At 71.5% G+C, this 104,184-nt stretch carries 107 protein-coding genes, 2 tRNA genes and 1 pseudogene (1 of these 110 only partly in view); 39 read left to right on the top strand and 71 right to left on the bottom strand.

Features of this window, described 5'->3' with window-relative positions:
- Positions 1-417, bottom strand: a pseudogene (locus tag ACFQS1_RS09105) (hypothetical protein); the annotation flags it as partial.
- A 19-nt stretch (positions 418-436) separates the two neighbouring features.
- Between ACFQS1_RS09105 and ACFQS1_RS09100 the strand changes: the two are divergent.
- Positions 437-1,234 (top strand): hypothetical protein, encoded by a 798-nt coding sequence (locus ACFQS1_RS09100; RefSeq protein WP_378965760.1) that lies wholly within the window; start codon positions 437-439, stop codon positions 1,232-1,234.
- A 156-nt stretch (positions 1,235-1,390) separates the two neighbouring features.
- Here ACFQS1_RS09100 and ACFQS1_RS09095 read toward each other — a convergent pair whose 3' ends face one another.
- Positions 1,391-2,047: a 4a-hydroxytetrahydrobiopterin dehydratase gene (locus tag ACFQS1_RS09095; RefSeq protein WP_378965759.1), complete on the bottom strand. Its 657-nt coding sequence runs from the start codon at positions 2,045-2,047 to the stop codon at positions 1,391-1,393.
- On the opposite strand from ACFQS1_RS09095, the gene ACFQS1_RS09090 reads away from it, so the two are divergent.
- Entirely contained in the window at positions 2,046-2,606 is a 561-nt protein-coding gene (locus tag ACFQS1_RS09090) for an HAD family hydrolase (RefSeq protein ID WP_378965758.1), read from the top strand. The genes ACFQS1_RS09095 and ACFQS1_RS09090 overlap by 2 nt on opposite strands.
- A 190-nt stretch (positions 2,607-2,796) precedes the next feature.
- On the opposite strand, the gene ACFQS1_RS09085 is transcribed toward ACFQS1_RS09090, so the two are convergent.
- The 5 genes from ACFQS1_RS09085 to ACFQS1_RS09065 all read right to left on the bottom strand — a co-directional run bounded on the left by ACFQS1_RS09085 (position 2,797) and on the right by ACFQS1_RS09065 (position 9,387).
- Positions 2,797-3,387, bottom strand: a complete 591-nt coding sequence (locus ACFQS1_RS09085; RefSeq protein ID WP_378965756.1) for a GTP-binding protein — start codon at positions 3,385-3,387, stop codon at positions 2,797-2,799.
- Between the two features lies 1 nt (position 3,388).
- On the bottom strand, positions 3,389-3,769 hold the full coding sequence (locus ACFQS1_RS09080) for a DUF742 domain-containing protein (RefSeq protein ID WP_122982576.1): 381 nt from the start codon (positions 3,767-3,769) through the stop codon (positions 3,389-3,391).
- Between the two features lie 90 nt (positions 3,770-3,859).
- Entirely contained in the window at positions 3,860-4,264 is a 405-nt protein-coding gene (locus ACFQS1_RS09075) for a roadblock/LC7 domain-containing protein (protein WP_014447580.1), read from the bottom strand.
- Entirely contained in the window at positions 4,261-7,869 is a 3,609-nt protein-coding gene (locus ACFQS1_RS09070) for a sensor histidine kinase (protein WP_378965755.1), read from the bottom strand. Before ACFQS1_RS09070 ends, ACFQS1_RS09075 begins: the two co-directional genes overlap by 4 nt.
- 432 nt (positions 7,870-8,301) lie before the next feature.
- Positions 8,302-9,387, bottom strand: coding sequence for an adenosine deaminase (locus ACFQS1_RS09065; protein WP_378965753.1), 1,086 nt, complete (start codon positions 9,385-9,387; stop codon positions 8,302-8,304).
- 26 nt (positions 9,388-9,413) lie between these two features.
- On the opposite strand from ACFQS1_RS09065, the gene ACFQS1_RS09060 reads away from it, so the two are divergent.
- Positions 9,414-10,205, top strand: coding sequence for a putative RNA methyltransferase (locus ACFQS1_RS09060; protein ID WP_378965752.1), 792 nt, complete (start codon positions 9,414-9,416; stop codon positions 10,203-10,205).
- Between the two features lie 4 nt (positions 10,206-10,209).
- Here the strand turns inward: ACFQS1_RS09060 and ACFQS1_RS09055 are convergent, their stop codons facing one another.
- From ACFQS1_RS09055 to ACFQS1_RS09020, 8 genes are all read right to left on the bottom strand, one after another.
- On the bottom strand, positions 10,210-10,890 hold the full coding sequence (locus ACFQS1_RS09055) for a DUF4272 domain-containing protein (RefSeq protein ID WP_378965750.1): 681 nt from the start codon (positions 10,888-10,890) through the stop codon (positions 10,210-10,212).
- 6 nt (positions 10,891-10,896) lie between these two features.
- Positions 10,897-12,174, bottom strand: coding sequence for a thymidine phosphorylase (locus ACFQS1_RS09050; protein WP_378965749.1), 1,278 nt, complete (start codon positions 12,172-12,174; stop codon positions 10,897-10,899).
- Positions 12,171-12,884 carry a cytidine deaminase gene (locus tag ACFQS1_RS09045; RefSeq protein ID WP_378965748.1) on the bottom strand — a complete coding sequence of 238 codons (714 nt, stop codon included), beginning with the start codon at positions 12,882-12,884 and terminating at the stop codon, positions 12,171-12,173. The genes ACFQS1_RS09050 and ACFQS1_RS09045 overlap by 4 nt, the downstream gene beginning before the upstream one ends.
- Before the next feature lie 27 nt (positions 12,885-12,911).
- Positions 12,912-14,180 carry an ABC transporter permease gene (locus ACFQS1_RS09040; RefSeq protein ID WP_378965782.1) on the bottom strand — a complete coding sequence of 423 codons (1,269 nt, stop codon included), beginning with the start codon at positions 14,178-14,180 and terminating at the stop codon, positions 12,912-12,914.
- A 5-nt stretch (positions 14,181-14,185) separates the two neighbouring features.
- Positions 14,186-15,454 (bottom strand): ABC transporter permease, encoded by a 1,269-nt coding sequence (locus ACFQS1_RS09035; protein WP_378965746.1) that lies wholly within the window; start codon positions 15,452-15,454, stop codon positions 14,186-14,188.
- The gene (locus ACFQS1_RS09030; protein WP_378965745.1) at positions 15,451-17,010 is read right to left on the bottom strand and encodes an ABC transporter ATP-binding protein; all 1,560 of its coding nucleotides are present in this window, start codon (positions 17,008-17,010) and stop codon (positions 15,451-15,453) included. The genes ACFQS1_RS09035 and ACFQS1_RS09030 overlap by 4 nt, the downstream gene beginning before the upstream one ends.
- 77 nt (positions 17,011-17,087) lie before the next feature.
- On the bottom strand, positions 17,088-18,185 hold the full coding sequence (locus tag ACFQS1_RS09025) for a BMP family lipoprotein (protein ID WP_378965744.1): 1,098 nt from the start codon (positions 18,183-18,185) through the stop codon (positions 17,088-17,090).
- Positions 18,186-18,446: 261 nt separating this feature from the next.
- A complete protein-coding gene (locus tag ACFQS1_RS09020; RefSeq protein ID WP_378965743.1) occupies positions 18,447-19,499 on the bottom strand; it encodes a hypothetical protein in 1,053 nt (350 codons plus the stop codon).
- 99 nt (positions 19,500-19,598) lie between these two features.
- On the opposite strand from ACFQS1_RS09020, the gene ACFQS1_RS09015 reads away from it, so the two are divergent.
- The gene (locus tag ACFQS1_RS09015; protein ID WP_378965742.1) at positions 19,599-20,186 is read left to right on the top strand and encodes a TetR/AcrR family transcriptional regulator; all 588 of its coding nucleotides are present in this window, start codon (positions 19,599-19,601) and stop codon (positions 20,184-20,186) included.
- A gap of 22 nt (positions 20,187-20,208) precedes the next feature.
- Here the strand turns inward: ACFQS1_RS09015 and ACFQS1_RS09010 are convergent, their stop codons facing one another.
- From ACFQS1_RS09010 to trpS, 4 genes are all read right to left on the bottom strand, one after another.
- Positions 20,209-20,592, bottom strand: a complete 384-nt coding sequence (locus tag ACFQS1_RS09010) for a hypothetical protein (protein WP_378965740.1) — start codon at positions 20,590-20,592, stop codon at positions 20,209-20,211.
- Between the two features lie 7 nt (positions 20,593-20,599).
- The gene (locus ACFQS1_RS09005; protein WP_378965739.1) at positions 20,600-21,511 is read right to left on the bottom strand and encodes a YihY/virulence factor BrkB family protein; all 912 of its coding nucleotides are present in this window, start codon (positions 21,509-21,511) and stop codon (positions 20,600-20,602) included.
- A 90-nt stretch (positions 21,512-21,601) separates the two neighbouring features.
- On the bottom strand, positions 21,602-22,129 hold the full coding sequence (locus tag ACFQS1_RS09000; RefSeq protein ID WP_378965738.1) for a 2'-5' RNA ligase family protein: 528 nt from the start codon (positions 22,127-22,129) through the stop codon (positions 21,602-21,604).
- 5 nt (positions 22,130-22,134) lie between these two features.
- Positions 22,135-23,157, bottom strand: a complete 1,023-nt coding sequence (trpS, locus tag ACFQS1_RS08995) for a tryptophan--tRNA ligase (RefSeq protein ID WP_378965737.1) — start codon at positions 23,155-23,157, stop codon at positions 22,135-22,137.
- A gap of 166 nt (positions 23,158-23,323) precedes the next feature.
- On the opposite strand from trpS, the gene galE reads away from it, so the two are divergent.
- From galE to ACFQS1_RS08980, 3 genes are read left to right on the top strand one after another with little or no spacing between them, the layout of a single operon-like run.
- Positions 23,324-24,298, top strand: a complete 975-nt coding sequence (gene galE, locus ACFQS1_RS08990) for a UDP-glucose 4-epimerase GalE (protein ID WP_378965736.1) — start codon at positions 23,324-23,326, stop codon at positions 24,296-24,298.
- Positions 24,295-25,437: a galactokinase gene (gene galK, locus ACFQS1_RS08985; RefSeq protein WP_378965735.1), complete on the top strand. Its 1,143-nt coding sequence runs from the start codon at positions 24,295-24,297 to the stop codon at positions 25,435-25,437. The genes galE and galK overlap by 4 nt, the downstream gene beginning before the upstream one ends.
- A gap of 30 nt (positions 25,438-25,467) precedes the next feature.
- On the top strand, positions 25,468-25,674 hold the full coding sequence (locus tag ACFQS1_RS08980; protein WP_378965734.1) for a hypothetical protein: 207 nt from the start codon (positions 25,468-25,470) through the stop codon (positions 25,672-25,674).
- A 23-nt stretch (positions 25,675-25,697) separates the two neighbouring features.
- Here the strand turns inward: ACFQS1_RS08980 and ACFQS1_RS08975 are convergent, their stop codons facing one another.
- On the bottom strand, positions 25,698-26,828 hold the full coding sequence (locus ACFQS1_RS08975; protein WP_378965733.1) for a LacI family DNA-binding transcriptional regulator: 1,131 nt from the start codon (positions 26,826-26,828) through the stop codon (positions 25,698-25,700).
- Positions 26,829-26,923: 95 nt separating this feature from the next.
- Here ACFQS1_RS08975 and ACFQS1_RS08970 point away from each other — a divergent pair, with 95 nt between their 5' ends.
- Entirely contained in the window at positions 26,924-27,724 is an 801-nt protein-coding gene (locus tag ACFQS1_RS08970) for an ATP-binding protein (RefSeq protein WP_378965732.1), read from the top strand.
- On the opposite strand, the gene cysN is transcribed toward ACFQS1_RS08970, so the two are convergent.
- The 10 genes from cysN to ACFQS1_RS08920 form a co-directional block, all read right to left on the bottom strand.
- On the bottom strand, positions 27,708-28,994 hold the full coding sequence (gene cysN / locus ACFQS1_RS08965) for a sulfate adenylyltransferase subunit CysN (protein WP_378965731.1): 1,287 nt from the start codon (positions 28,992-28,994) through the stop codon (positions 27,708-27,710). The genes ACFQS1_RS08970 and cysN overlap by 17 nt on opposite strands.
- Positions 28,995-29,906 (bottom strand): sulfate adenylyltransferase subunit CysD, encoded by a 912-nt coding sequence (gene cysD / locus ACFQS1_RS08960; RefSeq protein ID WP_378965730.1) that lies wholly within the window; start codon positions 29,904-29,906, stop codon positions 28,995-28,997.
- A 53-nt stretch (positions 29,907-29,959) separates the two neighbouring features.
- The gene (locus ACFQS1_RS08955) at positions 29,960-30,838 is read right to left on the bottom strand and encodes a 3'(2'),5'-bisphosphate nucleotidase CysQ (protein ID WP_378965729.1); all 879 of its coding nucleotides are present in this window, start codon (positions 30,836-30,838) and stop codon (positions 29,960-29,962) included.
- A 39-nt stretch (positions 30,839-30,877) separates the two neighbouring features.
- The gene (locus ACFQS1_RS08950; RefSeq protein ID WP_378965780.1) at positions 30,878-32,284 is read right to left on the bottom strand and encodes a sugar transferase; all 1,407 of its coding nucleotides are present in this window, start codon (positions 32,282-32,284) and stop codon (positions 30,878-30,880) included.
- 640 nt (positions 32,285-32,924) lie between these two features.
- Positions 32,925-33,512 carry an aminoacyl-tRNA hydrolase gene (gene pth, locus ACFQS1_RS08945; protein ID WP_378965727.1) on the bottom strand — a complete coding sequence of 196 codons (588 nt, stop codon included), beginning with the start codon at positions 33,510-33,512 and terminating at the stop codon, positions 32,925-32,927.
- Positions 33,513-33,606: 94 nt separating this feature from the next.
- Entirely contained in the window at positions 33,607-34,233 is a 627-nt protein-coding gene (locus tag ACFQS1_RS08940; RefSeq protein WP_378965726.1) for a 50S ribosomal protein L25/general stress protein Ctc, read from the bottom strand.
- 266 nt (positions 34,234-34,499) lie between these two features.
- Positions 34,500-35,480 carry a ribose-phosphate diphosphokinase gene (locus ACFQS1_RS08935; RefSeq protein WP_378965725.1) on the bottom strand — a complete coding sequence of 327 codons (981 nt, stop codon included), beginning with the start codon at positions 35,478-35,480 and terminating at the stop codon, positions 34,500-34,502.
- Between the two features lie 172 nt (positions 35,481-35,652).
- A complete protein-coding gene (glmU, locus tag ACFQS1_RS08930; RefSeq protein WP_378965724.1) occupies positions 35,653-37,038 on the bottom strand; it encodes a bifunctional UDP-N-acetylglucosamine diphosphorylase/glucosamine-1-phosphate N-acetyltransferase GlmU in 1,386 nt (461 codons plus the stop codon).
- 137 nt (positions 37,039-37,175) lie between these two features.
- Positions 37,176-37,247 (bottom strand) — tRNA-Gln (locus tag ACFQS1_RS08925).
- Positions 37,248-37,295: 48 nt separating this feature from the next.
- Complete coding sequence (locus tag ACFQS1_RS08920) at positions 37,296-38,159, bottom strand: helix-turn-helix domain-containing protein (RefSeq protein WP_378965722.1); 864 nt, start codon at positions 38,157-38,159, stop codon at positions 37,296-37,298.
- A gap of 187 nt (positions 38,160-38,346) precedes the next feature.
- Here ACFQS1_RS08920 and ACFQS1_RS08915 point away from each other — a divergent pair, with 187 nt between their 5' ends.
- Together ACFQS1_RS08915 and ACFQS1_RS08910 are read left to right on the top strand one after the other, a co-directional pair.
- Positions 38,347-39,294 (top strand): acyl-CoA desaturase, encoded by a 948-nt coding sequence (locus ACFQS1_RS08915; RefSeq protein ID WP_378965721.1) that lies wholly within the window; start codon positions 38,347-38,349, stop codon positions 39,292-39,294.
- Between the two features lie 128 nt (positions 39,295-39,422).
- Positions 39,423-40,025, top strand: a complete 603-nt coding sequence (locus ACFQS1_RS08910) for a TetR/AcrR family transcriptional regulator (RefSeq protein WP_378965779.1) — start codon at positions 39,423-39,425, stop codon at positions 40,023-40,025.
- An 11-nt stretch (positions 40,026-40,036) separates the two neighbouring features.
- On the opposite strand, the gene ACFQS1_RS08905 is transcribed toward ACFQS1_RS08910, so the two are convergent.
- From ACFQS1_RS08905 to rsmA, 5 genes are all read right to left on the bottom strand, one after another.
- Entirely contained in the window at positions 40,037-40,498 is a 462-nt protein-coding gene (locus ACFQS1_RS08905) for a DUF4383 domain-containing protein (protein ID WP_378965720.1), read from the bottom strand.
- A gap of 79 nt (positions 40,499-40,577) precedes the next feature.
- Positions 40,578-42,374: an ABC-F family ATP-binding cassette domain-containing protein gene (locus ACFQS1_RS08900; RefSeq protein WP_378965719.1), complete on the bottom strand. Its 1,797-nt coding sequence runs from the start codon at positions 42,372-42,374 to the stop codon at positions 40,578-40,580.
- Positions 42,375-42,516: 142 nt separating this feature from the next.
- Positions 42,517-43,464 carry a 4-(cytidine 5'-diphospho)-2-C-methyl-D-erythritol kinase gene (locus ACFQS1_RS08895; protein ID WP_378965718.1) on the bottom strand — a complete coding sequence of 316 codons (948 nt, stop codon included), beginning with the start codon at positions 43,462-43,464 and terminating at the stop codon, positions 42,517-42,519.
- Entirely contained in the window at positions 43,461-44,036 is a 576-nt protein-coding gene (locus tag ACFQS1_RS08890; protein ID WP_378965717.1) for a Uma2 family endonuclease, read from the bottom strand. The genes ACFQS1_RS08895 and ACFQS1_RS08890 overlap by 4 nt, the downstream gene beginning before the upstream one ends.
- On the bottom strand, positions 44,033-44,923 hold the full coding sequence (gene rsmA / locus ACFQS1_RS08885) for a 16S rRNA (adenine(1518)-N(6)/adenine(1519)-N(6))-dimethyltransferase RsmA (RefSeq protein ID WP_378965716.1): 891 nt from the start codon (positions 44,921-44,923) through the stop codon (positions 44,033-44,035). Before rsmA ends, ACFQS1_RS08890 begins: the two co-directional genes overlap by 4 nt.
- A 58-nt stretch (positions 44,924-44,981) precedes the next feature.
- On the opposite strand from rsmA, the gene ACFQS1_RS08880 reads away from it, so the two are divergent.
- Positions 44,982-45,440: a hypothetical protein gene (locus tag ACFQS1_RS08880; RefSeq protein ID WP_378965715.1), complete on the top strand. Its 459-nt coding sequence runs from the start codon at positions 44,982-44,984 to the stop codon at positions 45,438-45,440.
- On the opposite strand, the gene ACFQS1_RS08875 is transcribed toward ACFQS1_RS08880, so the two are convergent.
- Together ACFQS1_RS08875 and metG are read right to left on the bottom strand one after the other, a co-directional pair.
- The gene (locus tag ACFQS1_RS08875) at positions 45,437-46,333 is read right to left on the bottom strand and encodes a TatD family hydrolase (protein WP_378965714.1); all 897 of its coding nucleotides are present in this window, start codon (positions 46,331-46,333) and stop codon (positions 45,437-45,439) included. The genes ACFQS1_RS08880 and ACFQS1_RS08875 overlap by 4 nt on opposite strands.
- A gap of 67 nt (positions 46,334-46,400) precedes the next feature.
- On the bottom strand, positions 46,401-48,197 hold the full coding sequence (metG, locus tag ACFQS1_RS08870) for a methionine--tRNA ligase (RefSeq protein ID WP_378965713.1): 1,797 nt from the start codon (positions 48,195-48,197) through the stop codon (positions 46,401-46,403).
- 131 nt (positions 48,198-48,328) lie between these two features.
- Between metG and ACFQS1_RS08865 the strand changes: the two genes are divergently transcribed.
- On the top strand, positions 48,329-49,762 hold the full coding sequence (locus ACFQS1_RS08865; protein ID WP_378965712.1) for a hypothetical protein: 1,434 nt from the start codon (positions 48,329-48,331) through the stop codon (positions 49,760-49,762).
- Between the two features lie 9 nt (positions 49,763-49,771).
- On the opposite strand, the gene rsmI is transcribed toward ACFQS1_RS08865, so the two are convergent.
- Entirely contained in the window at positions 49,772-50,629 is an 858-nt protein-coding gene (rsmI, locus tag ACFQS1_RS08860) for a 16S rRNA (cytidine(1402)-2'-O)-methyltransferase (protein ID WP_378965711.1), read from the bottom strand.
- 54 nt (positions 50,630-50,683) lie between these two features.
- Here rsmI and ACFQS1_RS08855 point away from each other — a divergent pair, with 54 nt between their 5' ends.
- The 3 genes from ACFQS1_RS08855 to ACFQS1_RS08845 all read left to right on the top strand — a co-directional run bounded on the left by ACFQS1_RS08855 (position 50,684) and on the right by ACFQS1_RS08845 (position 56,034).
- Positions 50,684-52,258, top strand: coding sequence for a dolichyl-phosphate-mannose--protein mannosyltransferase (locus tag ACFQS1_RS08855; protein ID WP_378965710.1), 1,575 nt, complete (start codon positions 50,684-50,686; stop codon positions 52,256-52,258).
- Positions 52,259-52,717: 459 nt separating this feature from the next.
- The gene (locus ACFQS1_RS08850) at positions 52,718-53,650 is read left to right on the top strand and encodes a hypothetical protein (protein WP_378965709.1); all 933 of its coding nucleotides are present in this window, start codon (positions 52,718-52,720) and stop codon (positions 53,648-53,650) included.
- Positions 53,650-56,034, top strand: a complete 2,385-nt coding sequence (locus ACFQS1_RS08845) for a bifunctional polysaccharide deacetylase/glycosyltransferase family 2 protein (protein ID WP_378965778.1) — start codon at positions 53,650-53,652, stop codon at positions 56,032-56,034. Before ACFQS1_RS08850 ends, ACFQS1_RS08845 begins: the two co-directional genes overlap by 1 nt.
- 48 nt (positions 56,035-56,082) lie before the next feature.
- On the opposite strand, the gene ACFQS1_RS08840 is transcribed toward ACFQS1_RS08845, so the two are convergent.
- Entirely contained in the window at positions 56,083-57,327 is a 1,245-nt protein-coding gene (locus ACFQS1_RS08840) for a GAF domain-containing sensor histidine kinase (protein WP_378965708.1), read from the bottom strand.
- A 436-nt stretch (positions 57,328-57,763) separates the two neighbouring features.
- On the opposite strand from ACFQS1_RS08840, the gene ACFQS1_RS08835 reads away from it, so the two are divergent.
- The gene (locus ACFQS1_RS08835; protein ID WP_378965707.1) at positions 57,764-58,213 is read left to right on the top strand and encodes a hypothetical protein; all 450 of its coding nucleotides are present in this window, start codon (positions 57,764-57,766) and stop codon (positions 58,211-58,213) included.
- A 13-nt stretch (positions 58,214-58,226) separates the two neighbouring features.
- On the opposite strand, the gene ACFQS1_RS08830 is transcribed toward ACFQS1_RS08835, so the two are convergent.
- Positions 58,227-59,015 carry an SDR family NAD(P)-dependent oxidoreductase gene (locus ACFQS1_RS08830; RefSeq protein ID WP_378965706.1) on the bottom strand — a complete coding sequence of 263 codons (789 nt, stop codon included), beginning with the start codon at positions 59,013-59,015 and terminating at the stop codon, positions 58,227-58,229.
- Positions 59,003-59,875 (bottom strand): aldo/keto reductase, encoded by an 873-nt coding sequence (locus ACFQS1_RS08825; protein ID WP_378965705.1) that lies wholly within the window; start codon positions 59,873-59,875, stop codon positions 59,003-59,005. Before ACFQS1_RS08825 ends, ACFQS1_RS08830 begins: the two co-directional genes overlap by 13 nt.
- 136 nt (positions 59,876-60,011) lie before the next feature.
- Between ACFQS1_RS08825 and ACFQS1_RS08820 the strand changes: the two genes are divergently transcribed.
- A complete protein-coding gene (locus tag ACFQS1_RS08820; RefSeq protein WP_378965704.1) occupies positions 60,012-60,860 on the top strand; it encodes a hypothetical protein in 849 nt (282 codons plus the stop codon).
- 112 nt (positions 60,861-60,972) lie between these two features.
- Here ACFQS1_RS08820 and ACFQS1_RS08815 read toward each other — a convergent pair whose 3' ends face one another.
- Positions 60,973-61,302 (bottom strand): winged helix-turn-helix transcriptional regulator, encoded by a 330-nt coding sequence (locus ACFQS1_RS08815; RefSeq protein WP_378965703.1) that lies wholly within the window; start codon positions 61,300-61,302, stop codon positions 60,973-60,975.
- Positions 61,303-61,371: 69 nt separating this feature from the next.
- On the opposite strand from ACFQS1_RS08815, the gene ACFQS1_RS08810 reads away from it, so the two are divergent.
- On the top strand, positions 61,372-61,926 hold the full coding sequence (locus ACFQS1_RS08810; RefSeq protein WP_378965702.1) for a carboxymuconolactone decarboxylase family protein: 555 nt from the start codon (positions 61,372-61,374) through the stop codon (positions 61,924-61,926).
- Between the two features lie 18 nt (positions 61,927-61,944).
- Here the strand turns inward: ACFQS1_RS08810 and ACFQS1_RS08805 are convergent, their stop codons facing one another.
- The 7 genes from ACFQS1_RS08805 to ACFQS1_RS08775 all read right to left on the bottom strand — a co-directional run bounded on the left by ACFQS1_RS08805 (position 61,945) and on the right by ACFQS1_RS08775 (position 69,314).
- The gene (locus ACFQS1_RS08805; RefSeq protein ID WP_378965701.1) at positions 61,945-63,120 is read right to left on the bottom strand and encodes a VOC family protein; all 1,176 of its coding nucleotides are present in this window, start codon (positions 63,118-63,120) and stop codon (positions 61,945-61,947) included.
- Positions 63,121-63,433: 313 nt separating this feature from the next.
- A tRNA-Ala gene (locus ACFQS1_RS08800) sits at positions 63,434-63,507 on the bottom strand.
- A 49-nt stretch (positions 63,508-63,556) separates the two neighbouring features.
- Complete coding sequence (gene sepX, locus ACFQS1_RS08795; protein WP_378965700.1) at positions 63,557-64,300, bottom strand: divisome protein SepX/GlpR; 744 nt, start codon at positions 64,298-64,300, stop codon at positions 63,557-63,559.
- A 144-nt stretch (positions 64,301-64,444) separates the two neighbouring features.
- Positions 64,445-65,065 carry a GNAT family N-acetyltransferase gene (locus ACFQS1_RS08790; RefSeq protein WP_378965699.1) on the bottom strand — a complete coding sequence of 207 codons (621 nt, stop codon included), beginning with the start codon at positions 65,063-65,065 and terminating at the stop codon, positions 64,445-64,447.
- The gene (locus tag ACFQS1_RS08785; protein ID WP_378965698.1) at positions 65,062-66,372 is read right to left on the bottom strand and encodes a molybdopterin molybdotransferase MoeA; all 1,311 of its coding nucleotides are present in this window, start codon (positions 66,370-66,372) and stop codon (positions 65,062-65,064) included. The genes ACFQS1_RS08790 and ACFQS1_RS08785 overlap by 4 nt, the downstream gene beginning before the upstream one ends.
- Positions 66,369-67,283, bottom strand: coding sequence for a UTP--glucose-1-phosphate uridylyltransferase (locus ACFQS1_RS08780; RefSeq protein ID WP_378965697.1), 915 nt, complete (start codon positions 67,281-67,283; stop codon positions 66,369-66,371). Before ACFQS1_RS08780 ends, ACFQS1_RS08785 begins: the two co-directional genes overlap by 4 nt.
- Positions 67,284-67,331: 48 nt before the next feature.
- On the bottom strand, positions 67,332-69,314 hold the full coding sequence (locus tag ACFQS1_RS08775) for a diguanylate cyclase (RefSeq protein WP_378965696.1): 1,983 nt from the start codon (positions 69,312-69,314) through the stop codon (positions 67,332-67,334).
- An 81-nt stretch (positions 69,315-69,395) separates the two neighbouring features.
- Here ACFQS1_RS08775 and ACFQS1_RS08770 point away from each other — a divergent pair, with 81 nt between their 5' ends.
- Positions 69,396-70,004 (top strand): 5-formyltetrahydrofolate cyclo-ligase, encoded by a 609-nt coding sequence (locus ACFQS1_RS08770; protein WP_378965695.1) that lies wholly within the window; start codon positions 69,396-69,398, stop codon positions 70,002-70,004.
- A 120-nt stretch (positions 70,005-70,124) separates the two neighbouring features.
- Entirely contained in the window at positions 70,125-70,484 is a 360-nt protein-coding gene (locus ACFQS1_RS08765; protein ID WP_378965694.1) for an FmdB family zinc ribbon protein, read from the top strand.
- Between the two features lie 399 nt (positions 70,485-70,883).
- On the opposite strand, the gene ACFQS1_RS08760 is transcribed toward ACFQS1_RS08765, so the two are convergent.
- A complete protein-coding gene (locus ACFQS1_RS08760) occupies positions 70,884-71,063 on the bottom strand; it encodes a hypothetical protein (protein ID WP_378965693.1) in 180 nt (59 codons plus the stop codon).
- A 63-nt stretch (positions 71,064-71,126) separates the two neighbouring features.
- On the opposite strand from ACFQS1_RS08760, the gene ACFQS1_RS08755 reads away from it, so the two are divergent.
- Positions 71,127-71,456, top strand: coding sequence for a translation initiation factor 2 (locus tag ACFQS1_RS08755; protein ID WP_378965692.1), 330 nt, complete (start codon positions 71,127-71,129; stop codon positions 71,454-71,456).
- Positions 71,457-71,485: 29 nt separating this feature from the next.
- Here ACFQS1_RS08755 and ACFQS1_RS08750 read toward each other — a convergent pair whose 3' ends face one another.
- On the bottom strand, positions 71,486-71,956 hold the full coding sequence (locus tag ACFQS1_RS08750) for a DUF2231 domain-containing protein (RefSeq protein ID WP_378965691.1): 471 nt from the start codon (positions 71,954-71,956) through the stop codon (positions 71,486-71,488).
- A 190-nt stretch (positions 71,957-72,146) separates the two neighbouring features.
- On the opposite strand from ACFQS1_RS08750, the gene ACFQS1_RS08745 reads away from it, so the two are divergent.
- On the top strand, positions 72,147-72,581 hold the full coding sequence (locus tag ACFQS1_RS08745) for a Fur family transcriptional regulator (RefSeq protein WP_378965690.1): 435 nt from the start codon (positions 72,147-72,149) through the stop codon (positions 72,579-72,581).
- A gap of 84 nt (positions 72,582-72,665) precedes the next feature.
- The gene (locus ACFQS1_RS08740) at positions 72,666-73,535 is read left to right on the top strand and encodes an oxygenase MpaB family protein (RefSeq protein ID WP_378965689.1); all 870 of its coding nucleotides are present in this window, start codon (positions 72,666-72,668) and stop codon (positions 73,533-73,535) included.
- A 524-nt stretch (positions 73,536-74,059) separates the two neighbouring features.
- On the opposite strand, the gene ACFQS1_RS08735 is transcribed toward ACFQS1_RS08740, so the two are convergent.
- From ACFQS1_RS08735 to ACFQS1_RS08705, 7 genes are all read right to left on the bottom strand, one after another.
- Entirely contained in the window at positions 74,060-74,872 is an 813-nt protein-coding gene (locus ACFQS1_RS08735) for a RecB family exonuclease (RefSeq protein ID WP_378965777.1), read from the bottom strand.
- 141 nt (positions 74,873-75,013) lie between these two features.
- Complete coding sequence (locus ACFQS1_RS08730; protein WP_378965688.1) at positions 75,014-75,643, bottom strand: MarC family protein; 630 nt, start codon at positions 75,641-75,643, stop codon at positions 75,014-75,016.
- Positions 75,644-75,695: 52 nt separating this feature from the next.
- Positions 75,696-76,550, bottom strand: coding sequence for a PHP domain-containing protein (locus ACFQS1_RS08725; protein ID WP_378965687.1), 855 nt, complete (start codon positions 76,548-76,550; stop codon positions 75,696-75,698).
- Between the two features lie 98 nt (positions 76,551-76,648).
- Positions 76,649-77,494 (bottom strand): PH domain-containing protein, encoded by an 846-nt coding sequence (locus tag ACFQS1_RS08720; RefSeq protein ID WP_378965686.1) that lies wholly within the window; start codon positions 77,492-77,494, stop codon positions 76,649-76,651.
- A gap of 9 nt (positions 77,495-77,503) precedes the next feature.
- On the bottom strand, positions 77,504-77,662 hold the full coding sequence (locus ACFQS1_RS08715; protein ID WP_378965685.1) for a hypothetical protein: 159 nt from the start codon (positions 77,660-77,662) through the stop codon (positions 77,504-77,506).
- Positions 77,663-77,790: 128 nt separating this feature from the next.
- A complete protein-coding gene (locus tag ACFQS1_RS08710; RefSeq protein ID WP_378965684.1) occupies positions 77,791-78,453 on the bottom strand; it encodes a DUF6758 family protein in 663 nt (220 codons plus the stop codon).
- An 81-nt stretch (positions 78,454-78,534) separates the two neighbouring features.
- Entirely contained in the window at positions 78,535-79,209 is a 675-nt protein-coding gene (locus tag ACFQS1_RS08705) for a TrmH family RNA methyltransferase (RefSeq protein WP_378965683.1), read from the bottom strand.
- A 435-nt stretch (positions 79,210-79,644) separates the two neighbouring features.
- On the opposite strand from ACFQS1_RS08705, the gene trxA reads away from it, so the two are divergent.
- The 4 genes from trxA to ACFQS1_RS08685 all read left to right on the top strand — a co-directional run bounded on the left by trxA (position 79,645) and on the right by ACFQS1_RS08685 (position 83,229).
- Positions 79,645-80,007, top strand: coding sequence for a thioredoxin (trxA, locus tag ACFQS1_RS08700; protein ID WP_378965682.1), 363 nt, complete (start codon positions 79,645-79,647; stop codon positions 80,005-80,007).
- 137 nt (positions 80,008-80,144) lie between these two features.
- Complete coding sequence (locus ACFQS1_RS08695; protein WP_378965681.1) at positions 80,145-82,094, top strand: intein-containing Rv2578c family radical SAM protein; 1,950 nt, start codon at positions 80,145-80,147, stop codon at positions 82,092-82,094.
- A gap of 85 nt (positions 82,095-82,179) precedes the next feature.
- Complete coding sequence (locus ACFQS1_RS08690) at positions 82,180-82,605, top strand: CoA-binding protein (RefSeq protein ID WP_378965680.1); 426 nt, start codon at positions 82,180-82,182, stop codon at positions 82,603-82,605.
- Between the two features lie 93 nt (positions 82,606-82,698).
- Entirely contained in the window at positions 82,699-83,229 is a 531-nt protein-coding gene (locus ACFQS1_RS08685; protein WP_378965679.1) for a DUF4190 domain-containing protein, read from the top strand.
- Positions 83,230-83,454: 225 nt separating this feature from the next.
- Here the strand turns inward: ACFQS1_RS08685 and ACFQS1_RS08680 are convergent, their stop codons facing one another.
- Positions 83,455-84,363 carry an SDR family NAD(P)-dependent oxidoreductase gene (locus tag ACFQS1_RS08680; protein ID WP_378965678.1) on the bottom strand — a complete coding sequence of 303 codons (909 nt, stop codon included), beginning with the start codon at positions 84,361-84,363 and terminating at the stop codon, positions 83,455-83,457.
- A gap of 117 nt (positions 84,364-84,480) precedes the next feature.
- Between ACFQS1_RS08680 and ACFQS1_RS08675 the strand changes: the two genes are divergently transcribed.
- Positions 84,481-84,855, top strand: a complete 375-nt coding sequence (locus tag ACFQS1_RS08675) for a DUF4190 domain-containing protein (RefSeq protein ID WP_378965677.1) — start codon at positions 84,481-84,483, stop codon at positions 84,853-84,855.
- Between the two features lie 91 nt (positions 84,856-84,946).
- Here ACFQS1_RS08675 and ACFQS1_RS08670 read toward each other — a convergent pair whose 3' ends face one another.
- Positions 84,947-85,663, bottom strand: a complete 717-nt coding sequence (locus ACFQS1_RS08670; protein ID WP_378965676.1) for a hypothetical protein — start codon at positions 85,661-85,663, stop codon at positions 84,947-84,949.
- A 225-nt stretch (positions 85,664-85,888) separates the two neighbouring features.
- Positions 85,889-86,812, bottom strand: coding sequence for a DMT family transporter (locus tag ACFQS1_RS08665; RefSeq protein WP_378965675.1), 924 nt, complete (start codon positions 86,810-86,812; stop codon positions 85,889-85,891).
- 136 nt (positions 86,813-86,948) lie between these two features.
- Between ACFQS1_RS08665 and ACFQS1_RS08660 the strand changes: the two genes are divergently transcribed.
- Both ACFQS1_RS08660 and ACFQS1_RS08655 read left to right on the top strand, forming a co-directional pair.
- Positions 86,949-87,671, top strand: coding sequence for an HAD family hydrolase (locus tag ACFQS1_RS08660; protein WP_378965674.1), 723 nt, complete (start codon positions 86,949-86,951; stop codon positions 87,669-87,671).
- Positions 87,668-88,159 carry a hypothetical protein gene (locus ACFQS1_RS08655; protein WP_378965673.1) on the top strand — a complete coding sequence of 164 codons (492 nt, stop codon included), beginning with the start codon at positions 87,668-87,670 and terminating at the stop codon, positions 88,157-88,159. Before ACFQS1_RS08660 ends, ACFQS1_RS08655 begins: the two co-directional genes overlap by 4 nt.
- Positions 88,160-88,163: 4 nt before the next feature.
- Here ACFQS1_RS08655 and ACFQS1_RS08650 read toward each other — a convergent pair whose 3' ends face one another.
- Entirely contained in the window at positions 88,164-89,033 is an 870-nt protein-coding gene (locus ACFQS1_RS08650; protein WP_378965672.1) for a PhzF family phenazine biosynthesis protein, read from the bottom strand.
- 27 nt (positions 89,034-89,060) lie between these two features.
- On the opposite strand from ACFQS1_RS08650, the gene ACFQS1_RS08645 reads away from it, so the two are divergent.
- Genes ACFQS1_RS08645 through ACFQS1_RS08635 form a run of 3 tightly spaced genes read left to right on the top strand, consistent with a single transcriptional unit; the run spans position 89,061 to position 92,037 of the window.
- Positions 89,061-90,344 carry a magnesium transporter MgtE N-terminal domain-containing protein gene (locus tag ACFQS1_RS08645; RefSeq protein ID WP_378965671.1) on the top strand — a complete coding sequence of 428 codons (1,284 nt, stop codon included), beginning with the start codon at positions 89,061-89,063 and terminating at the stop codon, positions 90,342-90,344.
- The gene (locus ACFQS1_RS08640) at positions 90,341-90,868 is read left to right on the top strand and encodes a DUF1003 domain-containing protein (protein ID WP_378965670.1); all 528 of its coding nucleotides are present in this window, start codon (positions 90,341-90,343) and stop codon (positions 90,866-90,868) included. The genes ACFQS1_RS08645 and ACFQS1_RS08640 overlap by 4 nt, the downstream gene beginning before the upstream one ends.
- A gap of 20 nt (positions 90,869-90,888) precedes the next feature.
- On the top strand, positions 90,889-92,037 hold the full coding sequence (locus ACFQS1_RS08635; RefSeq protein WP_378965669.1) for an Mrp/NBP35 family ATP-binding protein: 1,149 nt from the start codon (positions 90,889-90,891) through the stop codon (positions 92,035-92,037).
- On the opposite strand, the gene ACFQS1_RS08630 is transcribed toward ACFQS1_RS08635, so the two are convergent.
- Together ACFQS1_RS08630 and ACFQS1_RS08625 are read right to left on the bottom strand one after the other, a co-directional pair.
- Positions 92,038-92,445 (bottom strand): twin-arginine translocase TatA/TatE family subunit, encoded by a 408-nt coding sequence (locus tag ACFQS1_RS08630; RefSeq protein ID WP_378965668.1) that lies wholly within the window; start codon positions 92,443-92,445, stop codon positions 92,038-92,040.
- Positions 92,446-92,463: 18 nt separating this feature from the next.
- Positions 92,464-93,717 (bottom strand): S1C family serine protease, encoded by a 1,254-nt coding sequence (locus ACFQS1_RS08625; RefSeq protein ID WP_378965667.1) that lies wholly within the window; start codon positions 93,715-93,717, stop codon positions 92,464-92,466.
- 229 nt (positions 93,718-93,946) lie between these two features.
- On the opposite strand from ACFQS1_RS08625, the gene ACFQS1_RS08620 reads away from it, so the two are divergent.
- Positions 93,947-94,555: an O-methyltransferase gene (locus tag ACFQS1_RS08620; protein WP_378965775.1), complete on the top strand. Its 609-nt coding sequence runs from the start codon at positions 93,947-93,949 to the stop codon at positions 94,553-94,555.
- Here the strand turns inward: ACFQS1_RS08620 and ACFQS1_RS08615 are convergent.
- Positions 94,545-95,963, bottom strand: a complete 1,419-nt coding sequence (locus tag ACFQS1_RS08615) for a leucyl aminopeptidase family protein (protein WP_378965666.1) — start codon at positions 95,961-95,963, stop codon at positions 94,545-94,547. The two genes, ACFQS1_RS08620 and ACFQS1_RS08615, sit on opposite strands and share 11 nt — an antisense overlap.
- Positions 95,964-96,040: 77 nt before the next feature.
- On the bottom strand, positions 96,041-96,208 hold the full coding sequence (locus ACFQS1_RS08610; protein WP_014447667.1) for a DUF3117 domain-containing protein: 168 nt from the start codon (positions 96,206-96,208) through the stop codon (positions 96,041-96,043).
- Positions 96,209-96,464: 256 nt separating this feature from the next.
- On the opposite strand from ACFQS1_RS08610, the gene ACFQS1_RS08605 reads away from it, so the two are divergent.
- The 3 genes from ACFQS1_RS08605 to ACFQS1_RS08595 all read left to right on the top strand — a co-directional run bounded on the left by ACFQS1_RS08605 (position 96,465) and on the right by ACFQS1_RS08595 (position 98,985).
- Positions 96,465-97,304: a PaaX family transcriptional regulator gene (locus ACFQS1_RS08605; protein ID WP_378965665.1), complete on the top strand. Its 840-nt coding sequence runs from the start codon at positions 96,465-96,467 to the stop codon at positions 97,302-97,304.
- Complete coding sequence (locus tag ACFQS1_RS08600) at positions 97,301-98,089, top strand: enoyl-CoA hydratase-related protein (RefSeq protein WP_378965664.1); 789 nt, start codon at positions 97,301-97,303, stop codon at positions 98,087-98,089. Before ACFQS1_RS08605 ends, ACFQS1_RS08600 begins: the two co-directional genes overlap by 4 nt.
- Before the next feature lie 83 nt (positions 98,090-98,172).
- Positions 98,173-98,985 (top strand): serine protease, encoded by an 813-nt coding sequence (locus ACFQS1_RS08595; protein WP_378965663.1) that lies wholly within the window; start codon positions 98,173-98,175, stop codon positions 98,983-98,985.
- Positions 98,986-99,212: 227 nt separating this feature from the next.
- Here ACFQS1_RS08595 and ACFQS1_RS08590 read toward each other — a convergent pair whose 3' ends face one another.
- The 5 genes from ACFQS1_RS08590 to ndhC form a co-directional block, all read right to left on the bottom strand.
- On the bottom strand, positions 99,213-99,830 hold the full coding sequence (locus ACFQS1_RS08590) for a hypothetical protein (RefSeq protein WP_378965662.1): 618 nt from the start codon (positions 99,828-99,830) through the stop codon (positions 99,213-99,215).
- Positions 99,831-99,843: 13 nt separating this feature from the next.
- Positions 99,844-100,422, bottom strand: coding sequence for a DNA-3-methyladenine glycosylase I (locus ACFQS1_RS08585; protein ID WP_378965774.1), 579 nt, complete (start codon positions 100,420-100,422; stop codon positions 99,844-99,846).
- Between the two features lie 112 nt (positions 100,423-100,534).
- The gene (locus ACFQS1_RS08580; protein ID WP_378965661.1) at positions 100,535-101,029 is read right to left on the bottom strand and encodes an SRPBCC family protein; all 495 of its coding nucleotides are present in this window, start codon (positions 101,027-101,029) and stop codon (positions 100,535-100,537) included.
- Positions 101,026-101,589: a DivIVA domain-containing protein gene (locus ACFQS1_RS08575; protein ID WP_378965660.1), complete on the bottom strand. Its 564-nt coding sequence runs from the start codon at positions 101,587-101,589 to the stop codon at positions 101,026-101,028. Before ACFQS1_RS08575 ends, ACFQS1_RS08580 begins: the two co-directional genes overlap by 4 nt.
- Before the next feature lie 58 nt (positions 101,590-101,647).
- Entirely contained in the window at positions 101,648-102,025 is a 378-nt protein-coding gene (gene ndhC, locus ACFQS1_RS08570; protein ID WP_378965659.1) for an NADH-quinone oxidoreductase subunit A, read from the bottom strand.
- A gap of 206 nt (positions 102,026-102,231) precedes the next feature.
- On the opposite strand from ndhC, the gene ACFQS1_RS08565 reads away from it, so the two are divergent.
- Both ACFQS1_RS08565 and ACFQS1_RS08560 read left to right on the top strand, forming a co-directional pair.
- Positions 102,232-104,085 (top strand): 2-oxoacid:acceptor oxidoreductase subunit alpha, encoded by a 1,854-nt coding sequence (locus tag ACFQS1_RS08565; RefSeq protein ID WP_378965658.1) that lies wholly within the window; start codon positions 102,232-102,234, stop codon positions 104,083-104,085.
- Positions 104,078-104,184, top strand: partial view of a 2-oxoacid:ferredoxin oxidoreductase subunit beta gene (locus ACFQS1_RS08560; RefSeq protein WP_378965657.1) — the start only. The gene runs 916 nt beyond the window's last position; 107 of the gene's 1,023 nt are visible here — the first part of the coding sequence; the start codon lies at positions 104,078-104,080; its stop codon lies off the right edge, out of view. The genes ACFQS1_RS08565 and ACFQS1_RS08560 overlap by 8 nt, the downstream gene beginning before the upstream one ends.

Raw genomic sequence — 104,184 nt, 5'->3', positions numbered from 1 at the left:
GCCGGCCGCCGCGGCCGCGTTCCCCAACCGCGCGCCCGTGCCCGGCAACCGGCCGGTCTCGGTGCCGCCGCCCCCGCCCGGCATGACGCCGATCACGCCGGGCTCGCGAGCCGCCGCGCGCACCCCGATCGCCCCGGCGTCCCGGCCGGCCGGCCGCCCGGCCGCGGAGTCGCCGGCCGCGTCGATGCCGTCCTCGTCGCTGCCCTCGATGTCGTCCCCGTCGCTGCCCTCGTTGTCGTCCCCGTCGCTGTCGTCGTCGATGCCGTCCGCGTCGGTCTCTCCGGCCGACAGCGGGCAGCCGTTCCGGGCGACGCTCACCAACGCGGCGATCAACAGCGCCCGCGCCGAGCGGCAGCGCACGGTCATCCCGCCGCGGCCCAGCCGCGCGCCGTCGAGCCCCGCGCCCGGCAGCGCCACCGATTACTCGTCGCTGCCGATGCCGGCCCAGCGGTCCGAGCCGGCCGAGCCCGGCTCCCGCGCCAACTGGCCGCTGATCAACCCGAGCGGCGACGAGGTGTCGACGCCCGCCGTGTCGGCGAGCGGGCCCCCGTCCGACCCGGGCCGGGTCAAGCCGCCGTGGCAGGACATGCCCAAGGAGCCGCCGGCCCTGCGCCTGGTCGAGCCGCGGATCGGCAACAGCCTCGACACGACGGTCGCCGACCTGCCCGCCATCAACGAGCCGCCGTCGCTGCGCCTGGTCGAGGGCGAGGCCGCCCGCAACGGCCGCCGCGCCAGCAGCGTGGTCAGCACGACGAGCACCAAGCTCACGGCGCTCGACCGCAGCAGCACGCCGCCGGTCCCGGCCGACAGCAACGACACCGACCTGCTGATCTTCGCGGCGGCCCGGTCGGCCTGGTTCACCGGCCACACCGACACCCCGGCCGACCTGAACTGGGCCAACCCCAACGACAGCGGCTGGCGTGCCGCCGAGCGGGCGGCGACCCCCGAGATCGCGGCCGAGACCGCGGCGGGCCTGCCCAAGCGGGTCCCGCAGGCCAACCTGGTGCCGGGCTCCCCGTTGCGCGACGAGCGCCCGCTGCGCATCGTCCGCGACGCGGCGAGCATCGCGGCGCACACGACCGGCTACTTCCGCGGCTGGCGCCGGGGCCAGGAGATCGGCGGTTTCGCCATGGGCGGCCGCCCCGGCCGCGAGTCGGCCGGCGGATGGGATTTCACCCGCGACCGCGAGGGCGCCGACGAGTTCCGCGACAACAGCGCCAACTACTCCCGCTGACCACAGAAGCGGCCGCGACGTCCCGTCGCGGCCGCTTTCGCGTGAGCGGCCACCGCGCGACGCGGGCCCGCACGCCCGACGCAGGCCGCACCCGCACGACGCAAGCTGACAACTGCGCGACGCGGATCACCCACGGCGGCCGCGGGCGCGAGCCGGTCAGGCGCCTCGCTGCTGCCAGGTGCACAGGCAGACCTTGTTGCCCTCCGGGTCGGCGAGCACCCAGTAGCTCGGGGCCTCGGCGTCGCTGACCAGCGTGCCGCCGGCGGCCACCGCCGCGTCGATGCGGGGCTGCACCTCGGCCGGATCGACCCAGATGTCGGGGTGCCAGCGCTGCCTCGGCTCCTCGCTGCCCGACTCCTGGAACCAGATCAGCGGCAGCGTGCCCGCCCCGTCGCGCAGGTCGTCGCCGAGCTCGAGGCTGTGCGCGGGCCCGATCGCCAGCACGGCGGCCCAGAACGGGAGCAGCGCCTTGAGGTTCGGCGTGTCCAGGGCCAGCTCCATCTCGCTGACCCCATGCGTCGTCTGGGACAGGCCCGAGTCGGCGACCAGCGCCGAGATGATGCGGGCCAGCTCGACGTCGCGCGCGGTGATCCCGCCCTCGTCGTGGCTGAACAGCCGGATGTTCACGTGCGGGTAGCGCAGGTCGATGTCCGGGTGGTGATTCGCCTCCTCGGCCGCCGCGCCGATGGCGTTGACCAGGGCCAGCCCGGTCGCGAAGTCGCCGCTGCGGACGCGGGTGTGCAGGGCGTTGGCGAGCGGCACCCAGCCGGTCAGCCCCGCGTCGGCGATCTGTCGTCCCGTGAGCTTCGTCATGCGCCCATCATCGCGCGCGCGACCGGCATCATGGTCGGGTGCGAGCGATCGTCTTCGGCTTCTTCGGGACCCTGACCGACCCGTACGCCGAGACCCGCCGCCGGACGCCGCGGTCGCCGCCCAGCTGGCCGGCGCCGAGCAGGTCCGCCCGCCCCGCCCCGGCGGGCTGGCGCTGCTCGACCGGCTGCGCGCCGACGGCTTCCGGCTGGGCCTGGTGAGCGACTGCTCGAGCGAGCTGTACGAGTCCTGGCCGTCGACGCCCTACGCGCCCCGGATAGACGCTGCCGTGTTCTCCTGGCACGAGGGGTACCGCAAGCCCGATTTACGCCTCTACGCGGCCGTGAGCGCCCGTCTCGGGGTGTCCGCCGGGGACTGCTGGTACGTGGGCGACGGCGGCAGCCGCGAACACGACGGCGCCCGCCGCGCCGGCATGCGCCCGATCCTGGTCACCAACGCCGGCTGTCCTGAGGCCGCGGCCTACCGCAGCGACCCGGATCCCTATCGTCCGGAGCTCGTTGTGGACGATCTCGACGGGCTGCGCGCGTTGCTCCATTCGTGACCTGCACACGACCGATGACCGTCCGTAGAGGAGCCCGGACAGGCAGAAACCCCGCTCCGACCGTCGGAGCGGGGTTTCACCAAGTCCGCGACCAGTCACCGTGAGTAGCCGAGACGCTCACCGCGACCACCGCGCCGGCATGGCCGGAATGATCCCCGGTCCGCACTTTCGCGGACCCGGAATCACCCCATCACGCAGGCGCGACCGCGCGCGAGCGACGCATCGTCAGCACATACTCGACAAGCGAGATGAGGACGTTCTTCGTCGACTCACGGTTACGGGCGTCGCAGCTCACCACGGGCACGTCGCTCGAGATCGCCAGCGCGTCCCGGACGTCCTGCGCGTTGTGGTACTGCATCCCGTCGAAGCAGTTGATCGCCACCAGGTACGGCAGGCGACGATGTTCGAAGAAGTCGATGGCGGCGAAGCAGTCGGCGAGACGGCGGGTGTCCACCATGACCACGGCACCGATCGCGCCCCGCACCAGCTCGTCCCACATGAACCAGAACCGCGTCTGGCCGGGGGTGCCGAACAGGTAGAGGATCAGGTCACGGTCGATGCTGATACGGCCGAAGTCCATGGCGACGGTGGTCGTCATCTTGCCCGGCACCTGCCGGTTGTCGTCGACACCCACACCGGCCGAGGCCATGATGGCCTCGGTGGTCAGCGGGGTGATCTCCGAGACCGACCCGACCAGCGTCGTCTTACCGACGCCGAATCCACCGGCGATGACAATCTTCGCCGATGTAACGCGCCCCCCAGCAGCGGGACGGTGCGACATGTCAGAGCCTGCGAAGTCCACTCAGCACCCTTTCCAGCAGTTCCGTGCCTACCGCGTCGGTCTCGTCTTCCAGCGAGGTGGGCTCGTACACCGCGACAAGGCCGTCAGAGGCCATGTCGGCGACGATCACTCGAGCCACACCGAGCGGCAGTTGCATGCGTGCGGCGATTTCGGCGAGCGACTGCACACGGCCGCCGTCGCACATAGCCGCGATGTACTGATGCTCGCTTCCACCCTGCCCGCCGCGGATCATGCCTGATCGGCCGCGCACGGTTGTCTCGACCAGCGCTTCCAGCGCTATCTCAAGCTTCGGCCGGGTCCGACCGCGGGTCACGGCGTACGGCCTGACCAGCGCGCCGGTCGGCTCATCGCGCTCGGGCATCGTCACCGCTCACCCCTTCCTCGAACCCTAGAAGTGTCTCTTGTTGTCAAGTTTTTGAACAGCAGCCGAGAGAACCGGCTCACTGCCCGTTCAGCCAAGAACGCCGGCCGCGGACCGCGGCGCGGGAGTCAAGGCCTCGCCGACGCGGTCGACGAGAAGGGCCATCTCGTAGCCCACCTGTCCGACGTCGCAGCTGCGCGCCGCGAGCACCGCGAACGACGAGCCGTCGGAGATGGACATCAGGAAGAGGAACCCGTTGTCCATTTCGACGACCGTCTGCAGCACCGCGCCACCCTCGAAGCACCGAGCGGCGCCCTGGGTCAGGCTGACCAGGCCGGAGGCGATAGCCGCCAGCTGGTCGGCACGGTCACGCGGAAGGTCCCGCGAGGCCGCCAGGAGCAGACCGTCGGCGGAGACCGCGATCGCATGCGCGACTCCGGGAACGCGGTCGGCGAAGTTGGCCAGAAGCCAACCGAGATCCTGCGTAGATGTCATGCCTCATGCTCCTTGCCAGCCTGCGAGGACTGCTGCCCTCCCGGAGTCTCCTCCGGGTTGGTCGATTGTTCCTTGGTGCGACCGCGCTGCACACCCCGGTGGTACGCGGACAGCAGGCCGCGGACACCCTCGGGAGTACGTTTCTGGACGGAACTTCCGCCACGGTCGACACCGCCGGGGACGAGCTGCGCCATCGGTGTGCGCTTGGGCAGCCCGGCCGTGGTGGTGGCATCGATCGAGTGCTCTGCCGCCGCACGGGCGGCCTGCCAGCCCTCGTCGGCGGCGGTGTGCCACGGGTTGGACACCGCGCCGTTGGTTCCGTTGCCACTCGGAGAACCGTAGCCGCTCGCGGCGCCAACGCCCACCGGAGCGGGATCGTGGTCGCGCGACTCGGGCGATCCGCCCTGCTGTGGCACGCCGACCGTACGGGTCGGCTCGCCGGTCGGGATCCGCTGGGTCGACACCGCTTCGTCGCCGGCCGGCTGCTTGTCGGCCGGGCGGGCGGTGGTGAACCAGGCGGACTCGAGCTCCCGGAAGATCGGCAGCTCCATGGTCTCGTCGGCGAACTGACCCTGGTTGCTGTCCCGCTGACGGGCCGCGGCCTGGGCCGCGGCGATCTGCGCCGCCGCGGTGGCCTGTGCCTCGGCCGCCTGGGCCGTCGCCGCCTCGTGAGCCGCCTTGGCCGCCGCGGCCGCCCGCTGGGCGTCCGCCTGCGTGCCGCCGCCCGAGGCCGGCGTCGCGGAGACCGGACGGGCCGGCGGCGCGGACGACGGGATCGGCGCGGTCTGCGGGTTGGTCGGCCGCTCGACCTGCGGCTGCCGCTGCCCCTCGGGGCGGTAGCGCGGGATCTCGGCGGTCATGTCGAGCGCGGCCGCGAGGCTCTCGGGCACGTGCGGCGCCGCGTTCTGGTCGCGTTCCGGAGCGACCGGCGGCCAGGCCGGCGGCGCGGCCGGGGTCGCGGTCGGCGGCCCGGAGACCGGCGGCTGCTCGTTGGCCGGCGGCACCGAGGTGGGCCGGGCGTACGGCGGGCCGGACGGAACCGGCGGCGCGGAGACCGGCGGCACCGGCGGGGCCGAGACCGGCGGGACGAACCCGCCACGGGTCTGGCTCTCGGGGTTGGACGGCAGCTGGCGCGGGATGGTCGCGCCGTAGCCGCTGTCGGTGTCGGTGCCGGGCCGGAACTGCTCGCCGTTGCGGCGCTGCGGCAGCCCGTCCGGACCGGCGAAGCCCTGCGGGCCGGACGATGCGGGCCCGGACGGCGCGGGGCCGGACGGCAGCGGCGGGATCATCTCGTTGCTGCGCGGCCCGTAGAAGCCGTTCGCCGAGCCGCTGCCGTTGCTGCCGTTGGCACCGTTCGAGAAGGCGCCGCCGATGCCGGATCCGCCACCGAAGCCGTTGCCGTTGCCGTTGCTGGGCGCGCCGGTCAGGTCGGACCAGGCCGGAACGGACCGGCCGCCGGTGCCCAGCATGCCGCCGTTGGTCATCGGCGGGTTGGGATCGAAGGGCCGGCCACCGGGGTAGCCGCCGCGTCCGCTCTCCAGGGCCAGCGGCTCGGGCAGGCCGGGACGGCCGCCCGGCGGGAGTCCTTCGTAGCCGCCGCCGACGCTGCGGCCGGCCATCGCGCCGGCGATCAGCACCTGCACCGGCAGGCTCACGTCGGCCACCGTGCCGCGCTCGGCGTCGGCCGGGCGCAGCTCGACCTTGACGCCGTGCCGGTTCGCCAGCCGGGCGACCACGACCAGGCCCATCATGCGGGAGACGGCCACGTCCACCATGGGCGGGTTGGCGAGCCGGTCGTTGAGGTCGCGCAGCTGCTCGCGGCTGATGCCGATGCCGCGGTCCTCGACCGAGAGCAGCGCGCCGTCGCCCAGCCGCCGGGCCTCGACGGTGACCGTCGAGTTGGGCGGGGAGAACGCGGTCGCGTTGTCGAAGAGCTCGGCGACCAGGTGCACCATGTCGTTGACGGCGTGCGCCGCCACCTCGATGTCCCGGTCGATCATGCCGAACTCGATGCGGGTGTAGTGCTCGACCTCGGACTGGGCGGCGCGGAGCACGTCGATCAGGGCGGCCGGCTCGCGCTGCACGCGGGTCGAGTCGGCGCCCGCGAGAACCAGGAGGTTCTCGTCGTTACGGCGCATCCGGGTGGCCAGGTGGTCGAGCTGGAAGAGCTCGGCCAGGCGGTCCGGGTCTTCCTCGCCGCGCTCCAGCCGGTCCAGGTGACCGATGAGCCGGTCGACCAGGATCTGCGAACGGCGGGCGAGGTTGACGAACATCGTCGCGACGGAGGCCCGCAGGGCGGCCTGCTCGGCCGCGGTGCGCACCGCCTCGAGGTGAACCGCGTTGAACGCCTCGGTCACCTGGCCGAACTCGTCCCGGCTGCGCACCGGAAGCGGCTCGGCGATCTGGTCGGCGACCTGGGCCGGGGTGAGCGAGGTGGCGAGCGCGGGGTCACGCAGCCGGGACACCGCGTGCGGCAGGCCGAACTGGGCGACCGAGAGGGCGCCCTGTCGCAGCTCGCGCAGCGAGCGGGCCATCGACCGGGCGACGAGCCAGGCGAACAGGATCGCCAGCAGCAGCATCGCGAGCAGCACGCTGGTCTCGATGAAGACCCGCCGGTTGACGTCGTTGCGCAGGGTGGTGGCCTGGGCGACCACGTCGGCGTCCATCTTCTGCTCGACCTGGCGGTACAGGTTGTTGTACCCGATCATCGCCTTTTCCCACGACTGGGCGTCGTAGGGGATGTTGCGGGTGTTGTTGCCCTGCAGGTTTTTCAGCTGGACGGTGAAGTTCGTCGCGGCGCGGCCGTCCGGCACGCTCTGGATCCGGTCGAAGAGCTGGACCTCGGCGTCGGTGCCGATCGAGTGCACCGTGTCGTTGGCCAGGTTGAGGCCGGTGTCGGTGAGCAGGAAGTCGCGGCGCAGGGCCGCCGAGAAGTCACCCTCGCCGAGGACGAGGTGGCCGATGTCGCGCTGCTCGGCGATGTACTCCTTGGCCCGGGCCACGGCGGCCACGGTGCGCAGGTGGTCGGAGAGCTCGGTGTCGGTGGAGAGCTGCGCCGAGACGTCACGCACGGTGAGCAGGTCGTTGATGAGGATGGTGTACGTGTCCTTGACGTCCTCGACCGGCAGCGCCTTGTTGGCGATCTGGCTCCGCTTGGAGGGCAGCTCCTCCAGGTTGCGGTCGAGGCGCAGCAGGAGCGTGCCCACCTTGGCCGGCACGTCGTCCAGCGCGGCCTTCTGCTGCGAGTACGGCACCTTGGCCTGGTCGACCGCGGCGTGCTCGTTGTTGAACGCCTTCACCGCCGCGTCGCCGACCGGCGAGTTGCCATACGTCTTGATCATGACGCCGTAGGCGCGTTCGTTCTGCAGGCGGTCGACGAGGCCACCGGCGGCCTCGGACAGAACCGCCAGGTTACGTGCGCGCTCCGCGTTGCTGGCCGTATCGATGTGGTCCACCAGGCCGCTGACGCCGACGATGATCGTCGCCAGGGTGGGAACCAGCATGATCAAGCCGAGCTTCGACCAGATCGGCAGATCTCGCAGCCGATCGGCCGGCCGACGGAGACGCGACATGACGCCGGTCGCCGTCTTGGGGCGCTTGCTCACGTCACCGTCCTCCTGATTCGGGCCCGGCATCTGTCGCCGGGCACCGCACACGGCCGACTCCCGCGTCGGGCCCCCGAGATTCCATCACGACGAGTGTCAAAGAGAAAGACCAGGCGGGCACGGACCGGTTGTGTGATGCGATGTTGTCCTGTCCAACGGGGACATCGCCGGTTCGATATGACTGCCTGTATCTGGATGCGTCTCTCACTGTCACTCAGACAACCGACTCAGCGTGGGGGTTTCGCCGGCCGATCGGGCCCGATCGTAATGGATCGGGGCAGGAGAGACGATGGCGCGGTCCGAGCCGCAGAGCAAGGTGAGATGCCGGATTTTGCAGTGTTTGTAGGGACCATTCTGACCGAACGGATGAGAGGTCGCACCGAACCGGTAGCACCGCGGCCCATAGGTGGGGTGCTATTTGCCGGACGGCATTCAACCCAGCAGCTTGGCGTACGCCGGCTTGATGATCTCGGTGATGATCGCGAGCCGCTCGTCGTACGGGATGAACGCGGACTTCATGGCGTTGATCGTCAGCCACTGCAGCTCGCTCCAGCCCCACCCGAAAGCCTCGCTGAGCAGGGTCATCTCGCGCGACATCGAGGTGCCGCTCATCAACCGGTTGTCGGTGTTGACGGTGACCCGGAAGCGGAGGTCGTGCAGCAGCCCGATCGGATGCTCGGCGATCGAGGCGGCGGCCCCGGTCTGCACATTCGACGAAGGGCACAATTCCAGCGGAATCCGCTTGTCGCGAACATATGCCGCCAGCCGGCCGAGCACCGCGTCGCCGGCAGCCGGCGATCCGGTGATGTCGTCCACCAGGCGGACGCCGTGGCCGAGCCGGTCGGCGCCGCACCACTGGATGGCCTGCCAGATCGAGGGCAGGCCGAACGCCTCGCCGGCGTGGATGGTGAAGTGGAAGTTCTCCCGCTGCAGGTACTCGAACGCGTCCAGGTGGCGGGTGGGCGGGAAGCCCGCCTCGGCGCCGGCGATGTCGAAGCCGACCACCCCGGCGTCCCGGTAGCGCACCGCCAGCTCGGCGATCTCCTGCGAGCGGGCGGCGTGCCGCATGGCGGTCAGCAGGACCCCGACCCGGATCGGCCGGCCCAGCGCGGCCGCCTCGGCGCAGCCGTCCACGAAGCCGGAGTTGACCGCGTCGACCACCGCGTCGAGCGAGAGGCCCGATTCCAGGTGCTGCTCGGGCGCGTAGCGGACCTCGGCGTAGACGACGCCGTCGGCGGCCAGGTCGAGCGCGCATTCCCGGGCCACCCGGTGCAGGCCCGCCTCGGTCTGCATGACCGCCACGGTGTGGGCGAAGGTCTCCAGGTAGCGTTCCAGCGAGCCGGAGTCGGCCGCCGCGACGAACCATGCGCCCAACGCCTCGGCGTCGCCGGCCGGCAGCGGGTGCCCCACCGCGTCGGCGAGCTCGAGGACGGTCTGCGGGCGCAGGCCGCCGTCGAGGTGGTCGTGCAGCAGCGCCTTGGGCGCCTTCAGGATGTCGGAGTGCGTGATGGCCGCCATCAGCCGAGCCTAGAGGTCGGGAACTAATGATCGACGGAGCATTGCCGTACCTGCGCTGCCCGACTTGCGGGCAGGGGCTGAGCCGGCGGGAGCGGGCGCTGCGCTGCCCGCGCGGGCACAGCTTCGACATGGCCAGACAGGGGTACGCGGACCTCAGCGCCGGCCGCCTCCCGCACGTCGGCGACACCGCCGGGATGGTCGCCGACCGGGAGTCGTTTCTCGCCGCCGGCCACTACGACTTCATCGCCGACGCGCTCGCCGCGCGAACCCCGGCCGGCTTCGTGGTCGACGCCGGCGTGGGCACCGGCTTCTACTTGGCGCGTGCTCTGGACAAGTTGGCAGAGACCGGCCTTGGGCTGGACGTTTCCAAGCCGGCTCTGCGGCGGGCGGCCCGCGCGCACCCCCGGGCGGCGGCGATCCTGGCCGACGTCTGGCGGCCGCTGCCGATCGCGGACGCGGCGGCCGACACGATCCTGAACGTCTTCGCCCCGCGCAACGGCGCCGAGTTCCACCGCATCCTCCGACCCGGCGGCACCCTGCTCGTGGTCACGCCGGCGCCCGGCCATCTGGCCGAGCTCGTCACGAGACACGGGATGATCCACGTCGATCCCGACAAGGATCATCGGGTCCGGGAGAGCCTGGCCGGTCATTTCCGGCGGGACGGATCGGAGACGCTGAGCCGTACGCTGCGCCTCACGGCCGCCGAGGCGGCCACCCTGATCGGCATGACACCGAGCGCCCGGCACGGCGCCACCGCGCCCACCGAGGACGTCACCGTGACCGCGGCGGTGCACCTGACCGCCTACGAAAGGCGGTAGGCCTTTAGACCGAGAGGTCGACCTCTTCCCATTCGGGGGGCTTGTCGTGGTACGGGCCGTGGAAGATGATCGCCCACTCCAGGGCCCACCGCCGCTGCCCGATCGCGTTCGCGTCGATCTCCCCCGGCAGCCGGCCACCGACCCGCTCGACCTCCTGGAAGGCCCAGTCCAGGCAGTAGTAGAGATCCAGCAGGACGGCCGCCTCGACCGGGTCGCGGGGTGACATCAGCGACCGGGACCGCCAGCTGCCGAACGTCTCGCCCGCCGGGAGATCGGGCATCTGCGACATCATCCGGTCCTCGGGCGGCGCCGTCGGGTCGAGGTGCCGGCTCAGCCCGAGCAGCCAGGACAGCGCGAACACCGCGTCGTGGTGCAGGACGAACGACCGGTGGTCGCCCTTGGCGCCGATCACGAACTGCCACTCGGGCGGGGTGACCAGGTCGACCAGGTGCGACCCGAGCAGCCAGCTCATGGCGATCTCGGTGGGCATGCCGAAGCACCGCGCCACGACCACGTGCAGCACCGCGCACCGCGCCTCGATGTCGAGCGTCGGCCGCAGCTCGACCGTGTCGCCGGGCTCCCAGATCAGCGGGAAGCCCGGCGGCGGCGTCGGGAGGCCGAGCCGCTCCAGCTCGTCCAGACTCGCCTCGCGAACCGCGCGCGGGTCGGGTGCGGCCTTCGTCATGGTGCGTCAGGCTATGCGGTCGAGCACCAGCGGGGTAAGGGCGGGAGCCGCATCTCCGACAATCACCGCATCGGTGGCCACGTCGCGCGCGGCGGGGATGCGGGCCGGCTCGTCCGTGCGCAGCTCGAACAGCACGTCGCCGGCCGTCACCCGGTCGCCCGGCTTGACCTTGAGCAGGACCCCGGCGCCGAAGCTGACCGGATCCTCCTTGCGGGCCCGTCCGGCGCCGAGGCGCCAGGCGGCAACCCCTATCCCGTACGCGTCGACGGCCGTCACCACGCCGTCGCGGGTGGCCCGGACCACCTCGTTCTCCCGGGCCACCGGCAGGGCCGCGGACGGGTCGCCGCCCTGTGCCCGGATCATCCGCCGCCACGTGTCCATGGCCGCCCCCGACTCGAGCACCTTGGCCGGATCGGCGTCCACACCGGCCGCGGCCAGCATCTCGCGGGCCAGCGCCAGGGTCAGCTCGACCACGTCGGCCGGTCCCCCGCCGGCCAGCACCTCCACCGACTCGGCCACCTCGACCGCGTTGCCGACCGCCCGGCCGAGCGGGGTGCTCATGTCGGTGAGCAGCGCGATCGTGTTCACACCGCTGTCCTGGCCGAGCCGCACCATGGTGCTCGCCAGCTCGCGGGCGGTGGCCAGGTCCTTCATGAAGGCGCCCGAGCCGACCTTGACGTCGAGGACCAGCGCGCCGGTGCCCTCGGCGATCTTCTTGCTCATGATCGAGCTGGCGATCAACGGGATGGCCTCGACGGTGCCGGTGACGTCGCGCAGGGCGTACAGCTTGCGGTCGGCGGGCGCGAGCCCCTCGCCGGCCGCGCAGATCACCGCGCCGACCTCGTCGAGCTGCCGCTTGAACGCCTCGTTGGAGATGGTCGCCTGCCAGCCCGCGATGGACTCGAGCTTGTCCAGGGTGCCGCCGGTGTGGCCGAGGCCGCGGCCGGACAGCTGCGGCACGGCCGCGCCGCAGGCGGCCACGAGCGGGGTGAGCGGCAACGTGATCTTGTCGCCGACGCCGCCGGTGGAGTGCTTGTCGGCGGTCGGGCGGGTCACCGAGGAGAGGTCGAGCCGCTCGCCGCTAGCGATCATGGCGGCGGTCCAGCGGGCGATCTCGGCGGGCGTCATGCCGCGCAGCAGGATCGCCATCGCGAGGGCCGACATCTGCTCATCGGCCACCACGCCTCGGGTGTACGCGTCGACCACCCAGTCGATCTGCGCGTCGGACAACACCTGCCCGTCCCGCTTGGCCCGGATGATGTCCACCGCGGCGAAGTCGGTCATGCCTGATCCTCCCACTTGGCCGGGATCCCGTCCGGCGGTTCGCCGTCGCCGGCCCAGGCCAGCGCGCCGTCGGCATTCACCACCACGATCCGCGGCGTGCGGGCCTGGCCCCAGGCGACCGCCTCCGCGGGCGTGAGGAAGTTCGGGCCCTCCTCGAGCACGCCCTTCTCGGCGTCGCCCTCCGAGGGGCTGCCCGCGGACCGTTCCCAATACCCGGTCCAGACCGTCTCGCCGCCGGACAGGTCGGGGTGCACGAAGACCGTGCCCCGGCCGCGCCACTTGGCCAGCGACTCGGGGACGTCCGGGAACTCCGTGCCGTTGACCTTCTCCAGGTCGGCCGGGCCGAACGCGTACGGCAGCAGGTCGTGCACCCGCAGCGGCGCCGGCACGGCCTCGACCAGGCACTCCGGGCCGCCGTGCTCGTACAGCAGCTGACGGCAGCGCCCGCACGGCATCAGCGGCTCGCCGTTGGCATCCACGCAGGAGATCGCCACCAGCCGGCCGCCGCCGGTCGCGTGCAGCGAGCTGACCAGCCCGCACTCGGCGCAGAGCCCGACGCCGTAGGACGCGTTCTCCACGTTGCAGCCGACGACCACCCGGCCGTCGTCCACCAGTCCCGCCACCCCGACCGGGAAGTCGGAGTAGGGGGCGTACGCGTGCCGCATCGCCTCGATGGCGGCGGCACGCAGCCCAGCCCAGTCGATCTCCATCTGCGAATTGTCGCGCATCGACCGGGATCAGCTCTTCACGTACGGCACCCCGTCAGCCGCGGGCGCGCGCACCCGGCCGACGAGACCGGCCACGGCGACGATCGTCGCGATGTACGGCAGCATGTTGAGGAACTGGTTGGGCACCGGGCTGCCGGCCACGCTCAGGTAGTACGCCAGCTTCTGCGCGAAGCCGAAGAACAGCGCCGCCCCGAGCGCCCCGAACGGCGTCCACCGCCCGAAGATCAGCGCGGCGAGGGCGATGAAGCCGGCACCCGCGGTCATGTTCTTGTTGAACGCGCCGGTCGACACCAGCGTGAAGTACGCCCCGCCACAGCCGGCCACGACGCCGCCGAGCAACACGTTCAGGTACCGCAGCCCGCGCACCCGCACGCCGACCGTGTCGGCCGCCGTGGGGTGCTCGCCGACCGCCCGCGTGCGCAGGCCCCACCGGGTGCCCTTGAGCGCGAAGTGGATGACGAAGACCAGCACCAGGGCGAGCCAGACCAGCAGGTTGGTGTGGAACAGCACGGGCCCGATCACCGGGATCTCGGCGAGGCCGGGGACCTTCCAGTCGGGCAACGTCGGCGGCTCGTTGTACTTGAGCGCGTTGGGCTGCATGAGCCGTTCGTACAGGAAGCCGGTGACGCCGAGCGCGAACAGGTTGAGCACGATGCCGACCACGACCTGGTCGACCAGGAACTTGATGGCCAGCACGGCCAGCATGGCGGCGATGATGACGCCGCCGACCATGGCGCTGATCAGGCCGGCCCAGACGCTGGTGGCGAGCGTGCCGACCAGGGCCGCGCCGAACGCGCCCATCAGGAACTGGCCCTCGATCGCCACGTTCACCACGCCGGAGCGCTCGCCGAGCACGCCGGCCAGCGCGCCGAGCACGAGCGGCAGGGAGTACTCGACGCTGCCGTCCAGGGTGTCGACCAGCGGCAGGAACTTCCCGGCCACCTGCCAGCACAGGAACGACAGCACGAACGCCAGGATGCCGAGGCAGAGCAGCAGCGTCTGGAAGCGGCGGGCCCTGCCGATCAGCATGATCACGCCGACCACCACGGTGACCAGGCCGAAGAGAATCGTGCCGAGCTGCCCGTTGATCGACAGGGCGGCGCCGCTCGCGTCGGCGCTGAGCGTGAACCGGGCGGTCTTGGACTCGGCGAGCGGGCCGAACACGAACGTCGCGATCAGGCCGATCACCGTGATGCCGACGCCGAGCCGGCGCTCCCGGTTCCAGAAACGCTCGGGAGCGTCGACCGTGGTCAGGTCTTCCACCGTGGCCGTGGACACGTGGCTCACCAGCCCTTCGCCAGCGAGGCGCCGAGCCGTGCGGCACGGGCGGCGCGGAGGTGGAAGATCGTCTTTACCAGGGCCGGCGCGGCGATGAAGATGACGATGAGCGCCTGCAGGACGGTGACCAGCTCGAGCGAGATGCCCACGTCCACCTGCATGAGGTTGCCGCCGGCCCGCAGCGCGCCGTACAGGATCGCGGCGAGCAGCGTGCCCCACGGCTTGTTGCGGCCGAGCAAGGCGACCAGCAGGCCGTCGAAGCCGATGTTGCCGGCCACCTGGGCGGTGAGCTTGTCGGCCGTGCCGAGCACCTGCACCGCGCCGCCGAGGCCGGCCAGGCCGCCGGCGACGACCATCAGCAGCGTGTACGTCCGGGCCACGCTCATCCCCGCGGTCCGGGCCGCCGGCGGGTTCGCGCCCACCGCGCGCAGCTCGAAGCCGAACGAGGACCGGTTGATCAGCCAGGCGACACCCGCCGTGACCAGCACCGCCAGCACGATGCCCAGGTGCACCCGCAGCGGCGAGGGCAGCGCGGGCAGCTCGGCCGAGCTTCGGATGGCCTTGCTGATCGCGTCGGTGCGGTCCGGGTCCTGCACGCCCTTCTGCAGGATCAGCCAGCCGAGGAACAGCGTCGCCACGTAGTTGAGCATGATCGTCGTGATCACCTCGTGGGCGCCGGTCCGGCCCTTGAGCAGGCCGGGCAGGAAGCCCCAGAGCGCGCCGCCGATCAGGCCGAACAGCAGCGCCACGATCAGGTGCAGACCGGGCGGCAGGTCGAACGCGAAGCCGGCCACGCCGCCGAGGACGCAGCCGATCACCGCCTGGCCCTGTCCGCCGATGTTGAACAGGCCGCCCCGGAAGGCGATCGCGACCGACAGGCCGGTGAAGACCAGCGGGGTCGCGTACGTCAAGGTCTCCGAGATCGGGTTGAGCGCAGCCTGCCAGGTACCGGTGCCGTCGATCCAGGCCGCGAACGCCTCCGGGTCGAAGATCGAGCCCTTGAACAGGTCGGCGTAGGCCTGACTCACCAGATCCCAGCTCGCGGTCAGCGCGTCGCTGGGCCGGGAGGTGAAGTACGAGAACTTCGCCAGCACCGCGGAGTCGGAGACGACGATCAGCACCGCGCCGATGACCAGCGCCAGGAAGATCGACAGGACGGTGACGGTGACGGTGTTGGCCGACCAGAGGTTCTTGAGGAAGAGCGAGAGGAACGAGTCCTCCTTCTCCTTCTTCGGCGGCGAGGAGGGCGGCGCCGCGTCAACGTCGGTGGTCACTCGGTTTCCTCTTCTTCGGCCGGGGCGGATGTGATGCCGGCCATCAACAGACCGATCTCCTCGCGGGGCATGTCGGGCGAGACGGTCGCCAGGATCCGGCCGCGGTACATCACCGCGATCCGGTCGGCGAGGCCGACCACCTCGTCGAGCTCGCTGGAGACCACGAGCACGGCGGTACCGTTGTCGCGCTCGTGGATGATCTGGTTGTGGATGAACTCGACCGAGCCGACGTCCACGCCGCGGGTGGGCTGGCTCGCGATCATCAGGCGCAGCGGGCGGGACATCTCCCGGGCCACCACGACCTTCTGCTGGTTGCCGCCGGAGAGCGTGCTGACGGCGTGGTCGGCCGACGACGTACGGATGTCGAACTGCTCGACCCGCTCGCCGGCGTTCTCGCTGACCGCCTTGGGGTTGAGCTTGAACGCGTTGCCGAACGGCGGCCGGTCGTACATGTCGAGCACGAGATTTTCGGCCACCGAGAACTCCTTGACCACGCCGTCGTGGCTGCGGTCCTCGGGGATGTAGCCGACGCCGGAGCGCAGAATCTTCTTGGTGCCCATGTCGGCCAGGCTCTCGTTGTCAAGCTCCAGGCGCCCGGCCCGGATGCCGCGCAGGCCGACGATCGCCTCGACCAGTTCGGTCTGGCCGTTGCCCTGCACGCCGGCGATGCCGAGCACCTCGCCGGCCCGGACGGTCAGGTCGACGCGGTCGACGGCGCGGACGCCACGGTCGTCGTCGACGATCAGACCGGAGATCTTGAGCACCTCGCGGCCGGGCTCGGCCGGGGACTTGCTGACCTCGAGGCTCACCTCCCGGCCGACCATCATCGCCGCCAGCTCGTCCTCGGAGGTGTCGGGGCTGGCCACGCCGACCGTCCGGCCGCGGCGGATCACCGTGATCCGGTCGGCGATCGCCTTGACCTCGCGCAGCTTGTGGGTGATGAAGACGATGGACTTGCCGGTCTGGGCCAGCGAGCGCATGACGGTGAGCAGCTCGTCGGTCTCCTGCGGGGTGAGCACCGCGGTCGGCTCGTCGAGGATCAGCAGGTCGACGTCGCGGGTGAGCGCCTTGACGATCTCGACCCGCTGCTGCGCGCCGACCGGCAGGTTTTCCACCAGGGCGTCCGGGTCGACCGGCAGGCCGTACTTCTCGGAGGTGGCCAGCACGTCCCGGCGGTTGCGGCGCCGGTCGAGGATGCCCAGCGGCCCGCCGCGCACGTCCTCGGCGCCGAGCGCGATGTTCTCGGCCACGGTGAAGACCGGGACCAGCATGAAGTGCTGGTGGACCATGCCGATGCCGGCCGCGATCGCGTCCCGGGGGGTGCGGAAGACCTTGGCCTCGCCGTCCACCAGGATCTCGCCCTCGTCCGGCTGCAGCAGGCCGTAGAGCTGGTTCATCAGCGTCGACTTGCCGGCGCCGTTCTCGCCGAGCAGGGCATGCACCTCGCCCGGCTCGACCGTGATGTCGATGTGGTCGTTGGCCACCAGGTCGCCGAAGCGCTTGGTGATGCCGCGCAGTTCGAGTCTCAGCGGAATCTCCCCTTGGTGGCTCAGCACGATGTGAACAGCCGCCGCACCGGCCGCGAGAAAACCTCGCAACCAGGGCGGCGGCCTGGATGTTACCTACTACCGGTTCACTTGGGCGCGTTGGCCGACTCGACCTTGACCTTGCCCGAGATGACGTCTGCCTTGAGCGCCTCGACCTCGGACTTGAGACCCGCGTCGATCTTGCTGTCGAACTGGTTGAACGGCGCCAGCTCGACCCCGTTGTTCTCCAGCGTGCCCAGGTAGCCCGGGGTGGCGGCGAGCGGCTGGCCGGAGGCGCCGGCGACGGCCGCCTTCTCCACGGCGTCGGTGATGTTCTTGACGACCGTGGTCATGAAGACCGAGCAGTACTGCGCCGCGCTCTTGCAGCCGTCCTGGTCGACCCAGATGATCGAGACCTTGCCGCCGGAGCCCTGGGCGACCTCGGCCGCGCCGAGGCCGGTGCCGCCGGCGACCGGCAGGATCACGTCGGCGCGCTGGCCCACGAACGTGTTGGCCAGGGCCTTGCCCTTGGCCGGGCTGGCGAAGTCCTCGGTGAAGGAGCCGGCCTGCTTGGCCTTGTCCCAGCCGAGCAGCTTGACGCTCTTGCCCTTGACCTGGTTGTAGTGCGCCACGCCGTCGGCGAAGCCGTCCATGAAGACGGTGACCGGCGGGATCTTCAGGCCGCCGAAGGTCGCCACCGTGCCGGTCTTGGAGTAGCCCGCGGCCAGGTAACCGGCGAGGAACGCGGCCTGCTGGGTGGCGAACTGCATCGGGTAGACGTTCGCCCCGGTGCTGCCCGAGTCGACGATCGCGAACTGCGAGTCGGTGTTCTCGCTGGCGACCTTCTTGGTGGCGTCGCCCATCAGGCCGCCGACCGAGAGGATGAAGTTGCACTTCTTGGTGACGAAACCGCGCAGGTTGGGCTCGTAGTCGGCCTCGGCGGTCGACGCCACGTAGCTCGGCTCGATGTTGGCGGCCTGCGTCTTGGCGGCCTGCAGGCCGGCCCAGGCGGAAGCGTTGAACGACTTGTCGTCGATGCCACCGGTGTCGGTGACCATGCAGGCCTTGTATGCCGCGGCGGTGGCGGCACCGCTGCTGCCGCCACTGGGAGTCTCGTCCGGGGCGTCACCACAAGCGGCGGCGGCGAGCGTCAGCCCACCTGCCGCGAGAATCGCAAGGATCCGCTTCCCACGTACTGGGCGCAAGACGCCCTCCTTCCAACGCACACCGACATCCGTCGGTGAGTCTTCAAGTTGGGGAGCGTAGCCGCAGGCCAGAACGGCGGTGGGAGTTTGGTCCGGACTGTTGGCGCACCGTTATAACGCCGCAATCGCAGACCGCCTTGAACGGCGGTTTAGGTCGATCTGACCAACAATTGCCCGGTCAATGGCGTAACATGCCGTTAATCTTGCGGCCCGGAGGCCCCCGCGCCCGTCAATTCTTCGGTCGAGGGCCCGTCCACCGTCTCAGCGCGCGGCGGCCAGCTCCGGTTCGGCCGCGGCCGGCGCCGCCTCGGTCTTCTTCGCCAGTCCGCGCCGGCCGATCAAGACCAGGAGCAAACCGCCGATTGCGTACGCGCCGAGCACTGTCGCCGCGAAGCCGCCGCCGTTCCCGCCGAAGTAGGCCACGGACCGCAGCAGCGTTCCGCCGGCGCCGATCGGCAGCCACTGCCCCACCGCGCCCCACGGCTGCGGCAACAGCTCGGGCGCGGCGGCGATGCCGGACAGCGCGTTGCCGACCAGGAACAGCACGACCGCGCCGAGCGCCAGGCCCTGCCGCCCGACCACCGCGGCCAGGCCGGTCATCGCGCCGGCGATCGCCAGCGTGAACAGGGCCAGCACGCCGGCCACCGCGAAGTAGTCGCCGGGCAGGACGCCGAGCCACCCGACCAGCACGCCGGCGCCCGCCAGGCCGGCCAGCGCGGCGAAGGTGACCAGCGCGGTCAGCCGGGCGCCGCGGCGCGGCACGAACAGGAAGACCAGCACGCCGGCGAGCAGGCTGGTGATGGCCAGCGGCAGGAATCCGGCGCCGAACCCGGCTCCCCGCGGGTCGTCCGGGTCGACCGGGACCACGTCGCGGACCGGCACGACATTGCTGCCCAAGCCTGGGCTGCCAGTCGACGGAGCCATGTCGCTACCCAAGCCTGGACTGTCAGTCGGCGGAGCCGGCCGGCCGAGGCCGGAAGCGGCCTGGGTGAGCAGCTGGGCCACGGCCGGGCTGGCCGCGGAGGCCACGTGCACCTCGGGTCCGGCGGCGGTCACCAGAATCGCCCCGTACACGTCACGATCTTTGATCTTGGAATCGGCCGCGGCGGCGTCGGCGACCGCGGTGACCTCGAAGGCGCCCGGGTGCGCCGCCTGGATCTGCGCGACGACCTGCGGCGGGCCCGCGACGGCGATCGGCAGGCCGTGCGGCGCCAGGTTGGCGGCCGGCGCGGCGAACAGCGGGATGAGCAGAGCCTGGCCGATGACCACCGCGATCGCGATGAGCACGCCCAGGGACAGAGCGTTGCGTCGCATCTTGAACTCCTAAAACGAATGCTCGTTCTTTATTGCGTCCAGCATGCGCCCGGCAACGGGATCCCGTCAAGAATGAGCGTTCGTTTTACACTGGGACGCGTGCCACGTGTCTCCGAGGAATACCTGACCGCCCGCCGCGAGCAGATCCTGGCCGCCGCCCGCGTCTGCTTCCTGAGCAAGGGTCTGCACAACACGTCGATGCAGGACCTGATCCAGGAGGCCGGCCTGTCGGTGGGCGCGGTCTACCGCTACTTCAAGTCCAAGAACGAGATCATCGCCGCGATCGCCTCGACCGTCGTCGGCGGCATCCAGCTGCACATCGAGGACGTCGCCGCCCGCCGGCTGCCGCTGACCGACTCGATGTCGGCGATCCTCGAAGAGGTCGAGCGGCAGCTGGAGCCGGGCGGTTTCCTGCCGGTCGCGCTGCAGGTGTGGGCCGAGGCGACGCTCGACCCGGCGATCGGCGCCATCGTCAAGGAGCGGTACGAGGCCTTGCGCGACAGCATGCGGGTGCTGGTGGTCCACGCGGTCGAGAGCCGCGAGCTGCCCGCGGACGCGGATGTGGACGCCACCACCGCCGCCTTCTATTCGCTGCTGCCGGGCTATGCGTTGCAGCGCCTGCTGACCGGCCGGCCCGATCACGACACCTATCTGGCCGGGATCCGCACCCTGGTCAACCGGCCGTAGGGCGGGTCTCCGACGCCGGCGCCTACCCCGACAGTCGGGCGGCGATCCGGGCCCAGCCCGCGCGCACCTCCGCCTCGGTGGGCGCGCGCCCCGGCCGTACCCGCCGGGTCTCGAAATCGTCGTCGGCGGCCGGCTCGCCGGCCGGCGCCTCCTCGGCCGCCCGGGCCAGCTCGATCTCGTCGCGGATCGCCTCGGCGTCCGGCCGGGGCAGCAGCGGCTCGACCACCGCCATCAGGTCCTCGTCGGCGACCACGGCCTGGGCGAGCGCGAGGGCGTGGGCCCGCTCGTAGGGCCCGCAGACGATCGGCTCCCAGTCGTCGTCGCCCAGCGACCCGATCGTGATGACCCAGGGGAGGTCGGCCACCGGCGAGCCGGCCGGCAGGTCAAGCGTCACGAGAGTGCCCACGGGCACATCATTCCGGGCGGCTGTGCCGAATCCAGGTATTTTGCCCCACCGGGGCATTTTTATCGTCAGCTGAGAGGTCGACGACCCGGCCGTGCGGGCTGGTCGCCGCCCAGGCCGCTCCGAACAGCAGAAGCTGGTTGAAGACATAGAGATAGACCAGTACGCCGACGGCCGAGCCGACCAGCCCATATGCCGGATTTCGCTGCACCAGCCCGACAAAGGACTTGCCCACCGTGTTCAGCAAGGTGATGCCGATGCCGACCTGCAACACCGGCGGGGCGATCCGCCGCACCGTCATCCGCAGCCGGGGCACGGCCGCGAGCAGCGCCGCCGCGAGCAGCATGTTGACCGCGACGGTGAGCAGCCAGCTGACGCTGGACTGGACGAACCCGTCGGCCAGCCAGTCGGTCACCTTCTCCAGGCCGTAGACGGCGAGCTGGGAGAGGGCGAGCAGCAGCAGGATGCCGATCAGCACGAGCAGGTCGAGCGCCTGCCGGATGCCGAAGTAACCGGGCTGCTCGGGGACGCGCCAGATCAGCCGCTGCGACGAGCGGATCGACTCGACCCAGCCGATGCCGGTGAAGGTCAGGCCGACGATGCCGACGATGCCGACGGTCCGGCCGCTGGAGAGGATCGCCTGGATGTCGAGGAAGGGCAGGTTCTGGGCGAGGAACTCGGTGACCACGTCGAGCAGCTCGACGTTGTTGGTCAGCAGGATGCCGAAGATCGAGTAGCCGATCAGCAACAACGCGAAGATCGCGAAGAACCCGTAGTACGCGATCGCGGCGGCCAAGCGCCCGCCCTGGACGTCCCAGAAGCGGATCAGGGCCCGGCTGAAGTGGTCGAATACCCGCGACTTGTGACGCACCCGCAGGATCCGCGCCTCGACAGCCGCATAGGCGCGATCGATCGGGTTCACGGCCGCACTCTACTGGCTGGCTCCGCTTCGCTCCGCTGGGCAATCGCCCCTTTCAGGCCGATGAGGAGGCGGGGCGATCGCCAATAGTCCTCACGAGCCGAGGGGGTAGTCACGGCGGGGGCGCCAGGGGCCCTCGCCGCCGTGTGAGAACAGGGTGAACGAGGTGACGTGGAACTTTGCCGAGAAGCTCGCCAGGTCTTCGAAGACGGCGTCGAGCTGGTCGGGCGGGACGTCCTGGGCGACCGTGACGTGCGGGTGGTAAGGAAAGCGCGAGTCGCGGTCGATGTCGTCGGCCGCGGCGATCGCCTCGGCGAGCAGCTCGCACTCGCTGATGCCGACCGCGAGCGTCACGAACACCACCTCGGTCACCGGCCGGAACGTGCCGGTGCCGCGCAGGTGGATGGTGAACGGCTGCTGGGCGGCCGCCACCTTTTCCAGATGGCGCTCGACGGCTGGCAGCGCGGCGCTGGCGATCTCGGTGGGGCCGAGCAGCGTGACGTGGGCCGGGGTGTACGCGGCCTGCGGATCGCCGGCGTCGGCGCGCCGCTGGGTGAGCTGGGCGCCCCAGGGCTCCGGGATGTCGATCGCGACGCCGATCCGCGTGCTGTCCGCGGCCACCTAGATCAGGCCTCGCGGGCCGGGCTGAGGAAACCCACGTTCTGGTACGCCGTTGCCAGCGTCACCGCCGAGACCGCCCGGGCCTTCTCGGCGCCGATCGCGAGGATCTTGTCGAGGTATCCGGGATCCTCCAGATACGCCCGGGTGCGCTCCTGGATCGGCTTGACGAACTCGACGAAGATCTCGGCGAGGTCCTTCTTGAGGTCGCCGTACCCCTTGCCCTCGTATTCCTCGAGCAGCTCGTCGATCGCCCGATTGGTCAGCGCGGCGTACATGGTCAGCAGATTGCTGACGCCGGGCTTGTTCTCCTCGTCGTAGAGGATCTCGCGACCGGTGTCGGTGACCGCGGACTTGATCTTCTTGACCGAGCGGGACGGATCCTCGAGCAGCTCGATGATGCCGTTGGGCGAGGACGCCGACTTCGACATCTTGGCCGTCGGGTCCTGGAGGTCGGTGATCTTGGCCGTGTCGCGCACGATGTACGGCGAGGGGACCGTGAACGTGCGGCCGAAGCGGGTGTTGAAGCGCTGGGCGAGGTCGCGGGTCAGCTCGAGGTGCTGCCGCTGGTCTTCCCCCACCGGCACCTGGTCGGCCTGGTAGAGCAGGATGTCGGCGGCCTGCAGGATCGGATAGGTGAACAGGCCCACCGTCGTGGTGTCGGCCGCCTTGGCCGACTTGTCCTTGAACTGCACCATGCGGCCGGCCTCGCCGAACCCGGTGATGCAGCTGAGCACCCAGGCCAGCTGGGCGTGCTCGGGCACGTGCGACTGGACGAACAGCGTGCAGCGCTCGGGGTCGAGCCCGACGGCGAGCAGCTGGGCCGCCGAGATGCGGGTGCGATTGCGCAGCGCGATCGGGTCGTGCCCCATCGTGATCGCGTGCAGGTCGACCACGCAGTAGAACGCGTCGAAGGTGTCCTGCATCGCCACCCAGTTGCGGACCGCTCCCAGATAGTTGCCGAGGTGGAACGAATCGGCGGTCGGCTGGATGCCGGAGAGCACGCGCGGTCGGCGGTCGACGTCGGACATGAGCGCCATTCTGTCAGTCGTGGTCACTGGATGGCCAACGCCCCCGGCCCCCGTCGCGTGACGGCGTCGCGGCGCCGTCACGTGAAAGTCTATGTTCATTATTGTTGACTTGTGATCGGTTTTCGCGGGAGACTGAACCAACCGCAACCACCTGGAGAGGCCCGAAGTGAAACTGCTCGTCACCGGGGGCGCCGGCTACGTCGGCAGCGTCACCAGCCGCCTGTTGCTCGACGCCGGCCACGAGGTCGTGGTGCTCGACAATCTCAGCACGGGCGTCCGCGCGGCCGTCGCGCCGGATGCCACCTTTGTGGAGAAGGACATCCGCGACGCCGCCGAGGTGCTCACCCCGGGCGCCGGTTTCGACGCGGTGCTGCACTTCGCGGGCCTGATCGCGGCGGGCGAGTCGATGGTCAGGCCGGAGCTGTACTGGCACGACAACGTGGTGAAGTCGCTGGCGCTGCTCGACGCGATCCGGGCCGCCCGGGTTCCGCGGGTCATCTTCTCCTCGACGGCCGCCGTCTACGGCAACCCGGTCGAGCTGCCGATCACCGAGTCCGCGGCCAAGGCCCCGACCAACACGTACGGCGCCACCAAGCTGACCTTCGACCACGCGCTCACCTCGGAGGCGCACGCCCACAAGCTGGCCGCGGTCTCGCTGCGCTACTTCAACGTGGCCGGGGCGTACATCCGCGACGGCCACGAGATCGGCGAGCGGCACAGCCCCGAGACCCACCTGATCCCGATCGCGCTGCAGGTCGCGGCGGGCAAGCGGGACAAGCTGCAGCTGTTCGGCGACGACTACCCGACCGACGACGGCACGTGCGTGCGCGACTACATCCACGTGGAAGACCTGGCCCGGGCGCACCTGCTGGCCCTGGGCGCGGCCACCCCGGGCGAGCACCGCATCTACAACCTGGGCAACGGCCACGGCTTCTCCAACAAGCAGGTCGTCGAGGTGGCCCGCGAGGTCACCGGCGCCGCGCTGCCGGCCGAGATCGGGCCGCGCCGCGAGGGCGACCCGGCCACCCTGGTGGCGTCGTCGGCCAAGGCGCGGGCCGAGCTCGGCTGGGTGCCGCAGAAACCGACGCTGCAGGCGATGATCGGCGACGCCTGGACCTTCTACCGGGCGCACGTCGCATGAGCGCTGCGTCGGGAGCCGAGGCCCACTTCCGCGCCGAGTTCGGCACCGAGCCCGCCGGCCGCTGGGCCGCGCCCGGCCGGGTCAACCTGATCGGCGAGCACACCGACTACAACGAGGGCTTCGTGCTGCCCTTCGCCCTGCCGCAGCGCACGGTGGCCGCGGCCGGCCCGGCCCCGGCCGGCGAGTGGACCGTCTGCTCCACGTTCGCGCCGGGCGCGGTCTCCTTCGGGACCACCTCGCCCGGCGAGGTGACCGGCTGGGCGGCGTACGTCGCCGGCGTGGTCTGGGCCCTGCGGGAGGCGGGCCTGGAGGTTCCGGGCGCCCGCATCGCGCTCGACTCCGAGGTCCCGGTCGGCTCCGGCCTGTCGTCCTCGGCGGCGCTCGAATCGTCGGTGCTGACCGCGCTGATCGACCTGGGCGGGCTGGACGTGCCGCTCGAGCAGCGGCCGGCCCTCGCCCAGCGCGCCGAGAACGTCTACGTCGGCGCGCCCACCGGCATCATGGACCAGTCCGCGTCGATCCGCTGCCAGGCGGGCCGGGCGCTGTTCCTGGACTGCCGGTCGTACGAGGTCAAGCAGATCCCGTTCGACCTGGCCGCCGCCGGCCTGGCCATCCTGGTGATCAACAGCAACGCCCCGCACCAGCACGTGGACGGCGAGTACGGCGCCCGCCGCAAGTCGTGCGAGGAGGCGGCGCGCATCCTGGGCGTGCCCGCGCTGCGCGACGTGCCGTTCGACGGGCTCGACGAGGCGCTGGCCCGGCTCGACGACGAGGTGATGCGCCGCCGGGTGCGGCACGTCGTCACCGAGGACCAGCGGGTGCTCGACACGGTGGCGCTGCTCGAGCAGGGCCGCACCCGCGAGGTCGGCTCGGTGCTGACCGCCGGGCACGCGTCGATGCGCGACGACTTCGAGATCACGGTGCCGCAGGTCGACGTCGCGGTCGAGGCGGCGCTCGCGGCCGGCGCGTACGGCGCCCGGATGACCGGCGGCGGCTTCGGCGGCTGCGTGCTGGCGCTGATCGACGCCGACCGGGCGGACGCCACGACGTCGGCGGTCGAGCAGGCGTACGCGAAAGCGGGTTTCAAGGCCCCCACCTGCTGGATCGCGACCGCGGGCCCGGGTGCCACGAGGCTTTGAAACGACCGCCTCGCGGGTAACCATGGATCCATGACGAGCGAGTCGCGGGAAACGGATCAGCCCAACGAGTTCGGCTTCGCCGGGGGCGCCACGGCCCCGGAGCCCGAACCGGATCACCGGCCGATCGAGGAGGTCGACGGCGAGAGCATCGCGGTGCCCGCCGGCGACCTGACCGGGGCCATCACCCACGCCATCGAGGACGCCACCGAGCGCCACCACGAGGAGGACACGCCGTAGGGTCTGTGTCGAAGTCGGAGACCCTAGGGTCGGCCGACCGTGCTCTCCCGCGCGATGATCCGGTGCTCGACGCAGATCTCGCGCGGCGGCGCGGCGGTGGCCGGCCGCTCGCCCAGACGCTCGGCGAGCAGGTCGACCGCGAGCTGGGCGATGCGCGGCGTGTCGGGGTCGATCGTGCTCAGCGCCGGGTTGCTGTACCGACCCTCCTCGATCCCGCCGAAACCCATCACCGCGACGTCGCCGGGCACGTCGATGCCGTGCTCGACCAGCGTGCGGATGGCGCCGAGGGCAAGCAGGTCGGTGAAGCAGAAGATCGCGTCCACGCTCTCGGCCCGGGCGAGCAGCAACTGCATGGCGGCGGCGCCGTCGGCCCGGCGCTGGCCGGTGACCGGCACCTCGAGGCGCGGGTCGGCGACCGGGCCGAGGCCGGCGTCGGCGAGCGCGGAGCGATATCCGGCCAGCCGCTGCCGCCACGTCACCGCGGCCGGTCCCACGGGCGCGCCGATCGCCGCGATCCGACGCCGTCCCACCCGCAGCAGGTGGCGCACGGCATCCCGGGCGGCCGCGGCGCCGTCGGTGGCCACGTGGTCCTCGGTCCCGGCGCGGATGCGCTCACCGAGCAGCACGGCCGGCACCCCGTGCCGCCGGGCCAGCTCGCTCGCCCGGGTCTCCACCGCGCTCGCGCCGGGCCGCGCCGCCTCCCCGGGCCGCGCCGCCTCGCCGGGCCGCTGCCCCTCGGCCCGCCTCGTCTCGGGCGGGCTTTCGCCGGTCACGATCTCGACCGGGCTGAGGATGAGGCCGTCGATGGCGTGCCGGCGCAGCCCGGCGGCCAGGTCGTGCTCTCGCTCGGCGCGCCCGTCGGTCTGATCGATCAGCACGGTCCAGCCGCGCGGCGCGGCGGCCTGCACGATGTGCCCGGCGAGCTCGGCGAAGTAGGCCGAGCGCAGGTCGGGCACGGCCAGCGCGATCACGCCGGAGCGGCCGCCGCGCAGGCGGCGGGCGGCGGCGTTGGGCACGTAGCCGAGCGCGTCGATCGCGGCCTGGACCCGGGCGCGGGTCTCCGGCGCGACGTGAACGTAGCCGTTGACGACGTTGGACACCGTCTTGATCGACACACCGGCGCGGGCCGCGACGTCCTTGAGGCCTGGCGGCACGGGCTGGACTTTACAACGTTGCAGGACTTAGAGCCGACACCCGGAGGAGCTAAGCGGCCATCGGGCCCGGGCCGGAACGCGGTTACCGTGGCGTCATGTCCGTGAGCACAGCGTATCCACGCACCGGGGACGAACATGTCCTCATCGAGGGGGATGTGGACGCCGCGGTGGCCCTGATGACCGTGCGCGGCGTCTGGGATCGTCCGCTGTGTCAGGCCGTCACCACGAAGCTCCAGAAGTGCCTCGCCGAGCACCCCGAGGCGCTGATCGTCGACCTCTCCGGGCTCGACGACCCGTACAGCATGAGCGCGCCGACCTGGATCAGCGCGCAGCGCGTCGCCCGCGAGCGGGAGCCGGCCGTGGTGCTCGCCATGTGCATCCCGCCGGCGCTGCCGCTCGCCGACCGCATGCAGCGCCTGGGCGCGCGGCTCGTCCTGCCGGTGTACGCGAAGGTGCGGCAGGCGCGGGTGGCGATCGCCGGGCGGCTGCCGCTGACCGAGCGGGTGACGATGACCCTGCCGCCCGAGCCGGAATCGCCGAGCATGGCCCGCAACCTGGTGGGCGACGCCTGCCTGTCGTGGGGGCTGCCGGAGCTGCTGTTCCCGGGCCGGCTGGTGATCTCGGAGCTGGTGACCAACGCGATCGAGCACGCGCGCACGCCGATCGGCGTGGTGGTGAGCCTGCGCGACGGCAGCATCCACCTGTGCGTCTCGGACGGCTCCGCCGCGCCCCCGGTGCTGCGCAAGCCGGCCCGCCCGCAGCGGAGCCGGCCGCTGGACGAGCGGGGCCAGGGCATGCGGCTGGTGTCCGCGACCACGTCCGCGTGGGGATGGCTCCCCACGCGGACCGGAAAAGTGGTCTGGGCGACGCTGATGGCGCCTACTGCGCTTCGATGATCATCCCCGCGCCGACCGTGCGGTTGGTGCTCTCGTCGATCAGGATGAAGCCGCCGGTGGTGCGGTTGCGGCGGTACTCGTCGGCGAGCAGCGGCACGGTGGTGCGCAGCCGGATCCGGCCGATCTCGTTGAGCTGCAGCTCGCCGGCGTTCTCGTCGCGGTGCAGCGTGTTCACGTCGAGCCGGTACTGCAGCCCGCGGATCACCGTGCGGGCCGTACGCGTGGTGTGTTTGATCGCGTATTTGCCGCCGACGCGCAGCGGCGCGGTCTCGTCCATCCAGCAGACCATGGCCTCGATGTCCTGAGCGACCGCGGGCGCGTTGTGCGGGCGGCAGATCATGTCGCCGCGCGAGATGTCGATCTCGTCGGTGAGCCGGACGGTGACCGACATGGGCGGGAACGCCTCGGCGACCGGCCCGTCGGCGGTGTCGATCGCGGCGATGGTGCTGTGCAGCCCGGACGGCAGCACCATCACCTCGTCGCCGGGCTTGAGCACGCCGGAGGCGACCTGGCCGGCGTAACCGCGGTAGTCGGTGACCGTGGTGGACTGCGGGCGGATCACGTACTGCACCGGGAAGCGCACGTCGACCAGGTTGCGGTCGGAGGCGATGTGCACGTGCTCGAGGTGGTGCAGCAGCGACGGGCCTTCGTACCAGGGGCTGTTCTCCGACCGGGAGGCGATGTTGTCGCCGTTGAGCGCCGACACCGGGATGATCGTCAGGTCGGTGATCTCGAGTTTCGCCGCGAACGAGGTGAACTCGTCGGCGATCTTGTCGTAGACCGCCTTGTCCCAGTCGACCAGGTCCATCTTGTTGATGCAGAGCACCAGGTGCGGCACCCGCAGCAGGCTGGTCAGGAACGCGTGCCGGCGGGACTGCTCGACCAGGCCCTTGCGCGCGTCCACCAGGATCAGCGCCAGGTCGGCCGTGGAGGCGCCGGTGACCATGTTGCGGGTGTACTGGATGTGCCCCGGGGTGTCGGCGATGATGAACTTGCGCTTGGGCGTCGCGAAGTAGCGGTAGGCCACGTCGATCGTGATGCCCTGCTCCCGCTCGGCGCGCAGGCCGTCGGTGAGCAGTGCCAGGTTGGTGTACTCGTCGCCGCGGGCCGCGCTGACCGCCTCGACCGCCTCGAGCTGATCCGCGAAGATCGTCTTGGTGTCGAAGAGCAGGCGGCCGATCAGCGTCGACTTCCCGTCGTCGACGCTGCCCGCGGTGGCGAAGCGGAGGAGGTCCATCCGCGTGGACGTCTCCAGGACTGCCTGGCTCATTTAGAAGTAGCCCTCTCGCTTGCGGTCTTCCATCGCTGCCTCGCTGACCTTGTCGTCGCCGCGGGTCGCGCCGCGCTCGGTGATCCGGGTGGCGGCCACCTCGTCGATCACCTTTTCGACGGTGTCGGCCTCGGACAGCACGGCCGCGGTCTGCGACGCGTCGCCGACGGTCCGGTAGCGCACCCGGCGGACCTCCGAGGTCTCGCCGTCGCGCAGCCGGATGAACTCGTTGACCGCGTAGAACATGCCGCCGCGCTCGACGACCTCGCGGTCGTGCGCGTAGTAGATCGGCGGCAGCGGGATCTGCTCGCGGGCGATGTAGTGCCACACGTCCAGCTCGGTCCAGTTGGACAGCGGGAAGACCCGGATCGACTCGCCCGGGTGGTGCCGGCCGTTGTACAGCGCCCACAGCTCGGGCCGCTGATTCTTGGGATCCCACTGGCCGAACTCGTCGCGGAAGCTGAACATCCGCTCCTTGGCCCGCGCCTTCTCCTCGTCCCGGCGCGCGCCGCCGAACAGGGCGTCGAACCGGTACTTCTCCACCGCGTTGAGCAGCACCGGGGTCTGGATCCGGTTGCGGGTGCCGTCGGGCAGCTCGCGCACCAGGCCGGTGTCGATGGCCTCCTGCACGCTGGCCACCACCAGGTTGAGGCCGAGCGCGGCGACACGCTCGTTACGGAAGTCGAGGACCTCGGGGAAGTTGTGGCCGGTGTCGACGTGCATCACCGGGAACGGGACGCGGGCCGGGGCGAACGCCTTCTCGGCCAGGCGCAGCATGACGATCGAGTCCTTGCCGCCGGAGAAGAGCAGGACCGGCCGCTCGAACTCGGCCATGACCTCGCGCATCACGTAGATGCTCTCGGCTTCGAGAGCGTCGAGATGCGAGACGCGGTAGTGCCCTGTCTGGCTCATGCGGTTTCCCGACCTTTCCGGGGGTTTACGGCCGTGTCGCATTGTTTGAACCGTCATTCTGACGGGAGGTGACGCTGCAACGCTGCAAGCAACCGAGGAGCGAGATCCTTACGGCACACCACGAGATCCGGCAACTTCGGGTCGGCCCCGTTGTATTTCAGCGCAGATCCGTCGATTCGGCTAGCGTGCAGGCCCGTGGCCAGGGCCACAGCGACCGGCGCGGCGGAGTCCCACTCGTACTGGCCGCCGGCGTGCACGTACGCGTCGGCCTCGCCGTTTATCACCGCGGCGATCTTCACGCCGGCCGATCCCATCGGGACCAGCTCGGCGCCGATCTCCTCGGCCAGCGCGGTGACGAACGCGGGCGGCCGGGTGCGGCTGGCGGCGATCCGGATCGGGGTGCCGGCGTCGCCCAGCGGCATCGGCGGGTACGCCGGCGGGTGGTCGGTGGCGATCGTGCGGTGCTGGGCCGGCATCGCGACCGCGCCCGCCGCCAGCCGGCTCGGGCTGGCCGACTCGGCGGCCCACAGGGCGATGTGCACGGCCCAGTCGGTGCGGCCCTCCTCGGCGAACTCGCGGGTGCCGTCCAGCGGGTCGATGATCCAGACGCGGCCGGCGCCGAGCCGCTCGGGCCGGGCCGCGGGCTCGCTCTCACTGTCCGGCCAGGCCAGCCGGGAGTGGTCGTCCTCCTCGGAGAGCACGGCGTCGGCGGGGCGCCAGCGGGCGAGCTCGGCGCGCAGCAGGTCGTGCGCCGCCTTGTCGCCGGCCGCCTTGAGGGCCTTGCCGTCCTCGTACCCCATCTCGTCGCGGACCCGCAGCAGCAGCTGCCCGGCCCGTTCGGCCAGCCAGCGCGCGAACTCCGCGTCGATCACCGGCGGGGTGCCGGCGGCGCCTTCCCGCTGGGCCACCATGCGAGCCGACGTCTCGGTCATGTCGCTCCTTGTTGTCCGTTTCCAGGCGCCGTTGCCCGTTCAGTAGGCGCCCGACGAGCGCACCACGGCCGTCATCGTCCGCAAAAGGATCACCAAGTCCAAGCTGAGCGACCAGTTCTCCACATAGCGCAGGTCCAGCCTGACGGCTTCCTCCCAGGGCAGGTCGGATCGTCCGGAAACCTGCCAAAGGCCGGTCATGCCGGGTTTCACGGCCAGGCGGCGGCGCACGTCGTCGGCGTACGCGGCCACCTCCGCCGGCAGCGGCGGTCTCGGGCCGACCAGCGACATCTGGCCGAGCACCACGTTGAGCAGCTGCGGAAGCTCGTCCAGCGAGAAGCGCCGCAACCACCGGCCCACCCGGGTGACCCGCGGGTCGTCGCGGATTTTGAAGAGCACACCGTCGTGCTCGTTGAGATGCCGCAGCTCGGCCAGCCGGGCCTCGGCGTCGACGTACATGCTCCGGAACTTGAAGATGCGGAACAGGCGGCCGTCCCGCCCGACCCGTACCTGACGAAAGAGTACCGGCCCGCGCGAGGTCGCCCGCACACACAGTGCGACGGTCAGCAGCAGCGGCCCGAGCAGGATCAGCAGCGCCAGCGCCCCGAGCCGGTCGAACACGTCCTTGACCAGGCGCGATCCGCCGTGCAGCCGCGGGTGCTCGACGTGCAGCATCGGCAGCCCGTCGAACGGGCGGATCGTGGTGCGGGCCCCGGCCACGTCCACCAGCGCGCTCGCCACGATCAGGTCGACCTCGTCGCGCTCCAGCCGCCAGGCCAGCCGGCGCAGCTGGGCGCCGTCCAGCTCCGGGCAGCTCAGCACCACCACGGTGTCGGCGTCGGCGTGCTCCACGGCGCTCGCGACGTCGTCGAACGAGCCGAAGATCTCGACCGCGCCCAGTCCCCGGCCATCGTGGCCGGGCGGCAGGCACGCGCCCACCACCTCGAGGCCGTGATAGCGCTCCCGGCGCAGCTGGCGAGCCATCCCGATCACCGACAGCTCGTGCCCGACCAGGATCACTCGGCGCAGGCTCTGCCCCCGCGACCGGGCCACGTGCAGCCGCCGGCGCAGGGCGAACCGCAAAACCACCGAGGTGACGATCGCCGTGGGCAGGGCGGCCAGGACATAGCCCCTCGCAAGATCAAGGCTTAACGCGTACGAGACGAGCGCCGCACCGGCGATCAGACCGACCCCACCCCGGAGCACCCGCTGGTACTCGTCGGTGCCGACGAACAAAAACCTTCTCTCGTACGCCCGGGAGACCGCCAGCACCGCCAGCAGCAACGCCGGCAGCAGGCCGGTCAGCACCATGTAGCCGCGGTTGTACGCGGTCACCTCGTCGCCGAAGCGCAGCCCGAACGTCACCGCGCCCGCCGCCGAGCCGGCCAGCAGGTCGCAGAGCACCAACGCCCGCACGTACCGGCGCTCCCACTGCTGGCGCCGCGACATCGCCGCGTGCCGGCCTCGCGCCCGCACGAACGGGCGGGCCGCCGGGCGGACGGCCGACGACCGGTTCGCCCGCTTCGACCAGTGCCGGTCGACCGCGTGGTTCCGTTCCCGGTCCGGGGCGCCCCGCACGGCCCGCGGCGGCGCGTTGTCCGGCTTCGGTCGCCAAGGTCGCGGGCCGTCCGGATCGGTCCGGCGCGGAGCCCTCTCCGGCGTCCCCGGCCGTTCCCGGCCGGCCGGCCATTCCCGCGGCTCCCGGCTACCCGCCTTTTCCCCCGCGCCCGGCCTCTCCCGCGTGCCCACTCCGGGCGGCGGGACCACCAAGGCCGGGGGCTTGCCGTTTCGTCCCGGCCGGCGGTCCGATGGCCGGGACGGCCGTGGTCCGTGGTTGGCCGGCGGGTGATTCGCCGGGCCGTATCCCTCCGGGGCCACGGCCGGACGGATCTCCGGCAGGAGCATGGTCGGCTCGGTCAGAGACCCCTCGGCCGTGTCCTGCTGCACCCGAAACCCTCCCCCCGTCGCGCCGGCACCGTCGCACCGAGCGGTGCGTACGTGTGACCAACGCACGGACGGCGGCCAGCGTCACGGGATCACAAGACGGACAAAACCCCTCAAAGGATCTTGCTGTTCCGGCCCCACGAGATCAACCGCCGTGGTATTTGTTCTGCGCCCACTCGACGCCCTCGAGCACGATCGCCTCCACGACGTCCGCGGCCCGGTCGACGAGGAACTCCAACTCCTTACGCTCCGCGCCGGAGAAATCGGACAGCACGTAATCCGCCGGATCCTGCCGGCCCGGCGGACGCCCGATCCCGAACCGGACCCGCGCGTACTCCTTGCTCGACAGCGACTTCGACATCGACCGCAACCCGTTGTGGCCGCCTTCACCGCCGCCCCGCTTGGCACGCACCTGCCCGAACGGCACGTCAAGCTCATCATGCACGGCGATCACGTGCGAAACCGGCACCTTGAAGAACTGGGCCAGCGAGACCACCGGAGCACCCGAGAGGTTCATGTAGGTCAGCGGCTTCATCAGCACGAGTTTGGGGCCGCCGAACCCGAGCCGGCCCTCGGCCATCTCGGCCTGCGCGCGCTTGGCCCGGCCGAACTTCGCACCCACCCGGGACGCCAGCAGGTCGGCCACCATGAAACCCACGTTGTGCCGGTTGCGGGCGTACTCCTTGCCCGGGTTGCCCAGGCCGACCACCAGCCACGGCGACTCGTCGCTCACAGGCCCTCCACATACACGTCAGGGAAAGCGCCCACTCGTGGGCGCTTTCCCTGATCACTGCCGGCTTGGTTGCTCCGCTTACTCGGCGGGCGCGTTACTCCGCGGGCGCGGCCTCGGTCTCCTCGGCGCCGGCCTCGGTCTCGGCGGCCTCGCCACCCTCGAGCTGCTCGGCGGTCTGCGCCTGCGAGATGATCGCCAGCACGAAGTCGGGCTCGACGGCCAGCTCGGTGCCGCTCGGCAGCGTCACGTCGCCGGCAGTCACCTGCGCCCCCGCCTCGAGGCCCTCGATCGAGACCTCGAAGCCCGACGGCAGGTGCATGGCCTCGGCCACGATCGACAGCGTCGTCGACTCGCTCACCACGAGCGTGTTGCGGGCGGCCTCGCCGACCAGCGTCACCGGGACGTCGACCTGGACCTTCTCGCCCCGCTTCACGATCAGCAGGTCCACGTGCTCGTACGTTTCCTTGATCGGGTCGCGCTGGATCGCCTTGGGCAGCGCGAGCGTGGTGCCCGGCGCGCCGTTGATGTCGATCGTGAACACCTGGTTGAGCCCGCCGTGCCGGATGGCAGCCGCGAACTCTCGGGCCGGCAGCGCGATGTGCTGCGGCTTCTCGCCGTGGCCGTAAAGCACGGCGGGCACCAAACCGGCCCGGCGCGTGCGGCGGGCACCACCCTTGCCGAACTCGGTGCGGGGCTCGGCGCTGATCTTTACCTCGGACACGGGGAAACTCCTGAAACTCTTCGATCGGGCTGCGTCGTAAGTCGGCGGGCTGCTGGGTCCGGCAGTGGCGCACGGCCTCTCGGCCGTTCGTCGGCGCTGCCGGGCAAGGGAAGGCGCGCTGGGCACAGGCCCGGAGCACCGCGTCGATCACGGTGCCTCCGAGCGGCTGCGAACCTCAGCAGACCGCGGGGCACCCTCGCCGTGGCAACCGCACTATCCTACCTGCCCCCGACGCCACGTCCTAAGCGGGGTGTTCAACAGTCAGCTCAGCTCAGCCCGCCGAAAAGAGTCGTCACCGAACCGTCGTCGAAGACCTCGCGGATCGCCCGGGCCAGCAGCGGCGCGATCGACAGCACGGTGATCTTGTCCAGGCGCTTCTCGGGTGGGAGCGGCAGCGTGTTGGTCACCACCAGCTCCGAGATCCGGCTGTTCTTCAGGCGCTCGGTCGCCGGATCGGACAGCAGCGCATGCGTCGACGCGACGATCACATCGGCCGCGCCCTGGTCGAAGAGGATGTCGGCGGCCTTCGCGATCGTCCCGCCGGTGTCGATCATGTCGTCGACGATCAGGCACACCCGGCCCTCCACCTCGCCGACCACCCGGTTCGCCACCACCTGGTTGGGCTTCAACGGGTCACGCGTCTTGTGGATGAACGCGAGCGGACAGCCCCCCAGCCGGTCCGTCCAACGTTCCGCCACCCGCACCCGGCCCGAATCGGGCGCCACCACCGTCAACGGCCGGCCCGCGAACTTCTTTTCCACGTGCTCGGCCAGGATGTCCATCGCGAACAGGTGGTCCACCGGACCGTCGAAGAAGCCCTGGATCTGGGCCGTGTGCAGGTCGACCGTCAGGATCCGGTTCGCCCCCGCCGTCTTCAGCAGATCCGCCACCAGGCGCGCCGAGATCGGCTCCCGCCCCCGGTGCTTCTTGTCCTGCCGCGCATACGGGTAGAACGGCAGCACCACGGTGATCCGCTTCGCCGACCCACGCTTCAACGCGTCGATCATGATCAGCGTTTCCATGACCCACCGGTTCACCCCCTCCGTCATCGACTGCACGACGAAGGCATCCGAACCACGTACCGAATCCTTGTAGCGGACGAAGATCTCGCCGTTCGCGAACTCGTACGAGTCCGACGGCGTCGGCGCCACGCCCAGCACCTGGCCGATCTCCTCCGCCAACTCCGGGAAACCCCGGCCGGAGAAAAGCATCAGGCTCTTACGGTTCTCCGCGACGATGCTGCCCATCGGCTCGCTGCTCCCGTTGGATCGAGGGGGTGTAGTCACCTGAAGTATCCCCCGAGGCCACCGACTTGCCATGCCCCCGAGCCCAAACGCGTGGGATGCCTCACGCGGCCCGACCCGTGACCTTTCGCCCACTCGGCCTCCGAGACCTCGCCAGCGCCGCCGCGACCTTCGCCTACTCGGCCTCCGAGGCCTCGCCCGCGGCCCGCTCGGCGGCCTCCGCCGACACCGTCCCCGGCCGGCGCCGCGCCGTCCAGCCCTCCACGTTGCGCTGCTGCGCCCGCGTCACGCCGAGGCTCCCGGACGGCACATCCGACCCGATCGCGCTGCCCGCGGCCACGTACGCGCCCGGCCCGACCTCCACCGGGGCGATCAGCACCGTGTCCGACCCCACGAAAGCCGCCTCGCCCACCGTCGTCCGATTCTTCTTGACCCCGTCGTAGTTCGCGAAGATCGTCCCCGCGCCGATGTTCGCCTTCGCCCCGATCGACGCGTCGCCCACGTACGACAGGTGCGGCACCTTCGCGCCGTCGCCCAACTCGGCGTTCTTCGTCTCGACGAACCCCCCGACCTTCGACTTACGGCCCATCCGCGTACCCGGTCGCAGGAACGAGAACGGACCCACCGTCGCCTCCGGGCCCACCTCGGCCCCGATCGAGTGCGTACGCAGAACCGACGCGCCCGCACCAACCACGGTGTCGATCAACGTCGTGTCCGGCCCGATCACCGCGCCCGAAGCCACCGAGGTGGTCCCCCGCAGCTGCGAATTCTGATCGACCACCGAGTCAGGCTCAAGCGTCACCGTCACATCGATCCAGGTGGTCGCGGGGTCGAGGATCGACACACCGGACCGCATCCACGCCGTGTTCACCCGATCGCGCAGCCGCGACCGCAGATCCGCCAGCTGCGCCCGATCGTTCGCGCCCAGCGTCTCCTCGGCGTCGGCCGCCACGAACACACCCACCGGGCTACCCACCTCGACCAGCAGCCCGAACACGTCCGTCAGGTATTCCTCGCCCTGGTCGTTGTCCGTGGACAGCTTGCCCAGCGCCTCCCGCAACGCCGCCAGATCGAACGCGTAGATCCCCGCGTTGATCTCCCGAATCGCCCGCACCTCGGCCGAAGCGTCCCGCTCCTCCACGATCCGCGAAAGGCCGCCGGCCGCATCCCGCACGATCCGCCCCAGCCCCGCCGGGTCGTCCACCACCGCGGCCAGCACCGTCGCCGCCCGCGAGGCCGACTCGTGCGCCTCGATCAGCGCGGCCACCGTCTCACCACGCAGCAGCGGCACGTCGCCGTTCAGCACCACCAGCGTCCCCGAGGCGTCCGGCACCGCGTCCAGCGCGATCCGCACCGCATGACCCGTACCGTTCTGCTGGGCCTGCAACACCGGCACCGCGGCGGGCGCCACCTCGGCCAGGTGCGCGCTCACCGCCTCGGCCTTGTGCCCCACCACCACGACCGTCTGCTCCGCCGCGGCCGCCCCCGCCGCGGCCAGCACGTGCCCGAGCAGCGTGCGTCCCAGCAGCGGATGCAGCACCTTGGGAGTGGCGGATTTCATCCGCTTGCCCTCCCCGGCAGCAAGAACAACGACGGTACGACGAGGGGCCTGGCTCACGCGGAACTCCATTGATCGCAGTGGGACGCGGCGTCAGTTCAACCGCGGGCCGAACGGATCCGGCCTATACCACAGGAAAGCTCGCCTGTCAGGACTCGAACCTGAAATAGCTGAGTCAAAGTCAGCCGTGTTGCCAATTACACCACAGGCGATTGGTTCGATCGCCACACTAGCGCGTGGCCGCCGACCCACAGAACCTACTATCCCCGTGATTCAAGAGCATCCATGACGCCCTCCACTCGCCAATACAACTCGCGCGATCGGGGCACGGTGATGCAGAGGCAGCCGTGGTAGTCATCGCCCACGTTGATCCTTTTCGTCGCCGGGTTGTGCCGCTTGATCGTCGGCCGCTCGAACTGATCGCGCGGCACGCTCAGCCGCTCGGCCCACCAGTCGCCGGCCGCCTCCGCGTCGGCCGTCTCGTGGATGTGCACGCGATAGCGCAACGAGTCGGCCGCCCGGCCATGCGCCGCGAGGAACCGCAGGAACAGGCGATGCAGGCGCAGATCGTTGTTGATGAACTTCAGCCGATCGAGGCGCCGCCATGGCTTCGACTTCGCGCCCTCGCAGATGTAGACCAGCGCCCCACCGAGAAGGATGTCGCGCTCGGTGATCTCGCCCAGGTCGGTGACCGCCCGTGCCCGCTCCTCGCTCTCGCGCCGGTCGCGCTCCGCGCGCAACGCATCCCATCGGCGGGCATTCATGAGCGCGGCATGCTCTTGCTTCTGCCGTGCACGCTCGGCGTCCGAGTCGAGCGGAATGTGCCGCACCCAGGACCACGCCGTCGACTTGGCCACGCCGATCTCCGCGGCCAGGTCAGGCACCGACCATCCCTGCTGGCGCAGCTCGACGGCCTTGCGCCGTAGATGGTCCTTGGCGTTCGGCCGGCGCGTCCACTCGGGCGGCTCGATCCCCCGCAGCCAGTCGGTGAGCGTGGCGCTACCCACCCCGAAGTGCCTCATCAACTCGGACAACGACATCCCGGGGTCGACACGCAACCGCCGTGCCTCCTCCCTCCGCGGATCCCCGTTCATCAGATCGCCACTCCCCATCTCTGTAGTCATGTCCCTACATTAGAACGGGATTACGCTCGGTTGTAAGGCCGTAGATGTGCCAAAGAAGATTTCGCTCCAACCCCGCGGACCACGTGCGCCTACGGCTACGGTGGCGTAAGTTACGGTGACGTAGGCGTAAGTAATTGATCTCCCCCGAACCCGCATCAGCGCCCGTCCCCAAGTTCAGCGAGGTGTCATGACTTCCACCGTCGAGGCCGCGCCCAAGGCCGCGCCCAAGCCACTGACCGAGGGCCCGCAGTCCCGCGGCGTTCTCATCGCCCTGTACGCGTTCGTCGTGGTCCCGTTCCTGGCGGTGCTCGCGGCCGTGCCGGTTGCCTGGGGCGGCTGGCTGTCGTGGACCGATGTCGCCATCGGCGCCGTCTTCTACGTGGTCTCCGGGCTGGGCATCACGGTCGGCTTCCACCGGTACTTCACGCACGGCTCGTTCAAGGCGAAGCGCTGGCTCCGGGTGACCTTGGCGCTCGCGGGCTCGCTGGCGATCGAGGGGAACATCATCCAGTGGGTGGCGGATCACCGCCGGCACCACATGTTCAGCGACCAGGAGGGCGACCCGCACTCGCCGTGGCGGTACGGCACGGGTTACTGGGCGCTGACCAAGGGTCTCTGGTTCGCCCACATGGGCTGGATGTTCAGCCGTGAGCTGTCCAACCGGGAGCGTTTCGCGCCGGATCTGCTCGCCGACAAGGACATCAACCGGGTCGACAAGCTCTTCCCGGCGCTGGTGATCTTCTCGACGCTCGGCCCGGCGCTGATCGGTGGCCTGGTGACCTGGTCCTGGCAGGGCGCGGTGACTGCGTTCTTCTGGGCCGGGATCGTGCGGATCGGCCTGCTGCACCACATCACGTGGTCGATCAATTCGGTGTGCCACGTGTACGGCGAGCGCCCGTTCGAGGTGCGCAACGGGGACAAGGCGTCGAACTTCTGGCCGCTCGCGATCGTCTCGTTCGGGGAGTCCTGGCACAACCTGCACCACGCCGACCCGACCTGCGCCCGGCACGGTGTGCTGCGCGGGCAGATCGACATCTCGGCCCGGGTGATCTGGCTTTTCGAGAAGATGGGCGCCGCTTCCGCGGTGAAGTGGCCGAACATGGAGCGGCTGTCCGCGAAGATGACGAAGGCGTGACCGCCGCCACGGGGGAGTCGGACAAAGGGCACAACTGGCAGGATGGCCAGGTGACCGAGACTGGCGAGAGCAGCGGCGAGGAGCATCGCGTGCGGCGGCAGCGGCCGGCGGCGACCCCCAGGGTGCGCATGTCGGCCGCGCAGCGGCGGGAGCAGCTGATCGCGATCGGGCGGCAGTTGTTCGCCGAGCGCGGTTTCGACGCGACCAGCGTGGAGGAGGTCGCGGCCCGGGCCAAGGTGTCCAAGCCGGTGGTGTACGAGCACTTCGGCGGCAAGGAGGGCCTGTACGCGGTCGTGGTGGACCGCGAGGTGCGTGCCCTGCTCGACCGCATCGCCGCCGCGCTCACCGCCGGCCATCCGCGGGAGCTGCTGGAGCAGGCCGCGCTGGCGCTGCTGGACTACATCGAGGACGAGCCGCACGGCTTCCGGGTGCTGGTGCGCGAGTCGCCGGTGCTGTCGCCGGCCGGAACCTTCTCGAGCGTGATGAACGACGTGGCGCACCAGGTGGAGCACATCCTGGGCGGCGAGTTCAAGAGCCGGGGCCTGGATCCGAAGTTCGCCGAGCTGTATTCGCAGGCGCTGGTGGGCATGGTGGCGCTGGTCGGTCAGTGGTGGCGGGAGGCGCGCAAGCCGAAGAAGGAGATGGTGGCCGCCCACCTGGTCAACCTGGCGTGGAACGGCCTGTCTCATCTCGAGCCGAAACCGACCCTGCTGACGCGCAAGACCCGCTAGCGGCGCGGCTCTCAGGCGGTGCGCCCCTCGCGGACCTGACGGGGCGCGCCGGCCTCGGCGGCGGGCGCGACCTTGCTGTACAGGCTGACCGTGATCAGCGCGAGGCCCACGATGTAGGTGACGATCACCGTACGGATGTCCTGCCCGAAGACGTTGGCGTCGGTGCGGCTGAACGCCAGCCCGTAGGTGCCGAGGACGAGCAGGGCCCAGCCGAGGTATTTGTCGGCGGCGGTGTCGAGGTTGCGCCCGATGACGGTCGCGATGACCACGATCGCGCCGACGACCAGCATGATGATCGACAGGAGCAGGTTGGCGCCCTGCCCGAGGACAAGCTTGTCGTTGGCGCCGGTGGCGTCCTCGCCGGACGTCTGGATCAGTCCGACGATCCCGAAGAGGACCAGGTAGGCGCCGGCGAGGAAACCGACAGCGCGGTACAGCGGCCGCAGGTGGTGATTGACGGGGTTGTGCGCCATGGTGTCCGTCTCCAAGGTCAGGTGTTGTCCACGCCGATTCTCGCGTATCCCCGGAACCGGCGCAGGCACACCCCCCGCTTCAGCTTTCCGGCACTCGCTCGGCCAGCTCGAGCCAGGCTTCCTCGACCTGCCCCCGCTCCTCCTGGACCGCCTTGAGCTGCGCCTCCAGCTCGATGATCTTCTGGTAGTCGGCCCCGTGCTCGGCCAGCGACTCGTTGATCTTGAGGATCCGCTCCTCGAGCTTGCCGAGCTGCCGTTCCAGCCGGGCCAGATCCTTGCGAGCTTGGCGCACCTCACCCGCGGAGAGGCCCGTCGCGCTCTGCGCTTGCTGCGCACGAGTTTCCGGTACGCCTGGCGTCAGGCGCGTCGCCGCGCGGGCCAGGTATTCCTCGACCCCGCCCGGCAGGTGCACGAGGCGCCCGTCGCCGAACATCCCGTACGCCGTGTCGGTGACCCGCTCGACCAGGTACCGGTCGTGCGAGGCCACGATCATCGTGCCCGGCCAGGAGTCGAGCAGGTCCTCCAGCGCCGCGAGGGTGTCGGTGTCCAGGTCGTTGGTGGGCTCGTCGAGCAGCAGCACGTTGGGCTCGGCCGCGAGCAGCCGCAGCAGCTGGAGCCGCCGCCGCTCGCCACCCGAGAGGTCGCCGACCGGCGTCCAGATGCGCTTGTCGGTGAAGCCGAACACCTCGGCGAGCTGCCCCGCCGACAGCTCCCGGTCGCCGAGCCGGACCCGCTTGGCCACCTCTTCGACCGCCTCGAGCAGGCGCAGCTCCCCCGGCAGCTCCCTGAGCTCCTGGGAGAGGAACGCCGCCCGCACCGTCGACCCGGTGACCAGCCGCCCGCCGGCCGGGGTGGACAGGCCCGCGAGCAACCGCAGCAGCGTGGTCTTGCCGGCCCCGTTGGCGCCCAGGATCGCTATCCGGTCGCCCGGCCCGACCTGCCAGGTGAGGTCGTCGAGGATCGGTTTGGCGCCCGCCGTGAGCGTCACGCCCTCGAGGTCGTACACCTGCTTGCCGAGCCGGGTGACCGCCAGCCGCTGCAGGCTCACCGTGTCGCGCACCGGCGGCACGTCGGCGATCAGCGCGTTGGCCGCGTCGATCCGGAACTGCGGCTTGGACGTACGCGCCGGCGGCCCGCGCCGCAGCCACGCGATCTCCTTGCGCAGCAGATTCTGCCGCCGCGCCTCGATGGCCGCCGCGACCCGCTGCCGCTCGGCCCGCGCCAGCGTCCAGGCGGCATATCCGCCCTCGTACGCGTAAACCTTCTCGTCGACGACCTCCCAGGTCGCCGTGCACACCGCGTCGAGGAACCACCGGTCATGCGTGACCACGCACAACGCCCCGCGCCGGGTCAGCAGGTAGCGCGCCAGCCAGTCGACGCCCGCGACGTCGAGGTGGTTGGTCGGCTCGTCCAGGATCAGCAGGTCGTTGTCGCGCACCAGGAGCGCGGCCAGCGCCACCCGCCGCCGCTCGCCACCCGACATCGGGCCCACCGGCGTGTCGAGCCCCAGGTGCCCCATCCCGAGCCCGTCGAGGATCGCGCGCACGCCCGCGTCCCCCGCCCACTCGTGCTCGGCTCCCATGCCGTGCTCCAGCCAGGCGGTACCGAGCACGACATCCCGCACGGTGGCTTCGGCGGCGAGCGTGAGGGTCTGGGGCAGCGACGCAACCTTCAGGTCGCGGCGGTGGGTGACCCGGCCGGAGTCCGGTTCCTCGCTCTTGGCGAGCATCCGCAGCAGGGTGGACTTTCCGGCCCCGTTGAGTCCGACGATGCCGACCCGGGCGTCGTCGTCCAGCCCTAGAGAAACGTCGGTGAGCAGCTGACCGGCGGCGCCATAACCCTTGCTGACCCGGTCGAGATTAATGATGTTGGCCACGATGCCCCAAGGCTACCCGGGCGCTCAGACCATGCGGGCGCCCGGCATCGGCCCCCGCGCGGTCACCGCCTCCGCACCCGCCGATCGGACCTTGCGGCGTCCGGCATGAGGCCCGCGCAGTCACGCCGCGCCGCACACTCGATCAGACCATGCGGGCGCCCGGCATCGGCCCCCGCGCGGTCAGCGCGTCGCGGCAGACGCCGGCGTCGTTGAGGGTCGCCGCCATGCGTTCGGCGTGGCCGGCGTCGGCGGCCAGGAAGACACAGGTCGGCCCGGAGCCGGAGACCAGCGCGGCCAGGGCGCCCGCCTCGGTGCCCGCGTCGAGGACGGCGGCGAGGTCGGGGCGCAGGGCGAGGGTGGCCGGTTGCAGGTCGTTGCCGAGCGCGGCGCCGAGCACGGCCGGGTCGCGCTGGCGCAGGGCGCCCATCAGCTCGTCGGCGCCGGCCAGCGCCTTGGGCGGGAACGGGCTCTCCCGCAGGGCGTCGAGCTTCGCGTACACCTCGGGGGTGGAGAGGCCGCCGTCGGCGAGGGCGACCACCCAGTGCCAGGTGGTGGGCCGGGCCAGGATCGGGCTGACCGACTCGCCGTGGCCGGTGCCCAGGGCGGTGCCGCCGTGCAGCAGGAACGGCACGTCGGACCCGAGCGACGCACCCACCTCGGCGAGCTCGTCGCGGGACATGCCGGTGCCCCACAGCAGGTCGCAGGCGATGAGCGTGGCCGCCGCGTCGGCGCTGCCCCCGGCCAGCCCGGCGGCGAGCGGGATCGACTTGCGCAGGTGCAGCCGCGCGTGGGCCGGCACCCGGCATCGCGCCGCGAGCGCCCGCGCGGCCCGGATGATCAGGTTGCTCTCGTCGAGCGCGAGCGTCCCGGCGCCCTCGCCCTCCATGGTCAGCGCGAGCGTGTCGCCCTGCCGCGCGGTCAGCTCGTCGAAGAGGCTGATCGCGTGATAGACGGTGTTCAGCTCGTGGTACCCGTCGGAGCGCAACGGGCCCACCCCGAGATGGAGATTGATCTTGGCTGGCACGCGTATCCGGACCGGCCCGCTGTGCCGGCGCGGCTCGTCGTCGTCCGGCCCCCACGCCTCCGTCACGGAGTGATCTCCCGAATCGGCAGCCGGAGGTCGAACGGCGCGCTCAGCACGAATTCGTCCGCCGAATCCGCCACGAGCTCATATCGACCCTTGACGAGGTCGTAGCCGAAGATGTGCACCGGATTCTGCTCGATACGCCAGTAGTGCGGAACTCCCGTCTCGGCGTAGAGCTGCGGTTTTTCCAGCCGATCGCGGCGTTTCGTCCCCGGCGAGACGATCTCGATCGCGACGACGACCTGGTCGGGCGTGTAGAAGTGATGGTCGAGGTCGACCGGGCTGCGCAGGATCACGGCGTCCGGTTCGAGGGTGTTCCGGTAATCGACAGCCACGCCCACGGCGAGCAACGACTCGAAGCTTTCAGGCAGGTTCCGCTCGAGCCATGCCACCAGTCTCACATTGATCCGTTGGTGTCCTCCGGTCGGAGAGGGAACCACTAACAAGACTCCGTCCACGAGTTCGACGCGGGGGGCGTCGTCGGGAAGCTTGAAGACGTCCTCGACGGTGTAGCCGGCAAGTCGCTGCTTGACGGGGTCAGGGGTCCAGACGACATCACCGATGGGTTCGGCCGTCATGAGTCCACCTCCTCGGGCTGTCTGCCGGACGCGCTGAGCTTACCGCCGACGCCCGACAGTTTTGCCGCGGCGGCTATGTCGGAGAACTGCCCGACGGTCAGCGACTCGCCCCGCGCCTGCGGGCTGATCCCGGCCGCCACCAGCACCTTCTCGGCGCCGGCGGCGCCACCGGCCCAACCGGCCAGGGCGGCGCGCAGGGTCTTGCGGCGCTGGGCGAAGGCGGCGTCGACGACCGCGAAGACGGCACCGCGGTCGATGTCATCCCGTGGTGGGGTACGGCGGGTGAACGCCACCAGCCCGGAATCCACGTTGGGCACCGGCCAGAACACGGCCGGCGGGACCTTGCCGGCCGGGCGGGCCTCGGCGTACCAGGCCAGTTTCACCGACGGCACCCCGTACACCTTGGACCCGGGACCGGCGGTGAGCCGGTCCGCCACCTCTTTCTGCACCATCACCAAGCCCCCGCGGAGCGTGGGGAGCCCGGCCAGCAGGTGGAGCACCACGGGCACGGCGACGTTGTACGGCAGATTCGCGACCAGCATCGTGGGCGGCGGGTCGAAGTCGGCGGCCGTCACCCGCATCGCGTCGGCGGGGTGCACGGTGAGATTCGCCGCCGTGACCGTGGCCGGCAGCGCGGCGGCGAGCTTCGGGTCGATCTCGACCGCGTGCACGTGGCGGACGGCGGTGACCAGGCCGAGGGTGAGCGAGCCGAGCCCGGGGCCGACCTCGAGCGCGACGTCCTCGGGGCGCAGGCCCGCGGCGGCCACGATGCGACGGATCGTGTTGGGGTCGTGCAGGAAGTTCTGGCCGAGCTTCTTGGTCGGGGACACGCCGAGACGCGCCGCGAGGTCCCGGATCTCCGCCGGGCCGAGAAGTGCGTCAGCCATGAGGTCAGAGCCTACGGCCGGGCGCGCCGGGCTGGACGCGACGGGGTAGAAAGCAGAAATGACCGAGTTGCTGGCACTGCACGCCCTGGTGGAGGCGCCGCCGGATCGGGTCGCCGAGCTGCTGCTGGACGTGCGACCTGGGGGCCGTTCGCCGCTGGCGGTCGGCGGCGAGGCGGCCGGCGGCGAGGTGACCGAAACCGGCGAGGTGACCGGGACGGGCGAGGGCGACAGTTTCGACGTGGTCAAGGACGGCAGCCGGATGACGGTGACGGTCGACCGGGACCGCCGCGAGGTGGCCCTGCAGGGCGAGTGGTGGTACCGCGGGGTCACCTCGGTGGAGCCCGACCCGCGCGGCAGCCGGGTGGTGCACCGCATCTTCAACGTGGCGGAAGGCGCCGGGTGGGCCGTCCGGTTCGTGTCGCGCGGCCCGCTGAACGCGGCGCCCCGGACGTTCGCCGACATGGTGCACCGCATCGGCGAGACGCTCGGCGTCGCCGCGCGTGTCCTGGACGACTAACGCCAGGGTCCGAAGACGCGCTCGCCGTTGGCCGAGATCGCGGCGCACAGGGTGTCCACGTCCTCGCCGCGGGTCTCGGCGAGGGACCGCGCCGTCAGCGGTATCAGGTACGAGGCGTTCGGTCGCCCGCGGTACGGCACCGGGGTGAGGTACGGCGCGTCGGTCTCCACCATGATCTGCCCGGCCGGGGTGATCCCGGCCGCCGCACGCAGGGCCCGGGCGCTGGCGAAGGTAACCGTGCCGGCGAAGCTGAGGTAGAAACCACGTCGCACGCACTCGGCCGCGAAGTCGGCGTCGCCGGAGAAGCAGTGCATCACCACCGTGTCGGGCGCGCCCTCCTCGTCCAGCACCCGCAGCACGTCCCGGTGCGCGTCCCGGTCGTGGATGATCAGGGCCTTGCCGTACCGCTTGGCGATCGCGATGTGCGCCCGGAAGCTCTCCTCCTGCGCCTGCCGCCCGTCCTCGCCGGTCCGGAACGTGTCGAGGCCGGTCTCGCCGATGCCGCGCACCCGAGGCTGGGCCGCCAGCGCCTCGATCTCGCGGAGCGCGGCGTCGAGGCCGGCGGCCGGCAGGACCGGCGCCTCGTTCGGGTGAATCGCGACGGCCGCGAGAACGGACTCGTGGCGGGTCGCCAGATCGGCACTCCAGCGCGACGACCGGACGTCCACGCCGACCTGCACGAGCCGATCGATACCGGCCTTCGCGGCGGCGTCGATGAGCGCGTCGACCGGGTCGCCGCCGCCCTCGCCGGGCACCCCGGCCTCCTGGATCGTCAGGTCCAGGTGGGTGTGGCTGTCGAAGACCGGCACGGACAACGGCTCGGGCGCCGCGGGGAACTCCCCGCGGCGGCGAGCATCCTTGTCTCGGCGCGACTGAGATGGTGTCGAAGGCATGGTCAGCTGGCTCCGCTTCGCTCCGCGGGCATTGCGCCCCTTCAGGTTGGTGCCGAGTGCGTCGGGATCAGCCCTCGAGGCGGGCCAGCTCCTCGTCGACCACGGAGGGGTCCAGCTTGCGGAAGACCGGTTTCGGGGCGGCCAGCGGCGTGCCGGGGACCAGCGGAACCGACTCCCACTTCGCGCCCACCGCGTAGTCGCCCATCAGCACCGGGTACGACGGGCCGCCGTCGAGGTCGTCGACCTCCTCGATGCGCGGCATCGGCGCGTGCACGCCCGCGCCGCCGAGCAGCTCGAACACCTTCTGCGCGGAGTGCGGCAGGAACGGGGTCAGCAGCGTGTTGGCGTCGCTGACCACCTGCAGCGCCACGTGCAGGATGGTGCCCTGGCGGGGCTTGTCCGCCTCGGACTTGAGCTTCCACGGCGCCTGGTCGGAGAGGTACTTGTTGGCCTCGGCGACCACCTTCATCGCCTCGCCGATCGCCGCCTTCTGCCGGTGCTTGCCGATCAGCTCGCCGACCGTGGCGAACCCGGCCTTGCCGACGGCGAGCAGGGCCTCGTCCTCCGGGGTCAGCGGGCCGGGCGCCGGAATCGCGCCGAAGTTCTTCGCCGCCATCGAGACCGAGCGGTTGACCAGGTTGCCCCAGCCCGCGACCAGCTCGTCGTTGTTGCGGCGGACGAACTCGGCCCAGGTGAAGTCGGTGTCGGTGGACTCGGGACCGGCCGCGGCGATGAAGTATCGCAGGGCGTCGGCGTCGTAGCGCTCCAGGAAATCGCGTACGTAGATGACCACCCGGCGGGACGAGGAGAACTTCTTGCCCTCCATCGTCAGGTACTCGCTGGAGACCACCTCGGTGGGCAGGTTGAGCCGGCCGAGCTCGCCCGGCTCGCCGCCCTTGTCGCCCTCGCCCGAATAACCCAGCAGCAGCGCCGGCCAGATCACCGAGTGGAAGACGATGTTGTCCTTGCCCATGAAGTAGTACGCCTGCGCGTCCTTGCCCAGCCCGTCGGCCGACCACCACTGCCGCCACGCCTCGGGGTCGCCGGAGCGGCGGGCCCACTCGATCGAGGCCGACAGGTAACCGATCACCGCGTCGAACCAGACGTAGATGCGCTTGTCGGCGCGGTCGCGCCAGTCGTCCAAGGGGATGGGTACGCCCCACTCGAGGTCCCGGGTGATCGCCCGGGGCTGCAGGTCGTCGAGCAGGTTGCGGGAGAACTTGAGCACGTTGGGGCGCCAGTTCTCCCGCTGGTCGAGCCAGTGGCCGATCGCCTGGGCGAACGCCGGCAGGTCGAGGAAGAAGTGCTCGGTCTCGACGAACTCCGGGGTCTCCCCGTTGATCTTGGAGCGCGGGTTGATCAGCTGCTCGGGGTCGAGCTGGTTGCCGCAGTTGTCGCACTGGTCGCCGCGGGCGCTCTCGTAGCCGCAGATCGGGCAGGTGCCCTCGATGTACCGGTCGGGCAGGGTGCGCCCGGTCGACGGCGAGATCGCGCCCAGCGTCGTGCGCCGCACGATGTACCCGTTGCGGAACAGGACGGTGAACAGCTCCTGCACCACGGCGTAGTGGTTGCGGGTCGTCGTACGCGTGAAGAGGTCGTAGGTCAGCCCGAGGCCGTGCAGGTCCTCGACGATCACCCGGTTGTACCGATCCGCGAGCTCGCGCGGGGTCACGCCGTCGGCGTCCGCCTGCACCTGGATCGGGGTGCCGTGCTCGTCGGTGCCCGAGACCATGAGCACGTCGTGGCCGGACATCCGCATGTACCGGCTGAAGACGTCGGAGGGCACCCCGAAGCCGGAGACATGACCGATGTGGCGCGGGCCGTTGGCGTAGGGCCAGGCAACCGCGGCGAGAACGTGACTCATGGTTCTCAAGAGTAATGAGCGGCGGGCGCGGCCCGCGAACGGATTGCTTCTGCCCACGGCGAGATGCTCATTTATGACGACACGCCCCATTAGTGCGTGCTCGCCGGTCACCGGCGTAGTCCAATGGAGCCGTGATCGGAGAGACGCCGCAACCTGGGGAGAAGCCCTCCACCGAGGGCAACCCGTGGTCGTTCTCCGACCCCGGCCCGGGGTGGTGGCGCGGCGAGACCGATCGCGGCCCCACCGATCCGCCCACCGGGCGGTCCCGGCACCCGCGCCGGCGCGCCGCGCAGCACCGGGCCGAGGACGTCCCGGGCGGCACCGGAACCCTGCTGCCGCCCGAGGCGGCCGGGCCGCCGCGCACCGGCGAGGCGGCCGAGGCGCACGCGGCCGGGCTCCGCGACGCGACCGAGCAACTGGCCGAGACCACGCCGATGGAACGCCACCACGACCAGGTGGACGCCCATCGGTACGACCCGCTGCGCCCACCGGCCGGACATCGGGCACGCCGCACCGCCGCGACCGTCGCGGCCGACCAGCCCACCACAGTCGCGGCCGACCAGCCCACCACAGTCGCGGCCGATGAGCCCACCACGGTCACGGCCGACCTGCCCGCCGAGGTTGCGGCCGACCAGCCCGACGCGGCGCCGGCCAAGCCGTCCTGGGCGGTCGAAACCACCTCCGAGCGGAAGGTGCTGGCGGGAGAAACAGCGGAAAAGCTGGACGGGGAAACAGCGGAGAAGCTGGAACAGGAGACCGCGGAAAAGCCGGCGCCGGAGCAACCACCCGAGCCGGACGTGATGGTCCTGCCCGAGCCCAGCGCCCGCAACCGCCCCACGGTTCCCATCGAGTCGCCGGCGCCGATCGAGCGCGGCCCGGTCCGGCAGACGCGCCGTTCCCGCCCCACCGAGCCGCTGCCGCGCGCCACCGGCGACCCGGAGACCGACGCCCGGCTCGAGCGCCTCGAGAACTCCCCGTTCTGGCATCCCGACGCCGAGCAGGCCCTCGAGCCGCTCCCGGAGGACCGGCCCGCGCACGCCGGCGTCCGCCGCGCCCCCCGCCGGGCCGCCCCCAAGACCCCGGTCGCCGCCTCCGCCTCGCTGATCGCGCTGGGCCTGCTCGCCGCGTTCTTCGCCTGGGTCAGCGCCGAGCCGTTCTGGCTGGCCATGGGGCACGGCGACCGTGGGTACGCGACCGTGAGCGCCTGCACCAGCTCCGGCGTCACCCAGCACTGCGCCGGCCGGTTCACCGCCGCCGACGGCCGGTACACGATCGCCCAGGTGACGCTGCTCGGCGTCGGTCCCGGCCACCGCGTCCCCGGCACGGTCTCGCCGGCCCGGATGGTCAGCCCGGACAGCCCGCGGGCCTACCTCGGCAACACCAGCCCGCTGCTGCAGATCCGCTGGCTGCTCGGCTTCATCCTGGTGCTGTTCTGCGGCTACGCCATAGCCGGCGTCACCGGCGCGCGCCGCCTCGAGAGCCGGCGGGCGAGACGCGGCGCGGTGCTGGCCAGCCTGGCCGGACCCGTACTCCTGCTGGTCGGATTTTTGATCGGCGCCTATTGAGGCCGGCGCCTATCGAGAACCGTGCACGAGGCCGTAGACCTCGCGCTTCTTGAGGCCGAAATCGTCGGCCACCGCCTGAATGGCGTCACGGCGCGACGACCCCGCGGCCTCCCGCTCGGCGACCGCCTCGCGCAGCTCCTCGTCGCTCGGACGCGGCGGCGGACCGGCCGGCGCGCCCGCCACCACCAGCGTGATCTCGCCACGCGGCGCGCCCTCCGCGGCCCACTGCGCCAGCTCGGCGAGCGTGCCCCGGCGGATCTCCTCGTAGGTCTTGGTCAGCTCCCGGCACACCGCGGCCGCCCGGTCCGCGCCGAACGCCGTCGCCAGGTCGGCCAGCGCCCCCGCGATCCGGTGCGGCGCCTCGAAGAAGACCAGCGTGCGGGGCTCGGCGGCGAGCTCGCGCAGGCGCGAGCGGCGATGCGATCCGGTACGCGGGAGGAAGCCCTCGAAGACGAACCGGTCGCTGGGCAGCCCCGACAGCGCCAGGGCGGTGGTCACCGCGCTCGGGCCGGGCGCCGCGGTGACCGGGAACCCGGCGTCGAGCGCGGCCCGCACCAGGCGGTAGCCGGGATCGGAGACGCTCGGCATACCGCCGTCGGTGACCACCACGACCGTCGCGCCCCGCTCCAGGGCCTCGATCAGCTCGGGCGTACGCCGCTCGTCGTTTCCCTCGAAATAGGACACCACCCGGCCGGTCACCGTGACGCCGAGATCGCGCGCGAGCCGCGCCAGCCGGCGGGTGTCCTCGGCCGCCACCACGTCCGCCGAGGTCAGCACTTCGCGCAGCCGGGCCGACGCGTCGCCGACGTTGCCCAGCGGCGCCCCGGCCAGCACCACGCGGCCGGAGCCGTTCTCTTTCGCAGTCACGACGGAAGTGCATCACATACATCGCTTCCCAGGAGTAGGCCCTAGGATCGCGGGGTGACCACGGCGACAGCTGAGACAGAACTCACTCCGGAGCCTTCCGCGGCCGCGGAACCGACCGGCGCGCGCGGCGTGCCCGAGGTCGTCCGCCGGCGCCTGGCCACCCTCGACAACTGGCTCAATCCGCACTCCTGGGCGGTGACCCTCGTCGTCGTGGTGATCGGGGCGATCCTCCGGTTCCAGAACCTCAGCCAGCCCAAGGGGTACATCTTCGACGAGGTGTATTACCCGACCGACGCGTGGGACATGATCCAGCACGGCGTCGAGTGGGACGAGAAGACCAACGGCCCCGCGTACGTCGTGCACCCGCCGCTGGGCAAGTGGCTGATCGCGCTCGGCGAGATGCTGTTCGGCAACCACGAGCTGGGCTGGCGCTTCCCCACCGCGGTGGCCGGCACCCTGATGATCCTCATCCTGGTCCGGGTGGCGTACCGGCTGTTCCACTCGGTGCTGCTGGCCGGCACGGCCGGGCTGCTCATGGCGCTCGACGGCTTCCAGCTGGTGCTCTCGCGCACGTCGCTGCTCGACATCTTCATCGGCCTGTTCGTGCTGGCCAGCTTCGCCGCGATCGTGCTCGACCGCGATCACTACCGGCGCCGGCTGCTGCGGGCGCTGGAGGACGGGTACGACCCGAGCAAGACCGCCTCGATCCCGCGGATCGTGCCGTGGTGGCTGCTCGTCGCCGGCGTGCTGTTCGGCATGGCCTGCGGGGTGAAGTGGAGCGCGCTGTTCTTCCTGCCGTTCTTCGGCGTGCTGATCCTGGTCTGGCGCTGGCAGGCACGCCGCTCGGCGGGCATCCGGCAGCCGATCGTGGCGGGCATCTTCGGCGACATCGGCTGGGGCATCGTGACCGTGTGGGTCGTCCTGGTGACGTACCTGGCGACCTGGACCGGCTGGTTCGTCACGAACACCGGCTATTTCCGGCACTACCGCGAGGCCAACGGGCTCAGCGAGCCGCCGGTCATCGGGGCGCTGCGCAACCTGTGGCACTACCACGTCGAGGCGTTCCACTTCCACAGCGGGCTCACCGAGCGGCACATCTACCAATCCTGGCCGTGGCAGTGGCTGCTGCTCGGCCGGCCAGTCGCCTTCTACTGGAACAACAACGGCAACTGCGGCGCGCCCAGCTGCGCCCGCGAGATCATCCTGCTCGGGACGCCGATCCTGTGGTGGTCGTTCCTGCCGGCCCTCGCCGCGCTGATCTGGTTCGGCATTGCGCGGCGCGACTGGCGCGCCTGGGCGATCCTGCTGCCGGTGCTCGGCGGGATCCTGCCGTGGTTCTACTACGCGGTGAAGGACGGCCGGACGATGTTCTCGTTCTACGTCATGCCGGCGCTGCCGTTCCTCATCCTCGCCGTCGTCTACGTGCTCGGCGCGATCATGACGCCGTCGACCGGGATCGTCTCGGGCAAGGACCGAACCGATCGGCAGCTGATCGGGACGGTGATGGTCGGCGCCTACGTGGTGCTGGTGGCGCTCTGCTTCGCCTACTTCCACCCGATATTCGTGGGCCAACTCATCTCGTACGAGAGCTGGTCGTCGCGCATGTGGCTGGGTGGGCGCTGGATTTGAAGGAGCTAGGCCGGGCCTGCACATAAGGACGCGCCCCGATCGCCTGCCACGGGGGAAGCGGGCGATAGGGGCGCGCACCTTGAAGCTTAACGACCTCCGATGTCAGGCACAACGGGTCGCCCTCCGAACTTTCAAATTTCGATCAAGCCCCGTCGCCACATCGGACATACCGGAAGTATGCCTATAAGGCCGACCAATGGCGTCGTGAATCGCTTTCGCGGAAATGGCGCCGGAGGTGTCGTTGATGCGACAGGAGAACGTTTGGTGAATTGGCGTAACCTGCGAGGGTTGTTCATTCTCCCGCAGCTCAGCGCGATCATTGTCGCGACCGCGCACACCGGTGCCCATCTGGTCAAACGTCCACACTCATCATTTCGGTTGATTTAGCGGTGGCGATCATCCATCCCCCCATGGAGTGAGGTCCCCCAAGATTCCGATAGATGTTTTTAAGCTCGCCGCGTGACTTCGCACGAGCCAAAGAACCCGCAATTCGTCGAGCGCGACATCCCCGACACCGAGGTGGTGATCCCGGCGGCGCCGCCGGCCCCGGTGTTCGTGGACACCACCGGCCGCCGCAGTCGGCTGCTGCGCCGGCTCGCGTACGGGTTCGGCGGCCTGGTCATGCTCTACGGCGGCCTGATCGGCGTGAGCCTGGCGGGCGGCCCGGTGCGCTCCAGCGCCGTGCTGCCGCTGCCCGGCCTCGAGTCCGCCCTCGACGACCACGAGGCCGAGGCGCCGGCCCGGCCCAGCCCGACCCCGGCGCCGAACCCGAGCTACCCGCCGACGCCGGTGTTCGTCACCGACGCGCTGCCGCGCCGCACCGGCACGGCGAGCACCGTGGCTCCGCGCCTCGAATCGACCAGGGTCACGCCGACGACCGCGCCGACGACCGCGCCGACGACCAGCGCCACGCACAAGCCGAGCACGGCGACGAGCACGCCCCAGCCGACCACCACGACGAGCCACCCGGTCGAGTCGACCACCGCGACGCCGGCGACGACTCCCACCACCACGCAGCCCACCACCCCCGTGACGATCCCGCCGGTCCCACCAACCGGCGGAACAGGCGGCGGCACCGGCGCGGGCTCGGACTCGGGCGGCACCGGCACGGGATCGGGCGGCACCGGCGGCGGCACCGGCACGGGATCGGGATCGGGCGGCACCGGCGGCGGAACAAGCGCAGGCGGCGGAACAGGCGGCGGCGGAACAGGCGGCGGCGGAACAGGCGGCGGCGGAACAGGCGGCGGCAGCGCGGGCAGCGGCGGCGGAACAAGCGGTGACGGGGCCAGCTCCGGCGGTCAAGGCGACGGTGCGTCCGGCTCCGGACCGACGGAGTCGACCGCCGCGCCGGCGCCGCCCACCGACCCGGCCGCCTCCGGGGCCGCCGCGTGATCACCCGCAACCGGCGACGGGCACGCGGCCCGGTCCGCCGCCGCCTGCTGCCCAAGCCCCGCGTCGCGCTGGCCACCCTCCTGCTCGCCGTCTTCGTCGGCGTCCTGGTCGTCCAGGCGTACATCAACGCCGAGTTCACCAGCGACCACGCCGAGACCGAGGTCGGCGACCAGGACGGCGTGCCGCCGGCGATCCGCGGCGGCGGCCCGGTCATCAACACCACCGGCGGCCAGCAGAGCAGCAGCCGGATGCCGGACCACACGATCGCGCTCACCTTCGACGACGGTCCCGACCCCACCTGGACGCCGCGGATCCTCGACGTGCTGCGGGAGAACGACGCGCACGGCACGTTCTTCGTGATCGGCTCGGAGGTGGCCCGCCACCCCGGCCTCGCCCGGCGCCTCACCGACGAGGGCAACGAGCTCGGACTGCACACCTTCACCCACCCGAACCTGCAGCGGCTCGCCCCGTGGCGGCGCACCCTCGAGCTGTCGCAGACCCAGGTCGCGATCGCCCGCGCCACCGGCGTGCACACCAACCTGGCGCGTTTCCCGTACTCGTCGAAGGCCGACGCCATCGACGAGGTGAACTGGAAGCTGGTCCAGGAGGCCGGCCGGCGCGGCCTGCTGGTGGTCGTCAACGACATGGACAGCGAGGACTGGCAGCGGCCCGGCGTACCCCAGATCATCCGCAACGCCACGCCGCCCGGCGACACGTCCGCGGTGATCCTGTTCCACGACGCCGGCGGGGACCGCTCGCAGACCGTCCAGGCGCTCCGCGAGTTCATCCCGATGATGAAGGCCCGCGGCTACCGCTTCACCACCGTCACCGAGGGCCTCAACCAGAGCATCGCCCAGCGCAACAAGGCCAAGGGCGCGACCCCCGTGCCGCCGCTGGCCGAGAATCCGCCCGCGCCCCGGAGCGACGAATGGCGCGGGGCCGCGGTGATCGGCACGGTCCGGGCCGCCGACGGTCTGCTGTGGCTGATCGCGGCCCTGTTCCTGGCCGTCGGGCTGCTCACCATCGGGCGTACGTGTCTGCTTCTGCTCCTCGCGACGCGCCACGCCCGGCAGCGCCGCAAGCCGGATTGGAGCTGGGGTCCCCCGGTGACCGAGCCGGTGTCGGTGATCGTGCCCGCCTACAACGAGAAGGAGGGCATCGAGGCGGCCGTCCGCTCGCTGGCCGGCGGCGACTACCCGGGCGGGATCGAGGTGGTCGTCGTCGACGACGGCTCCACCGACGGCACCGCCGCGCTGGTCGAGCGGATGGCGCTGCCCAACGTGCGGGTGGTGCGAGTGCCCAACGGCGGCAAGGCGAACGCGCTGAACACCGGCATCGCCCTGGCCAAGCACGACCTGATCGTGACCGTCGACGGCGACACCGTCTTCGAGAAGGACTCGATCCGGATGCTGGTGCAGGCGTTCGCCGACCCGGCCGTGGGCGCGGTCGCCGGCAACGTCAAGGTCGGCAACCGGGAGAAGATGGTCGCCGCCTGGCAGCACATCGAGTACGTGATCGGCTTCAACCTCGACCGCCGCCTGTACGAGGTGCTCGACTGCATGCCGACGGTGCCGGGTGCGATCGGCGGATTCCGCCGCCGGGCCCTGGCCGAGGTCGGCGGGATCAGCGACGAGACCCTCGCCGAGGACACCGACGTCACGATGGCGCTGTGCCGGGCCGGCTGGCGGGTGGTGTACGAGGAGCGCGCGAAGGCCTGGACCGAGGCGCCGGCCACCCTCGAGCAGCTGTACCGGCAGCGCTACCGGTGGAGCTACGGCACCATGCAGGCGATGTGGAAGCACCGCCGGTCGCTGTTCGACTCCGGACCGTCGGGCCGGTTCGGCCGGGTGGGACTGCCGTTCCTGGCCCTGTTCGGGGTGGCGCTGCCGATGCTCGCCCCGGTCGTCGACATCATGCTCGTCTACGGCCTGGTGTTCTGGGAGCTGCACGAGACGCTGGTCGCCTGGCTGGGCATGCTCGCGCTGCAGTTGTTCACGGCGGCGGTGGCGTTCCGCTTCGACAAGGAGTCGATGCGCCCACTGTGGCGGCTGCCGCTCCAGCAGTTCGCCTACCGGCAGCTGATGTACCTGGTGCTGATGCAGTCGGCGACGACCGCGCTGACCGGCGGCCGGCTGCGCTGGCACAAGCTGCACCGGGCCGGCCTCGCCCCGCGCGAGAGCCTGCCCGGGCTTCCGCCGGAGGCCGTCGCGCCGGCCGTGGACACGTGGCCGCCGACCATCGGGCAGGAGCGCCCGCCGGCGCATCCGGCGGCGGGGCGAGCGGTGGCCCGGCCCCCCGTTCCGGCGCAGATCAGGGATCCCGAGGACCTTCCGTCAGCCGGCTCGCCCCCGGGTGGCGGCACCGGCCCGGTCTACACCGGGTGAGAGCGCCCGCACCCGCCCGAACTGCAGCCGGGCGGGTGCGGGCGTCGGTCAGGCCGCGAGGAGATCGGCGATCCGCTCGGCCGAGGTCGCCTCGGCGAACGGGAACACGACGTGCAGCGAGGTGCCGTCGCCCGGCCGGTCGGAGAGCGCCACCGTGGCGTGGTGCGCGTCGAGGATCTTCTTGGCCACCGCGAGGCCGCGGTCCGGGCCCGGAATCTCCGACGGGTTCGCGATCGCGCCGTAGTACAGGTGCGGGAACAGGTCGGGCCGCAGGCCGTGCGGCATGTCCATGTCGTCGACGCGTACGGTCGGGCCCGACTCGATCTCGGTGCCGACCCGTACCCGGCCACCGGACGGCGTGTACTTCACGGCCGCGAACAGCAGGTGGGTGAGCACCTGCTCGAGGCGTACCGGATCGGCGATGATCGGCAGCGCCGGCCCGCCGGCCTGATTGAGGATCCAGATCTGCTTGGTCGCCGCGATCGGCCGCACCGACTCCACCGCGCGCTGGGTGATCCGGGTCAGGTCGATCTGCCGCATGTGCAGGCTCTCGCTGCCGAGGCCGGCCTCGGCCATCGTGGTCAGGTGCTGCAGCAGGTCGAGGAAGCCGCGGATGTGCCCGGCGGTCGCCCGCCCGACCAGCTCGGCCATCTCCGCGTCGTGGAAGCCGGTGCTGCCGAGCTTGTCGAGATAGGCCGAGATCAGCCGTAGCGGCGCCCGCAGCTCGCCGCCGACCAGCCCGGCGAGGTCGTCCTTGCGCCGCTCCAGCTCCTGCAGCCGGGCCGTGGTGTTGGCCAGGGCGATCGCGTGCCGGCGCAGCTCCATCTGGGAGGTGACCTGCCGGGCCAGCGCGCGGAGCGCCTGCTGCTGCTCCATGTCGAGGTTGCGCGGGTTCTTGTCCATCACGCAGAGCGTGCCCAGCGCGTACCCGTCGGTGGTGATCAATGGCGCGCCGGCGTAGAACCGGATGCCGCCGTCCATGTCCACCGAGGGGTTGTCCGAGAAGCGGGCGTCCTTGGCCGTGTCCGGGACGACCAGCAGGTCGCGGCCGAGGATCGCGTGCGCGCAGAAGGAGAGGTCGCGGGAGGTCTCGGTGAGATCGGTGCCGACCCGTGCCTTGAACCACTGGCGGTCGGTGTCGACCAGGGTGACCAGGGCTACCGGGGTGCCGCACACCTTCGCGGCGAGCGCAACGATGTCGTCGAAGTCCTGCTCGGGCGCGCTGTCGAGGATGTCGAGCGCGTAGAGAGCGGCCAGCCGGTCGATTTCGTTGTCGGGCAGGGGAGCTTGCATGGGACACCTCCGAAGACTTGCTCCAGAGATACCACCCTAAAGTAGCATTTTTCGGGGTTTGGGGAACAGAAACGTCTGAGCTATGCGCCCGATATAGTGACGCTCACCTTTGTTACGCTGGGTGAATTCATCCGATCATCCAGTTTCCCTTGACGATCATCCGAGTATCTGGTCCGACCCTCGACGTCGATCAAATTTCAGACCACTCTGTGATCGCCCCCACACCATCGTGCAAGGACGCTCGATGTCTTACGCGAATCCCCCGCAGGGATATCCTCCCTCGCCCGACCGTTGGCCTCCTGCCGATGAGCCGGGGCCTCGGCATGCGGGCGGGCAGCCGCCCGCCTGGAACGCTCCACAGCAACCGCAGCAACCTTCGTGGCAGCAGCCGAGCTGGTCGCCGGCGGCGCAACCCGTTTCGCCGCCGCAGCTTCCGGTGCGGCCCGAGTGGGAGCCGGCTCCCTCTCCGTCGGATTGGCAGCAGGCACCGCCGCCGACCCCGCGGGAGATCCCGCCGCCACCTCAGCGGTCGGGCTTCTCCGCCACGTACGCGGTGCTCATCGCCGTCGTGGTGCTGGTCCTCGGCTTCGGCGCGTATTACCTGTTCGGTCGCTCCTCGGGGAGCGGCTTCGACGCCAAGGTGACCAAGTGCAGCGCCAGCGGCAGCGTCGCCACTGTCGGCCTCGAGGTGCATAACCGCAGCTCGGACACCCAGACAGCGACCATCCGCATCGAGTACCGCAACGGCGCCGGCAAGCTGCTGGACACCGACACCGCCCTGGTGCGCGACATCGGCGGGGGCGACACCGAGCACGTGGAGCAGAGCACGCTCCTCACCACCAACGCCGACGCGTCGATGACCTGCACGGTGGCCGGGTTGGCCTAGGGTCTGTGAGCCCTCACCAGGCCGTCCACCCGCCGTCGACCACGACGTTCGCCCCGGTGACGTAGCTGCTGCGGGGCGAGGCGAGATAGAGCACCGAGGTGGCGATCTCGGCCGGGTCGCCGACCCGGCCGAGCGGAGTCTGCCGGCCGAGCCGGGCGATCAGCCCCGGGTCGCCGCCCCCGCCCGGGAAGGCGCCCGGGGTCAGGCAGTTCACCCGTACGCCGGCCGGGCCCAGCTCGGCCGCGGCATACCGGGCGAGCTGGATCAGGCCGGCCTTGACCGCGCCGTAGAAGGGTGGGTTGCCGCCCTCAGGCCTGTCGTAGAGGTGCGCTCGGGGGCTGACCAGCCCGTACATGGAGGCGACGGCGATCACCGACGGCGAGCCGTGCGGGGCGGCGGCGACCAGCAGGTCACGGGTCTGGTCGAGCAGCCGCTGGAAGGCCGCCAATGCCAGGTCGGCGGCCTCGAGGTAGTCGGCCGGTGTCGCGGTACGCAGCGAGCCGGCCTTGCCGACGTGCGCGTTGTGCACGAGCACGTCGAGGCGGCCGTCCTCGTCGCGAATTCTGGCCCCGAGCGCGGCGACGTCCTCGTCCACCGTCACGTCGCACCGGATGGCCTTCGCGGTCAGATCCTTCGCCAGCGCGTCCAGCTTGTCCTGATTGCGGCCGACCAGCCAGACGGTGGCACCGGCGCCGGCCAGGGCCTCGGCCATCACCCGGCCGAGCCGTCCGGTCGCGCCGGTCACGACGGCGACCTTGCCGTCGAGGCCGAAGAGGTCGTCCGGGGTGATCAATTCGACCACCGGCTCGGGTCGAGCAGCTCCACCGGCACCTCGGGCAGGGCCGCCAGCACCTGGTCGCGCTGGCCGGCGGTGAGCGGCGAACGGTCGGCCAGCTCGGCGTTGGCGCGCAGCTGCGCCTCGGTCTCGGCGCCGATCACCAGCGAGGTCACCCAGGGCAGCGAGAACAGGTAGGCGAGACACAGGTCGGCGCGCCCGTCGCGGCCGAATTCGGCCGCGAGCTTGTCCAGCGTCGCGACGATGCCGTCGCGATCGGCATCCGGCAGATGCGGCCAGGTCACGGCGGTGCCGGCCACGAGCAGACCTTGGAGGTACGCGCTCCGCACGGTCACCACGAGGTCGGGCCGGGCCGCGAGATCCACCTCCAGCCAGCGCCGGTCGAGGATGTTGCAGGGCAGTTGGACGTACCCGAGGCCGGGCAGGTCGAGCACCCGTCGCAGCTCGTCCGGCGACTGGACGGAGACGCCGACCCGATCGGCCTCCCCGGTCTCCAGGCACCCGCGCAGCTCGGCCCAGCTCGCATCGGCGTCGGCCGCGCGGTGCAGCAGGATCGTCAGCGGCCCGGTGGCGCGCAGGGCGGCCCGGCTGGCGTCGACGCTCGCGCGTACGTCCCCGCCCGGCGCCACCTTGGTGATCACCGAGAGGCCGTGATCGATCGCGCCGATGCGGCGTTCGCTCTCGCCGTACGCGCGGGCCGTATCGAGATGCGTGACGCCGAGCTCGCGGGCGGTGGCCAGGAGGCGCTCGCGGGCGGCGAGATCGGGCACGCCGGTGCGGTTGGCTATCCCGTACGCGCCGCCGAGCTGGGCCGTTCCGAGCACCAGCGCCGACTGCGAATAGTCGCCGCGCTGCCGTCTTCTCATGGGCCACACTTCCCGTTCATCCGCTGTTCCACGTGGCCGCACGCGCCGGACCGGCCGCGGCGCCGCGCTACGATTCAGCGCCGGAACCAACGTATTCCGGCCGGTTTTCCGGCGCAGTCCCGGGGTCGGTGAGGGCATGCATCACGCGAACTACTACTACGGCCACGCCCACGTGCTGGCCCGGTACTGCGCGCTGCCCGAGCCGATGCACCCGCCGCGGATCCAGGGCTACCTCCAGCACGGGTGGAACATCGGCGACGGCCTCGCCCCCGGCGTGCCGTTCGTCGAGGGCAGCCGGCTGCTGGTCTGGTCCGAGCAGGTCCGCCGCCGCGCCTGGTCCCAGGGCCGGCGCGACGCGGTGGTGGTCGGCTCCCCCTTCGCATACCTGCTCGAGATGGCGAAGGCCACCGCTCCCGCCGAGGAGGAGCGCGAGGGCACGATCTTCTACCCGTTCCATGGCTGGGAGGGTCAGCAGGTGATGGGCGACCACCGCCGCCTCATCGCCGAGCTCCAGGCCCACGAGACCGGCCCGGTCACGGTCTGTCTGTATTGGAACGAGCACCGGGTCAAGGCCATCCGCCGGCTGTACGAGAAGGCCGGCTTCCGGGTCATCTGCCACGGCTACCGCGGCTTCTGGTGGCGCGACCACGACCGCGAGTTCCTGGTGCGCCAGCTCGCCGAGCTGCGCCGGCACCGCCGCGTCGTCTCCAACCGGCTGTGCAGCGCCATCTGGTACGGCGTGCTGGCCGGCTGCCAGGGCGCGGTCTACGGCGACCCGATGGTCCTCGACAACGCCGACCCCACCTTCGGCGGCGAGCCCCGGCTCCGCCGGCAGTGGCCCGAGGTGTACGGCTACGACCCCGACATGACCGCCGCCCACCAGATCGCCCGAGCCGAGTTGGGCGCCGACGAGCTGGCCGGCCCCGAGGAGCTGCGCACCCTGCTGGGCTGGCCGGTCGCCGACCGCTCCCTCACCCCCGCGTAGTCCGCGCCCACCACCCCACCGCGCCCTCGCGCCCCCCTCACGCCCGCTACCCCATTGCGCCGCGCACCCCGTCACGCCCGCCGTGGCCCTCGCACGCACCCGTCCGCAGTTCTCAATCGCCACGCGCGTCGGCCCAGCGCCGTGCCCATTCGTCGAGCGGCCCGAGCGCCCGCCCGAGATCCGCCCCGAGCGGCGTCAGCTCATACCCGCCCGCACCGCTCGACGCGAGCCCGCTCTCGGTCAGCTCCCCCAGCCGCTGGTAGAGCACGCTCGACGACAGCCCCTCGCAGCGCCCCAACAAGGCCCGCGCCCCCACGGGCCCGTCCCGCAGCTCCCAGATCAACCGCAGCGCCCACCGCCGCCCCAGCAGATCCATCGCCGCCATGATCGGCCGCCCGGTGGTCGAGCCACGGACCGGCCGTCCCGGACGCGGAACCGGCATGCCACCCTCCTTGCGTTTCGTTTTCAGAAACACTACCGTCTGTTTCTAAATCCGAAACGGGAGGGCCTCATGTCGCGCATCGCCCCGCTCCAGCCGCCGTACCCGGAAGAGGCCGCCACCCTGCTGGCCGCCATGATGCCGCCCGGCGTGCCGCCGATCGCCCTGTTCCGCCTCTTCGCCCGCAACCTGCCGATGGCCCGCGCCACGCACGGCTGGGGCCGCTACGAGCTGGGCCGCGACCTCACCCTGACCATGCGCCAGCGCGAGATCGTCATCGACCGCACCTGCGCCCGCTGCGGCTGCGAGTACGAGTGGTCCGTCCACGTCCAGATGTTCGGCGCCCGGGTCGCCCTCACCCCCGACCAGCAGCGTTCCCTGGCAGACGGATCCGCCACGGACGCCTGCTGGACCGACGACACCGAGCGCCTCCTGATCGAGGCCGTCGACGCGCTGCACGACACCAGCGACATCGACGACGGCTTGTGGGCCAGGCTGGCCAAGTCCTTCGACGAGCCCCAGCTCATCGACCTGCTGCTGCTCTGCGGCTGGTACCACGCGATCAGCTTCGTGGCCCGCGCCACCCGCCTGCCGCTGGAGTCAAAGCCCGAGGCGAGCGCGGCCTGACCACCGACCCCGCCGACCTCATGCCCCGCCCACGATCACCATTTCGTTGCCTTCCGGGTCGGCGACCTGCCAGCGGTTCCCCGACTCGGCAAGGAGCCGGCCACCGGCCGCGACGGCCGCGGCGAGGCGCGTCTGCGCCAGATCCGCCGGCACCGCGAGCTCGAAGTGGATGCGGTTGCGCTGCCGGCGCCGTGCCGTCTCCGAAGCGTCGATCTCCTGGAACACCAGCACCGGGTTCAGCCGCCGCGGATCGTAGATGTCGCTGACCCCGTCCCGCCGATCCTCGGTGTATCCGAGGGCGGCGACCCAGAACGCGCGGACCGCGTCGACGTCGGCGGCGTCGAGGAAGAGCTGCGTAAAACGCGGCAGCCCCGGATCCGCGGTAGCCCCCAGTTCACGCGCGGCGGTCTGGATGTTTCCGGCAAGGTCGGCGAAGTCAAGCCCGAGCCCGTGCGCGTCGCCCTCCCACTGGTCCTTGCCGCTGTCGATGATCACGAGCCCCGGGCGCAGGTCGACCAGCAGCGGAAAGCCCGCGTCGTGCGCCAGCCCCGCCGCCGCGGTCGCCAGCTCGCGCTGCCGCGCCGCCGAGCCGACGCGGTAACACGCCATCGCGCTGAACACCGCCTGCCAGTCGTCCGTCCCCGGCTTCTCCCCGAGCGCGTCGCCCGGCACCAGGTCGACCTCGTTGCCGTCCGGGTCGGCGTGACACACCCCGTACGGTCCCGCGCCCTCGCCAAGGCCCGCCCGCTCGACCGCCGCGGCCGGCCGCACCACATCGAGGTGAATGCGGTTCCGCAACGGCCGCGCCTCGGCCGCTTGCCGGATCCGGATCGCCGGGTCGCGCCGCAACGGATCCGCCAGACCGCCGTCCGCCCCCGGCACATAGTCGAACACGCGCTGCCAGAACCGCCTCACCCCGGCCGGATCCGCGGCTTCGAACACAACGCTCACCTGCTGCAGCCCCGCAGGATTCGCCACCATTTCGAGCTCTCGCGCCGCCGCCGACACCGCCGCGGCATGCTCGCCCGCGCCAAGACGAACCCGCACCCCCGATGCCCGCACGTCAACCGCAACCTCGCCCGACAGCTCCCCCACCCGCCCGGCGAGCGCGGCCCCCGCAACCAACGAAGGCGCCTCAAACCACACCGCAGCACCCCCACCAACCGGTTGCCATCCCGCCCCGATCTCCGTCATGCCCGGCACTGTAGCCGCCACCCCACGCCCAAGGGACCATCGATGGCGATGCGCACCGCGCGAAGCCAAGCCACCACCCAGCCACCGCAACGCGGGGTATTCGGTGACTCAGCCTCGGACGCGTGCAACGGCCGGCCATGCCCAGCCACCGCGACGGGGATTCTTCGGGGACTCAGCCCCGGGCGGCGCGCAAGCCAGCCGACCAAGCTCAGCCACCGCAACGCGGGGCGTCCGGGGGCTCGGCCCCCGGAGCAGATATAACGAGTGGCCCCGGCTCGCGCGTCTCAGCGAGCAGGGACCACCCAAACACTCGTGGAGCTGAGGGGATTTGAACCCCTGACCCCCTCGATGCGAACGAGGTGCGCTACCAGTCTGCGCCACAGCCCCTCGACGAACTAGGTCCGTCGAACCGCAGCAAGGCTAACAGGTCACGGGCTCAGCCCGCGAACCGGCCCCCTCCCCCCGCCTCGTACGCCCGGCCGCGCAATCCACCCGCCCGCCGGTAGGAAACCGACGCCGCCGGCAGCTCGGACGGATCCCGGTCGAGCCCCATCGCCGTCCGCCGCACGGCCTCCCGCTGGGCCGCCAGCCGCCGCTGGGCCTCCCGCCTCGCCGCCGCCCGCCGCGCCTGTTCCCGGCGCACCTCGGCCTGCCGGGCGGCCAGCCACGCGGCCTCCCGGGCCTCGATCCGCCGCCGGCGCCGGTCGGCCAGCGCCCGGTTGCGCAGATGCACCAGATAGAGGCCCAGCAGCGACCCGGTCACCGCGAACCCGATCCAGAAGCCTGGCCCGACCGTCAGCACCCCCACCAGCTCGATCACGTTGAGCAGCAGCAGCGCCGCGAAGACCCGGCGGCGCCGGACCACCGCCGGCGTGTGCCGCCGGACCGGGACGCGGCGCGCCGGCCGCCGGGCGGTGACCAGCCGCAGTCGTCGCGGTGGCGGGTCTTCCGAACGGGCGGAACTCGGGGCGGGGACCGTAACCGTCACGGCCCGGGCGGGGTTGATCGGTCGGCGTCCGGGCACGGTACGGCGACGGCGGCGGCGCTGCAGCACCCGCGCCGTCGACGACGCCCGCTCCGCGGCCAGGCGCTCGGTGGCGTCGTACCGGCGCACGAGCGCCGGCGCGAGGGCGAGCAGCCCGGCCGCGGCGAGGACGGCGAGGAGCACCGAGGTCGGCACCCTCACCCCTCCCGTCAGCTACGGCGGTCCGCTTAGCGGCAATACCGGCGGACCGCAAGACCCAATCTCCCCGAGGCTACGGGCGCGAGCTGCGGGAATGCGCGCGCCGCGCCGGGCGCGTCACGCTGCGAAGAAGAGAAGGATTCAAGCACGTACGCGTCGCCAGCGCGCCAGGAGACCGCCCTCGGCGGCCACCTCCTCGCTGGTCAAGGCATATCCGAGGTGGTCACGCCAGGCCCCGTCGATGTGCATGTAGCGCTGGTGGTAGGCCTCCTCGCGGAAGCCGAGCTTCTCCACCACGCGCCGGGAGGGCCGGTTCTCGGGGCGGATGTTGACCTCGATGCGGTGCAGCCCGCCGGGCCCGAACGCGTGGTCGACGGCGAGCGCGAGCGCGGTGGGGATGACGCCGCGGCCGGCGACCCGGGCGTCGACCCAGTAGCCCGCGTACGCCGAACTGAACGCCCGCCGCACGATGTTGCCGAGATTGATGTGCCCGACCAGCCGGTCCTCGAAGCAGACGGCGAACGGCATGCTGTCGCCGCGCCGGGCGGCCCGCTTCATGTCCTGATAGACGTACGCGTAGGCGCGGGTGGAATTCATCTCGGCCCACGGGCCGGGCGGCGACGACTCCCACGGCGCCAGCCACGCCTTGTTGGCGATGCGCACCTCGGACCAGGCGCGCGCGTCGCTCCGCTTGTAGGGGCGCAGCAGCACGGGCCCATCAGCCAGGACGGCAGGCCATCCGGGCGTGGATCCGAGCATCATCGCCTCCGGTCGAGCAGCAACACATCCACGGTAGAGCCGGCGGCCGCCGTGGTGACCCGCTCGCCGAGCACCAGCAGTCCGTTGGCCTCGGCCAGGCCGGAGAGAGTGTACGGCCCACCGGCGAGCGGCTGCACCGTGTAGCCGCCACCGCGCCGCTCGGCCACGTGGGCCGGGCGAAACTCCCGCAGGCCGCCGGGCGACGAGACGGTTTCCAACAGGTGGGCCTTGACGCTGCGGCGGAACACCGGCTCGGCGCCGGCGAGGAGCTGGATGACCGGGCGGGCGAGCACCTCGAAGCCGATCAGCGCGGCGCCGGGCTCGCCGGGCAGGCAGACGACCGGCACCTCCTCGCCGCCGACGGTGCCGAAGCCGAGGGTCGCGCCGGGGCAGAGGGCCACGTCGGTGAACTCGACGGCGCCGCGGCCAGGGTCGCGGCGGGAGAGGACGCGGCGCAGCATGTCGCCGGGGCCGGTGCCGGTGCCCCCGGTCGTGATGATCAGATCGGCCCGCAGGGTCTGGTCTTCCAGCAGGCCGCGCAGGCCCTCGGGGTCGTCGTCGCAGATGCCGATCCGGTACGCGAGCGCGCCGGCCTCGACCGCGGCGGCGGTGAGCGCGTGCGAGTTGGCGTCGACCACCTGCCCGGGCTGGCTGGGCCGGCCCACGTCGACGAGCTCGTCGCCGGTCGCCACGACCACGACCCGGGGGCTCGGCCGCACGATCACGTGCCCGATCCCGGAGGCGGCGAAGGTGGCCACCATGGCCGGGGTGACGTAGGCGCCGGCCGAGGCGAGCAGCTGACCGGCGGCCAGCTCCTCACCCGTACGCCGGACGCCGGAACCCCGCTTGGGGGCGTGCAGGATCTCGACCGCGGCCATGCCCTGGTCGGTCCAGTGCACCGGCACCACCACGTCGGCGCCGATCGGCAACGGCGCCCCGGCGGCCACCGAGAAGCAGGTGCCCGGGGTGAGCCGCACCGGACGCCAGCTGGCCGCGCCGAGATCGCCGACGACGTTGAGCCGGACCGGCCGCGGCCCGCCCTCGAACCTGCCGAAGGACGGGTGCGAGCCGACCCGGCCGGCCGACGCGAGATCTTCCCACCGGGCCGCGTATCCGTCGATCGCGGCCTGGTCGAAGGCGGGGTACGGATGCGGCGCGAGCACGTCGCCGGCGAGGACGTTGCCGTGCGCCTGGGTGAGGTCGAGGTCGAGCGGAGGCAGCGCCCGCAACCTGCGCAGCACGCTGCCCAGGTATTCGGCGAGAGGCATCAGCTCGTTGGCGGCCGCCTCGGCATCGGCCGTCGCGGTCATCCCTTCGCACCGCCGGCGACGAACTCGCCGAGCCAGGCGCGGAATTCCTCGCCGAGGTCGGCGCGCTTGCTGGCCAGCATCACCACGGCTTGAAGGTATCCCAGCGGCATGCCGGTGTCGTATCGGTAACCGCGGTAGACGATGCCGTGCACCGGCACGCCGTCCTGCAGGAGCTGGTGCATCGCGTCGGTGAGCTGGATCTCGCCGCCGCTGCCGGGCTTGGTGTTGGCGATCGCCTCGAAGATCGAGCCGGGCAGGACATAGCGGCCCAGCACGGCCAGGTTCGACGGCGCCTCCTCGGGCGCGGGCTTCTCCACGAGACCGGTGACCTCGACGATGTCCTCCCCGAGCGAGGAGGGCGCCACCGAGGCGATGCCGTAGCGCGACGTCTCCTCCGGCTTGACCTCCATGAAGGCCAGCACGATCCCGCCGGTCCGCGCCTGGAGGTCGAGCATCGCCGGCAGCAGTGGCTTGTCCTCCTCGACGAACTCGTCGCCGAGCAGCACCGCGAACGGGTTGTCGCCGACGTGCGAGGCGGCGGTGCCGACCGCGTGGCCGAGGCCGAGCGGCTCGCCCTGGCGGCAGGTGTAGATGTCGGCGAGCTCGCTGGTGCGGCGCACCGCCGCCAGCCGCTCGAGGTCGCCTTTCTCCTCGAGGCGCTGCTCGACGTCGGGACGGCGATCGAAGTGGTCCACCATGGAGGTCTTGCCCCGGCCGGTCACCAGCAGCACGTCGTTGATGCCGGCGGCCGCCGCCTCCTCCACGATGTACTGCAGGACGGGCCGGTCGACGACCGGTAACAGCTCCTTGGGCACCGCCTTGGTCGCCGGCAGGAACCGGGTGGCCAGACCGGCCGCGGGAATGACGGCCTTGACCGCCCGGCGGCCGGTCGCATGCGCGTTCGGGGTCATCGAGGTCACCGTACCTTCGCTCAGATCGTGCCCTGGTATGCCGTGAGACTAGCGGCCATGTGCCTGGCGGGGCGGTTGCGGCCCGCCGGTCGGCACGCCCAGCGGTGGCCGCGACGCGCCGGGCGGGGACGGCTTCGGCGCACCGGCCGACGGCGGCTGCGGGCCGCCGGACGGCCCGCCCGCCGAAGGGTCGGCGAGCCGGTAGGTGTCGCGCCCGGCGCTCTTCGCCGCGTACAGGGCGTCGTCGGCCGCCCGGAGCACCCGCTGCGCGTCGGACCCGTGCTCGGGGAAGACCGCCACCCCGATCGAGACCGTGACCGGGACCGTGCCGCGCCCGTCGATCGGCACCGGCCGGTCGCGCACCACGGCGCCCAGCCGCTCGGCCACGATCGCCCCGCCGTACGCGTCGGTCTCCGGCAGCAGCACCACGAACTCCTCCCCACCCTGGCGGAACGCCACGTCCACTTCACGCAGCCCGATCCGGATGCGGCGGGCGAACTCGCCCAGCACCGCGTCGCCGGCCGCGTGCCCGTACGTGTCGTTGACCTCCTTGAAGTGGTCGAGGTCGAGCACCAGCACCGCCAGCGTGCGGCCGAACCGGCTGGCCCGCTCCACCTCCCGGCGCAACGATTCCCGCAGATAACGGTAATTCCACAGGCCGGTGAGCGGGTCGGTGAGCGAGAGCCGCTGCGCCTCCTCGTGTACCCGCACGTTGTGCACCGCAACCCCGGCCTGCCCGGCGAAGGTGCGCAGCGTGCGCAGGTCGGCATCGTCGAAGTCGTCCCCGCCGACCCGGTCGTAGAGGGCGAGCACCCCGAGCGTGGCGGGTATCGGCTCGGCCGGCGGCAGCGCCTCGTCGACGGCGGCCGGGGCGCGGATCGGCACCGCCACGTAGGTGCGGCACGGCGGCTCGGTGGACGCGATCTCCCCGTGCCCCCGCCGCGACTCGCCGGCCGCCGCGACCCCGCCCAGGACGCCCGAGCCGACCGGGAGCCGCATCGTCGCCAGCTTGTCGTCGGGCAGGTCCCAGGCGCCGGTCAGCCCGATCGCACAGCGCGCCACCAGGTGGCCGCCGGCCGGGTCGAGCAGCAGGACGAGCCCCGAGCGCGCGCCGGTGGCCGCCAGCGCGGTCCGCAGGATCACCTGGAGGATCCGGTCGACGTCGTGGGTGCTGGACAGGGTCTCGCCGAGGATCGCCAAGTGGCCGCGGAGCTGGTCGCGGCTGGCGGTGAGCGCCTGCACGTACGCCTGCAGCTCGCGCGTCATCCGGTTGAACGTGGCGGCCAGCCGGCCGAGCTCGTCGGGCCGCACGATCGGCACCCGGGTGTCCAGGTCACCGCCGGCCACCTGGTCGGCGGCCCAGGCGAGATCGCCGAGCGGCCGGGTGGTGGTGCGGGCCAGCCAGCGCGCGACCACCATCGCCGCGAATCCGGCCGCGATCACGACGGCGAGCAGCACGGCGTACAGGGAAAGGGGTTTGGTCCGGGCGACGGTGAGCGTGAGCGGCAGCGGCTGGCCCGGCCCCACGCTCAGCTCGCGCCCGCCGGCCTCGGGATGGCTGCCGATGGTGACGCGAGCCCCGCCGGCGGCGGCGAGCCGGGCGAGGAAGGCCTCGTCGACCGTCTGCGCCGCGGTGATCTGCTGGGTGTCGACGGTGGCGATGGCGACGATGGCGGAGGTGTTCGTGCCGGTCGGCGCGGCGCAGTCGTCGGCCCGGGCAGGTTTGGACTGCGCGCCGGACCCGCCGGGAAATATCTGGATGTCGCTGGCCAGACCGCGCGCGACCAGCTGGCGGGCCACCGCCGATCGTTCGTCGGCGGGCACCACCGCGACCGCGTCCGCCGCGGCCTGAAGCTGCCGGCAGATGGCGGAGATTCCGGTGCGCACGGTGGTCACGGCATAGTCGAGTCGCTCGGCCGCCCGATCCCGGCTCACGGTGGACACAGTGAGCGCGACGAAGATGGACCCGAGCAGGACCGGACCGAGGACAACCACCAGGAAGGCGGCGGTCAGCCGGCCACGTAGCGTCACGCATCCTCCCGGGAGCGGCCCTCTTTGGAGCGATGCTGACATAGTGTGCGCCGTTTGCCGCTTTTTGAAAGGGGGTGTTGCATGCCCGATTTAACCGGTGACGAAGAAGCACCACGAGCAGCCAAGATCGCGCTGCGCGGTCAACTGATTACCGCACGTCGAGCGCTCACCGTCCGCGACCGCTCCCGCGCGGCGTCTCAACTTCAAGGTCAAATTCTTGATTTCGTACGCCGTGAGCACCCGTCCACGATCGCGGCGTATGTCCCGATCGGTCCGGAACCCGGCGGCGCCGACCTGCCCGCCGTCCTGGCCGCACACGCCCGGGTTCTGCTGCCTGTCCTCCTGCCCTCCCGGGACCTCGACTGGGCCGAGTTCTCCGGTTCGCTCGCGCCCGGGCCGCTCGGCCTGCTCGAACCACCCGGCTTGCGGCTCGGCGTGTCCGCGGTCGCGTCCGCCGATCTCGTGCTGGTCCCGGCGCTGGCCGTCTCGCGGGCCGGCATCCGGATGGGCCGGGGCGGCGGTTCCTACGATCGGGCGCTGGCCCGGCTGCCCCGCTCGGCGCCGCCGCTGGTGCTCGCACTGCTGCACGACGGCGAGTTGCTCGACGCGGTGCCGGCCGAGCCGCACGACCGCGTGGTGCACGGCGTGATCACCCCTAGCGGTGGCCTGCGTCTCAGCCGCGCGGTGTGATCATGCCTCGCGGTGGCTTGAGTCTCAGCCACACAGCCGAGTGGACGAAATGACCTCCGATGGCGCAACATTGGCACTCGGAGTTGGCGAGTGCCAGCAGCCGACAGATCCGGAGGAGCCGTGCCTACCTACCAGTACGCCTGCACCGAGTGCGGTCACCAGCTCGAGGCGGTTCAGTCGTTCTCCGACGCGGCCCTCACCGAGTGCCCCGCCTGCCATGGCAAGCTCCGCAAGGTCTTCAACTCGGTCGGCATCGTCTTCAAGGGCTCCGGCTTCTATCGCAACGACTCCCGCTCGGGCGCGGTGAGCACGGAGAAGTCCAACGGCGCCGACAAGAAGCCGGCGGACGCGTCCTCGACCCCGGCCTCGACCTCCGCCACGCCGTCCGCTGGCTCGTCCTCAGGCTCATCGTCCTCGACGTCGTCGGCGTCGTCCGCGGGCTCTTCGTCCGGGAGCGCGAAGGCCGCCGCCGCGTCCTGACCCCGCGGCGCATACCAAAGTCATCGCCGCCGCCGCGGGTTGTCCACAGTTCCGGGCTGTCCACAGGCCCCGAGCGAGCGATCTCCGATCCGGCCTAACGTCCGCACCGACCACGACGTGTCGGCGGGACGGGAGGAACGGGCGATGGGCACATCCGCGAGATCGCGGTACGGGCCACCGGATCCCCGGGCGCGCCCCGACCCTGTTCGCCGCCGCCGTACGTCCCGCGGCACCATGCTGCGTGTCGCGGCGGTCGCCGCGCTGCCGGCAACCGCCGCCGTCGCGTCGTGGTCACCCCGCCGGTCTCGCACCGGCCGGGGAGACGCCGCGGCCGACCCTCGCAGGGTGCCCCCACGGCCGCGGCGTCATCCTCATCGACGCACGCTGCTGGACGCCGGCTCAGCCCCAGTGCGGCGGGCGGTCCTCCCAGAGCCGGTCGTCGTTGTTGTCCCCGCGCTCGCCCCAGCCCCGCTCGGTGTCATCGCGGGTCTGATCGGGCAGCACGGCCGCCTCTTCCGGCTCGAAGTCGACCTCGCGCTCGGCGTCGTGGTCGCGCTCGGGCTCATCCAGGATGTCCACGGCTACGAGGGTAAGCCGCGCCGCCGCGACCGTCTTCCCCCTCCGGCTGTACCGTCGGTGAACGTGAGCTCCCCCACCGGCGTCCCGGACGACGCGTACTGGCAGCGCCCCGACCCCGCGTCCACCCCGCCGAGCCCGCCGCCGGCCCCGGCGCCCTCGCCCGCCCCGGGCCCGGGCTACCAAGGTCCGCCCCGCGCGACCCCACCGCCGCCGGACTGGCGCCCGCCCACGATCGCCCAGCCGCCGGCCCCGCGCGCCCTGCCCCCGCAGGACATGGACGCCCTCGACGACGCCGAGGGCTCCGCGCGCACGGTCACCTACGGCGTGGGCCTCGTGGCCGGCGCCATCGCGGTGATCCTCATCTGCCTGCTCTGCGCCCGGGCCATCTTCTGATCAGCGGCCGCCTTCTGACCAGCGGCCCGTCAGTAGGACCCCCACACGGCGGTGGCGCCCGCGTCGCCGGTGCGGAAGACGTAGTAGCCCGCGAACAGGCCCAGCACCACCATCGCCGCCGCCAGAACCCATTGGACGACCTTGGGGGTCGATCCCGAGCCCCGGCTGAGCACGACCGCCACGATGCTGACCAGGCCCAGCGCCAGCGAGAACCAGAAGGTCATCGTGCCGAAGTGCATGTGGTCGTCGAGAATCTCCTTGCCCCGGCCCTTGACACCCTGGCTGATCAGCCGGTCGTAGAGCTCCTCGCCGGACTCCTTGGCGACGAACGTCGAGATCGGCGCGACTATCCCGAGCAGCAGGACGGCCCAGCCGATCTTCGAGCGCCACGGGGCCACGAGCGCGTAGACAATGGCGCCGAGGGCCAGGAGCGGAACGAAGACGACCGCCGCGTGCAGCACGAGCGCGTGCACGGGCAGGCCGTTGATCTGGTCGAACAAGACGCCTCCTCGATCATGAACGGACCGTCAGCCCGAGAGTGTCTGACGGCGCAAACATCCGCTGTGTGCGCTTACGCCGTTCCGCCCGTTCCGGTTCACCGGCAGACCGATCCCGTGACATCCCACCAGAACGGCCCGGCTCGCAAGGTCACTAGTTGGGGTTTGCCGTGAAGCGTGCTGTCATGGACGGATGTCCGGCAACGACGATCTTCTACGCAGGCACGGCCTCCGCGTCACCCGGCCGCGCCTTGCCGTGCTGGAGGTCCTCGCCGAGGGCGGCCACCTCGAGGTGGAAGAGATCGCGGGCCGCGCCCGCGCCCGCCTCGAGTCGGTTTCCACCCAGGCCGTCTACGACGTGCTCGGCGCTCTCTCCCGGGCCGGCCTGGCCCGGCGCATCGAGCCGGCCGGCAGCCCGGCCCGCTTCGAGGCACGGGTGGGCGACAACCATCACCACATCGTCTGCCGGGGGTGCGGCGCGATCGCCGACGTCGACTGCGCGGTCGGCGAGCGCCCCTGCCTGACCCCGCAGGAGGCGCAGGGCTTCGAGGTCGACGAGGCCGAGGTCACCTTCTGGGGTTTGTGCCCCGATTGCCAGGCCCGCCGCCGGGTGGACGAGGCAGTCTGATCGCTCGGTGAGCGCCGGGACCCGCGCGGGTCCCTTTTCTGAACAGGTTCAAGTTTTTCGGGTTTCCGTGGCAACCTTGTTCGCATGAGTGGGGACTTGGGGCTGTTCGGACCGGACTCCGTCACCTGGAAACTGCATCGGGAACCGATTCTGCTGCTCGGCGGGCTGCGCTCGCTCTACCTCCAGGCATTGCACCCCCGAGCGGTGGCGGCCGTCGCGCAGAACTCCAGCTATCGCGCCGACCCCTGGGGCCGGCTGACCCGCACCTCCGCCTACGTCGGCACGGTCGTCTGGGGCACCACCGACGAGGTCCACAAGATCGCCGCCCGGGTGCGCCGCCTGCACTCCCGGATGACCGCGGTCGACCCGCGCACCGGCGAGCGGTTCCCGCTGGACGAGCCCGAGCTGCTGCGCTGGGTGCACGTGGCCGAGGTCGAGTCGTTCCTGACCACCGCGACCCGAGCCGGCGTCCGCCTGACGCCCGCGGAGATCGACGGCTACTACACCGAGCAACTGCTCGCCGCCGAGCTGATGGGCCTCGACCCCGCCACCGTCCCCGCCACGGCCGACCAGGTGGACGCCTACTACGCCGAGATGCAGCCCCGCCTCAGCCTGACCAGGGACAGCGTCGAGACCGCGATGTTCCTGACCCTCCCGCCGGTCCCGCGGAACTGGGGCAGCCGAGCCGTGCGCCTCGGCCTGTCCCTGGGCCCGACCCGCTGGGCCTACTTCGGCATAGCGGCGACCGCGATCGCCATGCTGCCGCCCTGGGCCCGCCGCATGTACGGCGGCCTGGGCTGGCCCACCACCGACCGCACGGCCGACCTCTCCGCCCGCGGCCTGCGCCTGCTGCTCTCCTCGGTCCTCTCGACCATCCCACGAAGCCTCCGCGTGGCCCCCATGCGCGAGGCCGCCCTGGCCCGAGCGTCCGCCGCCGGCATCACCGCCTCCTGACCAGCCAAGCCGCACCGGCAACGGCCGAGACAGGACAACAGCAGCAACGCGCGACGACCGCGACAAAGCGATCGCGACAAAAGCATCGCGGCGAAGGCAGCAACGCGCGGCGACGGCGCCAGGAGCAGCCACACGGCGCCACGAGCAGCAACAAAGCGCGACGAGCAGTAACAGAGCGCGGCGGCAAGCAACGGCCGCAGACAGCTGCGGCACGCCAACCGCCCACGGCTGCCACCGGAAGGGCAGCGGTGCCCTCGCCCAGCCGCTCACCCCGTCAGCGAGCGGCGGGGCCAGCCAGACAGCCGTCGGCCGGCCAGTCAGCCAGCCGTCGGCCGGCCAGTCAGCCAGCCGTCGGCCGGCCAGTCAGCCAGCCGTCGGCCGGCCAGTCAGCCAGCCGTCGGCCGGCCAGTCAGCCGGCCAGTCAGCCGTCGGCCAGCCAGTCAGTCAGCCAGCCAGTCAGCCGTCGACCGGCCGGTCATCGGCTCATCCCGTCAGCCGGTGCCCATCCCCGCCGCGCAAGCCCATCAGCTGCCCAAATGCTCCACCGCCGCCCACGGCTCCCGGACCGGCGCCTCCTGCCCCGCCGGACAAACCCGGCGGAAGTCGCACCAACTGCACAGCGACCCCGGATTGACCGGAAACTCCGCGTCGGGATCGGCCCCGCCGGCGACCGCCCGCTCGGCCGCGACGATGTCTTGGGCCGTCTCCTCGGCGCGCCGCACCTGCCGGGCCAGCGACTCCTCGGTGTGCTCATGGGCGGCGACCGTCCCGCTCGGCAGGTGGTGCAGCTCGACCCGGTGACACGGCCGCCGGAACACCTTCTGCGCGGCCCACGCATACAGCGCGAGCGCCTGCGACCCCCGGGCGTCGTCGGCGTCGAGCCCGGAGCGGCCCGTCTTGTAGTCGACGATCACCGCTTCCCCGTCGCGGGCGTCGATGCGGTCGGCGCGGCCGTTGAAGGCGAGCACCGACGTCTTGGTCGCGACCACCCGCTCCACCCCGAGCGGCTCCGCCAGCGGGTCGAGGCCGGCCACATATGTCTTCAGCCAGCCCATGGCCGCGCGGTACGTCCCTCGTTCCTGCTCGACGTCGCGATAGCCCTCGCGCACCCAGGTGGCCCGGAGCAGGCTGGGCAGCGCATCGGGCGCGCGCCGGTCGGCCGGCAGCGCATACCAATTCTTCAGCGCCGTGTGGACGCTCGCGCCCAGCGAGTTGTGTGCCCAGGGCGCGCCCTTGGCCGGAGTGGGCCGGTCGACGTAGGAATACCTGTACCGCCGGGGACAGTCGATGAACGTGCCCAGCTTGCTCGGGGTGCAGACGAACAGCCGCTCGGGCATGCCGTCGAAGCCGAGCTGCTCGGGAACCGCCCTGGCGGATCTGGTGAAGGCCACGGGGTAATCCTGCCAGCACCCCCCGACAAAAACTCCGGCGAAGGCCGCGGCGTACAACTCCACGAAGGCGTCCACCGCGTCCCGAACTCAGGCGAAGGCGAAGGCCGCGGCGTACAACTTCACGAACGAGTCCACCGCGTCGGCGATCAACTGCACGGCGATGGCCGCGAGCAGCAGCCCGGCGATCCGGGTCAGCACCTCGATGCCGGCCGGGCGGAGCAGCTTGACGATCACCCCGGAGAAGCGCAGGACGACCCACACGGTGAGCATCACCAGCAGGATGCCGATGCCGATCACCGTGTAGTCGGTGAGACCGTCGGCACGCTGGACGAACAGCATGGTGGCGACGATCGCGCCGGGCCCGGCGAGCAGCGGGGTGCCGATCGGGACGAGCGCCACGTTGCTGGTGCCGCCGCCCTGCTCGGCGGGCTCGTCGGTCTTGCCGGTGAGCAGCTGCAACGCGACGAGCACAAGCAGCAGGCCGCCGGCGCCCTGCAGCGCGGGCAACTCGACGTGCAGGTAGTCGAGCAGCGTCTGCCCGGCGACCGCGAAGCCCACGATGACCCCGAGGGCGAGCAGCACCGCCTGGGTGCCGGCCTTCATCCGGGCCCGGGACGGCATCGTCCCGGTCAGCGCCAGGAAGACCGGCACCATGCCGGGCGGGTCGACAATGACCAACAGGGTCACGTAGACCTCGCCGAGGAACTTCAGATTCACCCGATCAAGGTAGGGGTTGCCGCGCCGGTCACGCAGGCCGGTGCGGCGCGGGTCACCCGAGCACAGGGACGCCGGTCGCGGCGGAGACAATTTTCTCGTACGCCTCGGGCGCGGTGGTGAACGCGCCTAGCTGGACCGTCTTGTGCGTACCGTGAAAGTCGGAAGATCCGGTGACCACCAAGCCCAAGCCTTCCGCCAGAGCCCGCACGTGCGCCCGCTCGGCGGGCGAATGATCTTCGTGGTCGGCCTCGAGTCCGAACAGGCCCACCTCGGCGAGGTCGGCGATCAGCTGATCGGGCACCACCCGCCCGCGTGACGTCGCCCGCGGATGCGCGAACACCGGCACCCCGCCCGCGGCACGCACCGCACGCACGGCTTCAAAAACATCAAGATCAGCTTTGGGTACGAAATACCGCGCGCCCAGCCATCGGGAGGCGAACGCCTCGTTCGTCGTGCCGACCAGCCCGGCCCGGATCAGTGCCTGGGCGATGTGCGGCCGGCCGACCGACCCGCCCGCCGCATAGCCCCGCACCTCGTCCCAGGTGATCGGTACCCCGTCGGCGCGCAGCTTGGTGACGATCTTCTCGGCGCGCTGCTCGCGGTCGGTGCGCAGGGCGAACAGGTCGGCGGCCAGTCGCGGCTCGGCCGGATCGAACAGGTAGGCGAGCAGGTGCAGCGCAATCGGCCACTCGCCGCCGCCGAACCAGCGGCAGGACAGCTCGGCGCCGCGCACCAGCGTCAGCCCCTCGGGACGCGCCGCGGCGGCCTCGGCCCACCCGCCGGTGGTGTCGTGATCGGTGATCGCCATGACGTCGAGACCCGCGCGCGCACCCGCCGTGACCAGTTGCGCGGGTGTCAGGGTGCCGTCGCTGGCGGTCGAGTGGCAGTGCAGGTCGATTCTGGTCACCCGAAAACGCTACCGGCCGCGCACAACCGGCGACCGGGCGGATGCGAGATCCCTTCGTCACACGCCCACCAGGGAATTCACCCGGCAGGCGTCGGCCATCAGGCGTCGTCGCCGTCGCCGTCCTTGCCCAGCCGCGCTTCGACGGCCTGCGGCTCGTACATCTCCTCGACGACCCTCAGGTAGAGCTCGTTGGGGTTGGGCAGGTGCTTGACCTCGCGGAGCGCCTGGTCCTGGCCGGCCGACTCGAGGACGAACGTGCCGTAGCTGAGCATGCGGCCCAGCGCGGACTGCTCGTACTTCATGTCGGTCACCCGAAGGAGGGGCATCATCGCCACCCGCCGGGTGACGATCCCGTTGACCACCATCACCCGCTTGTTGGTCAGGATGAAGCGGTCGAAGTACCAGTCGAAGACCCGCCACGCGACCCAGCCGATCACGCCCAGCCAGATCAGCACCGCGACCGTCACCAGGCCGTCGATGTGCTGGCGGGTGAGGAAGCCGGCCAGATAGCCCAGCGCGAGCGTGGCGCCGGCGCCGATCAGCAGCGGGGTGGAGAGGTGGATCCAGTGCCTCTTCCACTCGCCGCGATAGCGCTCGGTCGGGAAGAGGTACCGCGCGACCAGGGTGGTCGGCTCGTCCTCCAGCGGGAGCACCCGGCGGGGGCCGCCACCGCCGCCCTCACCGAGGCCGGCCAGCTCCTCCTGGGTGATGATGGGCGGCTCGTACTCGCCGGCGTCGGTCGCGTAGCCCGCATCGGGGCTGTATCCCGCGTCCGGGCTGTAGCCCGCATCCGGACTGAAACCGGGACCGTCCGAATAGGGACGCCGGCGGGCGTACGCGGGATCGTCGAACGCGGGATCTTCGTACCCGAAGCTCTCGTCGTCGTCCCGAGGGCGCCCAGCACCCTCGTCTCGAGGCTCGTGCGGCTCAGCAGGACCACCCATGTAGAGATGCTAAGCGACGAGGTTCGTGAAGAACTGGCCGAAGCCCCGGGCAATATCGGCGATCGTCCCTCCGAGGGAGGCGAACACATCCGCCGCCGAGTTCGGGTTGAAGGCGATGAAAAAGATCAAGAACGCGATACCGAGCCAGGTGAGAACCTTCTTGACCATGGCGGGCCTTCTCCTGTAGGTGCGGGTGACGGTCAGCGCCGACGGTACTGACGGTATCAGCTTCGTCGCTCCGTGTGAACAATGTGACCGAAAAGCCGATACCGAAACCGCAGGTCAGGCCCCTCGAATCAGGCCCGGCCGTGCAGGTACGGCGACGGCGCTCCGTACACGAGCTCGGGCGGCACCCCCTCGGAGAGGTCGTGCAGTACGACGTGCTCCGCGAGAAAGTAACCCGCGCTTGCGGGCCACGCTACCGCATAGAGCCACATTCCTTTGGCCTCACTCACGTAGGCGCTTCGATCTTCCGGGGACTTGACGCACCACAGTGGAGTGGGATGGCCGGCTGCCTTGATCTTGGCGTGCGGGCCGGGGTGTCCACTCGGGCCGGCCAGCGCCTCGGTGAGCAGATATCCGGGGTCGATGCCCGGGATACCGGCGAACCGGGTGCCCAGCCCGACGCCGGGAAGCTCGGCGATCAGGACCACATCGGCCGGTCCGCCGCCGAGGGGCTCCGGCCCGCTGCAGGCGATCGCGCTCGCGCGTACGCCCAATCGGTCGTCACCCGCCCAGCCGGCGCCGGTCACCATCCAGCCGGCGGGCAGCGGCCACGGGCACCAGAACGGCACCGTCTCCGACCTCGGCGACCGCTGCCGGATCATGCTCTCGACGATCTCGGCGTTGATGTGCTCGGCCACGTGGAAGGGCGGGACGTCACCGCAGTTGTCGCAGCGCCAGGCGCTGTGCATCAGATCCGGCTTCCGGACCTGCGCGCCGCACCTGGGGCAACTCACCGTGACACCCACACACCTACGGTGCGGGGCCGCGAAGCCCTCGTCAAGCGGATCCGCAGAACCCGGACGTATCAGAAAGATTCACTCCGGCGGGGGTCCCGCATGAGCGCGAATCCAGGCATGCATGGCGATGCCGCTCGCCACCCCGGCGTTGATCGAGCGGGTGGAGCCGTACTGGGCGATCGAGAACAACTGACTGCAGGCCGAGCGGGCCGTGGCGGAGAGGCCGGGACCCTCCTGGCCGAAGAGCAGGACGCACCGGCGGGGCAGCGTGACGGTCTCCATCGGGCGCGAGCCGGGCAGGTTGTCGATCCCGATCACCGGAAGGTCCTCGCCGGCCGCCCAGGCCACGAACTCGCCGATGGTCGGGTGGTGCCGGATGTGCTGGTACCGGTCGGTGACCATGGCGCCGCGCCGGTTCCACCTGCGCTGGCCGACGATGTGCACCGCGGCCGCGAGGAACGCGTTGGCGTTGCGCACCACGGTGCCGATATTGAGATCGTGCTGCCAGTTCTCGATCCCCACGTGGAAGTCGTGCCGGCGGGTGTCGAGGTCGGCCACGACGGCCTCACGCCGCCAATACCGATAGCGATCCACGACGTTGCGGCGATCACCCTGCGCGAGCAACTCGGGATCGAACCGCGGATCGGACGGCCACTGTCCCACCCACGGACCCACGCCGACCTCGGCAGATCCGTCCGACGGCCCCGCCGCCACCGCCGACGGGACCGACGACTCGCCGTCATCCGCAATCATGGGCGGTTACGCTACCCAGCGGTGTGGAGACGCAATGAGCGGCGGGGCCCTCCCCGGCACCCGCCGCCCACGCTCTGTTGAAAAGAAGTCTGCCTTACCGTCCGTATCGATGTGAAGGACTTTCAGATGTGACCCAAGTCACATTAAAGTTTGTTTACCATTACCTTCGCTCACCGGAGTTACGCAGGAAGACCGGGGTGCAACCGGTTCCGGGAGGGGCCTTGCGAGGCCTCCGGCAGGAAAACAGTCGGCACGACTTGGCTCGGAAATGAGAGCGCTCTCCCTACTTATCGTTACGATGGGTGGTCTAGAACCAACACCGCGTTCGGAAATCGTGCCGCATGACACGTGTCGTCACCCCGGAGAGCGGGAATGGGGCGGACTGACGATGGGTTTCAACGCACGCAAGCCAATTTTCCCGTGGACGGAGACATCATGGCGACGGTTGCGCTGACCGCTGAGAACTTCGATGAGGTCACCAACAAGGACGGCATCGTCCTGGTCGACTTCTGGGCCAGCTGGTGCGGCCCGTGCGTCCGGTTCGCGCCGACGTACGAGAGGTCCTCGGAGAAGCACCCGGACATCACCTTCGGCAAGGTCGACACCGAGGCCGAGCAGGCGATCGCCGCGAAGTTCGACATTCGCTCGATCCCGACGATCATGGCCATTCGCGACGGCGTCATCGTCTTCGCGCAGCCCGGCGCCCTTCCGGAGTCGGCCCTGGAGAACCTGATCGACCAGGTCGAGAAGCTCGACATGGACGACGTGCGCAAGCAGCTCGCCGCGCACAGCCACTGACCTCGGCGTACGCACCTGGCCCGCGGACCTGCCGGTCCGCGGGCCATTTCGCCGTTCGGCGGGCCCCGGTCCTTCCGCCGGGCGACACGCCGCCGCCGAGTGGACAACTTGATCGAACATGTGTTCGAATCTCAGCCATGCGATGGTCCAACCTGTCGGCTCCCCACGACGGCGACTCGCTCCTGGACAGGGCAGCGCCGGCGGCTCCACCCCTGCCGCTGGCGCTGCCCGGCGCCACCGTCCGCACCTTCGACACTCCCGGCTTCGCCGGGATGACGTTCTACGAGGTGCGGGCGAAAAGCTTGATCAACCGGGTGCCCGGCGCATCGCGGGTGCCCTTCGAGTGGACCATCAACCCCTATCGGGGCTGCTCGCACGCCTGCTCGTATTGCCTGGCCGGCGACACCCCGATCCTGATGGCCGACGGCACCACCCGTCCGCTCGCCGAGCTGCGCCCCGGCGACGCCATCATGGGCACGATGGGCGCCGGCGCCACCCGACGCTATGTGCCCACCACTGTCCTCGACCACTGGCAGACGCAAAAGCCGGCCTTCCGCGTCACACTGGCCGACGGCACCCGGTTGGTGGCCAGCGGTGACCACCGCTTCCTCACCGACCGCGGCTGGCGGCACGTCGCCCCCGCCGACGCGCACCAGCCGGCCCTCGCCGTCGGCGACCTGATGTTCGGGGTCGGCCACTTCGCCGAGCCGCCCAAGGAGACCCCCGACTACCAGTCCGGCTTCCTCTGCGGCCTGATCCGCGGCGACGCCGCCGTGCACCACTCGGTGCCCGGCAGCTGTCCGTCCCGCAAGAGCGGGGTCTGGGCCCGCGCTGATCGCTACCTCGAGGACCTCCCGCTCCACGAGGCTCTGCGCTGGCCCGAGCAGCCCACGTCGGGGTGGTACAGAGGCTTTCTCGCCGGAGCCTTCGGCTCGACCGGCCGGGCCGACCGGCTCTCCATCACGTTCGCCGGCGGCGACCAGCTGTTCCGCAGCCGGGTGATCGATGCGCTCACCCGGCTCGGCCTGCCCAGCCGGACCCCGGTCGTCACCCGCCCCGGCGCCCCGGCGACCGTCGAGATCGACCGTGACCTGTGGGCGGCGCTGCGCTTCCGGCACCTCACCGGCATCGACGGCGCGCCGCTCGACGCCTCCGGGGTCGGCGTGCGCAAGAGCCGAGCGCTCGCCGTCGTCGACATCGCCGACCTCGGGCTCACGCTCCCGCTGTTCGACATCTCCACCGGGACGGGCGACTTCATCGCCGACGGCGTGGTCAGCCACAACTGCTTCGCCCGCCACACCCACACGTATCTCGATCTCGATTCCGGCCACGACTTCGACTCCAAGGTCGTCGTCAAGGTCAACGCGGGCGAGCTGATCCGGCGCGAGCTGGCCGCGCCCCGCTGGTCCGGTGCGCCGATCGCGATGGGCACCAACGTCGACGTCTACCAGCGCGCCGAGGGCCGCTACCGCCTGATGCCCGAGATCCTGGCCGCGCTGCGCGACCACGCCAACCCGTTCTCGATCCTGACCAAGGGCACGCTGATCTTGCGCGACCTCGACCTGCTCCGCCAGGCGGCCGAGGTGACTCGCGTCGGCCTCGCGGTCTCGGTCGGCTTCGTCGACGAGACCATCTGGCGCTCGGTCGAGTCCGGCACGCCCAGCCCGCGCCGCCGGCTCGACGTGGTGCGCCGGCTGACCGACGCCGGCTTCGAGGTCGGCGTGCTGATGGCCCCGATCCTCCCCGGCCTCACCGACGGCGACGAGTCCATCGAGCAGACGGTCGCCGCCATCGCCGCCGCCGGCGCGGTCAGCGTCACCCCCATCCCGCTGCACCTGCGCCGGGGCGCCAAGGAGTGGTACGCGTCGTGGCTGACCCGCAGCCACCCCGAGCTGGCCCCGCGCTATCGCGAGCTCTACGGCAAGGGCTCCTACCTCCCGGAGGCTTACCAGGACGAGATCGGCGCCCGGGTGCGCATGGCCGCTCGCCGGCATGGCCTGCACCGCCCGAGCCCGGCCCAGATCCGCGACGTCGGCTCCGCGCCATCGGGCGACGAGCCACCGCCCCGTCAGCTGACCCTGCTGTGATCTGCGGACCCTGCTGTGATCCGTGGGCCCTCTGCTGTGATCTGCGGAGCGGCCGCGGGCCGTGCGCGTGACTACAGTCGATCACATGAGGAGCGCACAGCAGATCCTGACGGAGGCCAACGTCATCGCCGTGGTGGGTGCCTCGCGGGATTCGTTCAAGCCGGCGCATACCGTTCCGCTGCAGATGCTCCGGCACGGGTGGCGGATCATTCCGGTCAACCCCTTCGCCGACGAGGTGTTCGGCATCAAGGCGGTCCCGACGCTGGCCGACATCGGGGAGCCGGTCGACCTGGTCGACATCTTCCGGCCGGCGCGCGATGCGGTCGAGATCGTGCGGCAGGCGATCGCCATCAAGGCGCCCGCGGTGTGGCTCCAGAGCGGCATCGTGTCGGCCGAGGCGCGGCGGCTGGCCGAGGAGGCCGGGATCGACTACGTGGAGGACCGGTGCCTCGCGGTCGAGCGGGCCGTCGGCAGTCTGACAAAACTTCCCGGCGGACATCGGGGAAATTGAGTCCGATTGGCGTCGCTTCCTGGGACGGAGTACGCCTATCGTGTCCCCACGTTTGTCCCGGCTAGTACGGTGCCGGGGAACGAGGAGGACCTCATGACATATCCGACGTCCGGCGGTACGCCGGATCCATATCAGCCCCAGCAGCCCTACGGGCAGCCCAGCGACCCCACCCAGCCGTCCAGCGGACAACCGTACGGCCAGCCGCCGTCCAGTGGGCAGCCCTACGGCCAGCCGCCATCGAGCGGCCAGCCCTACGGCCAGCCGTACGGGCAGCCTCCGCCCAGTGACCAGCCCTACGGCCAGCAATACGGCCAGCCGCAGGGTTACGGGCAGCAGCCCTACGGCCAGCCCGGCTATCAGCAACCGGTCTACGTCCCGGTGGCGGGCACGAACACGATGGCGATCCTGGCCCTGGTGTTCGCGTTCATCTTCGCGCCGGTCGCGATCATCCTCGGCCACATGGCCAAGAAGCAGATCCGCCAGACCGGCGAGCAGGGCGAGGGCCTGGCCACGGCCGGCCTCTGGCTCGGCTACATCTTCACCGGCCTCGGCGTGCTCGTCTGCGCCTTCTACGTGGTCGCGATCATCTTCGCCGTGAACAACGGGATGAACAGCACCTACTGATCGGTGCGGTCGGCCGGGTAAGCCCGGCCGACCGACCGACGAAGCAAACCGTCAGGCCGCCGACCCGCCCGCCTGAGTCACGCGGCGCGCCAAAGTTGCGCCGCGCCCTGAGCCTCGCGTGGGCCTGAGTCACGCGCACCATCGAGCCGCGAGGCCGCGCCGATGCCGGCCGGCCTTACGGCCCGCCGCTCCGCCCGCCGGCAACCCGGCGGGCGGAGCGGTGGGTCAGCGGAATTCGGCCTCACGGACGCTGTTGCCGCCGTCGACGACGAGCATCTGGCCGGTGATGTACGAAGCGGCCGGGGAGCAGAGGAACGCGATCGCGGCGGCCACCTCGTCGGGGGTGCCGGGGCGGCCGATCGGCGTGCCCAGACCCTGCTTGATCTCGGTCACCGTCGAGGCGGCGGTGTAGATCGTGCCGGGGGCCACGCAGTTCACGTTGACACCGTCGGCGACCAGCTCCATCGCCAGCGCCCGGGTCAGCCCCACCACGCCGGCCTTGGCGGCGGCGTACGCGGCCTCGGTGGGGAGGGCGTTGACCGGGCCCGCGGTCGCGGCCAGGTTGACGATGCGGCCCCAGCCGCGCTCGGCCATCGCGCCCTGGAAGGCGCGGCTGCACAGGAACGCCGTGCTCAGGTTGCGGTCGATCTCGGCCTTCCACTCGTCGTAGGTCAGTTGCGCGACCGGGCGCAGGACCTCGGGCGAGGCGCGGCTCGCGAGGCCGGCATTGTTCACCAGCACCTCGACGTCGCCGAGCTGGTCGGTGATCGCGTCGGCCAGCGCGCCCACCTCGGCCTCGTCGGTCAGGTCGGCCACGAAACCGGTCACGCCGAGCTCGGCGGCCCGGTCGTGGATGCGCCTCGTCGTCGAGACGATCGCCACCCGGGCGCCGAGGTCGCGCAGGCGGCGGGCGGTCGCGTACCCGATGCCGTCGGGGCTGCCCGCGCCGGTGACCAGCGCGACCTTCCCGTCCAGGCGGAGGGTCACGGGCGCCTCGCCGGGCTCTGCCTCCACCGGGGCATCGGCCGTGTCGGGGACGTCGGGAACGGTGGTGCGCGGCCGGCGGCCGGCCGCGGGCCGGGTGGCGTCACGCCGGGAACGGCTGCCGCTGGCGGAGCGGGCGTCGAAGACCATGCGGCGATCCTGCCCCGTCACATGCGCCTGGGCAAACATCGCCCCCATGTGGCGCACGACCGGCGTACGTGACCTCGTTGTTTAAAGTGAGTCGCCGACAACCCACCGGAGGCGATATTGAGCTATCCGTATCCGTCCGACCCGACGCCGCCCCCGGACAACCCGGTCCCGCCGGCGTATCAGTACCCCCAGCCGGTCTACCAGTACCTCTACCGGCCGCCGGAGACCGAGGGGTTGGCGATCGCGTCGCTGGTCGTCTCGTGCGCAGCGGTGCCGGGCCTCTGCGGGTACGGCTTCGGTGGCATCCTGGGGATCGTCGGCGCGATCATGGGCCACGTCGCCCGTCGGCGGATCGCCCGCAACGGCACGAACGGAGCCGGTATGGCGCTGGCCGGCATCATCGTCGGCTGGACCGCGGTCGCCCTGCTGGTGGCGGCGATCGTGCTCATCGTCGTGCTGGTCACGCTCAGCGAGTCCGATCCCAACTGGTGACATGATCCCCCGGTGGCGGGGATGCGGCGGGGCGCGCCCAGGACGGTCGGGTGGTGGGTCGCCCGGCGGCGGGCGATGCGGCCGACCGCCGTCAGCGAGGACGGTCGTGCGATGGCTCGTCCGGCGGCGGGGCGATGCGGCTGGTCGGGGCCGGCAGCGGGCGTACCGGATCGGCCTCTTCGAAGATCAGCGGCGCCTTCACGCCATAGCGGGCCAGCAACTGCCGGCGGGCCTCCTCGACGTCGCGGACGCCGAGCTCGACGCCGCTGCCGTCGTGCCGGGCGCCGAGGCTGACGATGCGGACTCCCCGCTCGGTCCAGTACGGCAGGTCGGCCAGCACCCGGTCGTGCCAGAGGGTCAGGTCCTTGGTGGAGTGGCCGGCGTCGCGCACGACCACGCAGGCGTCCTCGGCCGACGTGCGGATGAAGTCGTCGAAGGCGGCCGACGGCACGCGGTAGACGATCGCCCGGACCCGCTCCTGATCGACCTCGATCCCGGCATAGCTTTCCGCGAACCGGGCCCGGCCGGCCTGGTCGATCCGGCCCATCACCGCCTCCAGGTGGGGCGGCGTGACCGGCACCTGAACGCCGCCGACGGTGACGTGCTCGGGGGTGCGAGGCACGCCGCAGCCCGCCGTGGTCCAGCCCCCGGTCAGCCCCGGCGAGTCGACGATCTCCCCGTCCCCGGGCCCGCCACACCCGCCGATCATGAGGACCGCCCCGAACACCAGGCCCGCCCAGAGCCGGACGCCCGCCCGCGGCCCCAGGCCCGCCCGGCGCCCGAGACCCGCCCCGAGCCCAGGGCCCACCCGAAACCCAAGGCCCGCCCGAAACCCAAGGCCCGCCGGGAGCACGAGACCCGCCCGGAATCGACCGCCGTACATCGCATTCCCCCTCTCTACCCGCCCTCGCCGGCCGCCGCCAACCCGGCGCCCCACCCGGGATCAACGAGCGAACCCACCCAAAGCGGACCCAGGCCGGTCCGGCCGATCACGCGGGAGCGAGGCGAGGTCCAGGTGGTGGCCGGACAGGCCTTAGTCGGCGAGGGCCGGATCGATCGCGGGGCGGCCGGCCCGGGCGGCGCCGAGGATCACGACGGCCACGCCGGTCAGGAGCAGCAGCAGGCCGGGCAGGGCGGCGGGCCGCGGCTGCTGACCCAGCCACACCCAGGCCAGCAGGGCGGCCCCGGGCACCTCGAGCAGGGCCAGCACGCTGACCGTGGTGGCCGAGGTGCGCTGGAGGGCGTAGTTGAACATCGAGTGGCCCAACAGCTGCGCCCCGGCCACCAGGGCCAGGATCGCGGCCCACGTACGCCGGTCGTAGCCGGCCAGGTCGACGCCGGCGATCAGGCACACCGCCAGCAGGACGGCCGCGCACGTGCCGTAGCAGATCCAGGTGTACGTCGTGGTGCTCAGCGTGGCCCGGGCCTGCTCGCCCAGGGCGGTGTACACGGCCACGGCGATCGCGCCCAGCAGGGCCAGGACGTCGGCCAGCACCGCCGTCGCGGACACACCGACGTCCGCGCCGGTGGCCCACGCGGCACCCGCGACCGCCACGACGATGCCCAGCCAGCCGGCGGCCGACGGACGGCGGCCCTGGGCGGCGGCGATCAGGCCCTGCCAGACGGGCTGGGTGGCGACCAGGGCCGTCGCGGTGGCCACCGAGCCGAGCTGGACGCTGGGCATCCACGTCGCGAAATGTGCGGCCAGGGCGACGCCGGCCAGCAGCCCGAAGATCAAAGCGCGGCGGCCGGCGCCGCGGAGCTCGCCGCGGCGCGGCCCGAGGGTCACCGGGGTGAGGGCGACCGCGGCCAGGCCGTTGCGCCAGAACGCGATGGCCAGGGCGGGCGCGGCGGCGAACGCGATCAGCGGGGCCGACGACGAGACGGCGAGGACGGCGACCACCAGGGCGACGACGGTTGTCGATCCATGCCGTTGGTGCGGTGAGCGCCCATTCATCCCCGGCCGTCGCTTCTTGCACGGTTCTGGAACACGTTTACCGATCGCTATTGAACGGAAAGTAACGCCGTGACTACAGTCACCGAGGTTATCCCGCCCCTTTTGACCACCCGAAGCCCCGGGAGGCTGATTTATCGTGCCCGCATACTGTGCGGTCGTGTTTGACTTTTTTGGCACCCTGACCCGTGCGGTGCAGCGCGGACCTCAGCACGCCGAGATCGCCCGATCCCTGGGCGCCGATCCGGACGCGGTGACCGGGGTGCTCGACCGCACCTTCCGGGCGCGTGCCCGTGGCCGGTACGGCTCCGCCGAAGCCACCCTACGATGGGTCATCGAGCAGGCGGGCGGCCGCCCCCGCCCGTCACAGGTGCGCGCGGGCGTGCCGGCCCGGATCAACGCGCTCAAGGCCGACACCCGGCTGCGGCCCGACGCGGTCAGCGTGCTCTCGGCCATCCGCCGGCGCGGTCTGGCGACCGCGATGATCAGCGACTGCACCCACGAGCTGCCGGCCTTCCTGCCGAGCCTGCCGGTCGCGCCGCTCCTGGACGCGACGGTTTTTTCGGTACGGCTGGGCATCTGCAAACCGGACGCGGCCATCTACCTGGCCGCGTGCCACGAGCTCGACGTCCAACCGGCGGAGTGCCTGTACGTCGGCGACGGCGGCAGCAACGAGCTCACCGGCGCCGCCACGGTCGGGATGACCCCGGTCCGGCTGGCCGCCCCGGATCTCGCCAACCACCTCGTGTACGACTCGGACACCAACTTCGCCGGGCGCACGGTTCGGTCGCTGACCGAGGTGGTGAGCCTGATCGACCACGCCCAGCTGACGGAGGCGGAAGGTGCGAGGATGTCCCGATGACGTCTGCGGTCCTCGAAGAGGCGGTCAAGAAGGCGGCGCTGGCCTGGGTCTCGGTCGGCGACGGCCCGGCCCTCGGCGTGTGGTGCATGCCGCTGGACGGCTCGCTGATCGTGGTGACCGGCCCGGGCGAGCAGTACGCGCCCGGCCTGGCCGAGGCGTCCACGGCGACGGTCCGCCTGCGCGGCGACACCGGTGGCCTGATCGTGGTGGCCGAGATGACGGTGACCCGCCTGACCCCGGGCGGCGACGAGTGGGCCGAGGTCGCCCCGCAGCTGGCTCAGAAGCGCCTGAACGCGTCCGGCACGTTCGACGAGCTGGTGGCCCGCTGGGTCGCCGACGGCTGCGCGATCGTCCGCCTGACCCCGTCCGGCGAGGACACGACCGCACCGGAGCTGCCGGCCGACTCGGGCGCGGCCGCACCGCGGGAGACCCCGGCCCGGGTGGAGACCCGCCGGCCGTTCAAGCTCCACCGAGTACGTAAGCCATGAAGAGCTAACCGATGAAGGGCGGTACGGCGATCTCGCCCTTCGCGATCGGACAGACGTGGCCGGTCACGGTGGCGACGGTGGCCTGCCCGGCCGAGGCGGTCACGGTGCAGTCCAGCAACGACGGACGCTTCATCTCGATGCCCTGGTGGATGCGGTAGGACGAGGTGCCGTCGGCCGGCAGGATCCCCGCGCCGACCAGATAGACGCCGAGGCCAAGGGCGGCCGAGCCGGTCGCCGGGTCCTCGGGGACGGCGGCACCGGGACAGAAGACCCGCGCGTGGGCCTCCGCCGGGGCCGCGGACCAGGAGAAGATGCTCAGCTCGGCCACCCCGAGCTTCTCGGCGGCCGCGTCGTCGATCCGGATCTTCGCGAGCGCTTCCCGCCGTACCGGAAGAAACACCCAGGCCAGACCGCACCCAGCGGAACGTGGGGCAGCAAGCTCGTGGTCCTCGGCCGCGAGGCCGGCCAGGGCCAGCAGCGGGGCGGGATCGAGCGGCTCGCCCAGCGTCGGCTCGCCACCGGTGAGCGTCGCCGAGCCGGACTCCCGGACCGAGAGCGGCAGCAGGCCCGCGCCGCACTCCTGGATGATCTCGCCGGGCGGGAAGAGACCGCGGCGCATCGAGGTCACCGCGGCGCCCACGCTCGGGTGGCCGGCGAACGGCAGCTCACGCTCGGGGGTGAAGATCCGCGCGCGGTAGGTGGCCGCGGCGGTGGGCGGGAGAATGAAAACGGTCTCCGCCAGGTTGAACTCGCGGGCCAGCGCGTGCATCTGGTCGGCGGCCAGATCGTCGGCGCCGTACACCACGGCCAGCGGATTCCCGGCGAAGGGGCGATCGGTGAACACGTCGACGATCTCGTACGCCACGGTGGACATGTCCGGACCCTAACCTAGGCTGAGGCGGTGACCATGGGGACGCGGGTTTATCTGGCCCGGCTGGCCGGGCTGGGCGTCTTCGACCCGAACGGCGACCGGGTCGGCCGGGTGCGCGACGCGGTGGTGCGGCTGCGCACCACCAACCGGCCGCCGCAGGTCGTCGGGCTGGTCGCCGAGATGGCGCTGCGGCGCCGCATCTTCCTGCCGATCGGGCGGGTCACCTCGATGGACGCCGAGGCGGTGGTGCTCAGCACCGGCACGCTCAACCTGCGCCGCTTCGAGAAGCGGCCCAACGAGCTGCTGGTGGTGGAGGACCTGCTCGACCGCCGGGTCACCGTGAAGCCGGAGACCGGCGACGGGCCGGGCATCCAGGGCACCGTCGTCGACATCGGCATGGAGCAGAACCGCAGCAACGAGTGGCTGGTCACCCGGGTGGCGGTGCGCGAGCACACCGGGCGGCTCACCCGCCGTGGGCACGTCTACCAGGCCGAGTACGAGCGGATCCGCAATCTGTTCGGCCCGACCGACACCCAGGGCACCTCCAACCTGCTGGCGCTGCTCGAGCAGATGCGCCCGGCCGACATGGCGAACGCGCTGCAGGACCTGCCGGACGCCCGGCGCAACGAGGTGGCGGCCGCGCTGAGCGACCGCACCCTGGCCGACGTCCTCGAGGAGCTGCCCGAGCACGATCAGGTCGAGATCCTGGTACGCCTCGACCGCGAGCGTGCCGCGGACGTGCTCGAGCGGATGGACCCGGACGACGCCGCCGACCTGCTCGGCGAGCTGCCCAAGACCGAGCAGACCGTGCTCCTGGACCTGATGGAGCCCGAAGAGGCGGCCCCGGTCCGCCAGCTGATGAACTATCGGCAGGGCACCGCGGGCAGCGTGATGACCTCGGAACCGGTGATCCTCACGCCCGATGCGACGGTGGCCGAGGCGCTGGCCCGCATCCGCGAGCCGGAGCTCTCCCCGGTGGTGGCGGCGCAGGTCTTCGTGGCGCGCGCGCCCTCGGCCACGCCGACGGGTAAGTACCTCGGCATGGTGCATTTCCAGCGGCTGCTGCGGGAGCCACCGGCCACGATCCTGGGCGGCATCGTCGACAGCGACCTCGATCCGCTGCGTCCCGAGGTGGCGCTCGCCGAGATCATCAAACGCATGGCGACGTACGACCTGGTGGCGATGCCGGTGGTGGACAACGCGCATCGGCTGGTGGGCGCGGTCACGGTCGACGACGTGCTCGACCACTCGCTGCCCCGGGGCTGGCGCGCCCGGGACGCCGAGGCCACTGACGAGCAGAGGGTCGACCTGTGAGCACCGAGCCGCGCCGGGACCGGCTGGACCAGCCGGTCGAGCCGGGGCGGGTACGGCTGCCCCGGCTCAATCCCGAGACGTTCGGCCGCTGGTCGGAGGCGATCGCCCGGGGCATGGGCACAGCTCAGTTCATAGTCTGGATGACGATGGTGATCGGGGCGTGGTTCGCCTGGAACACGCTGGCGCCGGCGGATCTGCGCTTCGACCCGTACACCTTCACGTTCTTGACCTTGATCTTGTCCTTGCAGGCGTCCTACGCGGCGCCGCTGATTCTGCTGGCCCAGAACCGGCAGGCCGACCGCGACCGGCTGGCGATGGAAGAGGACCGGCGGCGCGCCGCGATGCAGAAGGCGGACACCGAGTATCTGGCCCGCGAGATCGCCTCGCTGCGCATCGCGATGGGCGAGGTGGCGACCCGCGACTTCCTCCGCTCCGAGCTGGCCCGTCTGGCCGACGAGCTGGACGAGGCGGCCCTGCGCCGGGAGAAGCGGGCCCGTATGGAGTGGGAGGACGAGCGCTCCTGACCACCGAGTAACCTCGAATCATGTCCGCTCCCGCCCCCACTCTCGAGGAAGCGATCCAGGCCGCGCTCGCGACCGTGGACGACCCCGAGATCCGCCGCCCGATCACCGACCTCGGCATGGTCAAGGGCTTCACCGTCACCGGCGCGCATGTGAAGGTCGAGCTGCTGCTCACCGTGGCCGGCTGCCCGCTGCGCGACAAGCTCAACACGGACATCACCGCCGCCCTCACCAAGGTCCCCGGGATCAGCTCGGTGAGCATCGATTTCGGCGTGATGACCGAGGAGCAGCGCAAGGCGCTGCAGAGCACGCTGCGCGGTGGTTCCGCCGGTGCCGAACCGATCATCCCGTTCGCCCAACCAGGTTCCCGGACCAGGGTGTACGCGGTGGCCAGCGGCAAGGGTGGCGTCGGCAAATCGAGTGTGACGGTCAACCTGGCGGCGGCGCTGGCCAAGCGCGGGCTCTCGGTCGGCGTGATCGACGCGGACATCTACGGCCACTCGGTGCCCCGCATGCTCGGCGTCGAGGGCCGCCCGACCCGGGTCGAAGACATGATCATGCCGCCGCAGTCGCACGGGGTGAAGGTGATCTCGATCGGCATGTTCACCGCCGGGAACGCGGCGGTGGTCTGGCGCGGGCCGATGCTGCACCGCGCGCTGCAGCAGTTCCTCGCCGACGTCTACTGGGGCGACCTGGACGTGCTGCTGCTCGACCTGCCGCCGGGCACCGGCGACGTGGCGATCTCGCTGGCCCAGCTCCTGCCGAACGCGGAGATCCTGGTGGTGACCACGCCGCAGGCGGCCGCGGCCGAGGTGGCCGAGCGGGCCGGCGCGATCGCGCTGCAGACCCACCAGCGACTGCTCGGCGTGGTGGAGAACATGTCGTGGCTCGAACTGCCCGATGGCTCCCGCATGGAGGTCTTCGGGGCCGGCGGCGGGCAGACCGTGGCCGACTCGCTCACCCAGACCGTCGGCGCCTCGGTGCCGCTGCTCGGTCAGGTGCCGCTGGACACCCGCGTGCGCGAGGCCGGCGACGCGGGCGAGCCGATCGTGCTCGCTGCCCCGGACGCCCCGGCCGCCAAGGCCCTGGACGAGGTGGCGGCCAAGCTGGCCGTCCGGCGCGACTCCCTGGTGGGCAAGCCCCTCGGCCTGATGGTCAACGCCAAGCGGTAATTACGTCGCGTCCAGATCGAAGCTCTGCCGCTTCTCCAGTGCAGCACCGGGAGAGGCGGCAGGCTTTTTGATGTCCGCTGCGGCCGCCACGTCGGACAAATCCGATTTGACGCCGTTGAGGTCGGACTTGACGTCGTCGAGGAGGCCCTGCAGCGGCTTGCGCAGCGCGTCCTCCTCTTCCTCGCTGAGGATGTGCTTGCGGATGAACGCCTTGGGGTGCAGATCCTGCAGCTGGAGGTCGGTGCCGAGCTCCTTGTTCAGGTCGGAGGTGGCGTTCTGCGCCATCGCCCGCAGGCCGCGCAGCATGCGCATGCCGTCGCCGATCACCTTGGGCAGGCGCTCACCGAAGATCAGCAGCGCGAGGAGCAGCAGCGCCCCGATCTCCCACCAGTTCAGGTTGTCAAACACGAGCCCAGCCTACGCATTTCAGTTGCTGTCGGCGACCAGCGTCACGGAGGCGGTGGCGGTCTTGGCGCCCCGGCGGTACTCCACCGGGACCACCGTGCCGGGCGCGTACTTGCGCACCAGGGCGATCAGGTCGGTGCTGTCCTCGAGGACGTGGTTGTCGAGCTTGGTGATCACGTCGCCGGCCTTGAGGCCCGCGGTGGCGGCCGGGCCGGCCGGCTGGACCGAGCGCAGGCGGGCGCCGGTGACCGTGCGAGTGCCGGTGGCCACCTCGGCGCCGATCACCGTGCGCCGGGCCTTGCCGTGGTCGATGATGTCGCCGGCGAGGCGCTTGGCCTGGTTGATCGGGATGGCGAAGGCGAGGCCGATGTTGCCGGCGTCGGTCTCGGTGGTGCCCAGCGAACGGATCACCGAGTTGACCCCGACGACCTGGCCGGCCGCGTTGACCAGCGGGCCGCCCGAGTTGCCCTGGTTGACCGCGGCGTCGGTCTGGATGGCCGCGTAGTAGCGGGTCGTGCCGCCCGGGTCGCCCGACTGGATCGTCCGGTCGAGGGCGCTCACGATGCCCGCGGTCACCGTGTTGACCAGCGCCAGCGGCGAGCCGAACGCGAGCACCGGGTCGCCGACCGCGATCGCGTCGGAGTTGCCGATCGCGACCGGGGTGAGACCGGATTTCGCGACCTTGATCACCGCGATGTCGGACTCGGGGTCGCGGCCGACCAGGGTCGCCTTGGCCGTGGTCCCGTCGCTGAACGAGACCGACATGTTGTCGCTGCCGGACTCGACCACATGGTCGTTGGTGATCACGTACCCGTTCGCGGAGACCACGAAGCCGGAGCCGATCGCGCCGGTGACCCGGACCGTCACGACGCTCGGCAGCACCTTCTTGGCGACGCCGGCCAGCGAGTCGGGCGCCCGGTTGACCGCGGCCGACGGCTCGGCCGGGGGCGCGCCGAGCGGGTTGCCGCCGGTGTCGGCCAGGCCGCCGCGGACCGCGAAGACGAAGCCCAGGGTGCCGCCGAGACCGCCGGCGAGCAGGGCGGTGATCAGGCAGATCAGCAGGACCGGGGTGAGCGAGCGGCGGGGCGCGTCGGGGTCGGTGACCGGCTCGGGCGCGGGACCCCCGCCCGGCGGCGGGGGCGGCAGCACGACCTGGGCCGGCGCGTACGGGTCGCGCCAGGGGTCGGCGAGGGCGTCGGACCACCAGCTCGCGTTTTGCGGCAGGGGCTGACCGGCGGGCGGCGGAGCGTTGCGCGCGTTCCAGCCGTCGGTCACGTCGGTGCCTCCCACACTCGCGGTCCTGAAGGAGCCCGGCTCCCCCTCAAGGATGACACGGATCCCCGAGCCCGCCCGGGCCCGGCCGGTTTATCCCATCGACGGCCGCGTGCGTCCCGGGAGAGCATCGCTCTACTCTCATAGCCGATGTGCGCCGATTCCGCACACCCACCCGGAGGTCGTCATCATCCCGTCAGCCCGTCCGATCGGCCCGCAATCGGCCCAGTCGCTGCAGTTCGCCGAGGCCTACGCCGCCGAGGACATCGTCCTGCAGACCGCGCGCGGCCTCGCCCATGAGCTGGGCCTGGAGAGCGTCACTCCGGCCGCGGGGTCCGTGCTGCGCCTTCTCGCCGCCGCGGGCAACGCCAAGGCGGTGGTCGAGATCGGCACGGGTACCGGGGTGAGCGGCGTCTGGCTGCTGCGCGGCATGCGGGCCGACGGGGTGCTCACCACGATCGACGTGGAGAACGAGCACCAGCGGATCGCCCGCCGGATCTTCGTGGAGGCCAGCTTCGCGTCCTCGCGCACCCGGATCATCACCGGCCGCGCGCTGGATGTGCTGCCCCGGCTCGCCGACGGGGTCTACGACCTGGTGTTCGTGGACGCCGACGCGACCGAGTTCGGCGCGTGCGCGGAGGCGGCGCTGCGGCTGCTGCGGCCGGGCGGGGTGCTGGTGGTCAACGGGGCGATGGCCGGCGGCCGGATCAGCGACCCGGCCGCCCGCGACGTCGACACGCTGACCATCCGCGAGACGGTGCGCACCGTGCGGGAGGCCGAGGAGTGGATCCCCGCGGTGATCCCCTCGGGCGCCGGCCTGCTGGCCGCGGTCAAGCGCTGAGCCGCTCGAGATAGCGCAGCAGGGTGCGGGCGCCCCAGCCGGTAGCGCCGCGGGTGATCTCGAGCTCGGTGGCCTCGGCCCAGGCGGGCGCGGCCATGTCGACGTGCGCCCAGGCATCGGCCTTGTCGCCGAGGAAGTCGGCGAGATACAGCGCCGCCACCACCGAGCCGGCGCCGCGTATTGGCGAGCTGTGCCGGTCGGCCAGGTCGCTGCTCAGGTGCTCGCGGTAGTCGTCGGGCAGCGGCAGCCGCCACATCTGCTCGCCCGCCCGGCGGCCCGCCTCGGCGAGCGCGGCGGCCAGGTCGTCGTTGTGGCTGTAGAGCGCGGCCGTGCGGTGGCCCAGCGCGACCGTGTTCGCCCCGGTCAGCGTGGCCAGGTCGATGATCACGTCGGGATCGAGCTCGGCGGCCGCGTAGCCGAGCGCGTCGGCCAGCACCAGGCGGCCCTCGGCGTCGCTGTTGGTGGACTCGCTGGTGGTGCCGTCGTAGTGGGTGATCACGTCGCCGGGGCGGTAGGCGCCGGCGCCGACCGCGTTCTCGGCCAGCGGGAGCAGCGCGGTGACGCGTACCGGAAGCTCCAGCTCGGCCGCGCCCAGCGTCGCCGCCGCCACCGAGGCCGCGCCGCCCATGTCGACCTTCATCCGCTTCATGCCCTCACGGGTCTTGATCGAGAGACCGCCGGAGTCGAAGGTGATCCCCTTGCCGACCAGGGCCACGTGCGTGCGGGCGCCCGCCGGCGACCAGGACATCTCGACCAGGCAGGGCGGGCTCACCGAGCCGCCGCCGACGGCCCGGAGGCCGCCGAAGCGGTCCAGCTCGGCGCCGGAACGGATGCGGACCTCCACTCCGGTACGGCCGGCGGCGGCGCCCACGAGCTCCTCGGCCAGCCAGGCGGGGTTCTTCAGCGAGGACGGGGTGTTGGTGAGGTCGCGGGCCAGCCAGGCAGCGCGTGCGGATGCGGTCGCGAGGGCCATGCTCTCGACGTACGCCGAAAAAGCGGGAGAAATCAGCTCGACCGCGGCCGATCGGCGGTCTTCGCGGCCGTCGCGAAAGCGATAGCCGCCCAGCCAGAGACCCTCGGCCAGGCCGCGCACCGCGTCCGGCGCGCCCTCGCCGGGCAGCATCACCTGCACGGGCTCGCCGGGACCGACGTCGCGGATCGCGGCGGCGCCGGCGGCACGCCAGCCCGCCTCGTCACCCGCGCCGACGCCCACCAGCACGACATTTCGGGGCCGGCGCAGCGGCCGTGGCAGCAGTGTCACGTCACCGGCCGCGGCGCATCCCTCGGCCAGCGCGTCGATTTCCGCCGAAAGCTCGCCCGCCTCGTGCGACAGTGGGCCCGAGGCGGCGATCGGCACGATTCTGGTGCGGTCGTCGTCGAGATGATCGGTCAGCCTGATCGGAAACACGAGAGCATGACCTTTCTCGAAGACATGGAAAGCCCGCCGGTACGGGCGGTACCGTACCGGCGGGCTCGCGCGAAACGTCAGCCGGCGATCGACTTCAACGCGTCGCCCAGCGCGTTGGCCTCGTCCGGAGTCATCTCAACGACGAGACGGCCACCACCTTCCAGTGGGACGCGCATGACGATGCCCCGCCCCTCCTTGGTGACCTCCAGCGGACCATCGCCCGTCCGCGGCTTCATCGCCGCCATTTCGTCTCCCCTCAGACCTACATCAGGGTGTCGGTGGGTTTCCCCACTGCCACTTCTCTACGTCGCGCGCTCAGCCCCACGCGGCGTGGTACTCGTATCCGACCGGCGGCCGCGGGCCATCGCGCGCGTTCACGCGACCCGGCCCACCGTGCCGATCAAACATTTTCCCTGATGAACACCGGCGAACCCAAACCCAGCCCGGGCGGATGTGACAGCATCTAGCATATCGTCTTTAAGGCTGTCACAATGTGCGGTCATGCAGGCGCGGTCGGCACTCTTCGACCTGTACGGCGATTACCTCCGCCCCCGGGGCGGGCGAGCGCCGGTAGCCGCCCTGGTCAAGCTGCTGGCGCCGCTCGGAATCGCACCGCCCGCGGTACGCACCGCGGTGTCCCGGATGGTGCGCCAAGGCTGGTTGCACCCCCTCCGTCTGGTCTCCGGGCCGGGCTATCTGCTCACCCCCAAGGCGGCGCGCCGGCTCGACGAGGCGGCGGCCCGGATCTACCGCACCGGGCGCTCGGGATGGGACGGCCGGTTCGATCTCATTCTGCTGCACGGCCCGCTCGCCAAGAAGGATGCCAACCGACTGTCGTTCCTCGGCTACGGCACGCTGGGTGACCACGCCTGGGTCGCGCCGCGCGCCGCCGACGAGGTCGACACCGTCCTGGTCGACGCGGGCGTGGGATATGAGCGGTTCAGCGCGGCCCACGCGGCCGGGTCGCCGGGGGCCAGCGAGGTGGTGGGCAAGGCGTGGGACCTGCCGTCGCTCGCGTCGTCCTACGAGACGTTCGTCGCCGACCTGCGACCGGTGGTGAGCGCGGTCAACGCCCGCAGCAGCGACGAGGACGCGTACGCGGCCCGGTTCCGGCTCGTGCACGCCTGGCGGTCGTTCCTGTTCCGCGATCCGCAGCTGCCGTCGTCGCTGCTGCCGCCGCGGTGGCCCGGCGCGAGCGCGGCGGGATTCTTCGACCGGCACGCGACCCGGTTGCGGCCGGCCGCCGATCGGTACGTCGAGCGCTGCCTGCAGTCGGTCTCGCGCGGCGGCCGTGTGGGATTCTCCGACCCTTCCTCCCGTGTGGGATTCTCGGATTCATGACAGACTCCCTGCTGGTGGACCGCACTGACGCGGTCGTCACGCTCACGCTCAACCGGCCCGAGGCGATGAACGCGCTCGACGTCGACCTCAAGGAGGCGCTGCGGGACACGCTCGCGCAGCTCGAATCCGACCGCACCTGCCGGGCGATCGTGCTGGCCGGCGCGGGTCGCGGCTTCTGCGTGGGCCAGGACCTGCGCGAGCACGCCGAGCAGCTGGAGTCCGGCAAGACCGACCTCGACACCGTGCGGGCGCACTACAACCCGATCGCCCAGCGGCTGGCGAACATGCCCAAGCCGGTGGTGGCCGCGGTGCGCGGCATGGCGGCCGGCGCGGGCGCGTCGTTCGCGCTGCTGGCCGATTTCCGGATCGGCGGACCGTCGACGAAGTTTCTGATGGCGTTCGCGAACGTGGGGCTGGCCGGCGACAGCGGGGTGTCGTGGTCGCTGCCGCGGATCGTGGGGCACGCCCGGGCGCTGGAGCTGCTGCTGCTCGCCGAGCCGGTCGACGCCGCTTCCGCCGAGCGGATCGGCCTGCTCTCCCGGCTGGTCTCCGCCGACGACGAGGTGCTGCCGGCCGCTCACGAGCTGGCTTCGCGCCTCGCGGCCGGGCCGACCGTGGCCTACGGCGCGATCAAGCGCGAGCTGTCGGTCGGGGATGCGGGAACGCTCTCCGATGCGCTGGCGGCCGAGGCGCAGGCGCAGGCCATCTGCGGCGCCACCGACGACCACCGGGCGGCGGTCGCCTCGTTCCTGGCGAAGCAGAAGCCGGTGTTCGAGGGTCGCTGACGGTATGACGATTTTGGGATCGCCACAGACATAGAGGTTTATCAATAGGCTCTGCTCACCGATTTTCGATGGGGAGGGTCTAGATGGTCAGGTGGCGGATTCTCTGGGGTACGGCGATGGCCGTGCTCACCGCCGCGGCGTTGGGCGCTAGCGCGTCCCCCGCCGCGGCGGCGCCGGGCGGCTCCGGCGACGGTGTGGTGCCGAGCACGAACGTCGTCGGCGGCACCCGAGCGGCGCAGGGCGAGTTCCCGTTCATGGTGCGGCTCTCGATGGGCTGCGGCGGGGCGCTCTACAGCTCGACGATCGTGCTCACCGCGGCGCACTGCGTGGGCCGCACCGGCACGAACACGTCGATCACGGCGACGCTCGGCGTGGTCGATCTCAACTCCAGCAGCCGGATCACCCGCAAGTCCAACTACGTGTACCGGGCGCCGGGCTACAACGGGGCCGGGAAGGACTGGGCGTTGATCCGGCTGGCCAGCCCGGTGACCGGCCTGGCCACGCTGCCGATCGCCACCAGCACCGCGTACGACTCGGGCACGTTCACGATCGCCGGCTGGGGCGCGGCGCGCGAGGGCGGCTCGCAGCAGCGCTACCTGCTGAAGGCGCAGGTGCCGTTCGTCAGCGACGCCACCTGCAACTCGGCGGCCATGTACAACGGCGAGGTCATCGCGACCGACGAGATCTGCGCCGGGTACGCCGCGGGCGGCGTGGACACCTGCCAGGGCGACTCGGGCGGCCCGATGTTCCGCACCGACTCGGCCGGCGCCTGGGTCCAGGTCGGCATCGTCAGCTGGGGCGACGGCTGCGCGCGGCGCAACCGGCCGGGCGTCTACACCCAGGTCAGCTACTTCTCATCGGCGATCAGGTCGGCCGCGGCCAGTCTGGGCGGCTGAACCGGCCGATTTCCCCCGGCGCTCGCCATCGGCCGATCGCCCTCCGGCTCCGACCGGCCGATCGTCACCCGGCTCGCCACCGGCCGATCGTCTCCGGGATCGTGACCGGCTTGCGACCCGCCACCGGCCCTGATCGCGACACCGGCCCCGCCCCTCGCCCGGCCCGGCCGGCGTCGCACCCTCGGCCTCGCAGCTCCGCGCTGCGGGGCCGTGGCGTGCCGCCCGGCTCAGTCTTCGTCGTCGTCTTCCTCGGGGTCCTGGTTGGCCTCCTCGCCCAGCACGAACGCCTGCATGGCCAGCTCGTCGCCAGAGGGCCAGACGTAGGTGGGCAGCTCCTTGGGGCCCAGCTCGGCCACGTGCGTCCAGAACTGGCGCACCGCGTCGGCCGGGGTGGTGGCCTCGATCGGCAGGGCCAGGCTGACCAGCCAGGTCGGCGTGCCGGGGCCGGGCTCGCCGCCCAGCGCGGCCGCGAGCCGGCGGAACTCCTGCGGCTCGACCTGAACCGGACCGCCGCCTGCCACCAGACCCGGGGCGCGGACCGACCGGCCGCCGGCCGCCACGCCCGGGGCCGCGGCCGGGTCTGGGACCGCCCCGCCGCCGGCCACGAGGCTCGGAGCCGGCACCGGGTCGTCGAAGGAACGGCGCACGTAGGTCAGGACCAGGTCGGCACCGTCGGACGTCTTGGCGGCCCGGGTCAGCGCCACCACGTGGTCATCGGCGACCAGCAGCACCTCGTCGTCGGGCGCCACCGCGCCCGCGCCGCCCGGCACCGTCACGGTCTCGTTGTGGTAGAGCCGCTCGGTCGCCCACTGATCCGCCGGAATGATCACCGCCCACTGCGCCATGCGCTCCATCTCATCACGCGGCCGGCTCGGGCGAGATCGGCGGGACCCAGCAGCCCGCCAGGTGGTCGTCGACCATTCCGGTCGCCTGCATCAACGCATACGCCGTCGTGGGGCCCACGAACTTGAAGCCCTGCTTTTTCAGCGCCTTGGCCATCGCGACCGACTCGGGCGTGGTGGCCGGAACGTCGGCCCGGGTGTGCGGGCGCGGCGGCCGCGGGGCCGGCGCGAACGACCACAGCAGCGCCGACAGGCCGTCGGGGAGGTCGGCGGCGACCCGGGCGTTGTGCAGGGTGGCGTCGACCTTCATCCGGTTGCGGACGATGCCCGGATCGGCCATCAGGCGGGCCGCGTCGGCCTCGGCGAACGCCGCCACCTTGGTGATCGAGAAGTTGTCGAAGGCGGCGCGGAAGGCGGGCCGCTTGCGCAGGATCGTGATCCAGGAGAGGCCGGACTGGAACGCCTCGAGGCTCATCCGCTCGAAGAGCGCGTCGTCGCCGCGGACCGGCCGGCCCCACTCGTTGTCGTGATAGCCCACGTAGTCGGGGGTGCTGCCGCCCCAGAAGCAGCGCGCCCGGCCGTCGTCGCCGATCACGAGGCCGGCGGCGAGCAGATCGGCCGGCGCGACGCCGGGTTGCGGCGCGCCGAACGGCGAGGTGTCTGTCATGGCGACCACCGTAGGGCCACCCTCCGACAAAAATCGGGCGTTACAGGCGGCCCTGCTCGACCAGGCGGCCGAACTTCTTCAGCGCGCCGGTGAAGCCCAGCTTCGACCCCGGCCAGAGCACCGGCCACGCGACCTTCCCGGCCGGGCCGGCCGGCAGGTGGAACCACTCGTGCAGGACGACCTGGGTGCGGTCACCGGACATGGCCGTGCACCGGACCGAACCCGGACCCCGCAGCACCCTCCCGCAGTGCACGACGCGTACCTCGAAAGGGGGGTTGACCTTGACGACCCGCAGCTCGTCGCGGAGCGACGCCGGGCCGATCGCGGTGACGGCCTCGACCAGGCTGCCCTCGCCGCCGTCGCCCTCCACCACCCGCACCTTGGTGAACGGGATCCACTGGGACTGGCCCTCCCAGTTGAGGAACGCGGCGAACACCCGCGCGGCGGGAGCGTTGACGATGACGGTGGCGGTCACCTCCCCGGTACCAGGGTGGGCGGCGTCGCCGAGCCCGTCGACCGGCTCGGCCGCGCTCACCGCGGCTCCGCCGGCTCGGACTCCTTCGCGTCCGCGCCGGGGGCGGCGTCCGCGCCGGGGGCGGCGTCCGCGCCGGGGGCGGCGTCCGCGCCGGGCGCGGAGTCGGCGCCAGGCCCGGAGTCGGCGCCGGGGACGGCGTCGCCGGACGGCGGCGGGACGTCGAGGTCCATCAGGGCCTCCTTGGCCGGGGGCGTGGCCGGCGCGATCGCCGCCTCACGTGCCCGGCGCAGCGCGTCGGCGTCGGCCGTGCGGCCCTCGCGCAGCGCGATGACCTCGGCCTCGAGCACGCTGATCAGCTCGCCCTTGTAACCGATGTCGTAGGCGGCGCGCTCGAGGGCCTGGTCGACCTGGGCCATCCGGTAGCCCCGGAAGGCGGTGTCGAAGCGGGTGCCGGCCAGATCGTCCTCGCCGAGCGGGCGGTCGGTCGGCAGCGGCACCGCGGCCCCGTCGGGTTCGACGGGCGTCAATCCGGAGTCGCCCCCGCCCAGCATCACGGTCACGCCGAAGACGATCGCGGCGACCACCAAGGCGACCACGATGAAGAGGAGAAGCTGACCCATGCGGACGATGTTGGCATGCCCGCCGATTTGTCGCGAGCCCGCCACCCCGGATGGACGGTCAGGTCCAGGTCAGGATCTTCTTGCGCCAGGCGTACAGGATGCCCAGCGCGAGCACCGCGACGAAGATCGCCATCTCGATGACCGTGGCCGCTCCGAAACCCGGCAGGTCGAACACGACGGCCCACGGAAAGAGAAAAACGGCTTCTACCGCAAAGAGGACATAAAGGTACGCATACACGTAATAGCGGATCTGCGCCTGAGCCCAGTCCCCGCCGACCGGATCGATCCCGCTCTCGTACGCGATGAACTTGCCCGGCGGCTCCGCCGGATTGCCCGGGCGAAGTAGCCGGTTGGCGGCGAATGCACCCACGAAGACGAGCACGCCCGCTCCGATCACCAGCCCGAGCGTGGCGTACGAGCCGAGATAGCCGTCCACGTGTCACAGCCTAGTAAACCCAGTGAGATGAATGACCCGCCGCATGGTGGACTCCGCTGGATCGAGCAAGCATGGCCTAAGTAGTGTGGGCAACGGCCTGCGGCCGGTAGTAAGGACCGCCGACGTAGGCTGGAAGTGACTTATCGCGGGCCGGCCCATCGACGTGCGTCCCCCGTCCAGGCCGGCACCCCTTGGAGGTTGAGATCGTGGCAGCTGGAGCAAAGCGGGTCGAGCAGTTGGACCGGGTGGTCATCCGGTTCGCGGGCGACTCGGGCGACGGCATGCAGCTGACGGGCGACCGGTTCACATCCGAGACCGCGCAGCTCGGCAACGACATCTCCACCCTGCCCAACTTCCCGGCCGAGATCCGCGCGCCGGCCGGCACGCTGCCCGGCGTGTCCAGCTTCCAGGTGCACTTCGCCGACTACGACATCCTCACCCCGGGCGACGCGCCCAACGTGCTGGTCGCGATGAACCCGGCCGCGCTGAAGGCGAACCTGTCCGACCTGCCGCAGGGCGCCGACATCATCGTCAACACCGACGAGTTCACCAAGCGAAACCTGGCCAAGGTCGGCTACCCGACCAGCCCGCTCGAGGACGGCTCGCTGGACGCCTACGCCGTTCACCCGGTCGGGTTGACCTCGATGACCGTCGGCGCGCTGAGCGAGCACGGCGTCTCCAAGAAGGACGCCGAGCGGGCCAAGAACATGTTTGCCCTCGGCCTGGTCTGCTGGATGTACTCGCGGCCGTTCGAGTCGACCCTGCGGTTCCTCGAGCGCAAGTTCGCCAAGCGCCCCGACCTGGTGGCGGCCAACAAGGCGGCGTTCCAGGCCGGGTGGAACTTCGGCGAGACGACCGAGACGTTCGCGGTCCGGTACGAGGTCAAGCCGGCCAAGATGCGGCCCGGCACGTACCGGAACATCACCGGCAACCAGGCGCTCGCGCTCGGCCTGGTGGCCGCCGGTGTCCGGTCCAAGCTGCCGGTCTTCCTGGGGGCGTACCCGATCACCCCGGCCTCCGACATCCTGCACGAGCTGTCCAAGCACAAGCGGTTCGGCATCACGACGATGCAGGCCGAGGACGAGATCGCGGCGGTCGGCGCGGCGCTGGGCGCGGCGTACGGCGGCGCCCTCGGCGTGACCACGACCAGCGGCCCCGGCGTGGCGCTCAAGGGCGAGACCATCTCGCTGGCCATCGCGCTGGAGCTGCCGCTGGTCATCGTCGACGTGCAGCGGGCCGGTCCGTCCACCGGCATGCCGACCAAGACCGAGCAGGCCGACCTCAACATGGCGCTGTACGGCCGGCACGGCGAGGCGCCGCTCGCGGTGATCGCGCCCAAGTCGCCGTCCGACTGCTTCCACGCGGCGATCGAGGCGGCGCGGATCGCGCTGACCTACCGCACTCCGGTGGTCCTGCTCTCCGACAACTACGTGGCGAACGGCTCCGAGCCGTGGCTGCTGCCCGAGGCCGGCGAGCTGCCCGACCTGACGGTGTCGTACGCGACCGAGCCGAACGGCGCGGACGGCCGCTTCCTGCCGTACCTTCGCGACCCGTCGACCATGGCGCGGCCGTGGGCGATCCCGGGCACGCCCGGGCTCGAGCACCGCATCGGCGGCCTGGAGAAGGCCGACAAGACCGGCGACATCTCGTACGACCCGGCCAACCACGAGTTCATGGTGCGTACCAGGGCGGCCCGCATCGAGGCCATCGAGGTGCCCGACGTCGTGGTCGAGGACGCCGACGAGAACGCCCGCGTGCTCGTGCTCGGCTGGGGCTCGACGTACGGCCCGATCGGCGCGGCCTGCCGGGCGCTGCGCCAGCGCGGGTTGCCGATCGCACAGGCGCACCTGCGGCACCTCGCACCGCTGCCGGCCAACCTGGGCGAGGTGCTCAAGGCGTACGACAAGGTCGTCGTCCCCGAGATGAACCTGGGCCAGCTGGCCCACGTGATCCGGGCGAAATACCTGGTCGACGCGGTTCCGTTCAACCAGATCAGCGGCCTTCCGTTCACCGCCGCGACGCTGGAAAGCATGCTCGAGGACGTGGTCAAGAATGGCTAGCCCAGTGACGGAGCTCAAGCTCACCGCCAAGGACTTCAAGTCCGACCAGGAGGTCCGCTGGTGCCCGGGCTGCGGTGACTACTCGATCCTGGCGGCCAT

Origin of the sequence: Paractinoplanes rhizophilus (assembly GCF_042664765.1) — a bacterium.
GTDB lineage: Bacteria > Actinomycetota > Actinomycetes > Mycobacteriales > Micromonosporaceae > Actinoplanes > Actinoplanes rhizophilus.
This window is presented reverse-complemented; position numbering and strand designations above follow the sequence as displayed.

Bases quoted from the DNA above. Each gene is read 5' to 3' on its own strand.
- trpS (WP_378965737.1), bottom strand. From the start codon at position 23,157: ATGTCCGACGTCGACCGCCGACCGCGCGTGCTCTCCGGCATCCAGCCG.
- ACFQS1_RS09100 (WP_378965760.1), top strand. From the start codon at position 437: ATGCCGGCCCAGCGGTCCGAGCCGGCCGAGCCCGGCTCCCGCGCCAAC.
- ACFQS1_RS09090 (WP_378965758.1), top strand. From the start codon at position 2,046: ATGCGCCCATCATCGCGCGCGCGACCGGCATCATGGTCGGGTGCGAGC.
- ACFQS1_RS08780 (WP_378965697.1), bottom strand. From the start codon at position 67,283: ATGACCCCGAACGCGCATGCGACCGGCCGCCGGGCGGTCAAGGCCGTC.
- ACFQS1_RS08605 (WP_378965665.1), top strand. From the start codon at position 96,465: ATGCAGGCGCGGTCGGCACTCTTCGACCTGTACGGCGATTACCTCCGC.
- ACFQS1_RS09060 (WP_378965752.1), top strand. From the start codon at position 9,414: ATGATCGACGGAGCATTGCCGTACCTGCGCTGCCCGACTTGCGGGCAG.
- ACFQS1_RS09080 (WP_122982576.1), bottom strand. From the start codon at position 3,769: ATGCCCGAGCGCGATGAGCCGACCGGCGCGCTGGTCAGGCCGTACGCC.
- ACFQS1_RS08790 (WP_378965699.1), bottom strand. From the start codon at position 65,065: ATGATGCTCGGATCCACGCCCGGATGGCCTGCCGTCCTGGCTGATGGG.
- ACFQS1_RS08950 (WP_378965780.1), bottom strand. From the start codon at position 32,284: ATGTCGCGGCGCCAGCAGTGGGAGCGCCGGTACGTGCGGGCGTTGGTG.
- ACFQS1_RS08705 (WP_378965683.1), bottom strand. From the start codon at position 79,209: ATGATTGCGGATGACGGCGAGTCGTCGGTCCCGTCGGCGGTGGCGGCG.
- ACFQS1_RS08575 (WP_378965660.1), bottom strand. From the start codon at position 101,589: ATGGGTCAGCTTCTCCTCTTCATCGTGGTCGCCTTGGTGGTCGCCGCG.
- ACFQS1_RS08915 (WP_378965721.1), top strand. From the start codon at position 38,347: ATGACTTCCACCGTCGAGGCCGCGCCCAAGGCCGCGCCCAAGCCACTG.
- ACFQS1_RS09050 (WP_378965749.1), bottom strand. From the start codon at position 12,174: ATGACCGACTTCGCCGCGGTGGACATCATCCGGGCCAAGCGGGACGGG.
- ACFQS1_RS08690 (WP_378965680.1), top strand. From the start codon at position 82,180: ATGAGGAGCGCACAGCAGATCCTGACGGAGGCCAACGTCATCGCCGTG.
- ACFQS1_RS08910 (WP_378965779.1), top strand. From the start codon at position 39,423: ATGTCGGCCGCGCAGCGGCGGGAGCAGCTGATCGCGATCGGGCGGCAG.
- ACFQS1_RS08685 (WP_378965679.1), top strand. From the start codon at position 82,699: ATGACATATCCGACGTCCGGCGGTACGCCGGATCCATATCAGCCCCAG.
- ACFQS1_RS08935 (WP_378965725.1), bottom strand. From the start codon at position 35,480: ATGGGCAGCATCGTCGCGGAGAACCGTAAGAGCCTGATGCTTTTCTCC.
- ACFQS1_RS08655 (WP_378965673.1), top strand. From the start codon at position 87,668: ATGACGTCTGCGGTCCTCGAAGAGGCGGTCAAGAAGGCGGCGCTGGCC.
- ACFQS1_RS08905 (WP_378965720.1), bottom strand. From the start codon at position 40,498: ATGGCGCACAACCCCGTCAATCACCACCTGCGGCCGCTGTACCGCGCT.
- ACFQS1_RS08880 (WP_378965715.1), top strand. From the start codon at position 44,982: ATGACCGAGTTGCTGGCACTGCACGCCCTGGTGGAGGCGCCGCCGGAT.
- ACFQS1_RS09095 (WP_378965759.1), bottom strand. From the start codon at position 2,047: ATGACGAAGCTCACGGGACGACAGATCGCCGACGCGGGGCTGACCGGC.
- ACFQS1_RS08595 (WP_378965663.1), top strand. From the start codon at position 98,173: ATGGTCAGGTGGCGGATTCTCTGGGGTACGGCGATGGCCGTGCTCACC.
- ACFQS1_RS08805 (WP_378965701.1), bottom strand. From the start codon at position 63,120: ATGACGGAGATCGGGGCGGGATGGCAACCGGTTGGTGGGGGTGCTGCG.
- ACFQS1_RS08770 (WP_378965695.1), top strand. From the start codon at position 69,396: ATGCCCGATTTAACCGGTGACGAAGAAGCACCACGAGCAGCCAAGATC.
- ACFQS1_RS08650 (WP_378965672.1), bottom strand. From the start codon at position 89,033: ATGTCCACCGTGGCGTACGAGATCGTCGACGTGTTCACCGATCGCCCC.
- ACFQS1_RS08875 (WP_378965714.1), bottom strand. From the start codon at position 46,333: ATGCCTTCGACACCATCTCAGTCGCGCCGAGACAAGGATGCTCGCCGC.
- cysD (WP_378965730.1), bottom strand. From the start codon at position 29,906: ATGAGCCAGACAGGGCACTACCGCGTCTCGCATCTCGACGCTCTCGAA.
- ACFQS1_RS09085 (WP_378965756.1), bottom strand. From the start codon at position 3,387: ATGTCGCACCGTCCCGCTGCTGGGGGGCGCGTTACATCGGCGAAGATT.
- ACFQS1_RS08820 (WP_378965704.1), top strand. From the start codon at position 60,012: ATGCATCACGCGAACTACTACTACGGCCACGCCCACGTGCTGGCCCGG.
- ACFQS1_RS08610 (WP_014447667.1), bottom strand. From the start codon at position 96,208: ATGGCGGCGATGAAGCCGCGGACGGGCGATGGTCCGCTGGAGGTCACC.
- ACFQS1_RS08815 (WP_378965703.1), bottom strand. From the start codon at position 61,302: ATGCCGGTTCCGCGTCCGGGACGGCCGGTCCGTGGCTCGACCACCGGG.
- ACFQS1_RS08735 (WP_378965777.1), bottom strand. From the start codon at position 74,872: ATGCCCGAGCGGCTGTTCGTCTGCACCCCGAGCAAGCTGGGCACGTTC.
- ACFQS1_RS08665 (WP_378965675.1), bottom strand. From the start codon at position 86,812: ATGAATGGGCGCTCACCGCACCAACGGCATGGATCGACAACCGTCGTC.
- trxA (WP_378965682.1), top strand. From the start codon at position 79,645: ATGGCGACGGTTGCGCTGACCGCTGAGAACTTCGATGAGGTCACCAAC.
- ACFQS1_RS08785 (WP_378965698.1), bottom strand. From the start codon at position 66,372: ATGACCGCGACGGCCGATGCCGAGGCGGCCGCCAACGAGCTGATGCCT.
- galK (WP_378965735.1), top strand. From the start codon at position 24,295: ATGAGCGCTGCGTCGGGAGCCGAGGCCCACTTCCGCGCCGAGTTCGGC.
- rsmA (WP_378965716.1), bottom strand. From the start codon at position 44,923: ATGGCTGACGCACTTCTCGGCCCGGCGGAGATCCGGGACCTCGCGGCG.
- ACFQS1_RS09065 (WP_378965753.1), bottom strand. From the start codon at position 9,387: ATGGCGGCCATCACGCACTCCGACATCCTGAAGGCGCCCAAGGCGCTG.
- ACFQS1_RS09020 (WP_378965743.1), bottom strand. From the start codon at position 19,499: ATGCGACGCAACGCTCTGTCCCTGGGCGTGCTCATCGCGATCGCGGTG.
- ACFQS1_RS08955 (WP_378965729.1), bottom strand. From the start codon at position 30,838: ATGACCGAGACGTCGGCTCGCATGGTGGCCCAGCGGGAAGGCGCCGCC.
- ACFQS1_RS09055 (WP_378965750.1), bottom strand. From the start codon at position 10,890: ATGACGAAGGCCGCACCCGACCCGCGCGCGGTTCGCGAGGCGAGTCTG.
- ACFQS1_RS08970 (WP_378965732.1), top strand. From the start codon at position 26,924: ATGTCCGTGAGCACAGCGTATCCACGCACCGGGGACGAACATGTCCTC.
- ACFQS1_RS09045 (WP_378965748.1), bottom strand. From the start codon at position 12,884: ATGGAGATCGACTGGGCTGGGCTGCGTGCCGCCGCCATCGAGGCGATG.
- ACFQS1_RS09075 (WP_014447580.1), bottom strand. From the start codon at position 4,264: ATGACATCTACGCAGGATCTCGGTTGGCTTCTGGCCAACTTCGCCGAC.
- ACFQS1_RS08740 (WP_378965689.1), top strand. From the start codon at position 72,666: ATGAGTGGGGACTTGGGGCTGTTCGGACCGGACTCCGTCACCTGGAAA.
- ACFQS1_RS08695 (WP_378965681.1), top strand. From the start codon at position 80,145: ATGCGATGGTCCAACCTGTCGGCTCCCCACGACGGCGACTCGCTCCTG.
- ACFQS1_RS08680 (WP_378965678.1), bottom strand. From the start codon at position 84,363: ATGGTCTTCGACGCCCGCTCCGCCAGCGGCAGCCGTTCCCGGCGTGAC.
- cysN (WP_378965731.1), bottom strand. From the start codon at position 28,994: ATGAGCCAGGCAGTCCTGGAGACGTCCACGCGGATGGACCTCCTCCGC.
- ACFQS1_RS08590 (WP_378965662.1), bottom strand. From the start codon at position 99,830: ATGGCGCAGTGGGCGGTGATCATTCCGGCGGATCAGTGGGCGACCGAG.
- ACFQS1_RS08825 (WP_378965705.1), bottom strand. From the start codon at position 59,875: ATGAGAAGACGGCAGCGCGGCGACTATTCGCAGTCGGCGCTGGTGCTC.
- ACFQS1_RS08920 (WP_378965722.1), bottom strand. From the start codon at position 38,159: ATGACTACAGAGATGGGGAGTGGCGATCTGATGAACGGGGATCCGCGG.
- ACFQS1_RS08715 (WP_378965685.1), bottom strand. From the start codon at position 77,662: ATGGTCAAGAAGGTTCTCACCTGGCTCGGTATCGCGTTCTTGATCTTT.
- ACFQS1_RS08890 (WP_378965717.1), bottom strand. From the start codon at position 44,036: ATGACGGCCGAACCCATCGGTGATGTCGTCTGGACCCCTGACCCCGTC.
- ACFQS1_RS08720 (WP_378965686.1), bottom strand. From the start codon at position 77,494: ATGGGTGGTCCTGCTGAGCCGCACGAGCCTCGAGACGAGGGTGCTGGG.
- ACFQS1_RS08840 (WP_378965708.1), bottom strand. From the start codon at position 57,327: ATGCAAGCTCCCCTGCCCGACAACGAAATCGACCGGCTGGCCGCTCTC.
- ACFQS1_RS08980 (WP_378965734.1), top strand. From the start codon at position 25,468: ATGACGAGCGAGTCGCGGGAAACGGATCAGCCCAACGAGTTCGGCTTC.
- ACFQS1_RS08600 (WP_378965664.1), top strand. From the start codon at position 97,301: ATGACAGACTCCCTGCTGGTGGACCGCACTGACGCGGTCGTCACGCTC.
- ACFQS1_RS08810 (WP_378965702.1), top strand. From the start codon at position 61,372: ATGTCGCGCATCGCCCCGCTCCAGCCGCCGTACCCGGAAGAGGCCGCC.
- ACFQS1_RS08745 (WP_378965690.1), top strand. From the start codon at position 72,147: ATGTCCGGCAACGACGATCTTCTACGCAGGCACGGCCTCCGCGTCACC.
- glmU (WP_378965724.1), bottom strand. From the start codon at position 37,038: ATGAAATCCGCCACTCCCAAGGTGCTGCATCCGCTGCTGGGACGCACG.
- ACFQS1_RS08635 (WP_378965669.1), top strand. From the start codon at position 90,889: ATGTCCGCTCCCGCCCCCACTCTCGAGGAAGCGATCCAGGCCGCGCTC.
- metG (WP_378965713.1), bottom strand. From the start codon at position 48,197: ATGAGTCACGTTCTCGCCGCGGTTGCCTGGCCCTACGCCAACGGCCCG.